Raw genomic sequence first — 115,343 nt, forward strand, 5'->3', positions numbered from 1 at the left:
GTTCAATAATTTCATCATTTTCAAGAATTTCAGGATTTAAACCAAGAGTTTGCGTTGTAAATAAAACTTTTCCTTGTTCATCTATTGCTATCCAATCTGCCTTAGTAGAACCACTATCGACTATTAATCTCATTATATTTTGTTTTTGGTTTTGGTTTGGCTTCGCTTGTACAATAAAGTACTTATGTATCTCTAAAAAATAAAAATCCCGTTACCTTTCAATAACGGGACAGATAAATATATAAAGATTATTTTAATCCTGCAATATAAACAGATAAATCAATTAGTTTGCTTGAATATCCGTATTCATTATCATACCATGAGATAATTTTAAAGAAAGTTGAATTTAATCCAATTCCTCCGTTAGCATCAATAATAGAAGTTCTAGAATCACCTACAAAATCTTGAGAAACAACTAAATCTTCTGTAAACCCTAAGATCCCTTTCATTGTAGTCTCTGAAGCATTTTTAAGTACTGCCATAATCTCTTCATATGAAGTTTCTTTGGCTACTTTCACTGTTAAATCAACTACAGACACATCAGTAGTTGGAACACGAAAAGCCATACCTGTAAGTTTTCCATTTAATTCTGGAATAACTTTTCCTACTGCCTTAGCAGCTCCTGTAGAAGAAGGTATAATGTTACATGATGCTGCACGACCACCTCTCCAGTCTTTCTTAGAAGGACCATCTGTTGTCATTTGCGTTGAAGTCGTAGCATGAACTGTAGTCATTAAAGCCTCAACAATTCCAAAATTATCATTGATTACTTTAGCTAAAGGTGCCAAACAGTTTGTAGTACAAGATGCGTTAGATACAATTAAATCTGAAGCTTTAGCTTCTGTATGATTCACTCCCATCACAAACATTGGAGCATCAGCTGACGGTGCAGAGATTATTACTTTCTTAGCACCACCTTTAATGTGCTCATTTGCAGTTTCAACAGTTGTAAAAAAACCAGTACACTCCGCAACTACGTCTACATCAACTTCATTCCATTTTAGGTCAGCAGGATTTCTTTCTGCTGTGATACGAATGTTTTTACCATTTACGAAAAGTTGTCCTTCTTTTACTTCAACAGTTCCGTTAAAACGACCATGAACTGAATCATATTTCAACAAGTAAGCTAAGTGATCTACATCCAATAAGTCATTAATTGCAACAACTTCTACATTATCTCTATTGAAAGATTCTCTAAAAACAATTCTTCCAATTCTTCCAAATCCGTTTATTCCTAATTTTACTTTTGACATTTCTTTTGTATTTACTATTTAATATTTTGTTTAATTGAAGTTAAATAACTTCAGTTTAATCTTTTATGTTGACATGATGTCAGAAACTCTTAATAACTCTCTATCAATCTCTGATTTACCTTTGATCGCTTGCTCTAATGGGGTTAGGTTTACTTTATCATTTTGCAAACCTACCATGAAATTAGATTTACCTTCTAGTAATGACTCTACCGCTTTAACACCTAAACGACTAGCTAGCACTCTATCAAAACAAGATGGCGAACCACCACGCTGCATATGACCTAAAACTGATACACGTACATCATACTCTGGCAAGTTTGCTTCTACGTAATCTTTTAATTCAAACACATTCTTACCTATCTTATCTCCTTCAGCAATAACTACTATACTGGATGATTTTCCGGATGCTTTACTTTTTTTCAAAGACTCTAGTAATCGATCTAAACCTAAATCTTCTTCAGGAATTAATATTTCCTCAGCACCAGCACCAATTCCAGCATTTAATGCAATATGTCCAGCATCACGCCCCATTACCTCAACAAAAAAGAGTCGGTTATGTGAACTAGCTGTATCTCTAATTTTATCTATAACTTCTACAACAGTATTTAAGGCTGTATCATAACCAAGTGTATGACTTGTTCCGTAAATATCATTATCGATGGTCCCAGGAATCCCCATTATAGGAAAACCGAACTCCGAGTTAAAAACTAATCCTCCTGTAAACGTACCATCTCCACCAATCACAACTAATGCATCTATACCTGCATCAACAAGATTTTTATGTGCTTTTTGTCTTCCTTCTGGTGTTCTAAACTCTAAGGAACGTGCTGACTTAAGTACTGTACCTCCTTTATTTACTATATTATTCACGCTACGAGGCCCCATTTCCTTGAAGTCTCCCTCAATCATACCTTCGTATCCTCTATATATTCCAATACATTCTATGTGATGGTAAGCGCATGTACGAACAACGGATCTAATAGCAGCATTCATACCTGGAGAATCGCCTCCAGAGGTAAGTACACCTATTTTTTTTATTGTTTTTTGCATTATTTAAGTATTAAAGTGTAAAATTAATAAACATAAAACAGATACAGCAACGACCATAAGTTTAAATTAGTTAACTATTTTAAATTCAAACGTTTTCGTTGATAAGTTTTCGATTAAATGAAAAAAATCAAGGTTTTTTCGTAAAAAGTTAATATTATTTGATAAAAATCAATAATTATCTAAATATACCCAAAACTGATAACATTGTGAATATCGACAAATGAGCAGATACTGTAAAGAATAAGAAAGGTTAAAAAATAGTAGTTCATGAATTAAAAGTATTAATTCTGCTTTACTATATATCTATTTTTAGATTAAAAGAAGATGTTTCCCATCCGTAGAAAAAATAGAAAAATTTTATATTTTAGAAAAATGGGAATATACTAATCTTCCTCAGGAATAAGAGCCTCCTTATTTTTTGTTGGTTGCTCTGTTTTAGGTTTTTTATTATTAGAAAAATTAATAAACTCAGGCGCTAAATTAGAATCTTGAAAAATATCACTGTTAGTATCCGCTTTACCTAATTTATATTTTTTAAAAATTCTATTTACTAATTCTGCAAATGTATCAAAGTCTACCTCATACGTCATCCCTACTCCTTGCGTGTAGCCAATTCCTTGACCGATATAGTTAATGTCATTTTCTCGATTAAATAACCTTAAATTAAGCGTTCCGTCTGTATTAACTCTATATTGAAACTCGACATCACCAACAATAGCAGATTCATTGATTCCTCCAAAAGGGACACCCACTTTACCATTAATTGTTATTCTCTCGTTTATTTGCGAGGATATAGTTGCTACTACCCTACCATCAGTCTCTTTACCAATCCTCCTATCGGCTGAAATATAGTTAAGTCCTACTTTGAATTTATCATTATCTGATTTAATAATCCCACCTAACAAACTAGATGCTGTTTCAAATAAACTTCCTGAAAAGTCCGACTGGTTTACTCCCTCTTGGCTTAAAAAACCTCCCGAAGATAGAAGATACAATGCTTGCGTTTGTCTAGCATCTCTATCATTTAATTTATACTGGATTTCAGATTTTAAAACGCTACTTACTGTGGGGAACTCAATATTAAAATCAGGTTCTGGACTAGCTAGATCTCCTTGAATACCGATAACTACTTCTACAGGTACTTTTCTATTAAAGGAAGAGTTATCCAATAAAACTGCAGGATTGGCAGTAGTTTTATAAACTGCTTGTAAATTTAATTGTGCTCGCATAGGATTTCCTTCCCATGAAATTTGCCCGCCTTTTTTTACATCAAATTTCTTATCAATTAAACCGCCATATTTAAAATTGTAGGTTCCTTCATAAGCTTGAAAATCGCCCCACATATTAAACTTCCCTAAAGTATTAATTTTGAATAACAACGAGCCATAACCTTTACCTTTCATTCCGTGACCTGAATTTCGATCTAAAATAACTTCTACCTCAGCATCTGGTGTGATGTCTAAATCAAATTCTAATTCCAGTCCTTTATATCTACGGGTATCCTCAACAATTCCCATTTTGATATTGTACTTTTCTTTCGGACTTAAAAAATGAATGAAAGAGTTTTCACTTACGCTCTCTGCATAATTAATTGGAATCTTAATCTCAGTCCCTTTTTCTGATTCAGCAGCAACTTTTATAAAAAGATTATTCGTAGGACCAACAATAGTTGCGCTCCCATTAATAAAGGCGGTACCATAATAAGCTGCATCTTCACTATCCTGAGTATCAAGAGCAACCAAGCGTTTAGAGGCAATTGATAAATCTAGTTTCCAATCGGCAAAATTATTGTGTTCAATTACGCCATTTAATAATCCTCGAGTTTTAAATTTAGAATCAGTAAGTGTATTATTTCTGAATAAAAATTTCTCATCTACTAAATCAATTACTGACCTATCACTTAACTCATAGTCAACATTCAAATAAGGAATTGTTAATCCCGCTTTGTCGGCAAATAAACGCCCATTAATAGTGGGCTTATTTACATTTCCTTTAACAATTGCATTTCCAGATATAAATCCGCGAATATTAGACAATACACCTGCACCCAAAGAGCTTAAAACACCTAAATCAAATTGACTAAGTTTTACTTTTAGATCTAGGATTGTTTGCTTATTAACGATATCAAAGTTTCCGTTCACATTAAAAGATTCCACATTTCCATTCTCTAAATATGAATTGATAGTGAACCTATCCAAACTTTGATTTCCCTCAATATCAAAATTAAGCAGTCCTAAATCTGTTTTATTAATATTTAACCCATCAATTTTTAGCGAGGCTGTCGGCTTATAAACGTTGTCATTTTGCTTAAAATTAATAGCTCCGTTTAGATTACCGCCAAAAACAAATTGATTATTTTCGGGGGTGATTTTAAACAAATCAACGTCTTTAAAGCTTAGTTGAAGATCTTTATTTATTCTATCTTTTATTTTTCCCTTGAGTGATATGGCTTGCCCTTCATGAGATAAAATTAAAGCGTCGAGATTAAAATTCTTAAATGATTTATCAAAAACTATTTTATTGTCTTGTGAATCTTCTTCATTTAAGTACCATAAATTGTCCTTAAATTTAAGATCGGATTTACTTATTCCTACAACGTTATTATTATCTTTATTAATAGTGTGATATAGGTTTAGATTAAAATAATCTTCCCCTTTTGGTCCGCCTTTAAATTCTGATCTAAAAAACAAGGTATCATTCATCGTGACGTTAATTAAGCTAAAATCACGTATTTTATAATATTTTGTTTTAATACTATCTAACTCAATGTAGGCGTTATATAAGGGATTAGTATTATCCACCGCAATCCTAATATTATCAAAAATATTATCTGCGGCACTAATTTTAGGGCTGTTAAAATTAAGTTTAAACTCCTTAATGTCTGAGTTAATATTTCCTTTAACTACCGTATTGGTACCAATAGCAATTTCAGGATAAAAGATTTCGATAATCTTGCTGTAAACAGTCAGATTAAATTTTAAAAATTGGCCTTTACTAACTGCGTCAGGCTTAAAATTAGTATAGAGACTTCCAAGTGAATTTCTAACGAGGTTACCCAACTGATTAAATTGATATTTACCTATAATTTGACCTTCTACAATATCAGGAGAGTTCACCGTAATGGTTCTAACACGATCTACATCGAAAGTAGAGTTGATATTAAAATCATCAAAGGAGTACGTGTCTTTAGTATTTTGATAAATAGTCTCTTTTATATAGACATTTCCTTGTAAATTGTCTATCGTATTTCCGGAAACCTGTACTATGACATCGCCTTTAAAGTTCGAAATAGAATCTTTAACAAATTTTAATTTACTCAAATTAGCATAGGCTACTTTGATGTGAAAATCATAACTATTTTCTTTTTTACTCAAATCAATCAAACCATCAAAGTCCATAATTAAGTTTGGATCATTGACGGATATTTTTCCGGTGTAATTTGGCACTTTAAAATACCCATCGACCACAACGTTATTGTAAGTATAATTACTGTACTCGATTTTAGTTACATCTCCTTTTATCCCCGTGTTTAGGTATTTTTCAGTAAATCCTTTTCCGTCGACATCTATATTCATTGAAATCTCTCCTAAATCTTTTCGATCTAAAAAAGTACCCAAATTAAATTTATCTAAAACTACATTTCCTGAATAAGATGCTTTATCAATAAAATCGATATTATCCATAGAAAATATAGATTCTAACTTTCCAATCTCAGACTTCATCACTATACCAGCTGCAAGAGATTTCGCAGTTAGTTTTGCCGTACCTATCACATCAATAACACCTAATCGTTTCACCTCTATAGGTAAGCGTTTGCCTAAAACATTGGGTAGCACGGATACTAAATTATCATAACTAGTATGAAGATTGGTTAAATCAGCATCCATAGAGAATTTTTGACTTGCGTTACCCAAAATATTTTTAAACCTAATATTTCCAATAATCTGGGTATTTTTTGAATCTTGAAAATTTAACTTTGAGAAATTTAAGTTGTTTAAAGGACCGTTAATTTCAGAATTAATAGTAAAGAAGATATTTTTCCCTAACTCATTATAAAAATATCTTATATCATTAGAAGCAATTAAAGAAGGATATAATTTAACATCAAACTGCACCTTATCTGTAAACTTAGCAAAATCTTCTATTTTATAATTTAGAGAAACATCTGCTTTAATTTTTGATTCCTTAGTCTCGATGAATAGTTCATCTAGCCTAATACTCTTTTTAGTATAACTGAACTTTGAGCTTAAATTTGCAACATACAAACCTCTTGAATCCAAAAAAGACATTTTATTAATAGAAGTACTTACATCGGGGCCATAAAGTAAGAAATCTGTAATTGACGCATTCAATCTCTTAAAATCTACTTGAACAGGATATTGTTTATTTTCATCGGTTAAGATAAAATGACCATCCTTAATGACAGCCTTATTCGCTTTCATTAGAAAATGTTTATTCGGATCAGTAGGCTTATCAGAATCAAAAGCCTTTATAAAAACATCTAAATTAGTCTTATCCTCATTTTTATAAGTTTTGAGATTAAAAAATAAACCCTCTAGTTTAATATCTTCAAAAATCAAATCACCATCTAATATTTTTTTCCCTTCGAGAATATTGGTGTTGACTATTTTTGAAAAAATAAGAGTGTCTTTGTGATGATCTAGTATTGCAACGTCTTTAAACTTTACTCCGCCAAAAACAGAAATACGGACGCCACCAATACTAATATTCGTTCCAAAATCTTTATTAATACTATTAGTAAAATAGCGCGCTACTTTAGTTTGTACATAAGGTAACGACAGCGCTATTGCTAACACTAACAAAAGTACTATTAGCCCAAGAAAAACCCTAAGGATTATGTTTGTGATTTTTTTGATACCTAAATTATATTATGATTTTCCTATAAATAATATTTTGCCCCAGGAAAGAGCAGCACCTTTGATAAAAATTCTTTAATTTTGGCTGCGCCGTAAAAGTAAAAAAAATAAAATCGGTCTGTAAATATAATTCAAAATTTGTGCCTTTTTATGCAAAATTCCGACGTTTTTATTCTTGCTATCGAAAGTTCCTGTGACGACACAGCTGCTGCCGTTTTACATAACGATAAAGTGCTATCAAATGTTGTGGCAAATCAACTCATACATACGCAGTATGGTGGCGTAGTTCCAGAATTAGCTTCTCGAGCGCATCAGTTAAATATTGTTCCGGTGATCGATGCCGCTTTACAAAAAGCAGGAATTAAAAAAGAGCAACTAAGTGCTATAGCCTTTACACAAGGCCCTGGGTTAATGGGTTCCTTGTTAGTAGGTAGTTCGTTTGCTAAGTCAATGGCGATAGCGCTGGGAATCCCCTTAATTGCTGTTAATCATATGCACGCGCATATTTTAGCTCATTTTATTGATGAGGAAGGGTTTGAAAAGCCGCAATTTCCTTTTTTAGCATTGACTATTAGCGGTGGACACACACAAATTGTAAAAGTCAATCACTTTTTTGACATGACCATTATTGGCGAAACAACTGATGATGCTGTAGGTGAAGCTTTTGACAAAAGTGCTAAAATCCTTGGACTGCCTTATCCTGGAGGACCGTTAGTAGACAAGCATGCTCAACTGGGTAATCCTAAAGCCTTCGCTTTTACCAAACCAAAAGTAGCAGGACTAGATTTTAGTTTTTCAGGATTAAAAACTGCGATCTTGTACTTTATTCAAAAAAAGAAGATAGAGAATCCAAATTTTATTGATGAAAATATTGATGATATTTGCGCATCAATACAGCATACAATAATTGAAATCTTGATGGATAAGTTAAAACTAGCCGTCAAAGAAACAGGCATAACTCAAATCGCAATTGGAGGTGGTGTTTCTGCCAACTCCGGAATTAGAAAAACATTAAAAGAAGCAGAACAAAAATACCAGTGGAAAACATTTGTTCCCAAATTTGAATATACCACAGATAATGCTGCAATGATTGGAATTGTAGGTTATCAAAAGTTTTTATCCCAAAATTTTGAAACAGCTGCGGTTGTTTCTAAAGCAAGAATACAATTTTAAATTATGCAACTATTTTACAATCCTAATATTACAGAACAAACAGAATCTTTCTTTTTCGATAAGGAAGAAAGTAAACATATCATAAAAGTACTGCGAAAAAAAGACAGTGACATTCTATTCGTTACGAACGGCGATGGTTTATTATTTGAAACTGAAATTACATTGGCGTCAGATAATAAATGTACGGTGAAAATAATTTCAGTAGAGAAAAAAGCACCATCAAAATACCGTTTACATCTTGCTGTTGCTCCTACTAAAATGAATGACCGATACGAATGGTTCCTTGAAAAAGCAACCGAGATTGGTATTCACGAAATCACACCTATTATTTGTGATAGATCAGAAAGGAAAGTAATCAACAAAGATCGTTTTGATAAAATTGTATTATCTGCAATGAAACAGTCTAACGAATGTTACTTGCCAAAATTAAATGAAGCTATTTCACTCAAAGAATTTCTTCAACAGAAAACTGAAGGCATACATTTGATTGCACATTGCGAAGAGACGGACAAAAAATCTTTAAAATCAGTTATACAAAAAAATCAAAATACCACAATATTGATTGGTCCTGAAGGTGATTTTTCTGAAAAAGAAATTAAGATAGCACTAGACCATAGTTATATCCCAGTTACTTTGGGTAACACAAGGTTACGAACAGAGACTGCAGCAATAGTAGCTAGTCACAGCGTTGCATTTGTTAACGAAGACTAAACCGGAAAGCATTACATTATGAAATTAAAATATATTTTACTCTCTTTTTTGATCAGCTTATCATCATTCGCACAAGAAATTGCTTTAGTAAAGTATGGCGGCGGTGGGGATTGGTATGCTAACCCCACAGCTTTACCCAATTTAATTCAATTTTGTAACACAAACATAAACACGAAATTAAACCCAAAACCAGCAACTGTTGAGCCAAGCAGCCCCTCTTTGCTGTCCTATCCATTCATCCATATGACGGGACATGGTAATGTTGTTTTTAACGAATCAGATGTTAGTAATTTAAAAAACTACTTACAATCAGGCGGTTTTTTGCATATTGACGACAATTATGGAATGGACCAATATATTCGAAAAGAAATTAAAAAATTATTTCCTAAAAACGATCTAGTAGAAATCCCATCAAGTCATCCCATTTTTCAAAAACCTTATTATTTCTCTTCAGGATTACCTAAAATTCATGAGCACGAAGGAAAACGCCCTCAAGCTTTAGGCATATTTGTTGCAAATAGATTAGTGTTACTTTATACCTTTGAATGTGACTTGGGCGATGGTTGGGAAAGTCCTGAAGTACATAATGATCCGACGATAGTGCGAGAAAAAGCATTAAAAATGGGCGCTAACATAATTTATTATATTTTTAATAATTAATCCTTACCCTTCCTAAGTATTTATTTGTAGAAACAGCTTCTACTTTACATTAGTATTTGGGAAATAATAGTGAGACTTTATTAATTTTAAACGACAACCAATACCCTCTAGTACTTTTACTCATTTACCTAATATAAAGCACACTTTACAGCTTTACTATTTTAGATTACACACTGAAAGAAATTTTAGGGATGTATGAATATTCTTTAAAGACCTAATCATCTATTTTTCGAATCCTTTCCAATAGCCCGCATCTACAGCCATCTTAAACTTTTGTTAAAAATAATTTCACTATTTTTTTTGATTTTCTTCTAATTGTTATATTATTACGAAACTATTAACCCAAATTGTATTTTTATAACTAACCCCAAAGAAATTATGAAAAAGATTATTTTATCCGCATTTGCGCTAATGCTATTTTATTCTTGTCAGAATGATAGTAGTGATGCTACTGAAATAGCAACAGCAAGTACAGCAAAAACAGTAGCTAAAAGAGCATGTGCTTCCGATGAGGTGCTAAAAACACAGCTTGCTGAAGACCCAACTTTAGCAACAAGAATGAACCAAATAGAGAACTTCACTAAAAACGCTATGTTAACAGGTCGTATCGTGAATGGTAAAATTCAGATTCCAGTAATAGTTAATGTACTATATAGAACGGCCGCTGAAAATATTTCTGATGCACAGATACAATCTCAAATTGATATTTTAAACGAAGATTTTAATGCTCAAAATGCAGATTTCGCAAGTGTTCCAGAATTGTTTTCAGGCATAAAAGCTAACGTGGGAATTTCATTTGTCTTAGAAGGCATCAATAGGAAAGCCACAAATAAAACATCATGGGGAACTAGAGACGTGATGAAAAACTCTAAAAGAGGTGGACTTGACCCTACTTCTCCAACTACAAAGCTAAATTTGTGGGCTTGTACCATTGGAGGTGGAATTCTTGGATACGCACAATTTCCTGGCGGAAGCTCGTCTACAGATGGAGTTGTAATCGACTCTCAGTATTTTGGAGCATCAGGAACTGCAAATTTTCCGTACAACCTTGGGAGAACAGGAACTCACGAAGTAGGTCACTGGATGAATCTACGTCACATTTGGGGCGATGCTAATTGCGGAAGCGATTTAGTTACTGACACGCCAAGTCATAATGGAGCTAATTATGGTGTACCAGCATATCCTCATTACAGTACATGTACAGGAAACCCCGTAGAGATGACAATGAACTATATGGATTACACAGACGACAGAGGAATGTACATGTTCTCAGAAGGGCAAAAAAGTAGAATGGCTGCTATTTTCCTATCAGGTGGATCTAGAGCTAGTTTCCGTTTATAAAACCTATCTTCATAAAGAATCAAAACTCGCTAATAATAGCGAGTTTTTTTATGGCATCTTATCACATTACATATTTTTTAGATGCACTACTATTATTAGAAGCTACAAATTCATATCTAAATCTATCATCGTATCGATATTAAAAAGGTAAAGAAAAAAAATCCTCAACGGTAGTATAACAAAAATTAAAACCGCAAAATGTAAACAATATAATAAATATTGAATTCTCTACCCTCAATAGATTAGTAGATATAAAGTGAGCAATAGTCATCATACCGCCCAATAGCACTCGTTATTTTATACTAACAAGCACACAGAAACAATGACATTCTTACATTACAACCTGTAAGAATTTATCTAAAAATAAAAATAAATTAAAGATATAATATCACGCAGAGCGCGCAATAACTCACGTCTTAAAAAACTGTTAAAAAAATTTAAAAAAAATTTCTTGATTTAAAACTATTGTTATATAATTGTGCTTTTATTACAAAAAATACCAATTTATTAACAAACCCCAAATTAATTATGAAAAAAATTCTTTTAACTGCAATTGTAGCAATGGCTATTTTCTCATGTCAGAGTGACAACAGTGAGACCGCAGATGTATCAGCGACATTGGTTGCAAAAAGAGCATGTGCATCAGACGATGTACTTAAATCAAAAATGGCAGCTGACCCTACTTTAGCTATCAGAATGAATCAAATCGAAGATTTTACTCAGCAAGCTCTCTTAAGTGGCAGAATTGTAAATGGTAAGATCCAGATTCCAGTAATCGTAAATGTGTTATACAGAACCACATCAGAAAATATTTCTACTGCGCAAATCCAATCTCAAATCGATATTTTGAATGAAGATTTTAATGCTCAAAATTCTGATTTTAATTCTGTACCAGCATTATTCTCAGGAGTAAAAGCAAACGTAGGCATCAGTTTTGTACTAGAGGCTATTTACAGAAAAGCAACTACAAAAACATCATGGGGAACATCCGATGCTATGAAGAGTACTGCCACTGGAGGAATAAATGCAACGTCACCAACATCTAAAATGAACTTATGGGTTTGTACAATTGGTGGTGGAATTTTAGGATATGCCCAATTTCCTGGAGGGGCATCATCAACTGATGGTGTGGCTATTGACTCAAAATACATTGGAGACACAGGAACTGCCGTTTATCCTTATAACTTAGGAAGAACAGCAACTCATGAAGTAGGTCACTGGATGAACCTACGTCACATTTGGGGAGATGCTAATTGCGGTAGTGATTTAGTAAGTGATACACCTACTCACAATACATCAAACTACGGCGTACCTGCATACCCGCATTACAGCACTTGCTCTGGTAATCAAGTAGAGATGACAATGAACTACATGGATTATACAGATGATAGAGGAATGTACATGTTTTCAAATGGACAAAAAAGCAGAATGGCAGCTATCTTCTTATCAGGTGGTTCAAGAGCTGGCTTCCGTTTATAAAAAAGAAACTCGTTTTATCAAATTAAAAACTCGCTAGTAAATAGCGAGTTTTTTTTATCTTTATCCTCTAAAAAATAATTAATGGTTACATCTAAGATTATATCAAACGGAATTTTACGAGCTTTACTTGTTATAACTTGTTGTGCATTAATACTATTATTTTTCTATAAAATTCAATCAGTATTAATTTACCTTGTAATTTCATTAATACTCACCCTTATAGGTAACCCTATTTTAGATTTTTTAAAAAAGCGCCTCAAATTCAACCATACAGCTGCAACGGTAACAACATTATTACTTTTTGTATTTATTATTTTTGGTTTCATTATGATGTTTGTACCGCTCATTCTTTCACAAGGTGAAAATTTATCACTATTGAATACCAAATCAATAGAAAAAGATATAACTCAATTAACTGATCAGATTACTCTATTTTTAGATGGACATCAGTTGGACTCAGCTCAAATTTTAAAGGAGGCAGATATTACGTCTAAAATAAATTTTAATTTCATCCCCAACTTTTTAAACACAATACTTAATACGGTTAGTATTTTAGGTGTGGCATTAGGATCCATTCTTTTTATCACTTTCTTTTTTTTGAAAGATAGATTAATGTTTGTCGTGGGTTTCAAAAAATTAATTCCTGACAGTCATGAAGACCAAATATTGAATTCATTAGATAAAATAAATCATTTATTGTCTCGTTATTTCATCGGCCTACTGCTGCAGTTATTCATCGTTTTTATATTATATCTAATTGTTTTACTGATTTTTGGCGTAGAGAATGCACTTGTTATTGGCTTTTTGTGCGCCGTGCTTAACATCATACCCTATATTGGCCCTTTGATTGCCTCAGTATTAGCAGCAGTATTAACAATGCTTAGCAATTTAGGTAGTGATTTTCAATCGGAGATTTTACCAACTACTATTTATGTTCTAATTGGCTTTTGGTTAGTTCAAATCATCGATAACAATTTTTCACAACCCATTATATTTTCAAAAAGTGTTAGCTCACATCCCTTAGAAATTTTCCTAATAATATTAATAGCAGGATTCCTTTTTGGAATACTTGGAATGGTTGTAGCAGTTCCACTTTATACCATTATAAAGGTGGTGGCAAAAGAATTTTTTCCAGAAAATCAGCTTATAAAACTACTTACTAAAGATATTTAATTTTGGATTTAAAACTTTTAAATGTCGCAGTACAGGACTACATAAATGCTAATATTGGTATTTCAATTTCAACTTTAGCACTCAAAAAAAATCCTTTTCCTGATGTAGAATGGGTCTCAGTCCTACAACAAGTAGAAGCGAAAACGAGGGCCAAAGAAAAGCTACCTACGTGGTTTAATACTAAAGACATTCTATATCCTTCAAAAATTTCAGTAGAACAAACCTCCTCAGAACGCACCGCTAACTACAAATCCACTTTAGTTTCTGGTAATTCTTTAATTGACTTAACGGGTGGTTTTGGAGTAGACGATTATTATTTTGCAAAAAAAGTAGAGCATGTTGCACACTGTGAAATTAATCAAGCATTGTCAGCTATTGTAAAACATAATTTTGATCAATTAAAAACTCAAAACATTAGTTGCTACCTTGGGGATAGCTCAGAGACTTTGGTGCGCTTACATCAAAAATGGGATTGGATTTACATCGATCCTTCTCGAAGAAGCGATGCTAAAGGAAAAGTTTTTTTGCTAAAGGATTGTTTACCCAATGTACCAGTAAATCTTGAAAATTACTTCAAGTATGCAAATTCCATTTTAATAAAAACAGCACCCTTATTAGACCTCAAAGCGGGCTTATCTGAACTTCAAAATGTACAAACCATACATGTTATAGCTTTAGAGAATGAAGTAAAGGAGCTACTATGGGAGTTGCACAAAGGATATATGGGAAATACAAACATTAAAACAGTTAATCTGGTAAAGGAGGAAACGGAAAAATTTGAATTTGTTTTAAATGAAAATAAAGAAGTAGCATCTTACAGTCTTCCGCAAAGTTATTTGTATGAACCCAATAGTGCGATTATGAAATCTGGAGGCTTTGACGAAGTTAGCACCGTTTATAAAATTAATAAACTTCACAAGCATTCTCATTTGTACACAACGGATGTACTGATTAATTTTCCTGGTCGAAAATTTAAAATTAATCAAGTTTTTAATTACAATAAAACGGAAATGAAAAGTTTTCTAAGCGGAAAACAAGCTAATATTACAACACGAAATTTTCCTGATACCGTAGAAAGTATTCGGAAAAAATGGAAAATAAAAGATGGAGGAAACTCGTATTGTTTTTTTACAACTGATGAAAACAACAATAAAATAGTTTTAATTTGCACCAAAATATAAGTATCATGAAACAACTAATTACGCTTACTTTTTTTTTACTATCGATAGTAATGAATGCTCAGGTACCATGTGACTACAGCACCAATGTAAAGGACTCTCTAGGCATCTACAAGGAAACGAAAGCATACCTCATGAGCGAAAAGAATTTTGGTGACAATTCGAGCTATATTTTTAACACTTTAACTTATGATGATGGTTTAATGATCCTGAATGTTCAACTAATCCAAAAAAGTAATGTTTTTATAAAGGCTAATTGTTTCGATAAAAACTCAAAGCTATATCTGCAATTAGACAATGGAAAAATAATTACCTTATTGCATACCGATCAAGAAAATTGCGGCACCTTACTTCGAGATAACAAAGACTTTGACAATAGGTTGACTGTTGGTACCTTTTTATTTTTAAAAGGAACTATCGAAGACTTAAAAAGTTCTCCTGTATCTCTTATGAGGATTAAGTTTGCAACAGGAATGGAAGATTTTGTAATAAAAAAAGAAATAAAATCAGAGATGGATGGCTCAATTTTTTATCCTGAAAAATATTTTATGAACTATTTAAAATGTGTTGAATAATTTATTAATTACAATCCCATTTTTTGTTAGAAACATTGTCTTTCAATCCAGCCTTCAAATTATAATGCCACCATTCTGAATCAAAAGAATTGAATTCATTTGCAATCATTATTTTTTTTAGTAATCGCCTATTGTCTTTTACTTTTTGAGGTGATTTTGAATAGGTGTGACTGGCTTCAATTCCGAAAAAATCAAAATCGGTTCCCATATCCAGCTCTTTACCGCTTTTATCCACCAATGTAATATCAACTGCTCCACCCCTATTATGTATGGATCCTTTTGATGGATCGGCTACGTACTTTGGATTTGAAACGATTGCCCACATTTTCTTTTGGATATCTAACGGACGGTAACAATCAAATAATTTGATGCGTAATCCCTGTTTCAGGAATTCTTTATTTGCTTTTACTAATGCCTCTACTGTTTTTAATCTTAAAAAGCACTCGGCACAGTCATACACTTGCGCTTTTAAAAAATTATCTGATGTTGCGTATTTCATATCATAAACAAAATCCGTACTATAATCCTTCAAATTGACAAAAGTAGAATCGACACTACTTCTTCTTGCTGATTCGATACTAACTTCTTGAGATTTACAAGAGAAACTAGCTAAACAAAGGACAATGAGACCTATAAATTTTAAAAGAGTTTGCATATCTTGATTTTTTATAAAAATAATTTAAAATAAAACACATTAGTAAAAACTGAGATTAATTTGTGTCCAAACAGTAAAGACCTTCATTATTTTGCAATGAAATGTCTATTTTCTACAAAAGATTACTATTTCATCAATAAACTCTATTTTACATATTTGTCAATCATATACTTTGTGATCGGTTTTAGCGGTTTATTATTTTCAGGATTAAATCCAGGACAGTTATAAAACTCTAATTGGTCACCATTTTTACAATACCACACAATCGCTTTTTTATCTTTAAAAAAAGTTGTGGTATCGCTAACTTGTATCTTTTTAAACTGAAGCATATTTTTATTGAGAGTCATTTTAGTACTCACACCTAAAACACCAAAAGATTCATTTTCTTCACAGTCAACTATTTCATAATGATTCCCCTGCCACTGCATACAACTTTCCTTAGACAATATATAATAACCAATCCCACTAAACATCAAAGTCATTAAAACAGCTATTACAATATATTTATAAGTAACATTTACTTGATAGCTATTCTTTCTACTACTAAGCTTTGGTGAACTAACAATGGAATTATGAGCAACATTTGATTGCTTTTTTACTTCATCAAAATGTTTATCACTTATACTAAAAACTTCCATATTCGGTGCTTTACAAAACTTCGTAAAAGGTCTTAAATCGAATCCTACTAAAATAGCAGCCATGTTTAATGCTTCAATATCCGTCAGGACAGTCTCTCCTTTAAAAAAAGTTTCAATCGGTCGGAATTTATCTGTCACTCCCTTTAATTTATTACCAACGCTGGGATTAAAATCAAAACCACAAAAAATCTCAAAACTTTTTAAATCATCTTGGTTTGAAATGTCTTTAAATAATTCGAAACATAAATTTCTAAGTTTTGCTCGCGACGTTAATAGTAAATAACTACTATTTGTTCCTTCTTTTTCTAAATCATATTTGCTTTTTATAGCTCTTCTGTACTCATCTAAATTATTACTTACCATATACCACTTGGAATTTTAAGGAAATCATAGGAATTAAAGGAATCATCGGAATTCCATATAAAATTAGCATTACAAGCACCCTTCCTTTGTAACAGAAATTGTTATTGCTCTATTTCGCGATAAGAACAAATGTACAAAACAACTTCTAAAAAAGTGCTATGCTGTAAGCCTGTAAGATTATTTAGGAAGTATAATCTGATTGCTTTTCAACACTTCACTTCACTTCCCAAAATTAGTAATTAACATAACGGTTTCCACTTAAAACTATTCGATCTAAACTCTCGAACGGCCAAACCTATGACCCATTTTTAAAAAGATAAATATGAAAAAAATATTTTTTATAGCTGTAACTGCTATTATTAGTAGCTTATTACTGTCCTGTGAAGCACCTGCAATTGAGGAGTTAAATTCGCAAGCAACTACTCAAGTAGTTAAGAGAGAATCCCTAAATGTTAATGGTACGGATCCAGTTGCCGATGATGGACCTGGAGATAATGTCATTGTCATTTTGCCTCCAAAAAAACCGTAATGAAAGGCAATATATTATATTAAAACAGTATTTTCGGGGAAAGAAACTTAAAATGTTACGATCCCCGATTTTTATTTTCCTAGTCTACCTTTGTCTTGCTTCTTGCAAGCAAAAAAGCTCTAATTCTTCAATACTAGAAAAGCAAGAAGAAACCCAAGAACAGCTAATAGCTACTAAATATTCTGAAAAAGCAGATACTTTTTATTACACTAAAAAATTTGATAGTGCCTTATTTTATTATTCAAAATCTAAAGAAATTTTTGAATCAGAAAAAGACTCCTTGTATAGCGCTTACAACTTGATTCAGATTGCAAGAATACAGCAAACTTTTGGAGATTACAACAGCAGTGAGGAGACTTTAACAGAAGCATTACCCTTCATACAAAAAGACCCTACATACCTTTTAGCTACTAATAACTTGTTAGGAATCGCAGCAAAAGAACTTAATAATTATACCGATGCCATCAACTATTATAAAGAGGTAGTTAAACAAACTTCTAATACAGTTTTAAAAACGGCCCCACTAAACAACATAGCTGCAGTTGCAATTGAACAAAAGCAATATGTAAAAGCTATAGAGCTTCTGGAACCTATCTATAAACTTAATATTCTAGATACCTTACCGACCCAGAGAGCAGGAATCATTGACAATCTAGGATTTGCTTATTTCAAGAACAACCAATCCAAAAAAGGACTGACTTACATGAATAATGCCTTATCCATAAGATTGAATAACGGCGATACTTATGGCAGCATAGAAAGTTACTTACACCTTGCCGACTTTTACAAAAACAAAAATAATACACAAGCCACCAAGTATGCTGAAGAAGCTTATGAAACAGCTACAATGCATCAAAGTGTGGATGATCGATTAGAAGCACTTCAGTACTTGATGTCTAATAATAGTGCATTAGGAACCAACTACTATGCCTCTGAATTTATCAGATTAAATGATAGTATCAAGAGAATAAGAAACAACGCTAAAAATCAATTTGCCAAAATTAAATATGATTCGAGAAAAGCCACTTTAGAAAATGTACAAATAAAGGCACAAAGAGCAGAAACGCTGCTATTATTAGAAACTGAAAAAATCCAGAAATACCTACTTTATTTTATATTATCTATTGTACTAGTATCAATAATCGCGCTTATTAACTACTTCAAAAACAAAAACATAAGGGAACGTATACAAGCAGCCTACAGCACAGAAACTAGAATTTCTAAAAAATTACATGACGAGTTAGCAAATGATGTGTTTTATACCATGACTTTTGCAGAAACACAAGATTTACAAAATCCAGAAAAAAAAGAAACATTACTAAATAACCTAGACCTAATTTATGCTAGAACCCGAAACCTATCTAAAGAAAATAGTCCGATTGAAGTAGGCGAAAATTACGAGTACCTATTAAAACAAATGCTTACAAATTATAAAAGTAAAAACACAGAAATTATTATCAAAAACGGGAAACCTATTAATTGGTCTGCCCTAACTTCCGAAAAAAAGATTGCTATCCAACGCGTTTTACAAGAATTTATGGTAAATATGAAAAAATATAGCCAAGCTAGCTTTGTTGTTATTGGTTTTGATTTAGTCCAAAATACCATAAAAATAAGCTACTCCGACAATGGAATTGGTTTTGCTGAAAAATTAATTTTAAAAAATGGACTACAAAATGTGGAAAACCGTATTCACGCCGTTAACGGAATAGTTACTTTTGAATCCGAACCTAATAAAGGTTTTCGAGCGACAATTTCATTACCAAAATAATAGAACATGTTTACAAAAGTCCTAATAGCTGATGACATCGATTTTAATGATTTAGGAGCAGCACAAATTCTTAATGAGTTAGATGTTGAGGAGGTACAATATGCAAAATATTGCGATGAAGCTTTACTAAAAATTAAAAAAGCTGCACTGGACAATCAACCTTATCAATTACTGATTTCAGACCTTTCCTTCAAAGCAGATCACAATAAAAACCAGCTCAACTCTGGAGAAGAATTAATACAAGCCGTTAGAGCAATCTATCCTGATATTAAAATTATCGTTTTTTCGATCGAAGATCGCTTCCATCGTATTAAACTCCTGTTTGAAGAATTACAAGTAAATGGCTATGTCTTAAAAGGCCGAAATACAATGTATGACTTAAAAATCGCGATTCAAAAAGCCTTTAATAACCAATCAGAAAATATTTCTGCTGAGTTGCAGCATCTATTTCAAGACAAAACAACGAGCGAAATCAATAACTATGATGTACTACTTATCAAGAATTTATCCATAGGGATCTCACAAGAAAGTATGGAAACCGTATTTAAAGAAGCTGGCATTACCCCTAATAGTAAAAGTTCCATCGAAAAACACATCAATAAACTCAAAATATACTTTAAAGCAAATAATACAGTCCATTTAGTGTCCATTGCAAAAGATCTTGGAATAATTTAAAACCAAACCTAAACTTCAAACCTAAAAAAGCTCCTAATTCAAGGAGCTTTTTTTATTATAATTTAATGAATTGGTAATCTACATTTTTTGGCGCATCCTTGTTGCACAGCGATACATTAAATTACGCTAATAGTACAAGCGACAATGTCGAGCTGTCCGCTATATCTTTTTATTTAGCTCTACTCCTACCGATATCTAGCTAAATAAAAAGGATGTCACTTCCATCTCTTGCGCAAATACATTACCCCTAAAACACGTACAATTGCATTAAAACAAAACTTAGATCATTATTATCTAATTATTTTTATCGATTATGGTTTCTCGTAAGGCAATCGTTTTTTATGGCAGTAAGTTTGAAAATAATTGAACACTAACAATATATAGGGCGAGTAACTAAAAATCCATAAGAGTAAGACAAAATTAATTTACAAACATAATAGCATGAAAAAAATTTTATTTTTCGTTTCACTTTCATTAGTGCTAACCTTGGGAAGTTGTGGCGGAAGAGCATCAGTAATGGGAAACTCTAACATGAGTCAAACTAATGTAGAGTTATCTAAAAAGAATTTTAATATACTTGGAAAGGTTTCAGGTGTATCATCAAATACTTATATTCTAGGTATAGGAGGTTCAGCTAACCGTGCGTTATTGGAAAAAGCCAAGAACGAAAGGATGAAAACTGCAAACTTAAGCGGTTCAAAAGCAATAGTTAATGTAACTTATGACAAGCATTTTAACGGCTTCTTCCCATTCTACTCTAAAGTTACAATTACGGCATCTGCCAACATTGCTGAATTTACAGAATAATCATATTGCTTCGTGTGGTCGTTAAAATCCACACGAAGTAACTTTAAAATTACTTATCATTTTAGATAATTTTTTGTTATAGCTGATACAAACAACTAACTTTGAAAACGCTGTAAATTAAAAACTATGATTGATACAATGAAAAAGCTACTTTTTCTTCTCTTTTTCACTATTTCATCCTTTGCCCAACCCAACCTACTATCCTGGAACATAGAAAACTTAGGAAAATCAAAGTCTAATAACGAAATCGCTTTTATGGCGAATACCATTAAAGAGTTTGACATAATTGCTATTCAAGAAGTAGTAGCTGGTTATGGCGGTGCACAAGCAGTAGCAAGACTTGCTGATGAGCTAAATAGAAAAGGTAGTAGTTGGGATTATGTGATCAGTGACCCTACTTCTAGTTCAGCTTACAAAACGGAACGTTATGCTTTTATTTGGAAAAAAAGCAAAATCAAGAAAATAGGTCGTGCTTGGCTTGAGAAGAAGTACAACTTAGAGATTGATCGAGAACCATACTATTGCACATTCGAATATAACAATAAGCAGTTTACGCTGGTTAACTATCATGCGATAACCAAAAATAGACAACCTGAAACGGAAATAAAGTACTTTAAGTTTTTGCCACTAGAATACCCCACACTGAATTTAATTTTCGTAGGTGATTTTAATTGCTCCCAATCCCATTCCGTATTCAATCCATTAAAAAAAATGCGCTTTCAACCTGTATTCATAAATCAAAAAACTTCCTTAAAGAAAGAATGCAATTTAGCTGATTGCTTGGCCTCTGAATTTGATAACATATATTATAATACTACAAAAATAACCGTTAAAAAATTTGGAGTACTTTCATTTTACAAAGAATTCAACTCCTTAAAACAGGCACGTACCATTTCTGATCACATTCCAATTTGGATTAGTTTCGATATAAAATAAAACATGGTAGAGTTTACTTTGATTGACACTATACGAGGATTTAATGCAACATAATTATAGATATTTATAAAAAGTCTTATGAAAAAAAACTCAAAAGACTAGTTTCTGTAAAGCCCAAAGGATTCGAATCTTCGACCGTCCCAATTAAAGATCGGGATGCACTATTCAATTATGATTATAAACAAAAAAACACTCAAATGAGTGGTTTTTGTGAAGGCAGAAGGATTCGAACCTTCGGCAGTCCCGATTAAAGATCGGGATGCACTATTCAATCATGATTATAAACAAAAAAACCACTCAAAAGAGTGGTTTTTGTGAAGGCAGAAGGATTCGAACCTTCGACCGCCTGCTTAGAAGGCAGGTGCTCTATCCAGCTGAGCTATGCCTCCATTTATCTTTTAAAACTTAAATGGCAAAAGTTTTATTGTCGGGGTGGCAGGATTCGAACCTGCGGCCTCCTGCTCCCAAAGCAGGCGCGATAACCGAGCTACGCTACACCCCGTAACAATTTTCAATATATAAATTTTAAAATGTAAAACTTTAAAATTATGCGGAGGGACAGGGACTCGAACCCTGGCACCGGTTACCCGATGACAGTTTAGCAAACTGCTCCATTACCACTCTGGCACCCCTCCAAGCTCAGAGAACGTGTCTCGTTTTGCGGTTGCAAATGTAGCACTTCATTGCCTTACTCACAACTATTTTACCTGTTTTTTTTACTAATTTTTCATATTAATTTAAAACAAGTTCACAATCAAACACATAGCAAGATGTAAAAATACACTTTTGTTACTAAAAAATATAAACCACGATTCAAAATCGAATTTTGTTTAAAAAAGATTAAATTTGCTTCACAAACTAACAATATAAAATCATGAACAAAAGAGTTGTCATCGTTTCTGCCGTTAGAACCCCCATTGGAAGTTTCATGGGAGGATTATCAACAATCACTGCACCTAGATTGGGCGCAATAGCGATTAAAGGGGCATTAGATAAAATTAATTTAGATCCAAATTTAGTAGACGAAGTCCTTATGGGTAACGTCGTTCAAGCAGGTACAGGACAAGCTCCTGCCAGACAAGCCGCTATATATGCTGGTTTACCAGACACAGTTGCTTGCACCACTATAAATAAAGTATGTGCTTCAGGAATGAAGGCTGTAATGATGGGAGCGCAATCAATTCAAGCGGGCGATGCTGAAATTGTAGTTGCTGGCGGAATGGAAAACATGAGTTTAATTCCACATTATGTGCACATGAGAAACGGAACCAAATTTGGCCCCACTACTATGGTAGACGGTTTACAAAAAGATGGTTTGGTCGACGCTTACGACAACAATGCAATGGGTGTTTGTGCTGACTTGTGCGCGACAGAATATGAATTCAGCAGAGAAGACCAAGATAACTATGCAATTCAGTCATACGAGCGATCAGCTAAAGCGTGGGAAGCTGGTAAATTTGATCAAGAAATTGTACCTGTTGCCGTACCCCAAAGAAAAGGAGATCCTATTATCATTTCTAAAGACGAGGAATTTACTAATGTAAAAATAGACCGTATCCCTACTTTGAATGCCGTTTTTTCTAAAGATGGGACCGTAACAGCTGCAAACGCTTCTACCATCAATGATGGTGCTGCTGCGCTAATATTGATGAGTGAGGAAAAAGCACAAGCATTAGGTTTAAAACCTTTAGCTTACATTAAAAGCTATGCTGATGCTGCGCAAGAACCTAAGTGGTTTACTACTAGCCCCTCAAAAGCGCTTCCTAAAGCATTAGACAAAGCGGGTATAACTTTGGCTGATGTTGATTTTTTCGAATTTAACGAAGCTTTTGCTGTAGTAGGTTTAGCAAACTCAAAAATTTTAGGACTTGATAATAACAAAGTTAATGTTAATGGAGGTGCAGTTTCATTAGGTCATCCACTTGGATGCTCTGGAGCTAGAATCATCGTAACATTGCTGAATGTATTAGAGCAAAACAATGCTAAAACAGGAGCTGCTGCAATTTGCAACGGTGGTGGTGGTGCATCGGCTATCGTTATTGAAAGAGTATAATAAAGTAAAATAATTATAGATGTTTGGAATTTGCAATCTGGCTATAATCCCACTTCGGTTTGAACCAAGTGATAAAAGCGAAATTGTTTCTCAAGTTTTATTTGGAGAGCATTTTGAAGTTTTAGAGCAAGCACAGCAATGGTCTCGTATTAAGTTACATTATGATTCCTATGAAGGTTGGGTTGACTCTAAACAATATCAAATACTCTCTGAAGCAAACTACAACCAATTATCTAGTGATGCTGTTATTTTAAGTGCAGATTTAATAGAATACATAACAGGAGATAACAATATGTTGCTCCCTATTCCATTAGGATCTTCCTTGTCATTTCTTAATCACAACGAAATCAATCGTTATAATTATGATTTTGAAGGAAACAAAACGAATGGAGTAAAAGATAAAAAACACATTATAAATACCGCTTATTTGTACTTGAACGCACCTTATTTATGGGGCGGGAAAACACCTTTTGGAATTGATTGTTCAGGCTTTACTCAAATGGTATACAAGTTGAATGGTTACAAACTGCTACGAGATGCTTCTCAGCAAGCAATGCAGGGGGAGCCATTAAGCTTTATCGAAGAAAGCGAGCCTGGTGATCTAGCGTTTTTTGACAACGAGGAAGGAAATATTATTCATGTAGGTATCATTATGGAAAACAATTACATTATTCACGCGAGTGGTAAAGTTAGAATCGACCGTCTCGACCACCTTGGAATCTATAATCCCGAAATTAACAAGCACACACATAAACTTCGAGTTATTAAAAAAATAATTTAAATACAAAACCTATCTAAATCAGATAGGTTTTTTTTTGTTATCGAAAGTTCCAAAACTCTTTCACAGCACAAGCAATGTTAGCAGGATAAAAATTAGTTATCACTACCTAAACATGGGTACTACTTCTGTGACCCTATTTAAGCATTAAAATCAAAATACTTACCAACACTACAATTTCCTTCAAGAAATAAAAGTCAGTATTAAAAATCAAGATCTACATTCAAGCCATTGTAAAGAGCAAATATGTTTTTTTTTAGAAAAACATACTAAAGGCACGATGTCCCTACTCCACTATAAAAACAATTATCCGCACCTACCCCGCATTATTTAGACCAAATTAGTCTATAAACGTTAAAAAAATAAAACACACCCCTTAAATAAAGGAGTGAAATAGAATTTATTTGCTTTTTTTAACCATAAGAACATTTTTTAGAGTTGAGAAAAATATAATTATTTAAAGAGATTTTATTAATTCTTTAGAATTAAGGATCGAAATTTTGTTATTAATAATTCTGCATCTAACTGACAAAAAAAAATCATTATCGTTCTAAATCTCAATTAAAAGTTGATAAATTCGCCTCACTGATTAATTAAATAATAATCACTATTTAACTAAAAACGCAAAATAATTATTACCAATTTATTGATTATTCAAACAATAATTAAATAAAATTATTCAAAATCGTATAATTATAAAATATTAAACATTAGTAATAATAAAAGATTCACACCCCTTAAAAAGAACAAGTAGCAACACGCTAAAACAATAACTAAAACTAAAACCATACAATCATGAAAAAAATCGAAGCTATCATTCGAAAATCAAAATTTGACGAAGTCAAAGAAGCTTTGCATAAGATCGAAGTTAATTTTTTCACCTACTGGGACGTTACTGGAGTAGGTAACGAAAAAGAAGGACATGTTTACAGAGGAATTACATACAGCACCTCTGATATCCAAAGAAGATATATCTCCATCGTAGTTTCGGATTCTTTTTTAGAAAAAACAGTAGATGCTATCATTGGTGCTGCAGCAACTGGTATGGTGGGAGATGGGAAAATTTTTGTTTCGGATATAATTGAAACGTACAGAATTAGAACGAAGGAAAAAGGTAATGACGCAGTAAACTAAACAAGAAAAACAAATTATAAAAAGATATATTATGGATACAAATGGAGTATTAGATTTAATGTGGGTATTAATCTGCGCTATATTAGTGTTTTTCATGCAAGCTGGTTTCACATTGGTAGAAACTGGATTTTCAAGATCAAAAAATGCTGGTAATATAATAATGAAAAATTTAATGGATTTTTGCATTGGTAGCATTGCCTTTTGGGCTCTCGGTTACTCTTTGATGTACGGAGATTCAATTAGTGGTTTTATCGGGACTCCAAGTTTGTTCTTTGACACTGCAGCCGATATGCACAGTTTATTTTTTCAAACTGTATTTGCTGCCACTGCAGCTACGATTGTTTCTGGGGCAATTGCCGAAAGAACTAAATTCACAACTTATTTATTTTTCTCTCTCTTAATGACTTTAGTTATCTACCCAATCTCTGGTAGTTGGGTATGGAATGCAGGTGGATGGTTAGCTCAATTAGGGTTTACTGATTTTGCTGGCTCTACAGTTGTACACTCTTTAGGAGGATGGGCCTCATTAGTGGCAGCAATAATGGTTGGACCACGAATTGGTAAATACAATCTTGATGGAACTACAAATGCAATTCAAGGTCACAGTTTGATGCTAGGAGCTTTAGGTGTATTCATTTTATGGATGGGATGGTTTGGGTTTAATCCAGGGTCACAATTAGCCATTTCAGGAGACAACGCACTAGCTGTGGCGAGCATCTTTATAACAACTAATTTAGCCGCAGCTTCTGGTGCTATAGCAGCTATGTTTTTAACATGGATGATATATAAAAAACCAGATATTTCAATGACTCTAAATGGAGTATTAGCAGGACTTGTTGGTGTAACTGCAGGTTGCGCTGCTGTAAGCCCAGCCGGTGCTTTTGCGATAGGAATCATCTGCGGTATTTCGGTTGTATTCTCGATAGAATTCATCGACAAAAAACTAAAAATTGACGATCCTGTCGGGGCGATATCAGTACACGGTGTGTGCGGTGCAATAGGAACATTGCTCGTTGGTGTTTTTGCAACTGATGGAGGATTGCTATATGGTGGAGGATTTGAAAAATTGGGCATTCAGGCTATTGGAGTTTTCTCAATTGCAGCATGGGCACTAGCTACATCATTTGCAGTACTGTTTATATTGAAAAAAACAATGGGACTAAGAGTAAGCAAGGAGGAGGAAATTGACGGACTTGATATTCACGAACATGGAACAAATTGTTACAATGACTAAGTATTATCTATGAAATTACACTTTTGCAGCCTCAAATCATTAAAATCAGTATCTAAACTAAACTGTTTTTAAGCAAAAAAGTAAATTGTTTAAGAAAATACTAATTAAATAGCCATGATAAAATTATTTTATCGTGGCTATTTTTTATTTTTTATCTGCTGCCCTACTTTTAAATCTGTCGAAAAAAAGGTAAGGAAATTTTCAATCTTTTTATACTGAAACTTCTTTAAGAGTAAACATAAATAGGATAAATAACCAACGTAACACAAATTATTTATTTTAGAACTTAGAACTCCTTACACAACTAAACTGTCTCTTCATTAAAAAAGACTAAAAAAAATTGAAATACATTCGCTTTTAGAATTTTGTATCGTAATATTGCAATATACTTATATATTATGGGAATTACTAAATCAGAAAATTTTACGCAGGAACAGAATGACTTGGCAACTTTGGCGAAAGCCATAGGACATCCAGCTAGAATTGCAATCATCCAATATCTAATCAAGGTAAATAGTTGCATCTGCGGCGACATAGTAAATGAACTACCACTTTCGCAACCTACTGTTTCACAACACCTCAAGGAATTAAAAAACGCAGGATTGATCAAAGGAAACATAGAAGGAAATGCAATCTGCTATTGCTTGAATGAGGAAGGATTTAAGAAAATTGAAAATTTCTTCCTTGCCATTAATACGTTTTTCAAACCCATAAAAAATAATTGTTGTTAACTATAAAAACATTAAATAAATGAAACTATCTGAAATCAAAAAAGTACTTGCTACTTTAGATAATGTAGCATTCCAATTACCAAACGGGACTTTTGTTCCAGAGCATTTTCACGTAACCGAAGTAGGATTAATTACAAGAAATTTTATCGATTGTGGTGGCAAAGTACGTAAAGAGTCCGTCGTTAACTTTCAATTATGGAATGCTAATGACTTAGATCACCGCCTAAAGCCAAAAAAACTAATGAATATCATATCCCTATCGGAACGAACTCTTGGTATTCTTGATAATCAGATAGAGGTCGAATACCAATCAGAGACAATTGGAAAGTATGATCTTGACTTTAACGGGAACAACTTTGTATTAGTCAATAAACAAACTGCTTGTTTAGCTGAAGATCAATGTGGTATTCCTCAGAAAGAAAGTAAAACAGAAGCAAATTCTAATCAACAAAATACGTGTACTCCTGGCGGAGGTTGTTGCTAACTAAATTTAAATTTTAATGAACAGTGCACCTACTCTATTTCATGCTTTAGAACAGCAAATAAAAAAGAATTCATTTGACACAATTTCGAGCGATAGAAAATTAGAGCTTGACTCTCTTATTAATTATATACAAGAGAAGACAAATGCTAAACAAAAAATTCGACTGAATTTTATTTGTACTCATAATTCACGCAGAAGTCATTTAGCGCAAATTTGGGCACAAACTGCTGCTGCTTATTACAATATTAGTAATGTGACATGCTATTCAGGAGGTACTGAAGCTACTGCTTTGTTCACAGCTGTTGCTACCACTTTACGTAACACTGGTTTTGAAGTTACCTCGTTATCCCAAGGAAATAATCCAGTTTATAGCATTAAATACAGCGAAAACGAGCATCCTGTTATCGGTTTTTCAAAAAAATACGATGATCGTTTTAATCCAAATACTGAATTTGCTGCAATATTAACATGCTCAAGCGCAGATCAAGGGTGTCCCTTTATTGCTGGTGCTGAAAAGCGCATACCACTCCCTTTTGAAGATCCTAAACAATACGACAATACGCCGTTACAAACGGAAAAATACATGGAAAAAAGTATTGAAATAGCTGCAACTCTACTGTATGTGTTTTCTCAAATAAAATAAAATAAAATAAATATATGTCAGCCAATAAATGTACTCCTGCAATCTCTAGAAAAAAGTTAAGTTTTTTAGACCGGTACCTAACCTTATGGATCTTCCTAGCTATGCTTCTAGGAGTAGCGATTGCTAACTTTATACCTTCAAGCGGAAACTTTATCAATTCGTTTTCTAACGGTACCACTAATATTCCACTCGCCATTGGATTAATTTTAATGATGTATCCACCCTTGGCGAAAGTAAAATATGAGAAAATGGGTCGAGTTTTTAAAGATATTAAAGTCTTATCTGCCTCCCTCCTACTAAATTGGATTATAGGACCTTTTGTAATGTTTTTTCTTGCCTTATATTTTTTAAATGATTACCCTGAGTATATGATTGGGGTTATTTTGATTGGTTTAGCACGTTGCATTGCTATGGTAGTAGTATGGAATGACCTTGCAGATGGAAATAGAGAATACGCGGCAGGTTTAATTGCCCTAAATAGTATTTTTCAAGTTTTGCTCTACAGTGTGTATGCCTATTTTTTTATTACTATTTTACCTCCTTACTTCGGCTTTACCGGTTTTGAAGTAAACATAAGTATAAGGGAAATCGCAGCAAGTGTAGGTATTTATCTAGGTATTCCGTTTGCTTTAGGGATTATTAGTCGCTACGCATTAATTTATTTTAAGGGAGAACCATGGTTCACGACTCAATTCATTCCAAAGGTTTCTCCAATTACATTAATGGCACTATTATTCACCATTATACTCATGTTTAGTCTTAAAGGCGAATTAATCGTTCAAATTCCTTTTGATGTGCTTCGTATAGCTGCACCTCTTGTCATATATTTTTTATTCATGTTTATATTAAGTTTTTTCGTTGGTAAATATTTTGGTGCCGATTATTCAAAGAGCACTGCAATTGCATTTACTGCAACAGGTAATAATTTCGAACTGGCGATCGCTGTAGCGATTGGTGTATTTGGTATCAATAGCGGTCAAGCTTTTGCTGGCGTTATAGGACCATTAGTAGAGGTTCCCGCTCTTATTGCACTTGTAAACGTTGCTTTTTGGTTTAGAAAAAAATATTTTTCACAAAACTATATTAGCAATTAGTGGATTTACGGTGAAAAATGAAATATTTTGTTTAATTAAATGTTAAAATACTTAAACAAGCAATAAATTTACATATCTTTGAATATCTTAATTTAATTAACCATAAAATATTGAACATGACAGTAGTAAAAACAATTAGTACCTTTTTGTTGTTAGGAGTAATCGCAACCTCTTGTGGAGACAAAAAGAAATCTGAGTCAACAGAAATGACAGACACAACAGCAGTAGCAATGGACACTACAGTTGTAGTTGAAACACCAAACATTGTAGGTGTTGCAGCTGGGAACGAAGACTTCTCTACACTTGTAACAGCTGTAAAAGCTGCAAATTTAGTAGAAACATTAAGCAGCGAAGGCCCATTTACAGTATTTGCTCCGAATAACGCGGCATTTGCAAAATTACCAGTTGGTACTGTAGACACACTACTAAAGCCAGAAAATATAGAAAAATTAAAATCAGTTCTTACGTACCACGTAGTAGCTGGTAAATTTGATGCAGCAACAGTAACTGATGCTATTACTAAAAACAATGGTAAATACACTGTAACTACGGTTCAAGGTGGTACAATCGTTTTAAGTATCAAAGATGGAAAAGTTATGCTGACTGATGCTAACGGTGGAACGGCGACTGTAATACTTGCTGACGTTGCAGCATCAAATGGTGTGATTCATGTTATTGATACAGTTGTAATGCCTAAATAATAAGATTGAAGGAAACAGCAAACGTTTCTTTAAAACCGTTACAGCAATGTAACGGTTTTTTTTGTCAACTATTTTCACGTGTAGACTAGCATTTGCTGTAATCACTGATCCATTGACTCAAAATTTTCATACTTAATTAGAATATAGTACTCTTGTACATAATTTTAACTCTTTTTAACCAACGATGAATATAAAAGACATTACAGGCCAATACACTATTTCAGGAAACAATCAGGATGGCGAGCAAAATAACTACAGTGGTTTACTTACTCTATCACTTGATAATAACAATAGAATTAAAGCGAGATGGGTTATCGGAAAAGATCAAATTCAAGAGGGTAACGGCTTTTTTAGAGACAACATTTTAGTTATAAATTTTAGATATGTAGGCGAAAACAATGCGGTTTTTAAAGGCGTAGCAATTTACCGTTGCATAACTGCTGATATTTTAGATGGTTTTTGGTCTGAAAAGCACGGAAACCCACTCTACCTCGGTACCGAAAGTTGCCTAAGAATTGCGACTCTCAACAACTAAGAAAGTTACTTTTTTTTTAGATTTTATGTTATAGCGCAAATATCTAAACACATTTTACACGTTAAATTATTCCATCACAAATCTCAATATTTTAGTAAGTTAAAAATCATTGACCTATTTCTACTACTAGGTTTTGTATTGCTATGCTATTTTTTAGGTTCATCCAAAATTGTTTTACTACTTTTACAGCTATAAAACCCACAATTATGTCAACCGCAAAAAAAGACTACAAGAGAATCACTACAAAGTCATTGATAGAGATGAAAGCTAACGGAGAGAAAATATCAATGTTAACTGCCTATGATTATACAATGGCTAAAATTGTTGACACGGCTGGTATTGACGTAATACTTGTGGGAGATTCAGCTAGTAATGTGATGGCTGGGCACGAGACAACTTTACCTATAACATTAGACCAAATGATATACCATGCTTCTTCCGTAGTGAGAGCTATAGAAAGAGCATTAGTAGTAGTCGATTTACCGTTTGGTAGTTACCAATCTGATCCTAAAGAGGCTTTACGTTCCTCTATTAGAATTATGAAAGAAAGTGGTGGCCATGCAGTTAAATTGGAAGGTGGAAAAGAAATAAAAGAATCGATTAAGAAAATTTTAAATGCAGGTATACCAGTAATGGGGCACTTAGGTTTAACACCGCAATCAATCTATAAATTTGGGACTTACACTGTACGTGCCAAAGAGGAAGAAGAGGCAGACAAACTAATCGAAGATGCAAAATTATTAGAAAGAATAGGTTGTTTTGCCCTAGTTCTAGAAAAAATACCAGCTCATTTAGCTGAGAAAGTTGCAAAAAGCATTTCTATTCCTGTAATTGGTATTGGTGCAGGTGGCGGTGTAGATGGTCAAGTACTTGTAATTCATGACATGCTAGGAATGAACAATGAATTTAGTCCTCGTTTTTTAAGAAGGTACATGAATTTATATGAAGGAATGACAACTGCAATAGGACAATATGTTGCTGACGTAAAATCAAGCGACTTCCCAAATGATAAAGAGCAATATTAAAAATGTATTTTTGAAAGAAGTGGTAGAATATCATTATCAAGACCTATTTTTCCTTAAAAAATTAGAAAAGCTAATAACTCATTCAACTATTTACATAGCGAGTACTATTTTTCACATTTAACATGTAGCAGGTCTTGAAAACGGATTAGCTAAATTTTTCAAAACTAGCAATACATCACTTTTAACAATAATAAGTGAATCTTTTTCGTCTCAAAAAAAAGGTTCAAAATACTTTATGAAAGAAATATCTAATAAATCAAACCTCCAAGTACTTCATGAAGATAACCACATAATCGTGGTTAATAAGCGTGTAGGGGATATTGTTCAAGGTGATAAAACGGGTGACAAACCACTTAGCGATATTGTAAAAGAATATATTAAAGAAAAATACAACAAGCCAGGAGAGGTTTATTTGGGTGTAGTACATCGATTAGATAGACCAACAACAGGAATTGTGGTATTTGCTAGAACAAGTAAAGCATTAACAAGGCTAAACGAGTTGTTTAAAAATAGAGAAACTCAAAAAACATATTGGGCAATAGTTAAAAATAAGCCCGAGCAAAGGCAAGCAAAGTTAATTCATTTCATTAAAAGAAATGAGAAAAACAATACTTCTAAAGCACATACTAAAGAAGTACCTGATAGCAAATTAGCAAGTTTAGATTACACAATCTTTAAAGAGTTAAATAATTATTATGCTCTAGAGATTAATTTACATACTGGTAGACATCATCAAATTAGGGCACAACTGGCTGCTATTAATTGCCCTATAAAAGGAGACCTAAAATACGGTTTCGATCGCTCTAACCCAGATGGAGGTATTCATTTACATGCTCGAAAATTAGTTTTTATACATCCAGTAACTAAAGAGGATCTTTTTGTAGTGGCGCCGGTTCCGGCTGAAGTGGTTTGGCAAGCGCTGTAATTTTACTAAATAAAAATAAATATTTAAAATTTTAAAATTAACTTGCATTGCAAATAAGCAAGCTACTTTAAAATGAATTATAAAGAAAATATAGAATATCGTAAAGATGTATTAAAAAAATTACTTAATAATCTAATCCTACATGAAGATGAAATTGTAGAAGCGTTATACAAAGATTTCAAAAAACCCGCTTTTGAATCAGTTATTACTGAAACAAATTATGTAATTACCGAATTAAAACACACCATAAAAAATATGAAGTCTTGGTCTAAACGATCAAGAGTTCTACCCTCACTAATAAATTTCCCTTCTCGCGATTACATTTACAAAGAACCGTACGGTAAAGTTTTGATAATTGCACCTTGGAACTATCCCTATCAATTGGCTTTATGCCCGCTTGTATCAGCAGTGGCAGCAGGAAATCAGGTGGTTGTTAAACCATCTGAATTAACACCTAATACCTCGGCCATCATCACTAAAATCATTCACAAAACGTTTGACATAAATCATGTAGATGTCAAAGAAGGTGGTGTTGAAGTATCTACACAATTACTAGCACAACGCTGGGATTACATCTTTTTTACTGGCAGTATTCCAGTTGGAAAAATTGTCGCAAAAGCCGCGGCAGAACATCTGACTCCAACTACTTTAGAACTAGGTGGTAAAAGCCCATGTATTATAGATGAAACTGCTAATTTAAAATTAGCAGCTAAAAGAATTGTGTGGGGTAAATTTTTGAATGCGGGACAAACCTGTGTTGCCCCAGATTATTTGTTAGTACATCAAGATGTAAAATCTAAATTTGTAGACTTTTTAAAAAGTGAAATCACATTAGCCTACAGCGAAAACCCTGAAACTTCAAAAGATTTTGCTCGCATTGTGAACAGTAAAAATTGGGAACGTGTAAAAGGATTAATAAATCCTGAAAAAGTTATTTTTGGCGGAAAGTCGTCAGCAAATTCTCTATACGTCGCTCCGACTTTGGTAGAGGAAACGGACTTAGAAAGCGCAATTATGCAGGAAGAAATTTTTGGACCAGTTTTGCCCATTTTGACTTATTCAAGTAAAGCCGATATTCAAATTATATTTTCGAAATACGAGAAACCATTGGCCTTATATGTATTTACAGAAAACAATAGCTTTGCAAATGAAATTATAAAAAAATATTCATTTGGCGGTGGTTGTGTCAATGATACGGTGATTCATCTTTCTAATAGTAGGTTACCATTTGGTGGTGTAGGCCATAGTGGCTCAGGTGCTTATCATGGAAAATTTAGTTTTGACACTTTTTCTCATAAAAAAAGTATGATAAAAAAAGCAACTTGGCTAGATTTGCCGTTACGATATGCCCCTTACAAAGACAAATTAGCATTAGTGAAGAAATTATTAAAATGGACATAACCAAAAATAGTAACCAAAATTAAAAACTAAATCATTACCTCTTTAAACATGAACGATAAGAAACTTAAAATTGAAGCTTTAAAAGAAAATGGATATCAATTAGAATTTGAAAACGTATTCAACCTCGCTTTCGATAACTATAAAAAAATTGCCTTATATGCTGGCTTGATGATTTTCGTTTTTTCAATACTAATGGGAATCCTATTTAGCGTAGGAATCATTTCTTATCTGGGCGTTGCACAATTTACTGAGATGATGAAACCCGAAAATTTACAAGCAGAAGTAATGTCAGAAAATATTAAAGCATTACTAATTGTTGCAACTGTGATTGGAGTTGCCCTATTAAGCCCATTTTATGCTGGATTAATAAAGATGGCACATTCTGCTCAAAAAGATGAAGAATTTCATGTGTCAACGGTTTTTTCTTATTACAAAGCACCTCACTTTAAGGAACTTGTTATTGCAGCTTCACTGATAGCATTATTCAGTTCAACTATTAATTCTGCAATTACTTATTTAGGAATACAATACTTAGAAATACTTGTTTCAACAATAATTAGTTTCATTACTATGTTAGTCATTCCATTGATTATCTTTAGTGATTTAAAAGCAACAGATGCTATAACATCGAGTATTGTTCTTGTATCTAAACAACCTTTACTTTTGATAGGTCTGTACATAATATCCTCCCTTGCTTCCTTAATTGGAATATTTGGATGTTGCATTGGAATATTTTTTACCATCCCATTCATGTATTCATTCTATTTTGCTACTTACAGCCAAATTGTAGGATTTGATCAAAATACAATTGAAGAACATTTTTAATTAGCCCGATAAACTTCAAATTAGCATCTTTACTGTGAGATTAATAATAGTATAATTTTTTTTTATGATTTTTTTCTTTACATTTAGCTAGGTTAGGAACGTATTAAAATCATACTTAATCAATAATCTATGGAACTATATTTCATTATTTTTCAAAATCATATAGCGACTAGCTTAGGTTTCGATAATGATTATATCCCTGCATTCATTAGTTCACAACAATTAGTGGACAGTCTAACCTTTAACAAAAATTTATTTAGAACTTTTTTACCAATTATTTACATCTTTATATTTTCATTGATCTTTAAATTTTTCAAAATTAATTACAATATAAAAAATAATTTAGTTTCAAATTTCACCAAAGAGAAATCGTCTTCGAAAGAATTTCAACTTTATTTTCTCTTCACTGGTCTGATTTTATTAACGCTAGAAATTACATTTGAAGCTTTTAAGTTAAGACCTAAGAGTCTTTTTATTCCAAATACTGTCATAGCGGTACTTTTAATTACAATTTACTTTATAAGCTTAAAATCAAAATTAGTATTCGAGAATATTCAAAAAATTTTCAAAATATTTTTTGTTACCGCTTTTCTATATGTTTGCCGGAATTTAATTGCTTCCGAGAAAGACGGGATACCTGTTATTGCTTTTTTATTATTTATATTTTTTTCCTTTAATGTACTAAAACCTAGAAAATTTTATAACTTTTACATCGCTTTTATAGCCGTGTTTTTGCTGGTTGTACATACACTGCGACTTATTCCTATAGACACCATAGCGATATTAATCAATTATAGTCTAATTGTTATTTGTATTAATTATATCAGACACTTGACTGTGGTGGCTACAAATGATAAATTTCTTTTTAATAATCAAATTATTAATAAAGGAAACTCTTTGATTATAGCTATTAATAAAAAAAATGAAATTGTTTTTTGTAGTGAAACGATTAAATCACTTCTAGGCTACACCGTAGAGGAAGCTCTTTGTGATGGATATTGGACATTAACCGAAACCTCGGCTAACAACACTATTGATGACATTGACAACGCTAATAGTGCTGCGATACAAATTACAAAAGTAAAATGTAAAAATGGAGACTATAAGTTTATCCAATGGAATGACAAAAAATTCTCTGAAGATTTGCTAATCGGAATTGGCCAAGATGTTACGGAGCATGTTAAGACACAAAAAAGGTATGAAAACCTGGTTGAAAGCGCATATGATTTGATTTATGAGTTAAATCATGACGGAAACTTTACTTTCATTAACAAAAATTCTGAAATTATTACCGGATATAGTCTCGAGGAACTGTATCAAATCAAATTTGTGCAATTAATCCAAAGTCCATATAAAGCAACAGTATTTGAATTTTATTTTAGGCCATCAAAGGAATTCGAAAATTTTCCCATTCTTGAGTTTCCAATTCTAACAAAACAAGGAGAAGAAGTTTGGCTTTCGCAAAAAGTAACGATCCTCAGAGATGAAAAACAGGAAATTACCGGATATTCTATAATAGCAAGAGACATAACGATTTTAAAAAAAATTGAAAAAGAAAAAGCAGATAGACAACTTAAAAATTTAAATTTCAGTGAGGTTCTAAAAAGTTTTACCGAAAAAAGTTATTCCAACTCTGAAAGTATCGAAGATAAATTAAAAATCATTTTACAACTCACAAGTAAAACTATAGGTGTTTGTAGGGCAAGTTATTGGGAATATGATCCAGAAAAAATAACATGTGTTTATTTATATGAATTTTCAAATGAAAAATTTAGTTTCTCTACCGGAATTCAGTTGAGTCGAAAATCATATCCTATCTATTTTTCAACAATAGAGAATAAGACGCAAGTAGTTGCCTCTAATGTATACACGAATAACATTTGCGTTGAGTTGTGTAAAGATTACATTGCCGATAATAACATTAAATCTTTATTAGATACACCCGTTTTTTTAAATGGAGTTTTAAAAGGAATCATCTGCTTTGAAACTACTCAGATTGTAAAGCATTGGGACAACGAAGATATTAATTTTGCACGTTCTGTTTCTGATATTATTGCTATTGGATTCGAATCTAAAATGAGACTTGATATTCAAGAAAAACTTACTTATAAAAGTGAGCTACTTGCTGCTATGACGCTGTGTACTGAGAAATTTTTGAATAATAAAGACATTGGTAATATGTTTAGTGACGTTCTTATTATTATGGGAAATGCAACAAAGTCACATCGCGCATACTACTACGAAAACAATCCAAAAGAAAAAACAATTAGTCAAAAATACAGATGGATTAAGGATGAATTAACTCTTGCTAAAAACAATCCTCTCCTACAGCATCTACCTTATCCTTTTTTCGAGGAATTACTACACCCCTTATTAGATAATAAAATCTATAGTGCCTGCGTATCTAGAATAGTTAATAAATCACTCCGAGATAAACTTATTAATGTCGAGGTAAAATCATTAATCTTGTTTCCCATTTTTGTAAAGGACAGATTTCATGGGTTTTTAGGTTTCGATGATACTAATGAAGAACGAGTTTGGAATGAAGATGAAGTAAATATTTTGCAAACCTTAGCACGAAACATTTCAGCATCAATTGAACAAATCGACTCTGAGACCATTATATATGAAAGTGAAGAGAAATTCAGACTACTAGCAAGTAATATACCTGGTACAGTTTATCTAGCAGAAAATGATCAGACTTATACAAAAATATACCTCAACGATGAAATTGAAAAATTAACAGGTTATGATAAAAATTTATTTTTATCAAATAAACTACTTTTTACTGATCTAATTCATCCCGATGATGCAGCGCAAACTATGTCAGAGATCAAAGCAAATTTATTACTTAATCAAGGTTTTCATCTGACTTTTAGAATAATCCGAAAAGACCAAAAAATTGTTTGGGTCGAAGAATTTGCTGATGTTATTATTAAAAATAAAAAAATAGCTTATATCGAAGGTATTATGTTTGATATTACACAACGTAAGGAAGCAGATGAAGCTATTAAAGGACGTGACTATGCAGAAGCAGCGAACAGAGCGAAATCAGAGTTCTTAGCAAATATGAGCCACGAAATCAGGACGCCTCTTAACGGGATAATCGGTTTTACGGATCTCTTGATGAAAACTAAGCTTGAGGCAATACAACAAAAGCATATGAATACAGTTAATCAATCTGCTCATACATTGCTAGAAATTATAAATGACATCTTAGATTTTTCTAAAATTGAAGCCGGTAAATTAGATCTTTTTATAGAAAAACATCATGTTCGCGAATTATTAAAAGAAATAACAGATCTTATCCTATATGAAGCAAATCAAAAAAATCTTAAGTTAGAACTCAATATACAACAAAATATTCCTTTCTATTTTTGGACTGATACAGTTAGGTTAAAGCAAATATTAATTAATTTACTGGCAAATGCAGTGAAATTTACTGAGAAAGGCTCTATACAATTAAACGTAACGCTCGTCAAACAAATTAGTCTAAACAAGACAAGAATTCGTTTCTCAGTAATTGATTCTGGAATTGGAATACAAGAGAAAAATAAAACCAAAATTTTCAAGGCTTTCTCTCAGGAAGACAGTTCAACAACAAAGAAATTTGGAGGGACAGGATTAGGACTAACCATTTCAAATAAGTTACTAGGACTTATGAAAAGCCGTTTACAGTTAGAAAGTCAAGTTGGTATAGGAAGTGAATTTTATTTTGACCTTGATTTAAAAACAACTAACGAAATGGACTTTAATCTTAGTCTTTTTGAAAAAAACAATACTTCAGATAATCTGCTTCTTTTCCAAACTAACGAACAGTTGCATAACTTAAAAGTGATGCTTGTTGAAGATAATAAAATCAATATGTTATTGCTCAAAACAATAATTAATAATCTGCTAGTAAACCCTACTATTTATGAAATACCAGATGGCTTAGCAGCAGTGAACGAATTTGAAACAATCAATCCAGATATTATTTTTATGGATATTCAAATGCCTAAAATGAATGGATATCAAGCTACTGCTGAAATTCGAAAAACGATACTTGGTAAAATGACACCAATTATTGCCATTACTGCTGGGACTGAAAAAGAAGAAAAAAACAAATGCCTGGAAATAGGAATGAACGACTACATTTCAAAGCCTATAATAAAAGGAGCAATTGAAGAAACATTTTTAAAATGGATGCTTTAATTTCAAAGCATCTAATAACTATAAAAACTACACACTATGAAATGGAAAGGTAGAAGACAAAGCGATAATGTTGAAGACAGACGAGGGATGTCATCAGGTGGTAAAACTATCGTGGGTGGTGGACTTATTGGAATCGTAATTTTACTTCTAAATGTTTTTGGTGGCGAAAACGGACAAATGGTAGGTAATATCCTAGAACAAACACAGGGGAAGCAAAGCGCTCCAACAGAACAGCGAGATTTAACTGCTAAAGAACTTGAGGAACAAGCTTTTGTCAAAACATTAATAGCAGATAATGAAGATGTTTGGATCAAAATTTTTCAAGAAAACAGTATGACTTATAAAGAACCTAATATGGTCCTTTTCAGTGGTGCAGTTAGCACTGAGTGTGGTAATGCAACCTCTGATTCTGGACCTTTTTACTGTCCTGCAGATCAAAAAGTATATATGGATTACACCTTTTTTGAAGAGCTAAAAACTCGTTTTGGTGCCCAAGGTGGTGAATTTGCTACCGCTTACGTAATTGCACACGAGATTGGACATCACGTTCAAACCTTGTTGGGTACCTCATCAAAAATGCGCCAAATGCAACAAGGAAAATCAAAAGCCGAAGCCAATAAGTTATCAGTAGCATTAGAACTACAAGCCGATTTTTATGCTGGAGTTTGGACACATTACAACCAAAATATGAAAAATTTTCTTGAAGATGGTGATATTGAAGAAGCACTAAGTGCGGCTCATGCTGTAGGTGACGACGCTATTCAATCTAAAATGCAAGGACATATTGTTCCGGAATCATTTACGCATGGCACATCAGAACAACGTAAATATTGGTTTATGAAAGGATATAAAACGGGAGATATAAATCAAGGAAATACTTTTGCCGAAATAAAATAAAAAATAAAAGAATTTAAAAATGGGACAGTGTCCCATTTTTTTTTGATCTAAGCAAATCATATCTGTACGATAAATTACCTCCTAGTTTTAATGAATAGTTAGTTAATCATTCTTCATTCAGAAAGTTAAACCAACTTAATTCACTCTTAGATAACATTTTAAAAAACAAAGGAATAATCAAAACAACATCAAAAAAATTAGCAGTACCTTTGCAGCTACTTAAAGAAGCATATTAAAAAATACTAGTTGCTTCATAAACACCATTTATGTCATTCAATTCATTAGGTTTATCTGATGCGCTACTAAAAGCCATCAGCAAAAAAGGATACACGAATCCTTCTCCAATACAACAAAAAGCAATACCACCCATTTTAGAAGGTAAAGATGTATTAGCATCAGCACAAACAGGAACAGGAAAAACAGCTGGTTTTACACTACCTATTTTGCAAATATTATCGCAAGGAAAGCACTTAAGCAATAGACCGGTTCGTGCTTTAATTTTGACTCCCACAAGAGAGTTAGCAGCACAAATTCTTGCAAATATTAAAGAGTACAGCGAATTCTTGGATTTACGAACCACTGTATTGTTTGGTGGTGTAAACCAGAAACCCCAAGTAGCACAATTGCGTCAAGGAATTGATATACTAGTAGCGACTCCTGGTCGTTTGCTGGATCTGCACAATCAAGGATTATTATCTCTTGCAAAAGTAGAAATATTAGTCCTAGATGAAGCCGATCGTATGTTAGACATGGGATTTGTTAGAGATATCGAGAAAATAATAAAATTAGTTCCTGCAAAAAGACAGAACTTAATGTTCTCGGCTACCTTTTCCAAAGACATCAAAAAACTGGCTACGGGAATTTTAAACAACCCAGTACATGTAGAGGCTACTCCTGAGAACACGACCGTAGACGCCATTACTCAAAAAGTATATCCAACAGCCAAAGAGAAAAAAACAGAATTAATCATAAAATTAATTACCGACGGAAACTGGAAACAAATTTTGGTATTTACGCGCACCAAGCAAGGCGCAAATAAATTGACCGAGGCCATGATAAGTGCCGGAATCAAAGCCGCAGCCATTCACGGTAACAAAGGACAAGGAGCACGAACGAAAGCTTTAGCTGGTTTTAAAGACGGTTCGCTCACAGCACTTGTTGCTACTGATATTGCTGCACGTGGCTTGGATATTCCCTTATTGCCGCACGTTATAAATTTTGAATTACCAAATATTCCTGAGGATTACGTACACCGCATTGGTCGTACAGGTAGAGCGGGTGCAAATGGTGAGGCTATTTCATTATTCAGCCCTGACGAAACTGTGTTTTTACGTGATATCGAAAAGTTGATTGGTATGAAGCTACCTACTGAAAATATCGCTGGTTTCGAGCCTGACCCTAACGCATCCACGGCGCCTATCAAGCAAGGACAAGGTAGACAACAGCGCAATTCAGCTCCAAGGAAGCCAAAAGCAGAAACTTCATCTAGAAGTTCTAATAATAGTTTTGGCCCAAGACGCCCAAGTGCTAACAACGACAGAAGATCAAAATAATTTTTTTCAAGGAGCAGAAAGATCACTTTTCAGTAGTAATTCTCTCCTGCTATACATTACAATCCTCGTACGGGCTAAACACTAGCCCATACGAGGATTTTCATTGCTATCGGGGCTATAAGTCACGATCGAAGTTCCATACAGGAATAAGGTAAATAGAATTAAGCTCATGTTTATTAAATGATCAAGATTCAAATTAAAGATTTAAAAAATACTTTTGCATTCATTAAAATCGGTGCTAATCTGTTAAATCCGTCGCAATCCGTGGGCCAAAACTAAAGTTAATTCTAACCACTTTTTCATAGTAGTAAAGTCACCGCAAAAAAGAAATTCCTCATTCTTCGGAATGACAAAATAGTACGTATTTGTATTTGACTTATATCTACACCAAATATGACTATTGAATTCATCACAATCAGTGATAATATGTTTAATCCGTCACTATCCGCAGGTCAAAACTAAAATTTATCCGTACCACTTTTATAAACAATTCAAATGGTTGTATTGGAAATAAAACCTGATTAATAGCCCCGATTGCAGTGGTATCCTCTTGTATGGCGACAGCAAATACAAGAGATATAACGAAAAGCGGGAAGTTAAGTTCTTATAGCAACCAATTTTGGTGCTCCTAGAAACAAAAAATTACTAAAGCAAAATATTTACCTCGAGGAAATAAAGAGATTCCTCATTCTTCGGAATGACAAAATAGTACGTTTTTGTAGTTCACTTAAACGTAATAAGACTATCCATTATAACCCTAAAAAACACAAATGCATTCATCACAATAAGTGATAATCTGTTTAATCCGACACTATCCGTGGGCCAAAACTAAAATTTAGCCAAACAAATTTTATATACTAGTGAAGTCAACGTAAAAAAAAGATTCCTCATTCTTCGGAATGACAAAATAGTACGTATTTGTAGTTGACTATTACCTACACCAAATATGACTTTTAAATTCATCACAATCAGTGATAATCTGTTTAATCCGTCACTATCCGAGGGCCAAAACTAAAGTTTATACTTACTACTTTTTCATACTAGTTAAGTCAACGTAATAATCATCATTCTTAGCAATGACAAAATAGTTTGCGTTTGTATTTAAATCAAGCTTAACCCAACCAGCCGTCACGATCTAAGCTTCGGTATTGGATAGCCTCGGCGATATGCGATGAAACCACTATAGGTGCTGCATCAAGGTCGGCAATCGTTCTGGCTACTTTTAAAATACGATCGTAAGCACGGGCTGATAAATTAAGTCGTTCCATAGCTGTTTTTAGTAATTGTTTAGACGTATCATCAAGAGCGCAGTATTCCCTAATTTGTTTCGTATTCATTTGCGCATTGTAATGAATATTGTTCATCTCCTCGAAACGTGCCGACTGAATTTCACGAGCCGCAGTAACTCTTTTTCGAATATCGACGCTACTTTCGGCTTTTCGGTCATCAGATAACTTCTCGAAAGGTACTGGCGTCACTTCAATGTGAATATCAATTCGATCTAATAATGGGCCTGAAATCTTACTTAAATAACGCTGCATTTCATGTGGTGAGGATGTTTGTGGTGCGTCAGGATCATTAAAAAAACCACTTGGACTAGGGTTCATACTTGCCACCAGCATAAATGATGATGGATAGGTTACAGTGAACTTAGCTCTTGAAATTGTTACTTCACGATCCTCTAGCGGTTGACGCATTACTTCCAAGACGTCCCGCTTAAATTCAGGCAATTCATCCAAAAACAAAACACCATTGTGCGCCATCGAAATTTCGCCAGGCTGCGGGTAACTACCTCCTCCCACTAATGCCACATTCGATATCGTATGATGCGGACTCCTAAACGGTCTTTGATTCATCAAACCTACTTCTTTTAACTTACCCGCCACACTATGGATTTTTGTCGTTTCTAATGCTTCGCGCAAAGTCATTGGTGGCAAAATACTTGGTAATCGCTTGGCTAACATTGTTTTTCCAGCTCCAGGAGGACCAATTAAAATAATATTGTGACCTCCGGCAGCCGCTATTTCCATGCATCGCTTAATAGACTCCTGCCCTTTTACATCGCTAAAATCAAATTCTGGAAAGTCTAAATCTTTATAAAACTCAGCTCTCGTATCGATAGTTGTTGGTTCCAGATTTCCTTTTCCTTCTAAAAAATCAATGACTTCTTGAACATTTTCAACGCCATACACATCAAGTCCAGCAACAATTGCTGCTTCTTTTACATTTTGCTTTGGCAGAAAAAACCCTTTAAAACCCTCTTCCTTAGCTTTTATGGCAATAGGCAAAGCACCACGAATGGGCTGTAAGCTTCCGTCAAGAGAAAGCTCTCCCATTATCACGTACTTTTCTAGGTCTACTGCAGTGATTTGCTGTGAAGCAACTAAAATACCAATTGTTAAAGTAAGATCATAAGCTGATCCTTCCTTTCGCAAATCAGCTGGAGCCATGTTAATCGTGATCTTTTTACCTGGCATACCGTAGCCATTGTTTTTTAGTGCAGCAGCGATGCGATAACTACTTTCTTTAATGGCATTATCAGGCAATCCAACTAAATGGTAACCAATACCTTTATCAATATTTACTTCTACGGTAATCGTTGTAGCTTCTACTCCAAAAACGGCACTTCCAAAAACTTTAACAAGCATGTGAGATAATTTTTATTAAAAATAAGGAAATTTAATACACCAAAACACAACAGATAAAAAATATTTCAAAAAATGATAAATAGGGAATCCAAAACCGTTAAATAGTGTTTTTTCAGTTTAAATAGTATGTAGCTCCAAGTGAAGTAAAACCAGCTTAATGGTCTTTTTACTACTTTTTCGATAATTTATACCTATATTTGCACTCAATTATAGGTTTTTTAATTGGAAAACGATTTTTTTTTAATCATTCCAAATTTGCCTATCAGTGATTTCAAATTCTTGAAATCCTACTAAAAAAATATCGTATTTGTAGTTCGCTGCATCTTTGCCTTTTGGAAAAATTCCACTTACAGGCTACTATTAACCAATACTAAAATAAAATGCACTGGATAGATTATCTAATCTTTGTTGTTTATATGTTTGCTATGCTTGGTGTAGGAATCTACTTTTTTAATAAAAATAAAACGGCTGAGGACTTTTATGTAAGCGGACGCAATATGAGCAGTTGGCACATCGGCCTATCAGTAGTCGCTACTGATGTTGGTGGTGGTTTTTCTATTGGTCTTGGAGGCCTTGGCTTTACCATGGGATTATCAGGCTCTTGGATGCTATTCACCGGACTTTTAGGAGCTTGGTTGAGTGCTGTTTTTCTTATTCCAAAAGTGAGTCATCTGGGACACAAGTATAAATTTTTTACTTTTCCGCAAATTTTTGGGCACTTTTACAATTCCCGTGTGGCTTTATTGGCCGGAATTATTTCTGCCATTGGATATGTAGGCTTTACAAGCTCGCAAGTTTTGGCTGGAGCCAAATTAGCGTCAGCTACAATCGAAGGTTTAAATTTACAGACGGCTTTGATTGTAATGGGAATTATCGCTGTGGTCTATACCGCAATAGGTGGCCTTAAAGCCGTTATTTACACAGACACAATTCAATGGTTGATATTAATTAGCGGCCTTGTATTTATTGGAATACCAATTGCCTATCATGCTGTAGGGGGTTATGACGCTATTAAAGCAACATTAGACCCAAAATATCTATCGTTAACTAATGTACATTGGTATCAAATACTAAATTGGTCTGTAACGATCATTCCTATTTGGTTTGTGGGAATGACATTGTACCAACGAATTTATGCTAGTAAAGGAGAAAAAGAGGCGAAGAAAGCTTGGCTCATTGCGGGTGCATTTGAGTGGCCGATCATGGCATTTATGGGAGTAATTCTAGGAATGCTTGCTAAAGTTGCTGCTAGCCAAGGAATGTTTGCCGGTATTACTGATGCGAGTACAATGGACAGTGAAATGGGCTTACCGGTCCTACTTGCAACTATACTACCTGTTGGGCTTTTGGGATTAATGCTATCCTCTTATTTTTCGGCTATCCTCTCAACGGCAGACAGCTGCTTGATGGCTGCATCTGGTAATATTGTGACGGATATTATAGCTAAATTTTCTAAAAAAGAACTAACGCATAAGAAAGAGTTACGGTTGTCGCAAATTGTAACGCTAGCAGTTGGTTTGTTTGCGATTTTACTAGCTTCTCAAATGCAAAATGTTTTAGAATTGATGCTGTACTCCTACGCCTTTATGGTATCGGGTTTATTTGTTCCGGTGATTGGTGCTCTTTTCTGGAAAAAAAGTCATCCCATCGCTGCTTTCTGGAGTATGCTCTTGGGCGGAAGTACCACAATTATTTTAATTCTTACTAAAAATAAATTACCTTTAGGAATAAAATTACCCGAGCACATAGATGCTAACATTTATGGTTTGACGGTCTCTTTAATTTTATTTCTAACACTATCATATTATCATTTTAACAAAAACGAAAAACAAAATGGAATTCAGAATAATTAATCAAACAACAGGTGCAAATCCTATATATACAAGTGGAGTTATTGCACAATTTTTATTTACTCATCTCGAAGAATATGGAGATAAAATAGCTGATATCTTAAAATGTATCGATTATGTGATGCACCCGGACAAAGGTGGAAATATAGTTATAGGATTAGATGAAAATGAAATCGTTGGGATAGTAATCTTAAACAATACAGGGATGAAAGATTTTATTCCCGAGAACATTTTAGTGTACATCGCAGTAGATAACAGCCATCGTGGTAAAGGGTATGGCAAGCAATTAATGCAAAAAGCCATTTCGATTGCCGAAGGAAATATAGCCTTGCATGTAGAACCAGATAATCCTGCCAAAAAGCTATACGAAAAACTAGGGTTTACTAACAAATACCTAGAGATGCGTCTTATCAAATAATCCAAAATGGAAAATTTAAACCAAAGCTTAGCCTCACTCACGCTATTGCGAAAGGAATTACATAAATATCCAGAAGTTTCAGGAAAAGAAATCAATACAGCCAAAAGGATTATTTCATTTCTTGAAAATTATTCTCCTGATGAACTGATCACGAACATCGGGACAACAGGAGTTTTAGCTATTTACCATGGGAAAGAAGCAGGTAAGACCATTTTATTTCGAGCAGAGCTTGATGCTTTGCCGATAGATGAAATAAACACATTTGACCATCGTTCTGTCAATAAAGGAGTCTCTCACAAGTGCGGACACGACGGACATATGGCTATTTTATGCGGTTTGGCTATGGAACTGCACACCAACAGACCCGAAACAGGAGTCGTAATCTTACTTTTTCAACCTGCGGAGGAAGACGGAACTGGTGCTGAAAAAATATTGAATGATCCTAAATTTATGTATCGACCAGACTTCGCCTTTGCACTGCACAATATTCCTGGTCACCAGCAAAATCAAATTGTGAGCAAAGTAAACACTTTTAGTTGTGCTGTAAATAGCTTAATTATAAAGCTTAACGGCCATACGTCGCATGCTGCAGAGCCGCATATGGGAATCAATCCCGCATTGGCTTTAGCTAAAATTACGACAAGATTTAACGAATTAATTCAACCTGATCTTGGCAAAGAAAAGTACTGCTTGATTACCCCAATTTATTCGAAGATGGGTAAAAAAGCCTACGGAGTATCTGCTGGTGCTGCGCAAATTCATTTTACGGTTCGAAGCGACAGCAATATGCAAATGAAGGTTATCGAAGAAAAATTAGAAAAAGAAGTTAAAATAATAGCGGAGGAATTCCATTTAAAACATGAAACATCATGGACTCAAAAATTTTACGCAAACGAAAATAATACTGGGGCCGTCGATTATATCAAAAAAGCATCTAAAATTAATAATTTTAACTTTTTAGAAAAACAAACTCCATTTACTTGGGGAGAAGATTTCGGCCTTTTTACACATCAATTCTTAGGTGCTATGTTTGGCGTAGGCTCAGGAACAGACTCCCCTGCCTTACACAATCCAGATTATGATTTTCCTGACGAAATTATTCCTACTGGTATAGCCATGTTTCATCAAATTAGTAAACAAATACTAAATGCACACTAACTCAATAATAGAACTAAATAAAAACGCATACCTTAACAATATCCAATTTTTAAGAAAGATTTTTGGTAAAAAAGTCATTCTATCCTCCGTGGTCAAAGGAAATGCTTATGGACATGGACTGCACGAATTTGCCACTATGGCAAATGATTGTGGGGTGAATCATTTTTCTGTTTTTGACGTCGAAGAAGCCAAATTAATTAGAGCAGCATTATCATCTAAAGTCACTATTATGATCATGGGTTTCGTACCTGACCAAGATATGGAATGGGTAATTGCTAACGTTGTAGAATTTTATGTTTTTGACAAAAGTAGGCTTTCCACAGCTGTAAAAGTAGCAAAGAAACTCAAGACTAGAGCTATAGTCCATATCGAAATAGAAACTGGAATGAACCGCACTGGATTTAATAAACAAGAACTATCCTATGTTATTACTACTTTAAAAAAAGAAAATCAGCATTTAATTTTTAAAGGACTTTGTACGCACTATGCAGGTGCCGAAAGTATTACTAATTATTACCGAGTTGAAAAGCAAATAAAAAAATTTAAGGAAATAGATGACTATATTTGTAACAATGGTATCCAACCTGAAATTAAACATACCGCTTGTTCTGCAGCATCAATGATGTACCCAGAAACGAGAATGGATTTAGTTCGCATCGGAATAATGCAGTATGGTCTATGGTCAAGTCCCGAGATTTTTGTCAATTTTTTAAATTCGACCAAAAGTAAAATTGATCCTTTGCAGCGCATCATTGCTTGGAAAAGTACAATCATGTCGACTAAAAAAGTAAATAGCGGCGAATTCATTGGTTACGGAACAAGCTTTCTAGCAGAGAGGAAAATGAAAATTGCAGTAGTTCCTATCGGATATGCTCATGGCTATAGCCGTTCGTTGAGCAATCAAGGACGTGTATTAATTCAAGGACACAGATGTACCGTAATTGGATCTGTAAATATGAACATGATGACTATTGATGTTACAGATATCGATACCGTAAAAAAAGAAGATGAAGTGGTATTAATTGGATCTCAAAATGAAATGACTGTTTCAGTGGCTTCTTTCAGCGATTTAAGCAATCAACTTAATTATGAATTACTAACTAGAATAGCAAAAACGATTCCACGCAAAATCATTCAATAATGGCTTTTATAAAATTATATAGAAAAAAGTTAGAGGAAAACTATCTGTTCCTAAACGAAATTTTTAAATCTCGAAATATAGAATGGGGTGTTGTTACTAAGCTTTTGTGCGGTAACGAACTCTACCTAAAAGAGATAATGGCGTTAGGGGTTCATGAAATGCATGATTCCCGAATTAGCAATTTAAAAAAAATTAAAAAATTAAACCCCGATATACAAACGGTGTATATCAAACCCCCTGCAAAACGAAGTATCGAAAGTATTGTACGTTATGCCGACGTCAGTTTTAATACTGAAATTTATACAATCCAGGAACTCTCTAAAGAAGCGTTGAAGCAAAACAAAATTCATAAAATCATTATTATGATTGAAATGGGTGATTTACGTGAAGGCGTCATGGGCGAAGAATTGATTGAGTTTTATGGAAAAATTTTGAGCTTACCTAATATCGAAATCAGAGGTATAGGAACCAACCTTAATTGCCTGAGCGGTATTATGCCTACACAAGATAAACTCATTCAATTGAGTCTGTATAAACAATTAATTGAAGCCAAGTTTAATATCGAAATTCCATGGGTTTCTGGTGGGACTTCCGTTGCAATTCCGCTAATTTTAAAAAATGCACGCCCTATGGCCGTTAATCATTTTAGAATCGGTGAAGCTTTATTTTTTGGTAAAGATCTTTTTACAGGCGAGACCATCAAAGGAATGCACAATGACGTTTTTAAGCTCTTTACAGAGATTATTGAAATTACAGAGAAACCAGATACACCAATAGGGGAATTAGGTGAAAGCGGCGTTGGAAACACATTCGTTATAGACGAAGAAGCTGATTTAAGCACGACCTCATTGCGGGCTATTTTAGATATTGGTCTTTTAGATATGCAACCTCAGTATTTAGAACCCGAGGATAGCGGAATAACAATCGTTGATGCAAGTTCCGATATGTTGGTAATTGATATCTCTAACGCAGAGAAAAAATACAAAATAGGCGATTTAGTCTCCTTCAAAATCAGGTATATGGGAGCCCTTTACCTCTTAAATTCAGATTATATCGAAAAAACGATAGGATAACCCATGATTATCAACAAATAGATATCTTAAAGGAAAAAACCACAAAGGTATTTTCCTTTTTTTAAAGATAATGCAATTTATAATATTAATATTTAAATTAATATTGCATAAAATTTTAAATAATTAAATTAACTACCATGTAAGTGTTAATTTGTATTCTTTATCATATATAAATAAAGAGTTTTAGTATTTTTATAAAAAATTAACTAAAACCATATGAAAAAAACTATTTACCTCCTCTTTTTATTAGTTTTTATACCAAAAATTAATGCGCAGGAATACTTTCCAAATAATGAAAGTATACAAAACAAAAACAACAATTATACTGCCTTTACGAATGCGAAAATATTTGTTACTCCAACACAAATAATCGAAAAAGGAACTTTACTAATCCAGAATGGAAAAGTAATTAGCGCAGGAAAAGCAGTAACACTTCCAAAAAACACAATTGTAGTAAATCTAGAAGGAAAATCAATCTATCCTTCCTTTATAGATATGTATACTACTTTTGGAATCGAAAAAACCAAAAGAGCCGAAGGTGGTGGCCGCCAAAATCCTTTGTATGATACTAAAAAAGAAGGGTACTATTGGAACGAGCACATCAAACCTGAAACAGAAGCATTCGCTAATTTCAAATACGATAATGCTAAAGCTGAAGAGCTATTAAAAGCAGGTTTTGGTGTTGTAGGTACGCACGTTGCTGATGGTATTGCACAAGGGACAGGATCTTTGATTGCTTTAAATAATGACGATAATAGCAAGCGTCTATTATCTAACAAAATCACGAATCACTTTAGTTTTTCTAAAAGTGTTGGTTCTATCCAATCGTATCCTAGTTCACTAATGGGAATGATGGCATTATTACGTCAAATGTATTTGGATCTGGACTGGTACAAAAATGGAAATTCTAAAACAACTGATTTGTCGTTAGAAGCGATGAAGGACAACCAAAAATTAGTTCAAATTTTTGCTTCAGAGGATAAATTAAATAGTCTAAGAGCGGCAAAAATCGCTAAGGAATTTGGATTAAACTACATCCTTAAAGGTGGAGGTAATGAATTTGAGAGAATAGATGAAATTAAGAAAACTAATGCTTCATTTATCATCCCTATTAACTTTCCAGAAGCTTTTGATGTAACAAATCCTTACTTAGCAAGTCAATTAGACTTTAGCGATTTAAGATTATGGAATCAAGCGCCAACTAACCTTAAAGTATTGTCTGACAATGGAGTTGTTTTTGCACTAACAACTGACAAACTTAAAAAAATCGATGATTTTAGAACTAACTTATTAAAAGCGATTCAATACGGTTTTGACAAAACTAAAGCATTAGAAGCATTAACCACTGTACCAGCTTCTTTACTTGGAAAAAGTAATGAGATTGGAACTTTAAAAGATGGTAGCCTTGCCAACTTCTTGATTACCTCTGGTGAAGTATTTGACAAGAAAACAACAATCTATGAAAACTGGGTTGAAGGAAACAAATATGTTATCAAAGACATGACTGCTAAAGATATTCGTGGTAGTTATGACCTAACAGTGGATAACACAACCTACAAATTACTTATCAAAGGAGAAATTGCTTCTCCTGAAGCGGAAATAAAGAATATTGACTCTACTAAAGTAAATTCAAAACTTACCATCGCTAATAATTGGATTTCATTAATCATGAAAACCAAAGACTCAGTTAAAACTAATTTTAATAGACTAACAGGTTATATTGAAAACACACCTAATCTGAGTGGAAAAGTAATTGCTTTTGATGGAAGAGAATTAACTTGGTCTGCGTTAAAAACTGCTCCTTTCGAAAAAGAAAAGGACAAGAAAAACGAAACTAAATTAAATACAGTTGTTCCCGTTAGTTTCCCAAATATTGCTTTTGGAAACACTGCCAAATTAAATCAAGAAACCTTGCTTTTTAAAAACGCAACGGTTTGGACAAATGAAAAAGAAGGAATTCTTACTGAAACAGATGTATTGGTTAAGAATGGTAAAATTGCCGCAATTGGAAACAATTTAAGCGATGCTTCAGCAACTGTAATTGATGCGAAAGGAAAACACCTTACTAGTGGAATTATAGACGAACATTCACACATCGCAATCTCTAGTGGAGTTAATGAAGGTGGACACAACTCGAGTGCAGAGGTAACAATACAAGATGTTGTAAATTCTGACGACGTAAATATTTACAGAGAGCTAGCTGGTGGTGTAACAACATCCCAATTGCTTCATGGATCTGCAAACCCAATTGGCGGTAGATCAGCAATTGTAAAATGGAAATGGGGAGCGGCTCCTGACGAAATGTTGTACAAGAATCAGCCAGGCTTTATAAAATTTGCTTTGGGAGAAAACGTAAAGCAATCGAATTGGGGAACTAATAACCCTACACGTTTTCCTCAAACTAGAATGGGAGTTGAACAAGTTTTCACTGATTACTTTCAACGCGCTAGAGAATATGAAGCGACTTGGAAATTATACAACGCTTCATCTAAGAAAAATAAAGGAAAAGCTCCGAGAGTAGATGTGGAAATGCAAACTTTAGTAGAGATTTTAAATAAAGAACGTTTTATTTCTTGTCACTCTTATGTGGCATCAGAGATCTTAATGTTAATGAATGTTGCTGATAAATTTAATTTTAAAGTAAATACATTTACCCACATCTTAGAAGGTTACAAAGTAGCTGATAAAATGAAAGAGCATGGCGTTGGAGCATCTACATTTGCTGACTGGTGGGCTTATAAATTTGAAGTAAACGACGCTATTCCTTACAATGGTCCAATCATGCACAATGCAGGCTTATTAGTAGCTTACAACTCTGATGATGCTGAAATGTCAAGAAGATTAAACCAAGAAGCAGCAAAAGCAGTGAAATATGGTGATGTTTCGGAAGAGGATGCATGGAAATTCGTCACTCTAAATCCAGCAAAATTATTACATATCGATGATAAAGTGGGTAGTATAAAAGTTGGAAAAGATGCTGACATCGTTTTATGGAGTGCAAACCCACTATCGATCTACGCTCAAGCAGAGAAAACAATTATTGAAGGTACCGTTTACTATGACGCTAAAAAAGACGAGGCTAAAAGAGTAGCCGTAAATCAAGAGAGAAATCTAATTATAGGTCAAATGCTTGAAGAAAAAAACAAAGGTATGAACACACAGGAACCTAAGAAAAAAACTAAGGTTGAATACCACTGTGATACAATGGAACAATAAAAAGCGGACTCAATAATTGAAAAAACATATAAAATGATACTTAAAAAAAGATATTTACTTCTGCTATCACTGAGTTTGTCCTTAGCAGCACAACACGCACCAGCAGATAAGCAAACAAAATCAGTTTTGATAATGAATGCTACTGCTCACCTAGGAAACGGTCAAGTAATTCAAAATAGTGCAATTGGATTTAAAGACGGAAAACTTACCCTAGTAGCAGATGCTACAAAGATCAGATTAGCACAAGGAACGTACGACACAACTATTGACGCAACTGGGAAACACGTGTACCCTGGCTTCATTGCTCCTAATTCAACATTGGGATTGGTAGAAATTGATGCTATAAAATCATCAGATGACGAAAGCGAAATAGGAGATTTTAATCCAAATGTTAGAGGTATTGTTGCTTACAATGCCGAGTCGAAAGTTATAGAAACGGTACGCCCTAACGGGATTCTAATAGCTCAAATTACACCGAGAGGTGGAATAATCTCAGGTGCCTCATCGGTTGTTCATTTAGACTCTTGGAACTGGCAAGACGCTATCATGAAAGAGAATGATGGTATTCATATGAACTTCCCTTCTTCTTTTAATAGAGGAGGACGTTGGGCAGAGCCAGGAGCTTCTAATTTGAATAAAAATTATGCAAAGCAAATTGATGAAACTAGAGCTTTCCTAACAAATGCAAAGTCATATATCGCCGATCCAGGTAAAGACCGAAATCTTATATTTGAATCTACTAAGAGTTTATTTGACGGAACTCAAACACTTTTTATACATGCTACTGCAGAATTACAGATAGTAGATGCTATAAACTTAGCTGTAGAAAGCGGAATCAAAAAAACAGTAATTGTTGGTGGATTTGAAGCGTATAAAGTAGCTGATATGTTAAAAAAACACAATGTCGGAGTTTTGCTACAGCGCGTCCATGAAATGCCTGAAAACGATGATGACGATGTTAATTTACCATATAAAATGGCTAAAATGTTAGTCGACAAAGGAATACTTGTAGGTCTTGAAAACAGTGGTTCGATGGAAAGAATGAATACTAGAAATCTTCCTTTCCTTGCAGGTACTTGTGCAGCTTACGGACTTGACAGAGAGCAAGCATTACAATTAATCACATCAAATACAGCAAAATTATTGAATATCGATGCCATGTGCGGAACACTGGAAGAAGGGAAAGATGCTACTTTATTTGTTTCTGAAGGAGATGCTCTCGACATGAGAACGAATAAGTTAACACAAGCTTTTATTCAAGGTAAACTGCTCAACCTAGATAACCATCAATCAAAGTTGAATACAATCTATAAAAAGAAATACAATCAATAAACATGGGAATATTTAATGCTATTTTAGGGAATGCTTCAGAGGTAACTATTGAAAAAGTATCCAAAGAATTTGAACCGATCTTAATCGATGGTGAACAAATCGAGAAGGCTTACAAGGTCATTCGAGACATGTTTATTTTTACAAACAAAAGGTTAATACTAGTTGAAAAACAAGGTGTAACTGGATCAAAAGTAGACTACCAATCGATACCCTACTCTAGTATAAAGAAATTCTCAAAGGAAAGCGGTGGTATTTTAGACCTAGATGCCGAATTAAAAATTTGGATTACTGGAGAAACAACCCCTATCAAGAAACAATTCGGTAAGGATAATAACATTAATGAAGTTTATAAAATTTTAAGCACCCATATTTTACAATAGTCTTGGGTTAAAACTAGTATACTTCTAATTCTACAATCAGATCTATAACAAACTTGTTATAGATCTGATTTTTTTTTAGGCCTACAACCATGATAGCTAAATTACAACAATACAAAAAGAAACATACTACCAAAATAGCAGTTAGAAATACGTTCTCAAATACAAACCCCGTAAAATATAAGGGTTTAATTTATTAAATTAGTAAAAATATCCAACTTACCCTGCATTTTACAACAGGTATAGAATGATTTTATAAATTTGCTTGAAATTAAAACCAAAACAAATGAGAAAAATTATTTTAAGTGTAATACTGCTCACACTATTAATACTAACGTTATTTTCTAGCTTTATTTTAAATACTAATCCTGCTCCTACTCAAGAAGTAAAATTTGATTCGGGAGATACTGCATGGATGATTGTAGCAACCGCTTTAGTACTAATAATGACTCCTGGATTGGGATTCTTTTATGGTGGTATGGTAGGTAAAAAAAACGTAATTAGTACAATGCTTCAAAGCTTTATGGCCATGATTATCGTGACACTATTATGGGTATTTGTTGGTTTTAGTTTATCATTTGGTTCTTCTATAGGAGGTTTTATTGGAGACCCAACAGAGTATTTCATGTTTCAAAATGTTAATATTAACACTGCCTACGGCACTATTCCTTTCATGTTGTTTGCTTTATTTCAAGCAAAGTTTGCCATTATAACTCCTGCCTTAATAACAGGTGCATTTGCTGAAAGAATTCGTTTCTGGGCCTATATGTTATTTATGCTTTTATTCATTTTATTTGTATACACCCCTTTGTGTCATATGACTTGGCATGCAGATGGATTCTTCTTTAAAATGGGAGTTCTAGATTTTGCAGGAGGAACTGTAGTTCACATGAGCGCAGGTTGGGCTGCACTTGCAGGCGCTATGTTTTTAGGAAAAAGAAAAACACAAAAATCTAATCCAGCACGTATCACTTATGTTTTGTTAGGAACTGGATTGTTATGGTTTGGTTGGTTTGGCTTTAATGCTGGATCTGCATTAGCCGCAAACGGACTAGCCGCACAAGCACTCGGTACTACAACCGTAGGAGCAGCAGCGGCGGGAATGGCTTGGATTTTTTACGATAAAATACTCGGACACAAAGTATCGGCCATGGGTGCTTGTATAGGAACTGTGGTCGGACTAGTAGCTATCACGCCTGCTGCTGGATTTGTAACGATTCCGCATGCGATTTTTATAGGTGCTTTCTCTGCCATTGTCAGCAATTTTGCTGTTAGTAGATTTCCAAAAGGAAAAATCGATGATGCTTTAGATGTATTTGCTTGTCACGGAGTTGGGGGAATGGTAGGGATGCTATTAACTGGTGTTTTTGCTTCAAAAGCTGTAAATCCTGCTGTAACGGACCAAGGACTGATATTTGGAGAAACAACTTTGTTTATCAACCAATTTGTCGCTTTAATAATAGTATCTCTATTTGCATTTACAGTCTCTTACTTTTTGTTTTTCATAGTGAACAAAATTACTCCTTTACGTGTAACTGAGGATAAAGAGGAACTTGGATTAGATATCTCGCAACATGGAGAGTTTCTTTAAAAACAAAATACATCCATAAAAAAAGTCCTTGAAGTAAACCTCAAGGACTTTTCTATTATAGGATAGATGTTACTTTTTTTTTAAAGAAAAATTAAAATATGCTGTCACTCAAAAAATAGTTGTAAAAATAACGATTTCTTGTATTTAAACAGCGTTATTTAAAACCATGTGGCAGTCCATAAAAGAGTGGAATTATTCTATTTTTTATAATTAGAAATACCTGTTTTTAACCAATTTTCATATTCAGCAACACCAACATAGCTTATTGTAGGCTTAGCTGAATTTAAGCTATTTCCCTCTGAATCTGTTAATACATATAGAGGTTGTGTATTTGTTTTATAAGTCGAAATCATAAAATCAGTCCACTTATCCCCTACCGTTGCTATTTCTGATCCTGTTGTTTTTGATACAAACTGCTCTTCTTTTGGAAGCGCACGCTTATCATCAACATACAAAGAAATCAAAACAATTTCCTTTGACAGAATTGGTAAAATTTTATCGTCAGACCATACATTATTTTCCATTTTTCGACAATTAACACAAGCGTAACCTGTAAAATCAATCATAATGGGTTTGTTTACTGTTTTGGCGTAAGCCAATCCTTTTTCATAATCTTCAAAAACCATAATACCGTGAGGTCCTAACTTAGCTCCTTCAGGTAATACTTCAGTTGAGGCAATTGTTGAGCCACCCAATCCTTTTGGACTTTCACTATACTCTAAAGTTGGCGGAAAAGCACTTATTAATTTTAAAGGCGCGCCCCAAAGTCCTGGGATCATATAAACAGTAAAAGTTAATACTACTAACCCCATCATCAATCGACCCACTGAAATATGCGTCAAAGGACTATCATGAGGCAAAGTAATTTTTCCGAATAAATAAAAGGCTAAAGTCCCGAAAATGGCAATCCAAATCGCTAGAAATACTTCTCTTTCTAATAGGTGTAATTGTAGTACCAAATCGGCATTGGACAAGAATTTGAAAGCCAAAGCCAATTCTAAAAATCCTAAAACAACTTTCACGGTATTTAACCAACCACCCGATTTAGGCAACGAGTTCAACCAACCTGGAAACATGGCAAAAAGCATAAATGGCAAAGCCAAAGCTAATGAAAAGCCTAACATCCCAATTACAGGTGCAATTCCGCCCTTTGAAGCAGCTTCTACCAATAAAGTACCTACAATAGGACCCGTGCACGAAAAAGAAACAATTGCCAAGGCTAGCGCCATAAATAAAATACCTAAAATACCACCTCTATCTGCTTGGCTATCGACTTTATTTGCCCAAGAATTAGGCAGCATAATCTCGAATGCTCCTAAAAAAGAAGAAGCAAAAACGACCAATAGCACAAAGAAAAGAATGTTAAACCAGACATTTGTAGACAAAGCATTCAGAGCTCCTGCTCCAAAAATCCAAGTAACTAAGAAGCCTAATATGACATAAATAACAATTATAGCAATACCGTAAATAATAGCATTCCTAATTCCGGCTGCTCTAGTTTTGCTTTGTTTCGTAAAAAAACTAACTGTCATGGGTATCATAGGAAAAACACAGGGCGTTAGTAAAGCTGCAAAACCAGAAAGAAAGGCAATGAAAAATATCGACCATAATCCGCGAGCCGTTGTTGTATCCTCTGTTGGAATAGCAACTACCTCCTTAGTACGATCATTAGCATCATACACATTACTTTCCCCTAAGCTTGGCGCTAATGAATCGACGGTAGTAGTATCTGTGGCAACTGTTGTACCTACTGTTTCAGGATTTGATTCTACTGTTGGAGCAGCAACCACCGTAATAGCAGGAATCGTAAATGTGAACTTTTTTTCTTGATTGATACAAACTTCCTTACAGACCTGATAATTTAATACCGCGTCTATTGTACCAAGTTTAGGATTAGTTACCGTTACCTCCTGTCTAATTTGAGCTTTTCCCTCAAAAAAAGTCTCATTAACCTCAAATATATCGTTGTAGGCTGTTTTAGTCTTACTTTCTTTAGCCTTACCAACCAAATTAAAATTTCCTTTTTGGTTCTTGAACGATACCTCTAACTGTAGTGGTCCTCCATCAGGCGTAAATTGCGAATACATATGCCAATCCTTTTCTAGAACTGCATCAAAAACAAGAACAAAGGTGTTCTCTGATTTTTTCTCTATTTTGGTTGACCATTTCACAGGATCTAGCATTTGCGAATTGGCATTGGCAAAAGCCAAGAAAGAGATAAATATAAATAGTATTTTCTTCATTATTGTATTTCTAGTTTCAGGATATGTTCTGTATTATTTTCTATTTTAAATCGTTCGTCTTGGCGTAATCCTACGACCCACACAATGGTATCTGCGGACCATAATATCCAAATATTTTCTTTATCAACGACTGACAATTTCTCATCTTTGAAAAGTTTACTTAGTTTTTTAGTTTTTCCTTTCATCCCAAAAGGCTGAAAAACATCACCCTCTTGCCATTTTTTTAAAACCAACGGATAAACTAATTTATTTTCGTCGACAAAGATAGTTGTATTTGATGAAGTCGTTCGATCAGTCACTTTAGAAATAGATAATTTTAAGGGAATCTTAACTTCTTGAACTTCTTTCTCGATGAAAAACTCCTCATGCGAACTACTTTCTAACATTGGAACAAGTAATAAGGTATCGCGATCTTTTATCAATCGATAATCAGTGCTCAAAACTTGCTTACCAGATTGGCTTTCGACTAGATCATAGATATCATTCCAAGCTGTAAAACCAAATTCTTTAAGCCAATGATACAAGTATGATTTATAATTAGGCAACCTTTTAAGTTGTAAAAGATCAAAATGAATTGTTTCTCCATTTTGCTCTGCAACTTGCTGATACACCATAATAGCCGCATCCTCAACCATTGCTTGTGCTTCTTGCAAGTACTTTTGTGTGTTTTGAAAAGTTGATACAAAATTTGAATTGAGTTCTTTCAATAAAGGGACTACATCATGTCTAATTTTGTTTCTCAAGTACTTGTTAGATGCATTACTGCTGTCCTCTCGCCATTTTAGTTTTGTTTCGGCTGCGTAATCTGCAATTTCAATTCTAGAAAAAAGCAATAGCGGTCTAATAATTTTATCATTCTGGGACGGAATACCCACTAAACCATCCAAGCCTGTTCCTCTACCTAAATTGATTAAGAATGTTTCGATGTTGTCATCTGCATGATGCGCTGTCAAGACATAATCAAACTGCTCTTCCTCGATCAACTCATAAAACCAATTGTATCGCAGGTCTCGTGCAGCTACTTGTGTAGAAAGTTTGTAATCTTTGGCGAAAGCCGTAGTATCGAACTGAGTTGCAAAAAGCGAAATCGCATATTGCTCAGCATAGTTTTCTACAAATTTCTGATCTTCAAAGCTCTCGACTCCTCTCAATTGAAAGTTACAATGTGCTAGCGCGATTTCGTAAGGTAATTGTCTAAATAATTCAACCATGACCATACTATCTAAACCACCACTTGTGGCCAAAAGTAATTTCTTGTTTTCTAGGAAAGGAAAGTTTTCTCTAATATGAGCTTGTAGTTTTTCTAGCATCCTTCAAAAATAAAGATTAATAATTTATCTACAAATTATACGCTACTTATTCTAATACTTCGCGCATCGCTTTCGCTTTTAATAAGCATTCCTCGTACTCTTTTTCAGGTACTGACAAAGAGGTGATTGCACTACCAACAGAAAAGGAGATGTATTTATTTTCTTGATTGTAAAGTATACTTCGAATGACAACATTAAAGTCGAAATCGCCATCGGGAGTAAAATATCCCACTGCTCCACTGTACAAACCTCTTTTTGTCTCTTCTAATTCCTCTATTATTTTCATAGCCGAAATTTTGGGAGCACCCGTCATGCTTCCCATTGGAAATGATTTTTTAATCGCTTCAATGGCTGAATATTGGGGATCGAGTTTAGAAGTCACCGTCGAAATCATTTGATGCACTTGCAGAAACGAATATACGGCACATAATTCAGGTACCTGAACTGATCCCCTTTGCGCTGTATGAGATAAATCATTACGCACTAAATCTGTGATCATAATGTTTTCTGATCGTTCTTTTGGGTCTTCTGCTAATAATTTTTTAGCCAATTCATCCTCACTACTAATTGCGTAGCGCTTTGCCGTTCCTTTTATTGGTTGCGAAATTAACTCTTGTCCCTGCTTTTTCAAATAACGTTCCGGTGAAGATGAAAGCAAAAAATGCTTGTTATTTTTGAAAAAAACAGCAAATGGAGATTGTGATATTTCGTTGAGCTTAAAAAATTTATCTAATGGATCGATAATAGCATTTTCGGCAAAAAACTCCATACAAAAATTTGCTTCATAAATATCCCCGCGTTGCACATGCTCCAGCATACTAGAAACCTTAGATATATATTTGTTAAAATCGATGCGCTGCTTTATTTCAAGAGATTGCTCCTGAACATCGTGATGTAAAACTTGCGATAAAATCTCCTCAAAATCATCTTCTAGTTCATCATCACACAGCCCTAGATATTGCATCTCTACCTCGCTATCATGTAGGAGAAAAAGTTTTTTGGGCTGAAAAAAGAATAAATCGGGAAAAGAAAGTCCGTCAAAATTTTTGGACTGTAATGGCTCCAAATCATTTTTGAGATCATAGGACAAATAACCAAACAGCCAGTCCTTGGTTGTTTGCTGATATTGCGCTAAATCTTCAAAAGCGTTATAAAAATCGGTTTTTAAAGATGTAAAAGCATCTACTGCTACTAAACCATTATAACTAGAGTACGTATGATCATAGTCGTTACTGTCTAAATAGACGACTTCACGAAATTGTTGCGCCCATGTTAAAAGTTGTTTTTTGAACAATTTTGGGTCTGAAATAGGTTTGCGAACAGTTACTCTCAAAGTGATTTTTTGCTTTTAAATTCAAAATTACGACAAAAAAAAACCTTTGATCTATGATATTATGAAAAATCAGCGAAAATATTTCGTAAATTTACATTAATACACTGATTAGATACTAATTGTATTTATAATAGTGTCTAATTTTTTCTGATTTATACGGTAACCAACGGGAGAGAACTTAAAGAATATAAATGTGCCTTACCGCAATCAGTTAGTTAAAACCTGTAACCCATAAAACCTATATATCATGAAAATTGCAGCGATTATTATTCGGACAATGTTAGGTCTTTTGTTTTTGTACACTTCTATTAGTTACTTCTTTCATTTAACACCGGAACCGGTATCAACAGGAGAATTCAAGGCTTTTCAATTAGGATTGGTAGCATCTATGTACTTATTTCCTTTAGCAAAAGCAGTAGAGTTACTATGCGGTTTATCATTTATAACTGGGAAGTATATGACTCTGGCTAATATTATTATATTTCCTGTTACTTTAAACATCTTATTGATTAATTACTTTTTAACTCCTGAGAATTTACCCATCGCCATTTTTGTATTTGTGGGGAATATCTTTTTGATTTTTACCCATTGGGAAAATTACAAAGGATTATTTAAAGCAGATTAAATAGTAACTATTTTTTAATAAAAAACCCGCCTTATAAAAAATAAGACGGGTCAATGTATAAGGGTATGCTTATTTTAAACGTGTAATGCTCTGTTGTCAGTAGCTGCTAATGCTGCCTCTTTGATTGCTTCCGCGAAAGTAGGGTGTGCATGAGACATTCTTGAAATATCTTCAGCAGATGCTTTGAACTCCATTGCTACAACTGCTTCAGCAATTAAATCAGCTGTTCTCGCACCAATCATGTGTACACCAAGAACCTCATCTGTTTTTGCATCAGCAAGTATTTTTACAAATCCGTCTAAGTCAGCACTTGCACGTGCGCGACCTAATGCTTTGAAAGGAAAGCTTCCAGATTTGTACGCAATTCCAGCTTCTTTCAGCTGCTCTTCTGTTTGTCCTACAGCAGCTACTTCTGGCCAAGTGTAAACAACACCAGGAATTAAGTTGTAATCGATATGTGGTTTTTGACCTGCGATTAATTCTGCAACCATTGTTCCTTCTTCTTCGGCTTTATGAGCTAACATTGCTCCACGTACTACATCACCAATAGCGTAGATATTTGGAACATTTGTTTGTAAATGATCGTTTACCTCAACTTGTCCTCTATCTGAAATTTTTACTCCCGCTTTATCAGCATTCAAACCATCAGTATAAGGACGACGTCCAACAGAAACTAAGGCGTAATCACCTTCAAGAGTGATTGTTTCTCCTTTTGCGTTTTCAGCTTGAACAGTTACGGCATCGCCAGCTCTTTCTACCGATTTTACTTTATGAGAAACGTAGAATTTCATTCCTTGTTTCTTTAATACTTTTGTCAATTCTTTAGACAATGAACTGTCCATTCCAGGAATGATACGATCCATGTACTCTACTACCGAAACTTGCGCTCCAAGACGTAAATAAACTTGACCTAGCTCGATACCAATAACTCCGCCACCAATAATTACTAGATGTTTAGGAACCTCAGGCAATTTTAAAGCTTCAGTCGATGTAATAATTCTTTCTTTATCGATTGTAATAAAAGGTAAATTAGAAGGTTTAGAACCTGTAGCAATGATGATATTTTTTGCTTCAACAGTTTCTGATGTCCCATCCGCTTTTGCAACCGCAACATGCGTTGCATCTACAAAAGAACCTAGTCCTTCAAGTACCGTAATATTATTTTTGTCCATCAAATATTTTACTCCACCTGATGTTTGATCAACGACTGCTTGCTTGCGAGCAACCATTTTTGCTAAGTTTACTTTTACTTCACCAGTAAGTTCGATTCCGTGGTCTTCAAAATGCTTTATTTCAGCATAATGATGAGAAGAAGCTAACATTGCTTTTGAAGGAATACAACCTACGTTTAAGCAAGTACCCCCAAGAGTTGAATATTTTTCGATAATGGCTGTTTTGAAACCTAGTTGTGCACAACGAATCGCTGATACATATCCTCCAGGTCCAGAACCTATAATGACTACGTCAAATGAATTCATAGTATATTGTTTTATATATTATTTTTATAAAAAGTGCTACAAAATTAAGGAATTAAGTTTTGTTAAAAGTTCTAAAAACAAGATTTTTTGTGAAGTATTTGGATTCTAATCGTGCTAAAAACTATTTAGCCTCTCAAAATTACTACAACGCTATAGTTGTAGTGTTTTTTACTTCGCTAATCATAAATGTACTTTGTGTACTACCAATATGTTTAAGTGTAGTTAATTTAGTGACCAAAAACTCTCGGTAGGCTTCCATATCCTTTACAACGATTTTTAAAATGTAGTCGTAGTCACCACTCACGTGATGGCACTCGAGCACTTCGTTAAGTTTGACAACTTCGCTCTCAAAATGGGTTAAGAATTCGTGCGAATGTTGAATTAATTTTAAATGGCAAAAAACAACAAATCCTTTTTCGACTTTGGATTTATTAAGGACTACGACATACTTATCAATAATTCCTTCACGCTCTAATTTTTTGATTCTTTCATAGACAGCGGTAACTGACAGGTTGAGTTTTAAGGAGAGCTCTTTATTTGTTCTTTTACTATCGCTTTGTAATAGCAACAATAGTTTTTTGTCAATCACATCTAGATTCATGGTAAGCCGTTTTTATAGTTTTGAAATAAAATCTAATAATTTTCAATTTTTGATAGAAAAAAAGAAAACAACACTACAAAAATACAATTTTGCAGTTAAAAAATCTATATTTATGATAGTTGGTTGATTAATAAACTGAAATTGACTTAATTTGAATTGGGTTTGGATTACGCCACGCCTATAGCCCAGATAGCAGCGGCATCTCCCGATTTAGAAAAACAAAGCTTTTTTCAAGCTGTAGTTTTTATTTATCGGGAATATAGCGGATAGCTGGATTAAGCTCCTAAAAAAAAACTAAAAAATTATAACATATGAAAGATTTTAACCCTGCAGACAATATTCAAGACTTACAGTACTTTGGTGAGTTTGGTGGTGTAAACCCATCGATCTCTGATTCATCTACCTATACGTTTTTATCAGCAAAAACCATGTTTGATACTTTTGAAGGTAACATGGAAGGCTGTTATTTGTATTCGCGTCACTCCTCGCCTAGTAATTTATATCTTGACCAAGCACTAGCAGCTATGGAAGGGACAGAAACAGCCAACGTTGCAGCATCAGGAATGGGTGCTATAACACCTACTTTATTGCAACTTTGTGGTACTGGCGATCATATTGTTTCGAGCCGTACGATATACGGTGGAACTTATGCGTTCTTGAAAAATTTTACTCCGCGTTTAGGCATCAAAACTACTTTTGTAGACATCACAAAACTAGACATTGTCGAAGCAGCGATTACTGCAAATACAAAAGTTTTGTATTGTGAGACAGTGAGTAATCCTTTACTCGAGGTAGCGGATATTGCTAGTTTATCTAAAATTGCAAAGAAACATAATTTGACATTAGTGGTTGATAATACGTTTTCTCCATTATCTGTTTCTCCTGCTAAATTAGGCGCTGATATTGTTATTCATAGTTTAACCAAATACATCAACGGTAGTAGTGATACTGTGGGAGGTGTAACCTGTGCATCGCAAGAGTTTATAAACAAACTCAAAGATGTAAATAGCGGAGCAAGCATGCTTTTGGGACCAACAATGGACAGTTTACGATCAGCTAGTGTGATGAAAAATTTACGCACGCTACATATACGTATGAAGCAGCACAGCCATAATGCAGCTTACCTAGCGGAACGTTTTGAGAAAGACGGCTTAAAAACAGTCTATCCTGGACTAGCAAGTCATCCAAGTCATACTATTTATTCGGGTATGATTAATCCTGAGTACGGTTTTGGTGGAATGATGACTATTGACGTAGGTTCTTTGGAGAAAGCTAATGCTTTGATGGAATTGATGCAATCACGCAACTTAGGCTATCTTGCAGTTAGTTTAGGATTCTACAAAACGTTGTTTAGCGCACCAGGAACCTCAACATCGAGCGAAATACCGATGGAAGAACAAGCCGAAATGGGCTTAACTGACGGATTAATTCGATTCTCGATAGGTCTTGACAATGACATTGAGCGTACATACCAAATGATGAAAGCGTGTATGAAAGAGCTTTCTATTTTGTAAAAATAGGATCTAGTTAATTTAAAATCCGTTGTAAAATGATTTACAACGGATTTTCTTTTTTACATCTATCTACAGGAATTTCTTTATTTGTTCTATTTGCGTTCATTTGGTTCTGGAACATCATCGCTGCTACCACCATTTTCAACAAGTGTATCTTCTGCCCTTTGGTGATCTTCACGATCGGCTTCAAGACCTTCTTGATTCGGTTCTTGTGCGGGGGTAAAAGCTAATGAGGTATACAACGGAAAGTGATCTGAACTAATCGATGGTAACCTTTGAATAGAACATAGTGTAAAATGACTACTGTGAAATAAATGATCCATGGGCCATCGCGCAATGGGTACTTGAACATGAAACGTATTTAACATGCCGCGTCCTATCCTAGGATCTAGCAAGCCACTTATTTTACGAAAAAGGCGCGTTGTCGATGACCAAGCTACATCATTAAGATCACCAGCTACAATAATAGGCTGATCACTATCGGCAATACTTTTAGCTACAGCAATTAGCTCTGCATCACGTTCAGACGACTCTGTATTTTCAGTAGGGCTTGGTGGAGCCGGATGCAAGAAATGTGCTCTAACTCTATCTCCTGAGCGAAGTTCTATTGCTAGATGTATTGAGGGAACATCATCTTCTATCAAAAAGGAAATCTCTTGGTCATGCAAAGGCAACTTTGAATACACATGCATCCCGTACAGGTTATCCAATGGACATTTGACTGTATACGGCATCATTACTTCTAAAACTGCAAGCTGCTCTTCCCACCATAAATCAGACTCTAAAGTGACTAAAATATCAGGTTGGTATTTGTTGACTAAATCCAATAATGAACCAACATTCCTATTGGGCGTAAGGACGTTCGAAGTTATAATACTAAGTCTTCTATCAGGATCTACCTCCTTGCATGATTTAACCTCTCTTGACCAAAATGGAGTATACGGCAACACCCACCATAACTGATAAAGCAAGCAAACTGAAACCGCGATTACTAAAACTATTGAAAACCAATTTTGAAAATCCAAATAGAAAAAACTAGCCACTAAAATAGCCATACAAAAAACAGTGATTTGAAGGCGAGGAAAATCCATGCTTCTAACAATCCAATGTTTATTACGTGACAATGGTATAAGCGTAAATAAAACCGTTAAAACGGCACAAATTGTAATTATAGTAATCATAGCAGTGGTGATTTCATATCGATTTATTTTTGTTTCAATTTATGCTAAAAAAAATAAGTACAGCTTCTACTATTTATCGTTTATTTTATAATATTCCAGCCAATTTTTTATTCTAGAACTGTACATTTTGAGATAATTTTCAGTGAAGAAGATATTAGACCAATCGAAACGCTGCGCTTGTACACCGAGATAAAAAATAAAAACAGCAGCTCCAGCTTCGGGAATTATTTTTATTTCAGTTTCTGATAATTCTCTTTTGGTTCTGTACCCTGCAATAAAGCTTTTCACTTTTTCCTCGTACACTTTCTTATCTTGTTCAATAAAAAATAACTGCTTACAAAAATAGCCTACATCCAATACAAATAGACCTTGACCACAATTATCAAAATCAAATATAGTTATTTCATTTTCGTTGTTAATACTCAAATTATCATACCAAATATCAAGGTGCACCATTCCGCTAAGACCGCTCTGAGTTCTATTGAATTCTAATTTTTTTTCTATTTGCGAAGCGGTACTTTTTATAAAAATCATTTCATCTAAATCTTCCGAAAAAAACGACCTAAAATTCATGTACGCATCCTGCAGCAATAACTTTGGTGTATACTGTACTCTACTAGTAAAATAAAACTCAGTGATATTGTGAATACGCGCCATAATTGCACCAATAGCAGCACAATTTTCATTACTGATAAAACGGACTTTATCACCCTTTGCAAACGAAAACAGTACAATGTAACGCTTTCCCTCTGCTGCCATAACCTCCTGAATAAAATTGTTATTTCTATCTTTTATAGGATGCGAAACAGAAACATTATTGTCGTTTAAGATCGTAAGTAGCTCGAGCTCTTCTATAATCTGCGCTTTGCTTCTCCAATTATGGCAATATACCCTAATGACGTATTTATTTATTCCATTTGAAATAAAGTAAGTATGATTTAGTCCCGTTCGATATAATTTGCAAGTAAAACTATTATCTAAATTGTACCTATCTCGAACGAAAAGACCTAATTCATTTTCCGATAAAGTGGAAGCGCTAGCGGGGAATGTTGACATCTATTTTCGCTTTTATTAATTGGATATTGCTTTTAGAACTTTTGCAAATAAATCGAGTATGTTTCATTCACTTTTAAATCCGTAACATACGAAACAGCAACTTAAAATGACTTAGGAACTTTGCGGAAAATATTTTTAGCTACGAAATACAATCCTACAATTAAGAAAGGGATACTTAATAGCTGTCCCATATTTAAAAGCATACCGTTTTCAAATTCGACTTGATTAATTTTTACAAATTCGATTACTATTCTCATTATAAATATTAAAGTGATTGCGTATCCAAAATAAAAACCATTACCAATTTTAATCGAATTCATTTTGTAAATAATAAAAATTGATGCAAATATTAGTAGGTATGAGAGCGCTTCATAAAGCTGTGCAGGATGTCGAGGTACATTATCAATCCTTTTAAAGATAAAAGCCCACGGCATGGTGGTTGGATTACCAATCATTTCAGAATTCATCAAATTAGCAAACCTAATAAAAGCAGCACCTAATGGAGCGACAACTGCAATGAGATCAAGTAACATCAAATATTTTATTTGATACTTTTTAGAATAGAAGTACAAGGCCAACAGCAAACCTAATGTTCCGCCGTGGCTTGCTAGTCCAGCATAACCAATGAATTGGTATACTCCATTCGCATTTTTTTGAATAGGTAAAACGATCTCTAATAGGTGTTGCGAATAGTAATCAAAATCATAAAAAAAACAATGCCCTAACCTGGCTCCTACAAATATCCCGATAATACCATACATAAATAAAGCCTCATGTGCCTCGTTACTAAGTTTTTCAGCTTTAAAAATTCCTTTTAGAATGTACATACATAAAAGCAATCCAGAGGCAAACAAAAGCCCATAATATTTGAGGGGGAAACCAAAAATAGAAATAATTTGATCGTTAAAATCCCAATTTACATATAATGCAGTCATACAATTTATTTATTTTTAAAGTTCAGAATCAAATACAATCATGCATAAAATTCAATGCTGTTTCTCTCAATTTAACGGTAAGCAAAACGCTATTGCATAGATTATGACACATACAAATACGTACGTGATACTCGTTATCATTAAAATTTATAGCTATATCCTATTCGAACTACCTGAGTTTCGTAATAATCATTACTGGTATAATCAAAACCTTGACCTGTAATTTCTTTTCTAGTGATCATCGTATTTAATACATCTGTGGCATTAATGAATAATTCACCTTTCCCTTTTTGAAGTAGTTTTTTGATTCCAAGATCTACTGAAAATCGTGATTTAATTTTTCCTTGAGGAATTATATCTGGAGCTAAATAAATAGCGGTTAATTGTGCGCTAAACTCTTTGCGAAAATTAAACGTATTATTTATTTTAAAGTTTCCTGATACAAGTTCTTGTTTTTCAGCCGAAAACGTATTTAAAACTGGATATTTATTTTCTACAGTAAAGGCCTCTATAACATTACGATACGCATTTAGATTAACATTAAAAGAATATAACTTTGATACTTCTTGACTTAAAACCAGTTCCAGACCCGTATTAAAACTTTTGTTTACGTTTTGGAATATAGCATAAATGATAGGACTTCCCGCCACGGTGCTAGAAATTCGTGTAATCGTTCCGTCAGCAAAACGATGGTAAGCGGCACTGTACAAACTTCCTTTTTCCCAATTATTTTTATAACCAAGTTCTACTGAATTTGTAAATTGTGGTCGCAATGCTGGGTTTCCTACTTTAATAATTTCGGCATCGTCATACTTTGGAAAAATACGAATATCTACCTCATTAGGTCGGTCTACCCTACGGTTGTAAAAAGCCGAAAGTTTATTGTTGTCATTAATTTTGTACGCCAAACGAAAGTTAGGAAAGGGTTGCATATAATTATAACTATCACTTGTATAAACAGGATGGTCCTCATTTACATTATACTGTATTTTTACATACTCTACCCTCAACCCTAGTTCAGCCTCCCAAGATTTATTTTCAAAAATATAATTTCCGTAAACAGCAGGAATTAACTCTTTGTAAGTGGCTGCTCCACCTGCGCTTGCATCTAAAACCGAATTTGCTCCCGGGATAAATTGCATGTTCGTCGGGATATTGCGATTGCGTAGTTTTAAACCCGTTTCTATTCGACCATATTTAAGTGGCTTAATGTAATCTACATTAAAATCATACACTTGTTCATCTGACAAAAGCTTAAATGCATCTGTACCTGTAGATGATGGTAAAAAATTATCATAGAAATATTTTTCATCCTCACGATGAAAGGTGTAATTGAAACCCATATTCAATAACCTACCAGCCTCTTTAAATTTATGTTGGTAATTAGCGGTAGCCATCCATGTAGTCTTCAATTCATCTTCTAGAAACTGCCATAAGCGTCGGCGTTGTGAAAAATCTGCATTAAAAAAAGGTTGATCACCGCGATCAATAATTTTTTCACTTCCAAAAAGTCCCGAAATAGTTACCGAATTTTGATCATCTATAGCATAGTCAACTCCTGATTTTAAAGTAGTAAAATGCGTGTTTCTATTTCTTTTTAGTTGTGAATTAATAATATCACCATCATCATACGTCCTGCTTACAAATTCGTTTTTATTTAAAGTTTCAGTATATAAATAATCACCTTGAAAAAACACGTTAACTTTGTTTTTCCTATAATTTAAGGAAACATTAGGGTTGATTTTAGGTGTAAATGTGTATTGAGGTCTGATGGTTGGAAGGTTTTCCTTACGAACCCACAAGGATCCTGCACCAGTAGTAAAACCTAGTTTTCCATTGAAACCGTTTTTTCTGTTTTTCTTATAAATGATGTTGATAATACCCGCATTACCATTTGCATCATACTTTGAGGAGGGATTATTAATTATTTCTATCTTTTCAATTGCCGATGCCGGAATATTATCTAATCCTGTTTGGCCTCCAAAACCAGTTATGGCTGTTTGCTTACCATCAATTAAAACTGTGACTTTATCGTTACCTCTTAATTGCACTTTACCATCTTGAACGGTGACACTTGGTAAATTTTGCATGGCTTGAAGTACAGATCCTCCGGTTTGACTAATATTGTCTTGCAGGGAAAATGTTTTCTTATCCATTTTCTCGCTAATTTCATCTGCTTTAGAGATTATAACGACCTCGTTTAGTTGATTTAAATTTTCCTCTAATTCTATTGTGTTCAAATCTAAGTAATCAGATAACGAACCTACAAACAAGTTCTGTTTTTTGGTGATGTATCCTATATAAGAGAATTCTAAATAGTAATTTCCAGATTGCACCTTAGCCAGCGAAAACCGACCTGCTTCATTACTAATCACTCCACTGATAAAAGCAGCATCTTTTTCAGTTTTTAAAACCACGTTAACATATGGTAAAACGATTTGGGTCTTTCTATCCTTAATAACTCCAGATATTGTTACACTCTTTTGAGCATGTATAGCCGAAACCAAAACTAATTGAAGTAGTAAAGTCAGTACTATTTTTATTCGCATGTTAAAATTGTCCTTTAGTATTGAAATGTAAAAGTAAGTAATAAATATATGGATTACTTACAGCGAATGTTAACTGTAAAAATAATTTTAGTTTTCGAAACTAGTATATGGTATTCTTAAAAAGTAGATTCTGCGTTTTACTTCAATCCTTGCTAATAACAACTTAAAATAAAAAACCGCCTTAATGTATTCAAGACGGCTTTGTAACTATTCGATAGTAATTAAACTTCTCTAAGGTTTAATTTACTGTTTTTTCGGCTAAAGCCAAAGTAAATCGTAAGTCCGATAAGTAACCAAATCGTAAAATAAATCCAGTTCCAAACGCTAAGTTCAGCCATCATATACAAACAACTAACCAATCCTAATAAAGGTATTAGAGAAAGGTTTTGACGGAACGACCAAATTGTCAATCCCACTAAAACAACCAGGAAAATCCACATAGGGATTTTATGCTTGAACAAAGTAAAACCTGTTTCATATTTTAATTCATTATCAATAGGCAAGTTAGCAACTACGGCAGCATACTTTGCCTCGTCTTTTTGATATTGACTTAGTAAGTTTTCTAAGTCTAAGTTTTCCGTAATTGTTTTCGACTCAAGACCTACAAGGTAATCGTAGACTTTTTTAGAATCGTCTTGATTCAAAGATGTTATAATATCAGTCGCACTAATAATTTTGGCTTCATTGGTAATAAAACCCATTGTCGCTTTATTGTTGTAATTAAAAGCATAAAACAAACCTGCGGCTAACATAAAAGGAACCACGTATTTTGAATTCACATAAGGGGTTTTGAATTTCCCTCTTGGAATATCTTTTTTATTTTGTAGCACCAGAACTCCTGCACACACCAAAACAAAAGCAAATAAAGTACCTATACTACATAGATCAGTAACCATAGTTAAATTTAAAAACAAGGCAGGAATAGCTACGACAAAACCAGTCACCACAGTTGCGTACGATGGCGTTTTGTATTTTGGGTGCACTCTAGAGAATTTCTTTGGTAATAAACCGTCACGACTCATACTCATCCAAATACGAGGTTGCCCCATTTGAAATACCAACAATACGCTTGCCATTGCAATTACAGCACTTACGGCAATGATACCTGACATCCATTTTAAATCTAATTTAGCAAATACAAAAGCTAAAGGATCACCTACGTCAAGTAAGCTATAATTTACCATTCCGGTTAATACTAAGGCGATAATAACATATAATATGGTGCAAATAATGATAGCCCACATCATACCTCGTGGTAAATCGCGCTGGGGATCCTTACACTCTTCGGCTGTTGTAGAGATCGCATCAAAACCAATGTAGGCAAAAAACACTGCCGACACACCTTTTAGAACACCACTCACTCCATTAGGCGCAAACGGAGTCCAATTGTCTGTATCAACATAAAATACACCCACCGCAATCACTAATAAAATGATACATAATTTTACAACTACCATCAGGTTACTCGCATTACGCGACTCTTTCATTCCGCGATAAACAAGAGCAGTGATTAAGACAATAATAAATAGAGCTGGTAAATCAGCTACAAAATGAAAGGAACCAATAGTTGGCGAAGTAGTCCAAGCCATGTAAGAAGCTTTTAAACCATCACTTAAATTTTCATATGCCTTACCACTTTGCATCAATGCAGTAGCATCAGTGAAGCCGTTTGAAGCCGTTAAGTAATCCATTTGCACCCATTGCGGTAAATGAATTCCACCACTCTCCAGTAAACCTGTAAAGTAATCACTCCAGGATATGGCCACGGTAATATTTCCAATGGCGTACTCCATAATGAGCGCCCATCCAATAATCCAGGCTATTAACTCTCCAAAAGCTACATAGGAATAAGTATACGCGCTACCAGAGACTGGTACCATCGATGCAAATTCAGCATAAGCAAAAGCAGCAAAACTACAGGCAAGTGCGGTAAAGAGGAATAAAAATATAACGGCAGGACCACCATCAGCACTCGCTTTACCAATAGTACTAAAAATACCAGCACCGACTATCGCTGCGATTCCGAAAGCGGTTAAATCTCTAGCTGTAAGGTGTCTTCCTAACGCATTGTGTCCGTCAGCTTCATTTCTTTCGACTTGTTTAAGTATATCTTGCACTGTCTTTTTTCTGAACAAACTCGAACCCTTCATATAATTATTTTTCTCATTACAACTTAGTATAAACCTCCCAAAATTCAATTATTATTAAAATAATTGTCCTTGAATTTAAAAACCAAATGTATAAAACTAATTCAATATTTGAACACCTTATTTTTTGATATTCCTAAATAAAAAAACGCTTTATTTTTACTGAAATTTTACAAGTACTTTGATAATTAAATGACTGCTTTAAATGAAAAACAAAAAAGAAAAATAATTGTCTGAATTTTCAAAATTATTTCAGATAACTTCTCAAAATAGATACCGGATGTTGAGCTTCTCGGCTAGTTCCATCAAAAATTTGATGACGGCAACTTGTACCAGCCGATGCAATAAGTGTGGTGGCAGCTGTAGATCTGACTTTTGGGAACAAAGTATCTTCTCCCATTTGCATACTAATCTGGTAATGTTCTTTTTCATAACCAAAAGAGCCTGCCATACCGCAGCAACCTGAGTTATAAATGGTAACCCTTGTATTCTTCGGAATATTTAACATAGCAAAAGTGGCCTCAATAGAACTCAACGCCTTTTGATGGCAATGCCCATGAATTTTAATTTCCTTTTCTTCATCAGTGAATTGATGCTCTTGAATGTTACCAACTCCTATTTCTCGCTTAAAAAACTCCTCAATCGTTAGGACATTTTTAGCCAGTTGCTTTGCAGCAGCTTTATCTTCGGCTAGACGCAAATATTCGTCTCTGAAGGTTAATATCGCCGATGGCTCTAAACCTACTAAGGGACAATTATCATTTATAAGAGGTGCAAAAGTAGAAACATTTTTAATCGCAATCAGCTTGGCTTCCTCAAGGAATCCTTTTGATATAAAAGCTCTTCCGCTCTCCTCATGGTTCACTATTAAAACTTGATATCCTACTTTTGTTAGCAGCTCGTAAGCATCAATACCTACTTGAACATCATAATAGTTAGTAAACTCATCGATAAACAAATATAATTTCCCTTTATCGAAGGTTCCCGGTGTTGCTAGGTGATCCGTTAACCACTTTCTTAAAGTGTGTGGCGCTAGAAAAGGTACTTCACGCTCAGGAGCGATTCCCATTGCTTTTTTCACAAATGACAAATTAGCCACAAAATTAGTTAAGGATGGAAACAAACTTCCCATCGCATTCATTTTTGCATTGTTCGCAAAAATCTTATTTCGAAAACTATAACCATTTGCTTTTTGGTATTGGTACAAAAATTCGGCTTTCAAGGAAGCTACGTCAACATTAGAAGGACATTCGCTTGCGCAAGCTTTACAATTCACACAAAGATCAAATACTTCGTATAATTCTTTATGATTGAATTTATTTTCTTTTTCAGAATGAGTCAGATATTCTCGTAACGCGTTCGCACGTGCCCTAGTGGTATCTTTCTCATTACGGGTAGCACGGTAACTTGGACACATAGCCCCTCCTGCCGATGGTAATTTGCGACAGTCGCCAGATCCATTGCATTTCTCGGCTGCTCTTAAAATACCCATACTATCAGAGAAATCTTGAAGCGTTTGAATCTCTGGTTCTTCCCTATCGGTTTCAAAACGAAAATTCTCATCCATTTTTAAGGCATTTACGATTTTACCCATATTCAAAACCGAATTTGGGTCGAAAGCCAGCTTTACTCGCTTAAGCAATTCGTAGTTTTTCTCGCCAATCATAAACGGCAAAAATTCACCACGTACAATTCCGTCACCATGTTCTCCACTTAAAGAGCCTCGATACTTTTTTACCAAAATAGCAACTTCAGTAGCAATATTTCTAAACTGATGAACGCCTTCTGAAGTTTTTAGATTCAAAACAGGACGCAAGTGTAATTCACCCGCTCCAGCATGTGCATAATAAATCGCGCTTTGTCCATGTCGCTCCATCATCGCTGAAAAGTCAGCAATATAAGCTGGTAAATCGCTTAGCTCAACTGCAGTATCTTCTATAGAATCTGCCGCTTTATCATCACCAACGATACTTCCTAACAAACCTAATCCCGCTTTTCTAAGTTCATTTACCTTTTCAATATCTACTCCATATAACTTTGGAGAAGCATAACCAAATTGATGCTCTTCCAAATCTTTAATCAACGCATTAGCTTGGTTTTCGGCATCTTCCATGCTTTCATGTGAGGCAACCTCAAATAACATCATTGCTTTGGGTTCTCCTTTAATAAAAAACCTGTTTTTACTTTGTTCTTTATTTGTTTTGGTACAATCTAAAATGGTATCATCTATCATTTCGCAAGTGTACAAATGGTGTTTCATGGCAACCAAAACCGCTTCTAAACTTTCTTGAATACTTGTAAAATGTGTCACAACCATTACATTATTGGTCGGTGGCAAATCATCTAATTGCAAGGTTACTTCGGTTGTGAAGGCCAGAGTTCCCTCGCTTCCGCATAGTAGTTTTCCAACATTTATCGTTGGTTGGCTTCCGCCAAAGAGGTCTGACTGCAATAACACATCAACGGCATAACCCGTATTTCGTCTGTGAATTTCTGGCTTTGGAAATTCTTTTTTTATTTCGTTTTGGGTTTTACAATCAGAAAGTTCAACGTGCAGCGATCTATAAATCGAATTCTCTAAAGAAGTTCCATTGGTCTTCGCTAAAAACTCAGCTGATGTCAAATCCTTAAATACAGCTGTAGATCCATCACTCAAAATAGTTCTGATCTCAATGATTTTATCACGAGTTACACCGTATCGAATGGATGTTGTTCCCGAAGAATTATTCCCGACCATACCGCCTACCATACATCGATTTGAGGTCGAAGTATTAGGACCAAAAAATAATCCGAACGGTTTTAAATATAAATTAAGCTCATCCCGGATTACCCCTGGCTGAACAGTTACTGTTTTTTTAATAGGATCGAAAGAAAGAATCTTAGTGAAATACTTGGACACATCCACCACAATACCCTCCCCTACAGTTTGCCCTGCAAGCGATGTTCCTGCAGTTCTTGGAATCAAAGAAATCGAATGTTCATTTGCAAAATGAACTAAATTTACAATATCAGCATCTGTTTTAGGCAAAGCCACAGCCAAAGGAATAATACGGTAAGCCGAAGCATCTGTAGCATACAATGTTTTATGAAGGTCGTCGAATAAAAGCGTGCCATCTAATGATACTGCTAATTTTTGGAACTGATGTTTAGTAAGCATTTTGAATTGGGTATTGCTTTTGTTTTTACAAATATAATTTATAGTTTGATGATTATAATAGCAGCAAACTAGTAAAATATCATTAAAAAATAGCAATCAAGTTTTTAGAACATTTATATTAATTAACTTTATATTTAATAATCAAAGCGTTTAAAGGCTTCGATTGCCTCATACTCAGCAAGCCCTAAATCATCATATATTTTAGCCGTATTTTTGTTTCTATCCTCAGCTCTTACCCAGAATTCTCTTGAATCAGAACCTTGAAACATAACCCTGTCCTTTTGAGATTGATGATATAAAATAGCGTGCCTTTTCAATAAAACCTCATCTGGACTTAAAGGCACCGCCATATCTATTTCATCGATATCCCATTCATGCCACGCACCACGATACAACCACAACCAACAATTACTCATATCAATTTTAGTCTTGAGTTTCCCCATTGCTTCAAAAATAGCGTTCAAACAAACTTCATGAGTTCCATGCGGATCAGCTAAATCACCCGCTGCAAAAACTTGATGCGGTTTGATTTTTTCTATAATCTCCATCACTATAGCTACATCTTGTAATTCTAAAGGATTTTTTTTTATTTGTCCTGTCTCATAGAAAGGCAGATCTAGAAAATGAATGTTATCATCTTTCAGACCAATATAGCGAGTTGCTGCATAAGATTCTCGACGACGAATAAGCCCTTTTAATTTGCGTACTTCAATTGTATCAATTTGGTTTTCTTTTTTATTTTTTAAAAAATCAATCACTGAATTAAAATTAATATCTATACCATTATTGCCAATAAAATCATTACTAACCTCAGCAAATTTCAAAGCTTCATCATCAGTTACTGCAATATTTCCCGAAGTTTGATAAACAACGTGAACGTTATGACCTTGCCTAATTAGTTTAGAAAAAGTTCCTCCCATCGAAATAACATCGTCATCAGGATGTGGGCTAAATAGGATAATATTTTTTATCGAAGGATTTGCTCTTTCAGGTCGATTAGTATCGCTAGTATTTGGTTTTCCTCCCGGCCAACCTGTTATCGTATGCTGCAATTTATTAAACATATTGATATTCAGATCGTAAGCAGAACCTTCTTGCGCTAATAAATCGGACATACCATTATTATTATAATCCCTATCAGTAAGTTTGAGAATAGATTGCTTCGTTTTCAGACAAAGCCAAATTATTGCTTTACTTTTCATTTCCTGAGTCCAAACACATTCGTCAACAAGCCAAGGAGTATCAAGTCGTGTTAAGTGGGATGCTGCTGATTGATCTAAAACAAAGGTAGTATTAGAATGATTTTGCAAGAATGTAGCAGGAATTTCAGAACTAATATCACCTTGTATTGTTCGCTTTACAACTGCTGCTTTATTTTGTCCCCACGCAAGTAGAACAATTCTTTTAGATCTTAAAATAGTAGAGACTCCCATCGTGATAGCTCTTTTGGGAACATTACTTATTCCATTAAAGTCTGAGGAAGCGTCGACCTTAGTAATATGATCAAGCGTGATCAAACGTGTTGCAGAATTTGTATGGGATCCAGGCTCATTAAAACCAACATGACCTGTACGACCAATTCCTAACAATTGAAAATCGAGACCGCCAACATTCTTTATCTTTGCTTCATAATTTGCACAATATTGATTTAAGTCTTCAATTACCACTGTACCATCGGGTATGTGTACATTCTCAGCTTTAATGTCAATATGATTGAATAGATGTTCATGCATGAAGTAATGGTAACTTTGATTATTTTCCTTCTTCATTGGGTAATATTCATCCAAATTAAAAGTAATAACACTATCAAAACTCAATCCTTCTTCACGATGCATTCGAACCAATTCTGCATACACAAGTATTGGTGAAGATCCAGTTGCAAGCCCCAAAACACAATTTTGGCCCTCCGCTTGTTTTGACCGAATCAAATCTGCTATTTCCAAAGCGACAATTTTGGATGCTTCTTGAGAGTTTTTAAAAATCTCACTATGAATTTTCTCAAAACGAGTGGTTTCGTATTTACCAGGTGCTACATAATTTAGATTGCGAATGGCTGTCATATTTGATATTTTAGAGTAGATAATTCAACAAATATAAAAAATTAAAGCATTCAAAATGCAATAAAACGCATTATCTACTTAAATTTAATTAAAATACCGCAAAATACTGCAAATTAAATAATAGCTACACCCGCATCTTTATAACTTTGTAAAAGAGTATCATTTGGATTTAAGTCAGTTACAATGGTATTTAAGAGATTAATTCCGCATACTGCATGTGGTGATTTACTATTAAGTTTGTCAGCAGTAAACATGGAAACAACTTTATCTGATGCTTCTAGCATCGCTTTTTTTACAATAGAAACCTCATACCCTACTTCAGTTAATCCCTGCTCTACGTTAATACTACTAGCACCCATAAAACAAATATCAGCTTTAATCTTTGACAAAACTTGCAGCACATCTATACCTATAGTAACCATTGCATTTTTTTGCATTTTACCTCCAATAAATATCAAATCAATATTTTGATATTGTGACAATTGCATCGCTATTGGTAAGCTATACGTGTACACCGTGGCGCTTAATAGAGGAGGAATTAACTTTGAAAAAACTAAATTCGTAGTACCTCCACTCATAATGATTACTTGTCCATCATGTAGTAAGGAAAGTGCTTTAAGTCCAATTGCTGTTTTCTTTTTTTCATTCGAAATAACAATATCAAATACGCTTTTCTCCTTATGTAAGATAGGAATCGCCCCACCATATACTTTCTCAAGTAAGCCTTTTTCGTGCAGTTTCAGCAAATCTCTTCTTATCGTATCTTCTGACAAACCTAAAACCTCCGCTAGTTCAATAGTATTAACACGTTGTTCTTCAGTTAACTTAGCCATTATAAAGTTACGCCTTTCTACTTTTAACATATGTATTAAATAAATTTATGATATACAAATGTATTAAAATAAATGGTTCCAAATTACGCTATCAGTAACGAAACTAGATTAAAAAAGAACGATTTGAATATGTATATTGCGTTTTGTTGCGTTTTTATACTTAAAAATAAAAATAATTCGAAAAATATTGCAATTGTTTAAAGTAAATAGATACATTTGTTTACTAACCATTAACACAAACCAAATAATTATGAAAAAATTATTCCTGATTTCATTGTTGTTTTTTTTAGTTCAATCCTCTTTTGCACAAACAAAAACAATTTCTGGAACTGTAAAAAACAAAGCCGATGGAATACCAATTCCGGGCGTTACAGTCCTAATTAAGGGCTCCACTAAGAGTTCGATAACTGATTTAGATGGTAATTATACCATTAGCGGTACAACTGGAGATATACTAATCTTTAGTTACATTGGATTTGAAACTAAGCAATTAAAACTAACTGATAAAAACAACAATTATAATGTTCTTTTATCTGAAGAACTAAATACTTTAAATGAAGTAGTTGTTCTTGGTTCGACTGTCAGAGTGACTAGGAAAGAGCTTGGAAATGCAGTTACAAGCTTAAAAGCAGAGGGCCTTAATAAAGCCAAACCAGTAGACATATCATCCGCTTTGCAAGGTAAAATAGCAGGAGCCCAAGTCTCTCAAAATTCAGGAGATCCGGCTGGTGGTTTTTCTATTAAACTTAGAGGTACCTCTTCAATCTTAGGGTCATCGGATCCGTTATATGTTATAGACGGAGTTGTTTTGAATAATGCAACAACCAACTTAACAAACCTAAATGTAAGTAAAGGAAATTCAAACCTTCAAATAGGTCAAAATAGATCTTCAGACATCAACCCTAATGATATTGAAAGTATCGAAATATTGAATGGTGGTGCAGCGGCTGCAATTTACGGTTCCCGCGCTGCAAATGGTGTAATTTTAATATCTACTAAGAAAGGTAAAATTGGAGACACCAAATACACTTTTTCTACAAGTCTTACGTCTAATAGTCTACGAAAAAAAGTAGATGTAAATATGTCTGACAAACAATTCGTAAACTCCTCTACGGCATTATTTCCTATCCAAGGTCAAGCAGCTAGTCCAACAACCGTTTTAGTCGCAGGAAGAAACCTTGAAACTCAAACTATTTCAGGAATTAAAAGGTACGATTACCAAGATGATATTTTTACTACTGGAATCGGGACTGACACTTATTTCTCTTTACGAGGAGGAGATGAAAAAACAAAGTACTTTTCATCTATAGGATATTTAAAAAACGAAGGTATTGTAAAAAACACTGATTTTTCACGTTTAGGAGCAAAAATAAGATTACAACACGAGTTTAGTGATAAATTATCTGCATCTATTGGCTTAAATTATATTACATCCAATTCAAATGAAAAGCCTGATGGAAATGTTTTTTGGAGCCCTATTAACTCGATAACGATAACTAACAACATATATGATATCAATCAGCGTAATTCAAATGGTGATTTATTAGCAGTTGATCCAAATAGAGTTAATCCATTGTCAGTAATTGAAACTTTTAAGATTACGCAAAAAACAGACCGCATGGTTTCTGACGTTCAACTGAACTTTAAACCATTTGAGAATTTTAATGCTGATTTCATCTTTGGTTTAGACAATTACAATCAAAAAGGAAAAGTGTTTATTCCAAGATATCCTTACTCGCCTGTTAACGGAACTTATTTTAATGATGGATACGTTTCTGAGGCAACAAATAGAGTGGTGCAATTTAATAATGATCTTAACCTGAGATATTTATGGAATATCAACAAAGATTTAAAACTAACCTCATTCGCAGGATACAACGTCCAAACGTACAGAGATCAGCTTTTTGCTATTGAAGGACGAGATTTAAAGCCATTTGTTGAAACCATTAATGCATTTAACACTTTATTACCTGGATCTCCTAATGCTGGAGAGTCAAAATATAACTTATGGGGGTACTACATTCAAGAAACTATTGGTTTTAAAGATAAACTTTTCTTAACTGTCGCTGGTAGACAAGACGCTTCGACGGTTTTTTCTAAAGAAAATCGCTCTCAGTTCTACCCTAAAGTGAGTGTTAGTTACGTATTATCTGATGAGAAATTCATGCAAGATTCACCAGTAAGCTCTGCTCGCTTACGTGCATCATGGGGAGAATCTGGAAGTTTAACTGCGATTACTCCTTATGCTAGATTTACTAATTATGCCACGGGCAATCTAATTGGAAATACCTCATTTACTCTTGAAGGCTTTAAAAAGGGTAACCTAGATTTGCGTCCCGAAAAAAGTTCTACCTATGAAATAGGTGCAGACTTAGGATTTTTAAATGATCGCGTTAATCTATCTTTTAGTTACTACAATGCTGACATTAAGGACTTATTATTACCTGTACAGCTAGCGAGTTCAACAGGCTCGACTAATACTATCCAAAATATTGGAGAAATGAACAATAAAGGTTTGGAAATTGGTTTGCGTTATGATGTTATTAAAAAACAAGATTTGAATCTTGATGTCTATGTGAACTATAGCCAAAACAGAAATAAAGTTACTGGCCTGCCACAGCAAAGATTTAAATTAGATAGCAATCCATCTGGAGCGCCTGTTTTTGTTGAAAGAGGGCAACCAATTGGAATTTATTATGGAACATACTATGCTCGTAATAGCGATGGTAGTTTTTTACTAACACCTCAAGGCTATCCTCAAGTAGAAAAAGGTGATGCAACAACTGGAGTTGCAACGAGAGATGCATCAGGTCAACCAACTGGTACGATTTTAAATAAACAAATAGGAAACCCTAATCCAGATTACATTATCTCTTTTGGTTTAAACTTAAATTACAAAAAATTCGGAATGTCTGTATTATTTGATGGTGTTCAAGGTGTAGATGTATTTGATGCAGATTACAGAACTCGTCAAGGAGTAGGTAGTGGAAAATTAGTTGAACAAGAACTTAATGGAGAATTACCTAGAGGCTATATTTGGTCAATTTACGGAATCGAAGAATTTAGAGTAGTTGACGGAAGTTATATTAAGTTGAGAGAAGTTTCGTTTAATTATTCTTTTGGAAAATTAAATTCCTTTTTTGATGACTTAACGATTAGTGCAAGTGGACGAAACTTGTATTCATGGGATAAATTCACAAGTTTTGATCCAGAAACCAATTCAGGAGGTCAGTCTTCAGTAGCCAAATATAATTTTGGAACTGTCCCAATTCCAAGATCATTCTCTCTTGCATTAAAATTTCAATTCTAATTTTAAAACAAACAAAATGAAAAAAATATTTATATCAATGTTAACGATGAGTCTATTTTTCACGTCGTGTAATGATGAATTTCTAGACCCTACTCTACCCTCTCAAGAAGCAGTTTTAAGTACTAGAGGAGGACTGATAGGCGCAGCAAATGGTTTACAACAATTGTGGTCGACTACAAGGCTAAGTCCTGTATACACGATAATCACCGCAAATGGGTTTACCACAAATGAATTAAGACTAATTAACGCCGGTAATGCAGATGAAGGTGAACTATCTATTGGTGGTGTGTCCTTAACATCAAAGAATGCACTTACAAACAATCTTTGGTCTCAATGTTTAGTAATAAACTCTGAATCACAAAAAATAATAGATAATGTTAATGTGTTGACTGTTGAAAGTGAAAAAGCAAGTATTTTCGTTCATGCATCAATTTTTAAAGCCATGGCGCTCGGTACATTGATTCAGTTTTATGAAAGTGTGCCAATAAAAACAATGTCGAACTCACCTTTTAATTCTAGAGCCCAAGTATTAGCAGAAACAATTGCAACACTAAAAGCAACAGAATCTTATCTTTCAAATGCCAATGGTTTTACAGGATTAATTTCGAGTATAAAGTATAAGAATACAGTAAACGCCCTTTTAGCTCGCTATTACATGATGGCAGGTGAACTAGATAATGCTCTTACACACGCCAATGTAGTCGACTTGACATCAAAATCAACCTTTACTTATGATGCCGTAAGCAATAACCCAATTGCTTTTAATTCGATATTAACGAACAACGTATACCAACCCTTAGACCGCACTTTTGGTTTGCCAAGTAGTTTAGCTCCGGTCAGTAATGATGGACGTGTTAACTTTTACATAACTACAGGTTCAAATCCTGCAACAGCTGCTGGATTTTTTAATTCAAATACTACTGCAATTCCAGTATATCTGCCAGGTGAGATTACTTTGATCAAAGCCGAAGTTTATGCCCGAAAAATACCAAATATGTTAAATGATTCTAAAATGGAATTAGATAAAGTTTTGACAAAAACAGCATCAAATGATGCTTTTGGAATTGGAGCGAACCTGCCCGCATATACAGGCACAATGAGTCAAGCTAGCTTATTGACCGAAATATATAGAAATAGATGCATTGAGTTATTTATGTCAGGTTTAAAACTAGAAGACAGCAGACGCTTTAGTCGTCCAGCAAATGAAAGAAACAGAACGTATTATCCATACCCTGATTCTGAAAGGTTTAATAATACAAATACACCTGCAGACCCTGCTAATTAAAAAAAAACAAACGAGGTATCTATCGCAATTATTTACCTCGTTTTTATTAAAATCAAATATGGAAGAAAAAAGACCTGATACTGAACAAAACTCTCATTACTCTAATTTAGAAAAAATGAGCGTTAAAGAAATTTTAAATGGTATAAATGCAGAAGATAAAAAAGTTGCCGAAATAATTGCTAAGCAAATTCCTCATATTGAAAAAATAACTAAGGCTATTGTTTCAAAAATGAAATTAGGTGGTCGATTATTTTACATTGGTGCAGGAACTTCAGGAAGAATAGGTGTTTTAGATGCTTCTGAATGTCCTCCAACTTTTGGTGTCTCTCATGAATTAGTAATCGGAATTATCGCTGGTGGAGACTCAGCTATTCGTAAAGCAGTAGAAAATGCTGAAGACGATTATAATCAGGCATGGATAGATTTACAAAAACATACCATTACTAGTGCTGATTTTGTCATTGGAATTGCAGCATCTGGAAACACTCCATATGTAATTGGTGGCTTAAAAAAAGCAAGAGAAAATAATATTGCAACAGGAAGCATATCATGTAACAACGACAGTTTGATATCAAAAGAAGCTGATTTTCCTCTTGAAATTGTTGTAGGCCCCGAGTTTTTGACTGGTAGCACAAGAATGAAAGCAGGAACCTCACAAAAATTAGTACTAAATATGATCTCTACAGCCGTAATGATTCAGCTAGGAAAAGTACACGGAAATAAAATGGTAGACATGCAATTGTCTAATAAAAAACTTGTAGAAAGAGGAATTAAAATGGTGATGGACGAATTAAATATTGACAAACCTACTGCCAAAAAATTATTAGTAGAACACAAAAGTGTAAGAGCAGCAATAATTGCATTTAAGTAATTTCCAAAATTGTAAAAAAAACATAAATGACTCCATCGATAATTCTAATTCTTTTCATTTCCTATTTCGCAATTTTATTCTTTATTTCTCATGCCGTCAGTAAAAATGACGGAGGAAATGACGCTTTTTTCAAAGCAAATAAAGATTCTAAATGGTACTTGGTAGCTTTTGGAATGATCGGTACGGCGCTTTCGGGCGTTACCTTCATATCCGTTCCGGGAGAAGTTGGTTCACCAAATGGAGAACAATTTAAGTATTTTCAATTTATAATAGGTAATGCAATTGGTTTTATAATTGTTGCAAAACTTCTCCTTCCGCTGTATTATCGAATGAATTTGACTTCCATATATGGGTACATTGAAAAACGAATGGGAGTATACAGCTATAAAACAGCTACTTCAATTTTTTTGGTAAGTCGAACTATTTCCTCTGCTTTTAGATTATATCTAGTAGTAATTGTGCTGCAACGTTACGTTTTTGATTATTATAATATCCCTTTTGCGATTACAGTACTCATATCTTTACTCTTGATTTTTTCCTACACTTACAGAGGCGGATTGAAAACAATAATAATTACAGATACATTACAAACATTTTTTCTAGTGACATCCGTTTTCCTAACTATTTATTTCATTTGTGATAGCCTTGATCTGAATGGAATTCAAGCTTTTAACGAAATAAAAGAAAGCAATTATTCGAAAGTATTCTTCTTTGAGGACTTTCTTACCAGTAAATACCACTTTGCTAAGCAAGTCCTTGGAGGAATATTTGTAACTTTAGCTATGGTTGGCCTTGATCAAGACTTAATGCAAAAAAACCTTAGCTGCAAAAATATTGGTGAGGCACAAAAAAACATGTTTACATTTACAGGTATCTTTGTCATTATCAACATATTTTTTCTAAGCGTAGGTGCATTACTTTACATCTATGCATCTAAAAACAATATTGCGATTCCTCTTGATTTTGTAACAAATAAAGCAAGAACTGATTTGCTTTTCCCTGAAATAGCTTTAAATAATCTTACGATACTACCTGCCGTCATTTTTTTACTAGGATTGATTGCAGCAACTTTTGCTACAACTGATTCTGCATTAACGGCATTAACAACTTCGTTTTGCGTTGATTTTCTTGGAATGGATAAAATAGAAAATAGCCATAAAAAGAACATGGTGAGAACAAGGCATTTCATACACTTGGCTTTTTCAGCTATTATATTTTTAGTCATTATTGTCTTTAACTCTTTAAATGATAGTTCCGTTGTAGGTATGATTTTTAAAGTAGCTTCCTATACTTATGGTCCTTTATTAGGATTGTATACTTTTGGTCTATTTTTAAAATCGAAAAAAGTAAATGATAAATTAGTCCCATTCATTTGTTTATTAGCACCATTATTAACTTACATCATCAATGAAAACTCACAAACATTATTGTTTGGATATGTATTTGATAATGAATTAATAATTCTAAACACCTTAATCACCTTTCTTGGCCTTTATGCCATAAGTAGAAGCACAACTGAAAATTACCAGTTTTAGTTTATCAAAAATTACCACTACACTACGCGCAACGTTTAAAATAAACTCATGAATACAAACATAGAATCCCTATACTCTATTGCCAGTAAACCTATTCGTAAAATTATAGGTTTAATGTCTGGAACCTCGTTAGATGGTTTAGATATTGCCTTATGTCAAATTTCAGGCTCGGGAATTAAGACTCAGGTTGTAGTGACTCATTTTGAAACAATTAATTACTCCGAAGATGTTAAGCTTGAAATACGTGCTGTTTTTGCAAAAAAAACCATCGACTTACAACATTTGACATTGCTGAATGAGTGGATTGGTTTGTTACATGCCGAACAAATCAATTATGCCCTTCAAAAATGGAAAATAAATTTTGAAGAAGTAGATATCATAGCATCTCATGGTCAAACCGTTATGCATATACCACAAACACTTCATGGACTCAATAAATTCCCAAATGCTACTTTACAGATTGGAGATGGAGATCATATTGCCGTAAAAACAGGAATCATAACAATATCCGACTTTAGACAAAAACATTTGGCTGCAGGAGGAGAGGGCGCTCCGTTAGCTGTTTATGGTGATTATTTTCTTTTTGGAAAAAAAGGAGAGGATAGAATAATGTTAAATTTAGGAGGTATTGCAAACTTTACATATTTAGCCGCAACCATGAATGAGACAGAAGTCTTTGTAACAGATACCGGGACAGGAAATACTCTTATAGATGCGTATGTAAGACTTTATTTTCCTGATCTAGCCTACGATAAAGATGCACAAATTGCAAAAAAAGGGACTATCAACCAACAGCTTTTAACTCAATTAAAATCAGATCCTTTTTTTACAATTTCATTGCCAAAAACAACAGGTCCTGAATTATTCAATGTAGAGTATGTCAAAAGGGCAATATTGAAGAGTAAAACTCAAAAAATATCTATCGAAGATCTATTAGCTACTCTGACACGTTTTAGTGCTGAAACCATTGCAGAAGCTATTCAATTTAGAGTAAAAAAATCCAATTTAGAACTATCACAGTTCACTATCTATGTTTCAGGTGGAGGAATGCATAATCCTCTACTTATAAAATACTTAAAAGCTTTACTCCCGTGCCTATTTAAAACAACAGATGAAATAGGAATTGCAGGAGATGCAAAAGAAGCAGTGTTGTTTGCAATATTAGCGAATGAAACTTTGTGTGGAGGAGCAGAAGAGTTTAAGGGTATAAATGGAATACCGTCTGTGTCAATGGGTAAAATATCATTTCCACGATAATTTTTGCAAATATAAAAAACACTATCAATGAAAAATGAAAGAGTAATTGCAGTTGATGTTTTAAGAGGAATGACGGTGCTCTTGATGATTGTTGTTAACAATCCCGGAAACTGGAATACGGTTTACGATCCCTTACTACATGCGAAGTGGCATGGGTGTACTCCTACTGATTTAGTTTTTCCTACCTTTATATTTGTTTTAGGAATTGCTATTCCGTTAGCCTTACCTGATAAAAAATGGGATACCGATACTTTCATAAAAATATTGACACGTTCGATACGAATTATTTGTCTAGGATTATTTTTAAATTTTTTCAATAAAATTTCAATTTTATCAGATAATGAAATATTCTTGTTATTCATTCGACTACTAATTACAATAATAGTTGGCTATGTATTATTAGGCAACTTCAAACCACAACTCAAGTTAGCATTAGCGATGATTCTACTCGCTATATTTTTATTTTTAGCTTATAGCAATATATTGTCCTTTAATGATGTACGATTACCCGGAGTACTGCAGCGTATAGGAGTTGTTTACTTTTTCGCTTCCATAATCTACTTAACAACATCTATTAAACAGCAAATTACGATCTCCATCTGTATATTGATAGGTTATTGGGCACTAATGACTTTTATACCTGTTCCTTTACTTGGTGCTGCTAATTACAATGAGGGAACAAATTTATCTTCGTGGCTTGATAATATGATTCTACAAGGTCACATGTATACCGCAACCAAAACTTGGGACCCTGAGGGCATTTTAACTACTTTACCTGCATTAGCAACTGCATTAATTGGAATAATTACAAGTGCGCTCTTTTTAGCTAAAGAAAAAAAATACAATATGCTAATTTGGGCAGGACTGCTAATTGGTACTGGATTATTATGGTCAATTTATTTCCCACTAAACAAAGCGCTTTGGACTAGTTCTTACGTTTTATATACTAGTGGAATAGCTTTGCTTTTTTTAACTATTATTCATTATTTAATTGAGGTAAAATCTTTAAAAAAATCATTTTACTTTTTCTTAATTTGGGGGTGTAATCCAATGATTGTTTTCTTTCTCTCAGGTATTATTCCGCGGGCACTTGGTATGATCACAGTAGTTAATCCTAACAAAAAGAGCCAAAATATAAGTGTTTTACAATACTGCTATCAGCAGGGGCTAGTCCCTTATTTTACTAATGAAAAAAATGCGTCCTTAATGTACGCTGCTATTTTTGTTGTCTTTTGGTCAACACTACTATGGTTTTTTGCTGTGAAAAAAATATTTATAAAAGTATAATGCTGAGCGGTTAATAAATACATTTGAGATTAATACATTTGAGATTAACACATATTATATTTAAAATATTTGTGGCAATAAATTTGCAATGCTAATATCATAAAAACATTATTTTAGTTATAACCGATAAACTTGGTCAAAAAAACTATTTTTGATACCTATAAAATTCCAAAAGATGAATCGAACAAAATCTCTGCTCTTAGTTCTTTCTAGCCTGCTTTTACTTTTTACAAATGGTAATGCGCAAGAACAATTTAGTGCGAACCCAAAAAATGAATTTAGAGCCGTATGGATAGCTACTGTCGCTAATATAGATTGGCCAACAACCAACACCGATTCTGTTGAAAAGCAACAAAAAGATTTCATTGCAATACTTGAAACGTATAAAAAATTAAATTACAATGTGGTCATCGTGCAAATACGAAGTGCTGGTGACGCAATGTACCCTACAAATTTGGCTCCATGGTCTAAATATTTAACTGGTAAACAAGGACTAGCTCCGTTCCCTTTTTATGACCCTTTAGACTGGATGATAACTGAAGCTCACGACCGTGGCTTTGAATTCCATGCTTGGTTAAACCCCTATAGAGCAACAATGGACATGAATACAGCCGCATTAAGTCCCAGCCATGATGTGAATTTACACCCAGATTGGATGATTAAATACGGTGGTAAATACTACTACAATCCAGCACTTCCTGAAGTACAAACACATCTAATGAATATTGTTGATGAGGTCGTGACAAAATACGACATAGATGCCATTCACTTTGATGATTATTTCTATCCTTATCGCATTACCGGTGAAAACTTTAACGATACTACTTCTTTTAAAAAATACGGAAAAGACTTAAAATTAGATGATTGGCGCAGAGACAATGTTAATACTTATGTGAAAAATACTTTTGATGCAATCAAAAAAATAAAACCATGGGTGCAATTTGGTATCAGCCCATTTGGCGTTTGGAGAAACAAATCTGTGGATCCAAAAGGATCTGATACGCAAGCAGGGCAAACCAATTACGATGACCTTTTTGCCGATCCTATGGCTTGGATGGAAGACAATTATATAGATTATATCTTACCGCAATTGTACTGGAGTATTGATCATCGCACCGCCTCCTATGCAAAATTGATTAAATGGTGGTCTGAAAACTCTAAAAATACGGCAGTGTATATTGGAAACGGAACCTACAAAATCAATAATGATTCTGATAAAAAATGGCTTAATCCTAAAGAAATACCTAATCAAATTGACTTGACTAGAAGCTACCCAAATATTAGTGGTAATGCTTTTTTTAGCGCAAAATGGTTTGTTAATAAAAACAAAGCAGTGACCGATTTACTTTCTCAAAACCAATATAAATATCCTGCTTTACCCTATGTAGTTCCTAATTCTAGAAAACTAGGAACAGAAACACCAATCGTTTGCGATATCAAAACAAAAGATGATGCGACTATGGTTACCTTAGATTATCCGGCCGTAGACAAGGTGCGATATGTCATGCTTTATGGTGCAAAAAACAACACTAAACTTGACGTTAGTAATCCCCGTTTTATTGTAGATAAAATCGCTTTTAAAGAAAAAAGAGATAGCATAAGCCTTTCTATCCCAAAAATTTATTTAGAGAAAAATAGTAGTTGTGCCATTACATTTATCGACTATTTCGGGAATGAAAGTACACCCACTTTTATAACTAAAGCCACAGAAATCAAAACCTACCAAAGTGCAAACAAAAATGAAAACAGACAATAGACCTTGGTACTGGATACCGATTTTAAGCTTCGCATCTGGGCTACCTTATGCTATTATTATTTCAGTTTCGGTAATCATGTATAAAAACCTGGGTATCAATAATGAAGATATTGGTATATACACAAGTTTACTTTATCTTCCTTGGGTGATAAAACCCTTATGGAGCCCCTTTATTGATTTGTATTCTACTAAAAGAAAATGGTTTTTAGCGATGCAATTACTTATTGCAATTGCTTTTTTAATTGTTGGATTAACCATCCCATTAAATCATTTTTTCGTTATTAGTTTAGCCATTTTTTGGGTTGCTGCATTTGCCTCAGCTTCAAACGATGTTGCCAGTGACGGATTTTATTTAATAGCATTAGAAAAAGAACAACAATCTTTTTTTTTAGGGATTCGAAGTACGTTTTACCGACTTTCAATGTTAACCGGAAATGGCTTAATCGTAATTATAGGAGGTTATCTTGAACAACAATATGGTGACAAGCAAAAAGCATGGTCGTACACCATGATTACCGTAGGTTTATTAATGGCTTTAATTACACTTTATAATTATTTTACAGCTCCTAAAACTGAAGTTAGCCAGAAAACAGCTTCTACAGAAGAATCAAAAAAGAATTTTTCAGTTGTTTTTATTAGCTTTTTTAAAAAGAAACAAATAGGGTTAGCATTAGCTTTCATTCTTCTATTTAGACTGGGAGAGTCACAATTATTAAAAATGCTTACCCCTTTTTTAATTGATGATATAAAGGTGGGCGGAATGGGACTTACTACTCAAGATGTAGGTGTTATTTATGGTACTTTTGGAGTGATTGCTTTGACTGTCGGCGGTATTTTTGGCGGAATTGCCATTTCTCGTGATGGATTGGGCAAATGGATGTTGCCTATGTTTTTAGCCATGCATTTACCTATTATAGGTTTTGTATTATTATCTCACTTTCATCCGACCTCTGTATATTACATTTATGCAACTGTAATTGCGGAGCAGTTTGGTTATGGTTTTGGTTTTGCCGCATTTATGATGTATTTGATTTATATTGCCGAAGGAGAATCTAAAACATCTCATTATGCATTAGCGACAGGTTTCATGGCGTTAGGAATGATGCTTCCCGGTATGATTAGCGGATTTATTCAAGAATATCTAGGGTATGGCAACTTTTTTATATGGGTTTTTATCGCTACAATACCTGGTTTAATTTTGTCTCGATTTCTAATTTTTCCAAAAGATTTTGGTAAAAAATCAGTTAAAGAAATATCCTAAACTTACCGCTTTTTCCGAAGAAGCAAATAGTGAAAAATAAGCATTACTAAGTACTTAACTTAGTTGCAGTTTTTTATTCGTGATACTAAACAAACGAACATGACATTAGAACAAAAAATAGGGCAATTCTTTTTTCCAGCAGTCTTCATTAATGATACTGAAGAAAATATTAAGGATATGGAATTGCTTATCGAGAAATATAATATTGGAGGCCTAACTTTTTTTCATAGTCGTGCAAGTGCAGCTACCAATTACGAAACAAACAAAAAAATTGAATTTAATGATGATAGCTATATCCGTTTAAAACAATTAATTGTCCGTTACCAAAAGTGCGCTCCTACTCCACTGCTAATTAGTATTGATGCCGAATGGGGTTTAGCCATGCGTGTCGAAAAAACACCCCAATATCCTTATGCTATCACACTTGGGGCTTTACCTGAAAGCGAATCAAATTTAGTTTATGAAGTAGGAAAACAAATAGGTTTAGACTTAAAATCAGCTGGTATTAATTACAACTTAGCACCGCTAGCAGATATCAACAATAATCCTAATAATCCAGTAATTGGATACCGTTCTTTTGGCGAGAACAAGGATAAAGTAAGCAAGTTTGCATTAGAATACCTCCGCGGAATGAACGATGTAGGCGTTTTAGGATGCTTAAAACATTTTCCAGGACATGGTAACACAAATGTTGACTCACATTTAGGGCTACCTATTTTAGAAGAAACGCTAAACGAATTATTAGCGAATGAGCTGTATCCCTTTATTCAAGGAATCGCAAATGATGTCGATTCAATTATGATAGGACATTTGGCTGTTCCAGCATTAAATAACGGTCAAAACACCTCGGCTACGTTATCAAAAGCAGTGATCGAAGATCTTTTGCGAAAGCAATTAAAATACGATGGATTAGTGATTTCTGATGCTTTGAATATGCATAGTGTTTCTAATTTATATCCACAAAAAGGACAATTAGAATGGGAAGCTTTTAATGCTGGAAACGATGTATTGTGTTTCGCAGAAAATGTAGCCGAAGGCATTCATGAAATTCTAATCAACGCAACTCCTGAACGTATTGAAGCTAGCTATAATCGTTTGATGAAATGCAAGGAAAAAGTAGGTATTCTTAAAACACCTAAAGTATCAGAGTCTAATTTAGATTTTGAAACTGCCGCATTGCTAAACCGCCGCATTGCTAAGAAGAGTTTAACAAAAATCAAAGATACAAACAGTAGCGAATTAGTTTTAGAAGCATCAAAGAGAGGAACTCTAGCGCAATTAGCTATTTATAAAAACAGTACAAATCCATTTTTTAAAAGTTTGGAACCAGAATTAAACGGAAAAATTATCGCTATCGAAAACGAAGAGACTATTTACCTTACCTATATTGAACAAGAACTTGAGAATTTTGATACTCTAATCATTGCTTTATTTGTTCCAAAAGCAAAACCCATGAATAATTTTGATATTTCGCCAGTAATTTTAGAATTATTGAGCAGTTTACTAGAATCAAAAAAATGCATACTTTACGTCTTTGGAAATCCATACGCTCTGCAAGTGATACCAAATTTCAATCTCGCGACGGGCATTGTACAAGCTTACCAAGATTTTCCTGAATTTCAAGAAAATGCGGCTGAACAATTATTGAATGATTATTTGTGTAGTGGTGTCTTACCGGTACATCTTAATGGAATTTAGCCACACTTTAAAAAAAATAAAAGTGTAAAATTTACAGCCACGATACCTTTTTTTGGCAACAAAAAATAAAAAATAAATTCAAAACAGGCTTAAAATCAAAGTATAAACAAAAACTAATTAACGATGCATCTGCTATAGAACAATATGTGAACAAACACTGTGTAGTTCGTTTCCTAGCATTCAGGTTAGGGTTATAGCTACTTTTTTATCTATATTGCAATCTCAAACACGATAGAATGGATACTAAGATTAATAAAAACAAAGATTTATCAATTACCGAGGCCTTAATTCCAGTAATAGCATTAATCCTTATGTTGGGTTACAACGTGTCTGTTTACGGAGACGAAGCATTGAGTGGTAGTAATCAATTTGTTCTAATTTTAGGTGCCGCAGTAGCTGCAATTGTAGGTTTCCTTAATAAAGTCACGTATTCAAAAATGATTGAAGAAGTAGCTGAAAATATTAAATCTACAGCTGGTGCCATTTTGATTCTTCTAATGGTAGGAGCTCTAGCAGGAACTTGGCTTGTAAGCGGAATCATTCCATCCATGATTTATTACGGATTACAAATACTAAGCCCAGCTATTTTTTTACCTGCAACATTGATTATATGTTCAATTATTTCGATAGCAACAGGAAGTTCTTGGACAACAAGTGCAACAGTTGGTATCGCTTTAATAGGTGTTGGTGGTGCGTTAGGTTTTGATTTAGGAATGGTGGCGGGAGCCGTAATTTCTGGAGCTTATTTTGGAGACAAGCTTTCTCCAATGTCAGATACCACAAACCTTGCTCCTGCCATGGCGGGAACTGATTTGTTCACACATATTAGATACATGACTTTAACTACCATTCCAACCTATATTATAACACTTCTGTTGTTTATTTTTTTAGGATTATCAGTAGATATAAAGGGAGATGTTAACATAGCTGATTTACTCAGAGACATTGAAGCATCATTTACGGTTTCAGGTTGGCTATTTTTAGTTCCTGCAATTGTAATTGGACTTATTGTCAAAAAAACAGAACCCTTAATTGCATTATTAGCAGGTACATTATTAGCGGCTGTTTTTGCGATTATATTTCAGCCTCAAGTACTAAATCATATTTCAGGTGTAGATAGCATGACTTTCAAATCAGGTTATAAAGCCATAATGGACGCTATAACGGGAGATATTGTGGTTCCAACAGACAATAAAACGCTTACTGACTTATTTACTTCAGGCGGAATGCAAAAAATGCTAGGGACAATCTGGTTGATTCTCTGTGCGATGGTTTTTGGTGGAATCATGGATGCTATTGGTGCATTGGCAAGAATTAGCCAAACCTTATTGAAATTAGCGCATACTACTTTTGGGTTATTTGCTTCAACAGTAGGAAGCTGTTTGGCTTTAAACATTACGGCCTCTGACCAATACTTAGCCATCGTAGTACCAGGAAAAATGTTTGCGAAAGCGTATAAAGAAAAAGGACTGGCTCCTGAGAATTTAAGTAGAACACTGGAAGATTCCGGAACGGTGACCTCAGTATTGATCCCTTGGAACACCTGTGGAGCATACCAATCAGGAACTTTAGGAGTATCAACATTTGATTATCTACCCTATGCGTTCTTTAATATTTTAAGTCCTTTCATGACGTTAATATTTGCTGCTTTCAACATTAAAATAAGACAACTTGTAAACGATAAATAGTAAGTTTCTACCTAAATACAAACCGAGTAAAAAACCTTAAATCCATAGCTATCAAATAGCTATGGATTTACTTTTTAAAGACATAGCCAAAACCTATTTCATGATAAGTATAACTAATTGAATAACCTTCTTTTTTGGTTTTGTTTTGAACTACTTTTGCACAAAATTTAATATTAAAAATTATTACAATTATGTCATTAGTAGGAAAAAAATTCCCAAGTATTGCAGTTGACGCCATTTCTGAAATGGGAGATAACATGAAAATCAACATTTTTGATGAAGCAGTAAATAATAACAAAAAAGTACTTTTATTTTGGTACCCGAAAGATTTTACTTTCGTTTGCCCAACTGAATTACACGCTTTTCAAGCTGCTTTGCCTGAATTTGAAAAAAGAAATACTATCGTAATTGGAGCATCATGTGACACAAACGAGGTTCATTTTGCTTGGTTAAATACACCTAAAAACAATGGCGGAATCGAAGGAGTAACTTACCCTATTCTTGCTGACACAAACAGAAACTTATCTAACATTTTAGGTATATTAGACATTGATTCTACAGAGTACAGTGAAGAAACAGACTCAGTAATTGTTGAAGGTTCAAATGTAACCTTTAGAGCAACTTACTTAATCGATGAAACTGGAAAAATTTTCCACGAAAGTGTAAACGATATGCCATTAGGTCGTAACGTAAACGAGTACATTCGTATGGTAGATGCTTACACACACATTCAAGAAAAAGGAGAAGTTTGTCCTGCAAACTGGGAAGCTGGAAAAGAGGCAATGAGCGCTGATAGAAAAAGTACTGCTGAATACTTAAGCTTAAACTAATTATTTTAGAGTTACAAGGTTGCAAAGAAATCTAGTCACAAGATTACTTTTGAGTTAAGACTCGTATTCACTTAAAGCCTTGTAACTTTATCTTTTTAGAACTTTTTTAAAAATTTTTGCAACTTTACTACTCTGTAACTTTATTACAAAATAAATACATATGTTAATCGATTTAACCGAAGATACGCTGGCAGACTTGATCAATGAAAACAACAAAGTTGTTGTTCAATATTCTGCTTCATGGTGTGGTAATTGCCGCATTATGAAACCAAAATTTAAAAAATTAGCAGCTGAAAATGAGGCTATCACTTTTGTACTTGTAGATGCTGAGAATTCACCAGAATCTAGAAAACTAGCAAATGTGAGTAACTTACCAACTTTTGCCACTTTTGTAGGTGGAAAATTGGTGAATGAGACTCAGACAAACAAGCAAGAAATATTGATAGAACTAGTTAACGAAATTATCTAATAATTTTGTAGAGAGTTCACTATTATCCATTGTTGTAAATAAGTTTGATATTATTTAACTAAACATAATTCCAACGGTGATTAGCTTTTCAACTTTTACAACTGCACACCTTAAAATACAAGAAAATGAAATTACCAGTTATAAAGCACTTAACGCAATTCATTGAGGAGAATGATCAAGACTATATCATTGAAACCATTGATGTTTTAGAATCCATGACTGAAATAGCTTCTTTAAAGGACGAAGAGCTAGACGTTATAGGAGAATTGATATCTAATATGTATGGTGCTTTAGAGGTGCACAAATTAGTTAAAAACGGTACGGATAAAAAAGAAGCTCTAAATACTTTTATGAAAAGAGTTTTGGGGTCAATCGACCAATAAAATATTTAATTCCACAGATTTTTGAAAAAACGTTCTTAGTAATAAGAGCGTTTTTTTACTTAATTTCTTTAATAATTGTGCTGAGAGAAGTCCGTTGTAAGCAACTGTCTAAAAAACTCTCTAACAAAAACACAAAACTTTATCACACGTGCATTCTTTTAAATTTAATTCCTACATTAACTTACCTTTTTATAGCTCCAAACGGCTAGTCCATTAATTAAGAAAGCATAAAAAGTGATAACTATTAAATGCAAGCGTACATCTGCAAATGCTGCTCCTTTCAGCATAATCATTCGAATAACTTCTACGAAGTATCGAATAGGATTTAGGAGTGTCAGCTTTTGAGCCCAATAAGGCATACTTTCAATCGGAGTAAACAAACCACTCATTAATATAAATACTACCATAAAAAACCAGGCTATAAACATGGCTTGCTGCTGAGTATCAGTGAAATTAGAAATAAACAGCCCTATACCCAAAACCACAAGCAAATAAATACCTGCAAACAAATACAACAGGGCCATACTTCCCAACATTGGTACATTAAATATGACTTTAGATATAAGTAAGCCAACACTTAAAACAACTAACCCTATAATCCAAAATGGAAAAAGCTTTCCAATAATAAATTGATATTTTCTTATCGGTGTTACATTAATTTGTTCTAATGTTCCTATTTCCTTTTCACGTACTATATTCATTGCTGATAAAAATAGGGTAAGCATGGTCACCAATAAAACTAATATCCCTGGCACCATAAAAGTTTTATAGTTGAGAGTATTATTATACCAAAAGGAAGGTATCGTCATCACATTTATTGGATGTTTGATTTGTTGCTCTTGCTGATACAATTTCAATTGAATTGATTGATTGTAATCCTTAATAATTTGACTGATGTAAACATTTTCTATTCCGGCAGCTGCTCCGTCAATAGCATTGATACTTACGGATAGTGAATTTGTTTTTGATTTCAATAAATTACGCTCGAACTGATTTGGAATTTCTAAAACAGCATCAACAGTACCTAATTCCATTTGTTTAATAGCGCTTTTTTTATCCGTATATTGATCGATAATGTTAAAATAGCTCGACGCGCTAAACTTGCTTAACAATTCTCTCGAACTAGAAGAGTGATCGTTATCTATATATCCCAATTTTATATTTTTAATTTCAAAAGTAGCGGCATTGGATAGAATTAGTAATTGTAATAAGGGTAAACCAAACAACAAGGGAAGCATTCCTTTGTTTCTAAAGATTTGCTTAAACTCTTTTTGTATGATAAAAATAATTGTTTTCAATTGTCTTGTTTTAATTGATACTGTTAAGGAGTAGTATTCCTAAATGTTTTTTGATTGTAGTAGGACTGACAAGTATTTGCTTCACTTTATAAGCATCCTTTATTTATTCTAATCGTATTTTATATTTCTTGATACTAACCGCAATGAAAAGGAACGACATACCTATCAAAATCAAGGTTTCTTTCCAAATATATTCAATACCCACGCCTTTAAGTAAAATGGCTTTAAGAATAATTATAAACCACTTCGCAGGTATGATATTACTGATCACTTGCATAGGCAAAGGCATACTATTTATTGGAAAGATGAAACCAGATAATATGATTACCGGAAGCATTAATCCCATAAGTGAGATCATCATAGCTGTTTGCTGCGATTGTGCCAAGGTAGAAATTAATATACCTAAAGATAAGGCAGTTACAATAAATAAAATAGTTTCTACTGCTAATAAAAACAAACTCCCGTTGATAGGCATTTTAAAAATGAAATATCCTAATGTTAAAATTACAATTGCATTAATAACAGAGAGGAATATATACGGAAAAACTTTTCCTAAAATCACCTGAAATGGTTTAATAGGAGATACTAATAATACCTCCATCGTTCCTAATTCTTTCTCTCTTGTGATCGAAATAGAGGTCATCATAGCAGATACGAGCATTAAAATTACTGTCATTACACCTGGGACAAAGGTAAAAACACTTTTTAGCTCAGGATTGTAGTACAGGCGAGTTTGTGTTTGTATTTGATAATTATCACCCTGTATTTTGTTGTAATCCTGCTGATAATTTTGAAGAATAGCGTTAATATATGTTGTAATTGTACTTGCGGTATTGGGCTCTGTAGCGTCAGTTAAAACCTGTACTTTAGCATTACTACTAATTTGTAGATTTTTAATAAAATCCTTCTCAAAGACTAGAATGGCTTTAACTTTCCCTTGCTTAAAAATAGACTCGATTTCCTTTTCATTACTAATTTTGTTTTCAATATTAAAATAGTTAGAAGCACTAATTTTAGCAATTATTTTTTGTGTTTCGCTGTCTTTAGACTTATCGAGAATTGCAATATCAACGTTATTGATTTCATTTGTGATAGCAAAACCAAAAAGCATAATTTGAACAATTGGCATTCCGAAAAGAATTACCATAGACCTCTTATCACGAAAAATGTGGTAGAATTCTTTTTTTATAAAACCTATAAATCTTTTCATGCGATTTTATCATTTAAGATTATAAAACCCTTTTATCTTTTCTTTTTTGAATTTTTTAATGCAATTACTCAATATTGCGAGCTAGTTTTAAAAAGACGTCATTCATAGAGTCTACTTGGTAGTACTCTTTAAGTTTTTTGGGTGAATCGAGAGCTTCAATTTTCCCTTCAACCATTATAGAAACTCTGTCACAATATTCAGCTTCATCCATGTAATGAGTGGTTACAAAGATAGTAGTCCCTTTATGTGACTCAGCGTATATTAGCTCCCAAAACTGTCTCCTAGTAATTGGGTCTACCCCACCCGTAGGTTCATCCAGAAATATAATTTTAGGTTCATGGAGCAAGGCTACTGAAAAAGATAATTTCTGTTTCCAACCTAAAGGCAAGGACCCTACTAGGTGGTTCGAGACTTCTTCCAATACTAACTCTTCCAGTAAAATAGTTGTTTTCCTTTTTATTTCATCTCTAGATAGGCCATAAATTCCCCCAAAAAAAGTAATATTTTCTTTGACTGTTAAATCATCGTAAAGCGAAAATTTTTGGCTCATATACCCAATATTTTTCTTAACTTGTTCTGCCTGTGTGTTCACGTTAAAACCAGCGACAATTGCCTCTCCTATTGAAGGTTTAGAGATACCTATCAGCATTTTCATAGCCGTTGTTTTCCCCGCGCCATTAGCACCAAGAAAACCAAATATTTCACCTTTTTTCACTTCAAAAGAAATATCGTTCACCGCTATAAAATTGCCAAATTGCTTGGTTAGATTTCGTACTTGTATGATTTTTTCTTGATTCATAATTTCTTTGGTAACATATTAAGCAACATAAAAAAAGCTCATTTACAAATCCATGAAAACATCTTCGATAGTTGTTCTAGCAACTTCAATTAAAATTTCTGAATGCCTTTTATGCTTCAAATAAAGTCTTAAATCCTCTGGATTAAAATTTGGATTTTGGTCGATGTAATGAATATATTGCCCAAAAGCAAACACGCTATATTGAGAAGGATACTTTTTTAGGTCCAAAATTAATTCATGAGTTTTATTTGATGTAACGTCATAAATTATTTTATCATAGTCTGAAATTATAGCTTTAGGAGAATCAATTTTTAAGATTCTTCCTTTTTGAATTAAAGCGATACGATCACACAAAGCAGCTTCATCCATGTAGGGTGTCGATACTAAAATGGTAATCCCTTTTTCCTTTAAACGTCGCAACATCTGCCAAAATTCTTTTCGAGAAACTGGATCTACACCAGTAGTAGGCTCGTCTAGAAACAATACTTTGGGCGCATGAATAAGCGCACAGCATAAGGCTAATTTCTGTTTCATTCCGCCGGATAGGGCGCCAGCTCTACGATTTTTAAACGGTTCAATCTGAATATAGATATCTTTAATCAGATCATAGTTTTCTGTTAAAGTAGTACCAAATATTGTTGCAAAAAAATTCAAATTTTCTTCGACAGTTAAGTCTTGGTACAAAGAAAACTTTCCAGGCATGTACCCAACTGAACTCCTAATGCCTTTATACTCCTTTACCACATCTAAATTCAGAACTGATGCTACACCTTGATCCGGTAACAACAATGTAGTTAAAATACGAAAAAGCGTTGTCTTACCTGCTCCGTCCGGGCCAATTAAGCCAAAAAGTTCTCCTTGATCTATATCAAATGAAACGTTATCAACTGCTACTAGCTGCTGATACGATTTAGAGATATTTTTGACTTTTATGCTCATTATTTAATTAGCAACAAATTCGTTTCTAAAATAGCATCTACCCAATGTTTCACATTAGGCTCGATCAATACATAATCACCTTGCTCTAAATTCACGGTAAACTTATTTTCATTAGTAAAAATAGCGTTTCCAGTTACACAAATAAGAAAAGCCGGCACCTTCGTGATATGTTCCTTTAGTTGCTCGCCCTTTTTTATATGCAACGAAATAACGCTCTCTTTTGGTTCAAAAACCTTGTTGGTATGAACAGCTTTGTTTTCAGTATGTAAATCTTTTAGGTTCATAATTTTTATTTGTATTTAGTGTTATTTTGTTTTTATAATTCTACCTGAGTCGTAAATAGAATTCACTTACAACCACAATAAATAGTAACAAACGGTAATAGTATGCTTATTTTAGTACTACAATTTCTTCGATAAACTAGTCGTATTACTAACTATGATACCCCAGCGATTATTTTTATAAATTATAGTTATTTGCACTTTAACTACTTACTAATAGCAGAGCACTTTTTTAAAATCGCTGATTATTTAATTAGGACCAGAATTAATCCACATTTCAGCAGGCATACCTATTTTTAGACCACCATCATTTTGAACCTTAATTTTTACGGCATATACTAAATTGACTCTTTCTTCTTTCGTTTGAATTACTTTTGGAGTAAATTCAGCAGACGATGCAATCCAAGAAACGATTCCTTTATAAGATTTCATTTCATTTACACCATCAATTTTTATCATTACGTCTTGACCTACTTTAATTGAAGACAATTGCATTTCACTGATATAAATCCGTAAGGTCATCTGTGACAAGTCCGCAATTTTATAGAGTGGTTTGCCGAAAGCTGTAATTTCATTGGGTTCAGCATATTTGCCAAGAACAGTTCCTTTGATCGGATTGGTAATTTTACTTTTAAGAATCTGGTCATTAATTTTCTCAATTTGAACATCGATTGCTTTGGCATCATTAACTATTGGAGTATTTTGAGTGCCAATACTTTTTATTTGTTCTACAATCACATTTACTTTACCGTCAATTTCATCTACTTGTCTCTTCGTAGCAGCATTTTCATTATACATACTATGAATACGGTTTTTTTCTATTTGAGCAGATTTAAGTTGCTCTGATAAAATGCCTTTTTGAGATAATATGGCACCAGACTTTGAAAAAATTGTTTGTCTAGAAGCAATTAATTGTTGTTTTGTATAATACAATTGAATCGTATCTACTAATCCAACTTGAGTCTGAGCTTGTAAAACATCTCCCTCCTCTAGATTTAAATATTCGATTTTACCATTAGATTCTGAGGAGACCGTTACTTCAGTAGCCTCAAAATTCCCATATCCATTTGCTTTATCATTATTTTCACCGCAAGAAAATAAACTGGACAGAACTAGGATAGAAAGTGCTTTTTTCATTGTTCATTTTTTTTATTTTAAAGACCTTTAACGACTTGATAATTTGCCTGAGCGAGATCTAATTGTAGTTCATGTACTTTTTGATTAATTTTAGCTTCGTACAAATTAGTAAGCTCAATTAAGTACTCTGCCGAGGTAATCACCCCATTTTTAAATTGTGCATCAATTGACTTGATTATCTTTTCTCTCAGCTGAATAATTTGGTAATCAGTGGCAATTAATCCTTGTGTTTTACGAATTTCCATTTCTAGCTCTTGCAATTGCATTTTAGTAGTCAGTTTAAACGACTCTTTTTCAGTACCTACAATTTGCTTAGCTACCTCAATCGCTTCCTTTTCCGATTTTGATTTGTTCCAATCAAACACATTCCAATTCAATTTTAAACCTGCTAAATAAAAGGCTTCAAAAGAATTATTTAGCATGTTCAATCCAGGGTTTCCATAACCAGCTTGCGCAAATGCATTTAATTTAGGACTTGTAGATTTAGAAATTACTTCTTTTGAAATATCTAATTGCTCCTTTTGATAGTCGAAAAAATCTAATTCGGGTCTTAGTCCTTTTTTATATTCAGTAAAAATGGGTTTCACTAGTATACTATTTTCGTCAAACACAGTTTCTGTTATTAGTGCTAAATTACCAATCATTTTAATTTTGTCAGATCTTAGTTCATCAATTTGCTGCTGTATCTTAAGTACTTCTGCATCTAAAATTTGCTCTGATGACTGAAGAACAGCGCCATTTTTGACAGCTGACCTCACCTCTTTTAATTTAGAAAGCAGTAAATCTTGCTTTGCAATTAGTAAACCTATTCGTTCTTGAAGCAGTAAAGTGGATATATAGAAAAAATTTATTTTAGATTTTAATTGATAAAGGTTAATCACTACTTGCTGTTGTTGCAGTTTTGCTTCCACTTCCTTTAACCTCATATTAGAATCGATTAGTCCTCCATTATAAATCAATTGATTTACATCTACAGTAGCACGATATTGATCTTTATTTAATGCATTTATTGTTAAGTTAGGTAATTGTACAGGTAACTGTGTCACCGCAGATTGATAAGTTGCTTGAGCATTCAAATCAATTTTTGGCAATTTAGCTTTACTTACAACATCTCTTTCAAAAAGCAGTTTTTGTTGCAATAGTGTTGTTTGCTTAGCAATTGGATAATTCTTATTTGCCAATTCATAACATTCAGATAAGGTGATTTTTTGCTGTGCATTTGCAAAAGTCAATAGAAACAAAAAACTTATTATAATTACATTTTTCATGTTTTTATGGCGTTTATAATTTGTTCAGCGACATATGTCTTTCTCTCTTGTACTAACTCATTAAACTCATCGTCTGAAAGCTGAACAATACTTTTCATTAGCATGTGAGCAGCAAAAGGAAAAACCGTCATCGAAAAGATGTCAAGTAAAATTTGTTTAGGTGCGATAGGTTTAATAATTCCATTCTCAATTTCTTTCTCGATTTGCAAAATTAAAAAAGCTGGATTAGGTCTATTCTCGTGTTTAATTATTGAAGTTACAAAATCAGGATTACTATTCATCTCTTGCACTATAAATTGTGGCAAAATAGGATTCTTAATTACAAATGAAATATAACTTTCTGTAAATTTTCTAATTTTATCAAATACAGAATTATGTGAATTAAAAATTTCATTAATCTGAGGTGCTATTTGACTAAAGGCATTCATAAAAACAGCCTCAAAAAGCAATTGTTTACTTTTAAAACAATAATGCAACATTGCTTTATTAATTCCTGCTTTATCCGCTATTTCTTGCATTCGAGCTCCAGCTAATCCTTTTTTATGAAAAATTGATCGGGCAGCCTCAAATATTTTTTCTTCTGTTGTCATTGCTTTAACTAAATGGTTTAACTAAATGGTTAACAAATATACATAAAATAACAATAGAACTTTCTGTAGGACAACTAAATTCAACAATTATCTTAAAAACAACTACTTATAACAGTAGGTATATCCTGTTTTCCTACCTATTATTTCTAAAAAAATAGCAGCTAATTTATAATTTGCGATAATATGGATTTCATTATTACAAATAATCATGTCCTTTGCGCACAAAAAAAGGCAAAACATTAACTATTTTACCTTTTTTTGAACCCCTCAATATGCAATTTTTAAACCTCTTCGCCTTTCATCATTTTATTCCAATACAAATAAGGAAGCATATATTTCTTTAAAAACCAAAGCCTCCAATGAGGCTTGTCACTATTAAAAACAAGCATTTGCTTTAGCTTAGGATCAGGTACAAATTCATTTTTATAATTAAATTCAGCAAGAACCATTTCGCCATAGCCGGTAACTAATGGACACGATGAATATCCCATATATGTTTTATTGTCTGCTGCCTTATTGCTAATCAATTTTAATAAATTATCAACAACAACAGGCGCTTGTTTTCTAATTGCTGCTCCCGTTTTAGCAGTAGGTAAACCTGCAACATCGCCTAGACCAAATACATTCTCGAATTTATTACTCTGCAAACTATTGTGGTCCACATCAAGCCATCCTGCCTCGTTTACAAGCTTAGATTCCCTTATAAAATCAGGAGCTTGTTGTGGTGGCGCCAAGTGTAAGAAGTCAAAAGGAATCTCTATTACTTCATTACCCACATGTTTTTCTCCCAGCACATTATTTTCATTAATGACACAACTATTTTCACCTGCGTTAACTTCTTTGAAATAGATAATTTTGTTAGCACTATCAATACTTATGGGAGCATAGAACGTTTTTAAATGAATATTATATCTACCTATAACTTTCATTAAAGTATCGGCAATAACTTTTACACCAAATATTACAGAACCAGGAGTAGCAAAAACAACATTTGTTTTATTCGCAATTCCTCTTTTCTTAAAATAGTGAGCAGACAAATAAGCTGTTTTTTGAGGTGCTCCGCCGCATTTTATAGGAGTTGTAGGTTGGGTAAAAATAGCGTTCCCTCCATTGAATTTCTGAAGGAGCTCCCATGTTTTATTGGGATCAACATAATTACTACAAACTACCCCACTCTCTAATCCTTCTCTAAGCCCTTCGATTCCGTCTAAATTATTAACTAAACCAGGTGCTACGACCAAATAATCATAGCTTATATCACCTGATTTTCTAGTTGAAACCGTATTAATGTTTGGATTTAATGCTGTGGCAAAATCTTGAATCCAAGTTACATTCTTTGGAATATACTTAACCGTAGGACGGATACTTTTTTTGTAATCAAAAGCACCAGCACCAACTAGCGTAAAAGCAGGTTGATAATAATGTTTATCCGAAGGTTCAATAATTGCTATACTAATATTTTTATTTTTCTTCTTCAATTGTGCAGCAACCATAACTCCTGCAGTTCCACCACCTATAATTAATACTTGATATTTTGTCATAACTTTAAATTTTACTTTCGTAAAACTAAAGAACATAAAAGCATTAAATTGTAACAAATGTCACACAACTATTAATTACTTTATTAAATGCAAAAAAAATAATCAATAAATCATTTAAACATACATTAAAAAATGAATAATTAAATTATTTTACTAAATACGGTGTACAACAAACCATCTTAATTAACTTCTCGTTCCTCCATGTCCGCTTGCGACTATACTCAATATTCTTATGTTTAAATAAATAAACTTAAAAAATTGTAGGAACGGATTTTGCATTTTAGCATGCTGCGATTTTGATATTCTCTCTGTCATTGTTACTATTATTAATGTTAAAATATTTAAGTTTCAGTTTAATTATTTTATTCTGGTATTAACCACCAAAACGGACGCATTTTAGCTTTCCAAATAAAAGCATAATGCAAAGATAATTTCACCCAATGTCCTGCTAGCCCGATATCTCCAAATGTTTTTTTAAGATCCCTTCCACCTGTGTTAGGATATTTTACATAATCTGGAACAATTGGATAAGTTGTAATACTAACACCGCTCCCCTGTGTCATTCCAAATCCTGCAGAAGCAATACAGGCAGCCCCCATATTCCCCATACTACCTTTGTGATGTAATGATTCCGTACCTGATTGAATACTATCAATTATATTATCTGCAACGAGTTTAGCAGTTATTCCTGAAGGCATTCCAGTTCGTGGAGGTGCTGGAAAAATAGCTGTTCCATTCTTACTTTTTCTAGGTTTAGAAATAGAATGAGGAGGAGCAAATGCAATTCCGGGAGCAAAAATATTTTTATAAGATGGGTTTTGATAGGTTTCAGGCCAATCTTGGACTGTCCATTCTTCATAAGGTCTTGGCGTATAATCTGCATCTACAATCATAAAACCTTTAAACAATTTATCTGTAATGTCTTCATCTTTTTTATCAAAAGCATTAAATCCATGGCCAGAAAAAGCTGGAATTAGCATTCCAAAATCAAAAGTTTCCGTTTTAAACTCACCATCTAAATTTTCATAGTAAACAATTCCATCCTCAACTTTAGTAACAGCCGCACCTAAGATCCATTTGATGCCACGATCTTCAAAAACCATTTCGACCAAATCTTTAGAGCGCATATTTATTCCTCCATAATCTAGCAACATGCCATCCATACCGAAATCACCTAGTTCATATTCATTTGAAATCCAGATAACTTCTGCTTTATCACGTACTTTATGTTTTTGCAATTCTTTTTCTACATTCAAAATATATTCAAAAGCAGCTCCTTGACAAGTTGCTTTAGCATGTCCTGTCCCGATAAGAATTTTTACCTTCTTATTTGATTTTTTTATTTGGGAAATTAATTCATGAAGCGCATCTGAGGCATGTGTAGCATGATCATAAGTACACACTGAATATAGTTTATTGGTACCAGGTAACAAGCCTTCGGTTAAATCGAATGCGAGTTTAGGACCAGTTGCATTTATTAAATAATCATAGTCGACTATTTCTTGAGTTCCCTTTTTTTCTCCAAAAACATATTCAACCTTAACAAATGGCTTAGACTTCGATGCGTTACCTTCAGGATGAAAAGAAAGTACTTTGGCTTGTTTATATCCAATTCCTTTTCTTTTATATAAAGGTTCTAATGGAAAAATAACGTCCTCTGCCTTCATTTTACCAATACCGACCCAGATATTTGATGGGACCCACTGATAGTTTCTGTTCGGCGAAACCACTAGTACTTCATGTTCTTTTCCTAACTTTCTTCTTAAATGTCCAGCTGCTGTGTGCCCAGCAATTCCTGCACCTAATATGACTATTTTTGACATGTTCATTTATTTTATGACATCAAATTTAGATCTATAGCTACATTTATAAAGCAACAATTGTTACAAAAGTGTTAATTATTAAAATTAAAGCAAAAATAACTATTCGAACAGAATTAGTTTTTATCAATAAATAGAGTGTTAACAATACAGCACTCATATAAATAGCTAGCTAATTAATTCGATAGATGCTCTGTGTAGTTTTATTTTTCCCTGGTTTTCTAGGGCTTTTAATAACCTCGAAATAACGACTCTTGAAGTATGAAGATCATACGCTATCTCTTGATGCGTATTGAGCACTTCTTTAGTATGATTAATTTTAGCCTTCTCAAATAAATATTTCAATAAGCGGTCATTCATATTCATAAAGGCAAGATTATCAATAGAGGTGAGCATTTCCTTTAATCTATTGTTATAGCTACTGAATACGAAGTTACGCCACGTTTTATATTTACCTAGCCATTCTTCCATTTTTTCAATCGGAATCATAACAACTTGACCATTGGTTTCAGCAATTGCTTTTATTTCACTTTTTGTTTCTCCAATACAACAGGACATAGTCATGGCACAGGTATCTCCTTTTTCAATGAAATATAGAAGTAATTCACCTTCATCAAAATCTTCTCTTAATATTTTAATCGCTCCTGAAATTAATAACGGCATTTTTTTGATGTAATCTCCAAAATCAATTAAAACGTCCCCTTCTTTAAAATCTCTAATACTCGCAACTTGAGCAATTTCGTCAATTAAGTTATCTTCAAAAACATAACCATAGTTCTGTTTTAATATGTTTTTCATAGGTGATTCTCCTTTTAACCGATGGTAAATTTAGTGTTTATTTTTGTAAAGAAAACTACTTTTTTCTTTAATCAATTTCTATTTTAAAGTGTTTAACATAAAGCAAAGTTCTACTTTAAAAAGTAAAACAATAACACTTTATTATCTTGCTACTAATGCAGTAGACTTATAAATACTACCAAAATTACATCTCTTATTTACAATAAATCACTATTTACCAATAGCGTCAACTCCAACAGATCTAATCTTACAATTGTTCTTATTTACTGCACTATGTAACGAAAATCATTTAATAAAAAAAGTAGATTCTTGTAAGTTTAAATCCATCCTAATTACTTCTCTATTTATTGTCAAACTCATACTCTGCTGAAAATACTTAGTACTTCCTTAAGAGAAAATGGGTTCAAATTAGACTAGCAAGTGCTACTCAAGAATGGACACTGTATTCCTACATCCAAGCTATAATAAAATATAGCCATCCGTTGACCATAGCCGTTTTATACGTAAAAAAAAACCTTGACGAACTAAACCCTATTTTCCAACGTATAAAAGTTTGATACGTAATTATAGTTAATCTCCTACTTCCCTTTTTATAGCATAGCTATTGATTAAAAAGGCTTTGAAAATAGATGAACTTTTAATTGCTGCAGTGCGTTATCAACTCGTTCGTTTTATAAGTAACGAGCACGGACTTTAATTTTGAATTGCTCCGCAGTAACAGAATTGTGTTTTCTTGTTTTGAGCAGAGGTCAATAATTGATTAATGTTGTAAACTGATTATAAAATAAAAAAACCCGAAACTTTCGTTTCGGTTTTTTTTTGCGGAGAAAGAGGAACTAGCGCCTACCTTTTCTATACATATCAAATCATATCAAAACACCTGTAATACTAGGTATAGTATAGGTTTTGGTGTTTTTTGTAATAAAGTAAAAACAAGCCAATTATATATAAATATAGTCAATGTGGGGATTATGTGGGGATAGTTTTATACCTTTAAACTCCAGTAAAAACAATTACTTACGTATATATGGCAACAATAAATTATCTGATTAAGGGCGAAAAAAAAGCAACAAACATACTTTTGCGATTTAAAAACGGAAGGAAGTTTGACCTAACAGCAACCACAGATTTAAAGGTGGAGCCTAAAAAATGGAGTGCAGCTAAACAAAAAGTAAAGCTTACTGCTGATGATTCTACAAAGGATGAAGTTAATAATAAATTGATCGAATTAGAAAAATTTATATTTGATGAATTCAATTCTGATAATAGTAAAGGGGACTTAATAGACAAGCACTGGTTAAAGAAGAAAATTGCTAACTTTTTTAATAGACCTATTGACGAAACTGCAGTAGACCAAGTGTTCTTCATTCCATTCATTGAAACCTTTATCAAAAATGCTCCAACAAGGATAATTAAAGGTAAAAACAAGGTCATAGCAAAAGGAACTATTACAAAATACACAACAACGCAACACAAGCTAGAAGAGTACGAAAAACGCTTTAAAATAAAGCTAAAATTTACAGATTTGGATTTAACTTTCTATGATAGATTTGTAAATTTCTTATCACAAGAACAAAGTATAAATTTAGGAACAATAGGAAACTATATAGGAACTTTAAAAACTATTGCAAGAGATGCAAAATTAAAAGGGTTGCCGGTTCATGCACATATTGAGCACCCAAACTTTTTTGTGCCTAAAGTTACGGCCGACAGCATCTACTTTAATGATGAAGAAATCAATAAAATTTTTAAGCATGATTTTAAAGGAGTCGAACGTTTAGAAAACACTAGAGATTTATTTATTATCGGATTGAGAACAGGATTAAGAATATCCGATTTTTTAAGACTGAAAGACGCTAACATCAAAAATGGTTATATCGAAATTGAAACGCAAAAAACTGGGCATACAGTTACTATTCCACTTCACAAGCAAGTCAAAGCAATTTTGGAAAAAAGGAATGGATTTCCTAGAACTATTTCTGACCAAAAATTCAATGAGCATGTTAAAGATGTATGCGAAGTTGCGGGATTTAAAGAAAAAGTTCACGGTTCTAAAATGAGTAAGAAAACCAAGCGAAAAGAAGAAGGAGTTTTTCATAAGTGGGAGTTGGTTACCTCTCATATTTGCCGCCGTTCATTTGCCACTAACCTATATGGTAAATTAGATAATTTGACTATTATGGCTATAACTGGACATCAAACTGAAACCCAGTTCTTGAAATACATCAAAATCACCAATACAGAGAAAGCGGATAAACTAAAACAATACTGGAACAAACAAAATGAAGAACAACAAATTCAGGAAAATAGTATGACTGTGGTTAAGTAAGATAAAGTTTGATATATTTAGACTTTATTTTAAAAAGTATGGAAACTAAAATTTTAAACATAATCTTGGACTATTTTAGTCGCGCAGAAGATGAGAATGCTCTTTTTAAGTTTACAGCTTATGAATTATCGTTTAAATATAGAGTGCTTTTTAAGGAATTAGAAAAAGAAATCAAATTCAATCTGGAATCTGTTAATATTGAGAATTACATCTATTTAAATTATTTAAAAGAAAAATTATATAAAACTTATTCAGAAGAAAAATTTAGAAATTACAAATACTTTACTAATAATTCTATTGTTATTCATCAAATTTATGCTGATTCTGATTTGTTGAAAGCTCTTAAATATCCATTAACAAATAAATGTCAATTAACTCCTGAAGAAGATTATTATTGCGAAAAACAATCTGAATTTTTAGATGCTTTAAAAAACAATTTTCTATATGAATTGTTAATTTACATTAATAGTATTGACCTCAATAACGATTCAATTTATAACAATCTAAAGCGAAAAAAAAGCTCAAAGAATTATTCGCTAGATTATTTAGATTCATATTGTGAATTACTAAACTCAGGAACTCCATTCCAAGCTTATACATATAATTATTATTCTAAAAATATTTTTGAACATTTTTCAGATATGTTTAAAAAGGAATTTGAGGGAAACAATAAAAATTTTAGAAACAATAATGATTTTAATTTTGACGAATATATTGGAACTTGCCTAAATAAGATTAAGAGTTCTAAAAGTTTCGAACCAGAGAATAAATCTATTTACAACTTTATAGATGAACGTTATTTCGATCGAGATTTATATTTAAATAATGATCACTTAGATGAAATTTTATCCACTCATAAATATGTTTATGATGATGACCCGGATAATTACAATAATGAATTTATATCAGGTTATAATGACTATTATTTAATGCTGGAGGCAGATAAGATGATTGAATTTATTACAAAACAATCTTCGGAATTGGTTAGATGTGTTGCTCAAGATATTCCCCCCATTTTTAACTCGAAAAAAGGTTTTGCAATATTTAATTATGTACTAAATGAATTAGATATAAATGTTTTAACGATAGATAAAAGACCAAATCAAACTTTATTAAATGCTTTTTGGCACTCTTCTAAAGCTAAAGAAGAAATATTCAAAATTCAAATGTCAATGAATGATTATCTTGAATATCTTAATCAGATTTTTAATAAAAGATACAAAAGTAGAACAATGTCAAATGGTATTAAAAAAGTAGATATTATAGAAGATTATATAGGTAAGTACAAAATAAATTAAGTGACATATAACTGCATACAAATGCATATTTTGAGCATATAAAGTCCAACATACATTTGCCCCATCAATAACCCTAAAACAGTTAAAATGGAGCAAGGTAAAATCACCCAAGTATTCGGAATCACTCCCGAAGAATTAAAAGAAAGCATCTTAATAGATGTTAGAGCAGAATTTAAATCACTGGCTCTAAATTTCCAACCAATCATTCCAGAGGAATACATTACTCGCCAAGAGGTTTCAAAAATACTTCAGGTATCTCTGGTGACTCTTTCCGATTGGAATAAAAAGAAAATCCTTAATCCATATCGTTTAGGGAATCTTATCAGATACAAACGTTCTGAAATTGACCAGGCCCTTATTCGTATTAACCCTAAAAAAGGTTAATTATGGTCCATTCAAGATTGGAGAGACTCCATAACATCGAAAAACGACTAGAAGTTTTAACAAAATCAGCACTTCAAAGTCAAAACCAAAATACAAAGGATTTGATAATTGATGACGAAGAATTTCAATACATAATGTCATTATGTCCAGGAGGCACAAGGTACTGGAGAGATTTAAATTTAATTCAATACACTCAAAAGGATGGTAAATTTTTCTATACAATTGAAGCAGTAAATAAAATGCTAGTAGAAGAATTTGGAACATTAAAAAAAAAAGTAGAAGACAACAATCATATTTCGGTACCTATTGAAATGTTCATCGATGCTCAGAAATTTGGTTATCAAAAAGACTTATGTTTCTTTCTTTTTTTAAAACTTACTTTCACCGCAGGAAAGGTAAAATTAGATCAAAAAGGGTTATTGATTATTGAATTTCTGCTACAAATAAAATGCAGAAAAACATCACTTAAGTATATCCAACTACTGCTGGAGTTAAAATTCCTCACTTACAATGAGAGAACGGGATACTATACGATTAATTCATTTGACAAAATAAGACAATTTCACGACTGGAAAGTTCGATTGGCATTTCCAATAGACTACAATAGTTATTGTAAAATAAAAGCAGTTACAGGGGCGGTTATTTATGGTTATCTCCATAAGTATTTTTGGAGAAAAGTGAAGAGAGAGAAAAGCGTAACAGTAAAGGGGATTACCTATCATTTTCCTTCTCCAACTTTCAACTATAAAAAACAATTAGCCCCTGTTTCTGTTATTTATGTCAGCAAGTTTTTTAAAATGTCTAATGCAACAGCTTCAAGATTAAAGTCAGCAGCTTACAAAGAAGGATTTATCAAACTCAAAAAGAACTTTGATGATATTAATATGGATGTTTCTTTATTGGTGCAAATCCATAAATATGCTGGATTGAATAATAATATTGTTTATCATAAAGACGATTATAGATTACAGTTAGTTGATACTGTCTATCCTGTTTTTTATTTTATCAAAAGAACTAACCTGAAAACATAAAGAAAGGGGATTTAAAGGGGAAGTGAAATGAGGCGTTTTTAATTGCCTCATTTGCTTGCTCACATAGCACAACTAGGGGTACGATTATATTGATTCTAATATAGGTCCCATAATTACATAGTATTTCATTTATGGATAATGTTCTATAGTTACCACTTTTGATTAGACAACGGTCATTAAGATTTAAAATAATTCACTGCTTTACGGAAAACCTCAATCATCATAGGTTTTAATAGTTTAGATTTGATTTTTAACGATTAATTCTCAAACTATTTTTAGGTTTTATTATTCAAAACTAAAAAGATCATAGAAATGTAAAAATTTAATTTTAACAACGCATCAGACTAATAAGGTCCGTCTTTGTTAAATACAATCAAACTAACACAAACAGACGAAATGAAAAAATTTGAATTATTGGGCTTAGGATTATTGTTGTCAATCATATTAATTTCATGTTCTAAAGATGGTGATCCTAACCAAGTAGCTACCCAAGAAACTCTTTCAACGATATTGCCTAAAAAAGTAAATTACATTGAGAACATAGATTATGACAAAATAGGAAGAGATACGTATCTAACATATAATGGCAATAAACTGGTCAGTTCTATTTTGCATAATCGTTGGAAAAGCGTTTTTACTTATACGGGTGATTTAATAACGAAAATTGAAAATTTTGATTATGGTGTCCTTTTTAGCACAACAGATTATACCTACACTAATGGAAAGTTGGATTCAAGATTTATAAAAAATACTGAAGTCCAAAACCCATACTCTTATATGACTTATTATGTGCATAATACAGACGGCACAATATCTTATTCTTCAAGTAGTCGTAACGGAAAACTAACTTTCAAAGACGGCAATCTTATAAATGATGGCTATAGATCTTTTGAGTACGATACCAAAAACAATCCTTTTATAAATATTGTTGGTATTGGTGTTTTATCTATTGATGACGACAGTGAAGTAGACTTGAATGTTTCTAAAAATAATAGGATTAAAAGTAGTGAAAATGGCTATTCATCAACAAATTCTATAACTTTTAATTCAAATGGATACCCAACGGTAGATAACGGATTTTACAATGGTAGTACAACTGGGAATTCTTCTTAT

General features: G+C 33.5%; 90 protein-coding genes and 3 tRNA genes (2 of these 93 only partly in view). 59 read left to right on the plus strand and 34 right to left on the minus strand.

What is annotated here, in order from left to right; translation table 11 throughout:
* The 4 genes from H8R22_RS14030 to H8R22_RS14045 form a co-directional block, all read right to left on the minus strand.
* A protein-coding gene (locus H8R22_RS14030) for an N-acetylglucosamine kinase (protein ID WP_187011023.1) crosses the window boundary here: on the minus strand, positions 1-133 show its 5' end (the start). 719 nt of this gene lie to the left of the window's left edge; the window shows 133 of its 852 coding nt (coding positions 1-133); it begins with the start codon at positions 131-133; its stop codon lies beyond the left edge, outside the window.
* Between the two features lie 115 nt (positions 134-248).
* Positions 249-1,253, minus strand: coding sequence for a type I glyceraldehyde-3-phosphate dehydrogenase (gene gap, locus H8R22_RS14035; RefSeq protein ID WP_187011024.1), 1,005 nt, complete (start codon positions 1,251-1,253; stop codon positions 249-251).
* Between the two features lie 63 nt (positions 1,254-1,316).
* Positions 1,317-2,303, minus strand: coding sequence for a 6-phosphofructokinase (pfkA, locus tag H8R22_RS14040; RefSeq protein ID WP_187011025.1), 987 nt, complete (start codon positions 2,301-2,303; stop codon positions 1,317-1,319).
* 383 nt (positions 2,304-2,686) lie between these two features.
* Positions 2,687-7,126, minus strand: a complete 4,440-nt coding sequence (locus H8R22_RS14045; RefSeq protein ID WP_187011026.1) for a translocation/assembly module TamB domain-containing protein — start codon at positions 7,124-7,126, stop codon at positions 2,687-2,689.
* A 204-nt stretch (positions 7,127-7,330) separates the two neighbouring features.
* Here H8R22_RS14045 and tsaD point away from each other — a divergent pair, with 204 nt between their 5' ends.
* The 8 genes from tsaD to H8R22_RS14085 all read left to right on the plus strand — a co-directional run bounded on the left by tsaD (position 7,331) and on the right by H8R22_RS14085 (position 15,470).
* Positions 7,331-8,353 carry a tRNA (adenosine(37)-N6)-threonylcarbamoyltransferase complex transferase subunit TsaD gene (tsaD, locus tag H8R22_RS14050; RefSeq protein WP_187011027.1) on the plus strand — a complete coding sequence of 341 codons (1,023 nt, stop codon included), beginning with the start codon at positions 7,331-7,333 and terminating at the stop codon, positions 8,351-8,353.
* A gap of 3 nt (positions 8,354-8,356) precedes the next feature.
* Entirely contained in the window at positions 8,357-9,064 is a 708-nt protein-coding gene (locus H8R22_RS14055) for a 16S rRNA (uracil(1498)-N(3))-methyltransferase (protein WP_187011028.1), read from the plus strand.
* 18 nt (positions 9,065-9,082) lie between these two features.
* Positions 9,083-9,724, plus strand: coding sequence for a DUF4159 domain-containing protein (locus H8R22_RS14060; RefSeq protein WP_187011029.1), 642 nt, complete (start codon positions 9,083-9,085; stop codon positions 9,722-9,724).
* A 378-nt stretch (positions 9,725-10,102) separates the two neighbouring features.
* A complete protein-coding gene (locus H8R22_RS14065; RefSeq protein ID WP_187011030.1) occupies positions 10,103-11,065 on the plus strand; it encodes a zinc metalloprotease in 963 nt (320 codons plus the stop codon).
* 528 nt (positions 11,066-11,593) lie between these two features.
* Complete coding sequence (locus H8R22_RS14070; protein ID WP_187011031.1) at positions 11,594-12,544, plus strand: zinc metalloprotease; 951 nt, start codon at positions 11,594-11,596, stop codon at positions 12,542-12,544.
* 81 nt (positions 12,545-12,625) lie between these two features.
* Complete coding sequence (locus H8R22_RS14075; protein ID WP_187011032.1) at positions 12,626-13,717, plus strand: AI-2E family transporter; 1,092 nt, start codon at positions 12,626-12,628, stop codon at positions 13,715-13,717.
* Positions 13,718-13,719: 2 nt separating this feature from the next.
* Entirely contained in the window at positions 13,720-14,898 is a 1,179-nt protein-coding gene (locus H8R22_RS14080) for a THUMP-like domain-containing protein (protein ID WP_187011033.1), read from the plus strand.
* 5 nt (positions 14,899-14,903) lie between these two features.
* Positions 14,904-15,470 (plus strand): hypothetical protein, encoded by a 567-nt coding sequence (locus H8R22_RS14085; RefSeq protein WP_187011034.1) that lies wholly within the window; start codon positions 14,904-14,906, stop codon positions 15,468-15,470.
* Between the two features lie 4 nt (positions 15,471-15,474).
* Here H8R22_RS14085 and H8R22_RS14090 read toward each other — a convergent pair whose 3' ends face one another.
* Together H8R22_RS14090 and H8R22_RS14095 are read right to left on the minus strand one after the other, a co-directional pair.
* The gene (locus H8R22_RS14090; protein ID WP_187011035.1) at positions 15,475-16,125 is read right to left on the minus strand and encodes a M15 family metallopeptidase; all 651 of its coding nucleotides are present in this window, start codon (positions 16,123-16,125) and stop codon (positions 15,475-15,477) included.
* Positions 16,126-16,268: 143 nt separating this feature from the next.
* Complete coding sequence (locus H8R22_RS14095; RefSeq protein WP_187011036.1) at positions 16,269-17,126, minus strand: hypothetical protein; 858 nt, start codon at positions 17,124-17,126, stop codon at positions 16,269-16,271.
* A gap of 322 nt (positions 17,127-17,448) precedes the next feature.
* Between H8R22_RS14095 and H8R22_RS14100 the strand changes: the two genes are divergently transcribed.
* The 5 genes from H8R22_RS14100 (at position 17,449) to H8R22_RS14120 (ending at position 21,844) form a co-directional block, all read left to right on the plus strand.
* Positions 17,449-17,655, plus strand: a complete 207-nt coding sequence (locus H8R22_RS14100; protein WP_187011037.1) for a hypothetical protein — start codon at positions 17,449-17,451, stop codon at positions 17,653-17,655.
* Between the two features lie 52 nt (positions 17,656-17,707).
* On the plus strand, positions 17,708-19,426 hold the full coding sequence (locus tag H8R22_RS14105; protein WP_187011038.1) for a tetratricopeptide repeat-containing sensor histidine kinase: 1,719 nt from the start codon (positions 17,708-17,710) through the stop codon (positions 19,424-19,426).
* A 6-nt stretch (positions 19,427-19,432) separates the two neighbouring features.
* Positions 19,433-20,101, plus strand: a complete 669-nt coding sequence (locus H8R22_RS14110) for a response regulator transcription factor (protein WP_187011039.1) — start codon at positions 19,433-19,435, stop codon at positions 20,099-20,101.
* Positions 20,102-20,542: 441 nt separating this feature from the next.
* The gene (locus H8R22_RS14115; RefSeq protein ID WP_187011040.1) at positions 20,543-20,908 is read left to right on the plus strand and encodes a DUF6567 family protein; all 366 of its coding nucleotides are present in this window, start codon (positions 20,543-20,545) and stop codon (positions 20,906-20,908) included.
* A gap of 138 nt (positions 20,909-21,046) precedes the next feature.
* Complete coding sequence (locus tag H8R22_RS14120; RefSeq protein ID WP_187011041.1) at positions 21,047-21,844, plus strand: endonuclease/exonuclease/phosphatase family protein; 798 nt, start codon at positions 21,047-21,049, stop codon at positions 21,842-21,844.
* Between the two features lie 315 nt (positions 21,845-22,159).
* Here H8R22_RS14120 and H8R22_RS14125 read toward each other — a convergent pair.
* The 3 genes from H8R22_RS14125 to H8R22_RS14135 form a co-directional block, all read right to left on the minus strand.
* Positions 22,160-22,233 (minus strand) — tRNA-Arg (locus tag H8R22_RS14125).
* A gap of 38 nt (positions 22,234-22,271) precedes the next feature.
* A tRNA-Pro gene (locus H8R22_RS14130) sits at positions 22,272-22,346 on the minus strand.
* Between the two features lie 49 nt (positions 22,347-22,395).
* A tRNA-Ser gene (locus tag H8R22_RS14135) sits at positions 22,396-22,479 on the minus strand.
* A gap of 239 nt (positions 22,480-22,718) precedes the next feature.
* On the opposite strand from H8R22_RS14135, the gene H8R22_RS14140 reads away from it, so the two are divergent.
* The 17 genes from H8R22_RS14140 (at position 22,719) to H8R22_RS14220 (ending at position 42,051) form a co-directional block, all read left to right on the plus strand.
* Complete coding sequence (locus tag H8R22_RS14140; RefSeq protein WP_187011042.1) at positions 22,719-23,897, plus strand: acetyl-CoA C-acyltransferase; 1,179 nt, start codon at positions 22,719-22,721, stop codon at positions 23,895-23,897.
* A 19-nt stretch (positions 23,898-23,916) separates the two neighbouring features.
* Positions 23,917-24,678: a C40 family peptidase gene (locus H8R22_RS14145; RefSeq protein ID WP_187011043.1), complete on the plus strand. Its 762-nt coding sequence runs from the start codon at positions 23,917-23,919 to the stop codon at positions 24,676-24,678.
* A 792-nt stretch (positions 24,679-25,470) separates the two neighbouring features.
* On the plus strand, positions 25,471-25,809 hold the full coding sequence (locus tag H8R22_RS14150) for a P-II family nitrogen regulator (RefSeq protein WP_187011044.1): 339 nt from the start codon (positions 25,471-25,473) through the stop codon (positions 25,807-25,809).
* 31 nt (positions 25,810-25,840) lie between these two features.
* Complete coding sequence (locus H8R22_RS14155) at positions 25,841-27,043, plus strand: ammonium transporter (protein ID WP_187011045.1); 1,203 nt, start codon at positions 25,841-25,843, stop codon at positions 27,041-27,043.
* 398 nt (positions 27,044-27,441) lie between these two features.
* Positions 27,442-27,774, plus strand: coding sequence for an ArsR/SmtB family transcription factor (locus H8R22_RS14160; RefSeq protein ID WP_187011046.1), 333 nt, complete (start codon positions 27,442-27,444; stop codon positions 27,772-27,774).
* 19 nt (positions 27,775-27,793) lie between these two features.
* Positions 27,794-28,258 (plus strand): DUF6428 family protein, encoded by a 465-nt coding sequence (locus H8R22_RS14165; RefSeq protein WP_187011047.1) that lies wholly within the window; start codon positions 27,794-27,796, stop codon positions 28,256-28,258.
* A gap of 16 nt (positions 28,259-28,274) precedes the next feature.
* Positions 28,275-28,901 (plus strand): arsenate-mycothiol transferase ArsC, encoded by a 627-nt coding sequence (locus H8R22_RS14170; RefSeq protein ID WP_187011048.1) that lies wholly within the window; start codon positions 28,275-28,277, stop codon positions 28,899-28,901.
* A 14-nt stretch (positions 28,902-28,915) separates the two neighbouring features.
* Positions 28,916-29,995, plus strand: coding sequence for an ACR3 family arsenite efflux transporter (arsB, locus tag H8R22_RS14175; protein WP_187011049.1), 1,080 nt, complete (start codon positions 28,916-28,918; stop codon positions 29,993-29,995).
* 116 nt (positions 29,996-30,111) lie between these two features.
* Positions 30,112-30,696 carry a fasciclin domain-containing protein gene (locus H8R22_RS14180; protein WP_187011050.1) on the plus strand — a complete coding sequence of 195 codons (585 nt, stop codon included), beginning with the start codon at positions 30,112-30,114 and terminating at the stop codon, positions 30,694-30,696.
* 184 nt (positions 30,697-30,880) lie between these two features.
* A complete protein-coding gene (locus H8R22_RS14185; protein WP_187011051.1) occupies positions 30,881-31,231 on the plus strand; it encodes a hypothetical protein in 351 nt (116 codons plus the stop codon).
* A 206-nt stretch (positions 31,232-31,437) separates the two neighbouring features.
* Entirely contained in the window at positions 31,438-32,256 is an 819-nt protein-coding gene (panB, locus tag H8R22_RS14190) for a 3-methyl-2-oxobutanoate hydroxymethyltransferase (RefSeq protein ID WP_187011052.1), read from the plus strand.
* Between the two features lie 235 nt (positions 32,257-32,491).
* Entirely contained in the window at positions 32,492-33,181 is a 690-nt protein-coding gene (locus H8R22_RS14195; protein WP_187011053.1) for an RluA family pseudouridine synthase, read from the plus strand.
* 72 nt (positions 33,182-33,253) lie between these two features.
* Positions 33,254-34,582: an aldehyde dehydrogenase gene (locus H8R22_RS14200; protein WP_187011054.1), complete on the plus strand. Its 1,329-nt coding sequence runs from the start codon at positions 33,254-33,256 to the stop codon at positions 34,580-34,582.
* 48 nt (positions 34,583-34,630) lie between these two features.
* Complete coding sequence (locus H8R22_RS14205; RefSeq protein ID WP_187011055.1) at positions 34,631-35,407, plus strand: hypothetical protein; 777 nt, start codon at positions 34,631-34,633, stop codon at positions 35,405-35,407.
* 129 nt (positions 35,408-35,536) lie between these two features.
* Complete coding sequence (locus tag H8R22_RS14210) at positions 35,537-39,601, plus strand: PAS domain S-box protein (protein WP_187011056.1); 4,065 nt, start codon at positions 35,537-35,539, stop codon at positions 39,599-39,601.
* A gap of 36 nt (positions 39,602-39,637) precedes the next feature.
* Complete coding sequence (gene ypfJ / locus H8R22_RS14215) at positions 39,638-40,498, plus strand: KPN_02809 family neutral zinc metallopeptidase (RefSeq protein WP_187011057.1); 861 nt, start codon at positions 39,638-39,640, stop codon at positions 40,496-40,498.
* 266 nt (positions 40,499-40,764) lie between these two features.
* Positions 40,765-42,051 (plus strand): DEAD/DEAH box helicase, encoded by a 1,287-nt coding sequence (locus H8R22_RS14220; protein ID WP_187011058.1) that lies wholly within the window; start codon positions 40,765-40,767, stop codon positions 42,049-42,051.
* A gap of 1,112 nt (positions 42,052-43,163) precedes the next feature.
* Here H8R22_RS14220 and H8R22_RS14225 read toward each other — a convergent pair.
* Positions 43,164-44,699 (minus strand): YifB family Mg chelatase-like AAA ATPase, encoded by a 1,536-nt coding sequence (locus H8R22_RS14225; protein ID WP_187011059.1) that lies wholly within the window; start codon positions 44,697-44,699, stop codon positions 43,164-43,166.
* Positions 44,700-45,079: 380 nt separating this feature from the next.
* On the opposite strand from H8R22_RS14225, the gene H8R22_RS14230 reads away from it, so the two are divergent.
* From H8R22_RS14230 to H8R22_RS14270, 9 genes are all read left to right on the plus strand, one after another.
* On the plus strand, positions 45,080-46,552 hold the full coding sequence (locus H8R22_RS14230) for a sodium:solute symporter family protein (protein WP_187011060.1): 1,473 nt from the start codon (positions 45,080-45,082) through the stop codon (positions 46,550-46,552).
* Positions 46,533-46,967 carry a GNAT family N-acetyltransferase gene (locus H8R22_RS14235; protein ID WP_187011061.1) on the plus strand — a complete coding sequence of 145 codons (435 nt, stop codon included), beginning with the start codon at positions 46,533-46,535 and terminating at the stop codon, positions 46,965-46,967. Before H8R22_RS14230 ends, H8R22_RS14235 begins: the two co-directional genes overlap by 20 nt.
* 6 nt (positions 46,968-46,973) lie before the next feature.
* Entirely contained in the window at positions 46,974-48,125 is a 1,152-nt protein-coding gene (locus tag H8R22_RS14240; RefSeq protein ID WP_187011062.1) for an amidohydrolase, read from the plus strand.
* A complete protein-coding gene (gene alr / locus H8R22_RS14245; RefSeq protein WP_187011063.1) occupies positions 48,115-49,266 on the plus strand; it encodes an alanine racemase in 1,152 nt (383 codons plus the stop codon). The genes H8R22_RS14240 and alr overlap by 11 nt, the downstream gene beginning before the upstream one ends.
* Entirely contained in the window at positions 49,266-50,339 is a 1,074-nt protein-coding gene (locus H8R22_RS14250) for an alanine racemase (RefSeq protein ID WP_187011064.1), read from the plus strand. Before alr ends, H8R22_RS14250 begins: the two co-directional genes overlap by 1 nt.
* 216 nt (positions 50,340-50,555) lie before the next feature.
* Positions 50,556-53,555, plus strand: coding sequence for an amidohydrolase family protein (locus tag H8R22_RS14255; protein WP_187011065.1), 3,000 nt, complete (start codon positions 50,556-50,558; stop codon positions 53,553-53,555).
* 33 nt (positions 53,556-53,588) lie between these two features.
* Positions 53,589-54,887, plus strand: a complete 1,299-nt coding sequence (locus tag H8R22_RS14260; protein WP_187011066.1) for an amidohydrolase family protein — start codon at positions 53,589-53,591, stop codon at positions 54,885-54,887.
* 2 nt (positions 54,888-54,889) lie between these two features.
* Positions 54,890-55,267 (plus strand): PH domain-containing protein, encoded by a 378-nt coding sequence (locus H8R22_RS14265; protein ID WP_187011067.1) that lies wholly within the window; start codon positions 54,890-54,892, stop codon positions 55,265-55,267.
* Positions 55,268-55,550: 283 nt separating this feature from the next.
* On the plus strand, positions 55,551-56,855 hold the full coding sequence (locus H8R22_RS14270) for an ammonium transporter (protein ID WP_187011068.1): 1,305 nt from the start codon (positions 55,551-55,553) through the stop codon (positions 56,853-56,855).
* A 197-nt stretch (positions 56,856-57,052) separates the two neighbouring features.
* On the opposite strand, the gene H8R22_RS14275 is transcribed toward H8R22_RS14270, so the two are convergent.
* The 3 genes from H8R22_RS14275 to H8R22_RS14285 are packed head-to-tail and all read right to left on the minus strand — an operon-like array spanning position 57,053 to position 61,741.
* Positions 57,053-59,098: a protein-disulfide reductase DsbD family protein gene (locus tag H8R22_RS14275; RefSeq protein ID WP_187011069.1), complete on the minus strand. Its 2,046-nt coding sequence runs from the start codon at positions 59,096-59,098 to the stop codon at positions 57,053-57,055.
* Complete coding sequence (tilS, locus tag H8R22_RS14280) at positions 59,098-60,408, minus strand: tRNA lysidine(34) synthetase TilS (RefSeq protein WP_187011070.1); 1,311 nt, start codon at positions 60,406-60,408, stop codon at positions 59,098-59,100. Before tilS ends, H8R22_RS14275 begins: the two co-directional genes overlap by 1 nt.
* Before the next feature lie 46 nt (positions 60,409-60,454).
* Positions 60,455-61,741 (minus strand): anthranilate synthase component I family protein, encoded by a 1,287-nt coding sequence (locus H8R22_RS14285; protein ID WP_187011071.1) that lies wholly within the window; start codon positions 61,739-61,741, stop codon positions 60,455-60,457.
* Positions 61,742-61,988: 247 nt separating this feature from the next.
* Here H8R22_RS14285 and H8R22_RS14290 point away from each other — a divergent pair, with 247 nt between their 5' ends.
* A complete protein-coding gene (locus tag H8R22_RS14290; RefSeq protein ID WP_187011072.1) occupies positions 61,989-62,366 on the plus strand; it encodes a DoxX family membrane protein in 378 nt (125 codons plus the stop codon).
* Between the two features lie 74 nt (positions 62,367-62,440).
* Here H8R22_RS14290 and lpdA read toward each other — a convergent pair whose 3' ends face one another.
* Both lpdA and H8R22_RS14300 read right to left on the minus strand, forming a co-directional pair.
* Positions 62,441-63,844 carry a dihydrolipoyl dehydrogenase gene (lpdA, locus tag H8R22_RS14295; protein WP_187011073.1) on the minus strand — a complete coding sequence of 468 codons (1,404 nt, stop codon included), beginning with the start codon at positions 63,842-63,844 and terminating at the stop codon, positions 62,441-62,443.
* A 142-nt stretch (positions 63,845-63,986) separates the two neighbouring features.
* Positions 63,987-64,445 (minus strand): Lrp/AsnC family transcriptional regulator, encoded by a 459-nt coding sequence (locus tag H8R22_RS14300; RefSeq protein ID WP_187011074.1) that lies wholly within the window; start codon positions 64,443-64,445, stop codon positions 63,987-63,989.
* 311 nt (positions 64,446-64,756) lie between these two features.
* Between H8R22_RS14300 and H8R22_RS14305 the strand changes: the two genes are divergently transcribed.
* The gene (locus H8R22_RS14305) at positions 64,757-65,959 is read left to right on the plus strand and encodes an aminotransferase class I/II-fold pyridoxal phosphate-dependent enzyme (protein WP_187011075.1); all 1,203 of its coding nucleotides are present in this window, start codon (positions 64,757-64,759) and stop codon (positions 65,957-65,959) included.
* Between the two features lie 92 nt (positions 65,960-66,051).
* On the opposite strand, the gene H8R22_RS14310 is transcribed toward H8R22_RS14305, so the two are convergent.
* The 8 genes from H8R22_RS14310 to H8R22_RS14345 form a co-directional block, all read right to left on the minus strand.
* A complete protein-coding gene (locus tag H8R22_RS14310) occupies positions 66,052-67,140 on the minus strand; it encodes an endonuclease/exonuclease/phosphatase family protein (RefSeq protein WP_187011076.1) in 1,089 nt (362 codons plus the stop codon).
* A 69-nt stretch (positions 67,141-67,209) separates the two neighbouring features.
* On the minus strand, positions 67,210-68,196 hold the full coding sequence (locus H8R22_RS14315; RefSeq protein WP_187011077.1) for a phosphotransferase: 987 nt from the start codon (positions 68,194-68,196) through the stop codon (positions 67,210-67,212).
* A 101-nt stretch (positions 68,197-68,297) separates the two neighbouring features.
* Entirely contained in the window at positions 68,298-69,131 is an 834-nt protein-coding gene (lgt, locus tag H8R22_RS14320; protein WP_187011078.1) for a prolipoprotein diacylglyceryl transferase, read from the minus strand.
* A gap of 140 nt (positions 69,132-69,271) precedes the next feature.
* A complete protein-coding gene (locus H8R22_RS14325; protein ID WP_187011079.1) occupies positions 69,272-71,680 on the minus strand; it encodes a TonB-dependent receptor domain-containing protein in 2,409 nt (802 codons plus the stop codon).
* A gap of 221 nt (positions 71,681-71,901) precedes the next feature.
* Positions 71,902-73,830, minus strand: coding sequence for an amino acid permease (locus H8R22_RS14330; protein WP_187011080.1), 1,929 nt, complete (start codon positions 73,828-73,830; stop codon positions 71,902-71,904).
* A 244-nt stretch (positions 73,831-74,074) separates the two neighbouring features.
* The gene (locus H8R22_RS14335) at positions 74,075-76,984 is read right to left on the minus strand and encodes an FAD-binding and (Fe-S)-binding domain-containing protein (protein ID WP_187011081.1); all 2,910 of its coding nucleotides are present in this window, start codon (positions 76,982-76,984) and stop codon (positions 74,075-74,077) included.
* 134 nt (positions 76,985-77,118) lie between these two features.
* Complete coding sequence (gene nagB, locus H8R22_RS14340) at positions 77,119-79,044, minus strand: glucosamine-6-phosphate deaminase (RefSeq protein WP_187011082.1); 1,926 nt, start codon at positions 79,042-79,044, stop codon at positions 77,119-77,121.
* Positions 79,045-79,157: 113 nt separating this feature from the next.
* Positions 79,158-79,907: a DeoR/GlpR family DNA-binding transcription regulator gene (locus H8R22_RS14345; protein ID WP_187011083.1), complete on the minus strand. Its 750-nt coding sequence runs from the start codon at positions 79,905-79,907 to the stop codon at positions 79,158-79,160.
* A gap of 220 nt (positions 79,908-80,127) precedes the next feature.
* On the opposite strand from H8R22_RS14345, the gene H8R22_RS14350 reads away from it, so the two are divergent.
* The 13 genes from H8R22_RS14350 (at position 80,128) to H8R22_RS14410 (ending at position 97,507) form a co-directional block, all read left to right on the plus strand.
* The gene (locus tag H8R22_RS14350) at positions 80,128-83,187 is read left to right on the plus strand and encodes a SusC/RagA family TonB-linked outer membrane protein (protein ID WP_187011084.1); all 3,060 of its coding nucleotides are present in this window, start codon (positions 80,128-80,130) and stop codon (positions 83,185-83,187) included.
* A gap of 16 nt (positions 83,188-83,203) precedes the next feature.
* On the plus strand, positions 83,204-84,472 hold the full coding sequence (locus H8R22_RS14355) for a RagB/SusD family nutrient uptake outer membrane protein (RefSeq protein ID WP_187011085.1): 1,269 nt from the start codon (positions 83,204-83,206) through the stop codon (positions 84,470-84,472).
* 58 nt (positions 84,473-84,530) lie between these two features.
* On the plus strand, positions 84,531-85,343 hold the full coding sequence (murQ, locus tag H8R22_RS14360) for an N-acetylmuramic acid 6-phosphate etherase (RefSeq protein WP_187011086.1): 813 nt from the start codon (positions 84,531-84,533) through the stop codon (positions 85,341-85,343).
* A gap of 26 nt (positions 85,344-85,369) precedes the next feature.
* The gene (locus H8R22_RS14365; RefSeq protein ID WP_187011087.1) at positions 85,370-86,878 is read left to right on the plus strand and encodes a sodium:solute symporter; all 1,509 of its coding nucleotides are present in this window, start codon (positions 85,370-85,372) and stop codon (positions 86,876-86,878) included.
* Between the two features lie 48 nt (positions 86,879-86,926).
* Positions 86,927-88,135: an anhydro-N-acetylmuramic acid kinase gene (locus H8R22_RS14370; RefSeq protein WP_187011088.1), complete on the plus strand. Its 1,209-nt coding sequence runs from the start codon at positions 86,927-86,929 to the stop codon at positions 88,133-88,135.
* A 27-nt stretch (positions 88,136-88,162) separates the two neighbouring features.
* Entirely contained in the window at positions 88,163-89,422 is a 1,260-nt protein-coding gene (locus H8R22_RS14375) for an acyltransferase family protein (RefSeq protein ID WP_187011089.1), read from the plus strand.
* Between the two features lie 175 nt (positions 89,423-89,597).
* Positions 89,598-91,178 (plus strand): glycoside hydrolase family 10 protein, encoded by a 1,581-nt coding sequence (locus H8R22_RS14380; protein ID WP_187011090.1) that lies wholly within the window; start codon positions 89,598-89,600, stop codon positions 91,176-91,178.
* Entirely contained in the window at positions 91,162-92,439 is a 1,278-nt protein-coding gene (locus H8R22_RS14385; protein WP_187011091.1) for an MFS transporter, read from the plus strand. The genes H8R22_RS14380 and H8R22_RS14385 overlap by 17 nt, the downstream gene beginning before the upstream one ends.
* 99 nt (positions 92,440-92,538) lie before the next feature.
* On the plus strand, positions 92,539-94,137 hold the full coding sequence (locus H8R22_RS14390) for a glycoside hydrolase family 3 protein (RefSeq protein ID WP_187011092.1): 1,599 nt from the start codon (positions 92,539-92,541) through the stop codon (positions 94,135-94,137).
* Between the two features lie 236 nt (positions 94,138-94,373).
* Entirely contained in the window at positions 94,374-95,825 is a 1,452-nt protein-coding gene (gene nhaC / locus H8R22_RS14395; protein ID WP_187011093.1) for a Na+/H+ antiporter NhaC, read from the plus strand.
* Between the two features lie 191 nt (positions 95,826-96,016).
* Positions 96,017-96,655 (plus strand): peroxiredoxin, encoded by a 639-nt coding sequence (locus H8R22_RS14400; RefSeq protein WP_187011094.1) that lies wholly within the window; start codon positions 96,017-96,019, stop codon positions 96,653-96,655.
* A 160-nt stretch (positions 96,656-96,815) separates the two neighbouring features.
* Positions 96,816-97,124 carry a thioredoxin family protein gene (locus tag H8R22_RS14405; protein WP_187011095.1) on the plus strand — a complete coding sequence of 103 codons (309 nt, stop codon included), beginning with the start codon at positions 96,816-96,818 and terminating at the stop codon, positions 97,122-97,124.
* Between the two features lie 125 nt (positions 97,125-97,249).
* Positions 97,250-97,507, plus strand: coding sequence for a DUF6952 family protein (locus H8R22_RS14410; RefSeq protein WP_187011096.1), 258 nt, complete (start codon positions 97,250-97,252; stop codon positions 97,505-97,507).
* A 176-nt stretch (positions 97,508-97,683) separates the two neighbouring features.
* On the opposite strand, the gene H8R22_RS14415 is transcribed toward H8R22_RS14410, so the two are convergent.
* From H8R22_RS14415 to H8R22_RS14465, 11 genes are all read right to left on the minus strand, one after another.
* Entirely contained in the window at positions 97,684-98,805 is a 1,122-nt protein-coding gene (locus H8R22_RS14415; RefSeq protein WP_187011097.1) for an ABC transporter permease, read from the minus strand.
* 103 nt (positions 98,806-98,908) lie between these two features.
* Entirely contained in the window at positions 98,909-100,015 is a 1,107-nt protein-coding gene (locus H8R22_RS14420) for an ABC transporter permease (protein ID WP_187011098.1), read from the minus strand.
* 64 nt (positions 100,016-100,079) lie between these two features.
* Complete coding sequence (locus H8R22_RS14425; protein WP_187011099.1) at positions 100,080-100,814, minus strand: ABC transporter ATP-binding protein; 735 nt, start codon at positions 100,812-100,814, stop codon at positions 100,080-100,082.
* Positions 100,815-100,856: 42 nt separating this feature from the next.
* Positions 100,857-101,753, minus strand: coding sequence for an ABC transporter ATP-binding protein (locus tag H8R22_RS14430; RefSeq protein ID WP_187011100.1), 897 nt, complete (start codon positions 101,751-101,753; stop codon positions 100,857-100,859).
* Positions 101,753-102,037, minus strand: a complete 285-nt coding sequence (locus H8R22_RS14435; protein ID WP_187011101.1) for a cupin domain-containing protein — start codon at positions 102,035-102,037, stop codon at positions 101,753-101,755. Before H8R22_RS14435 ends, H8R22_RS14430 begins: the two co-directional genes overlap by 1 nt.
* Positions 102,038-102,283: 246 nt before the next feature.
* Positions 102,284-103,171 (minus strand): HlyD family secretion protein, encoded by an 888-nt coding sequence (locus tag H8R22_RS14440; protein WP_187011102.1) that lies wholly within the window; start codon positions 103,169-103,171, stop codon positions 102,284-102,286.
* A gap of 17 nt (positions 103,172-103,188) precedes the next feature.
* Positions 103,189-104,439, minus strand: coding sequence for a TolC family protein (locus tag H8R22_RS14445; RefSeq protein WP_187011103.1), 1,251 nt, complete (start codon positions 104,437-104,439; stop codon positions 103,189-103,191).
* Complete coding sequence (locus H8R22_RS14450; protein ID WP_187011104.1) at positions 104,436-105,029, minus strand: TetR/AcrR family transcriptional regulator; 594 nt, start codon at positions 105,027-105,029, stop codon at positions 104,436-104,438. Before H8R22_RS14450 ends, H8R22_RS14445 begins: the two co-directional genes overlap by 4 nt.
* A 281-nt stretch (positions 105,030-105,310) precedes the next feature.
* The gene (locus H8R22_RS14455) at positions 105,311-106,570 is read right to left on the minus strand and encodes an NAD(P)/FAD-dependent oxidoreductase (protein WP_187011105.1); all 1,260 of its coding nucleotides are present in this window, start codon (positions 106,568-106,570) and stop codon (positions 105,311-105,313) included.
* 362 nt (positions 106,571-106,932) lie between these two features.
* Positions 106,933-108,393 carry an NAD(P)/FAD-dependent oxidoreductase gene (locus tag H8R22_RS14460; protein WP_187011106.1) on the minus strand — a complete coding sequence of 487 codons (1,461 nt, stop codon included), beginning with the start codon at positions 108,391-108,393 and terminating at the stop codon, positions 106,933-106,935.
* 165 nt (positions 108,394-108,558) lie between these two features.
* Positions 108,559-109,188 (minus strand): Crp/Fnr family transcriptional regulator, encoded by a 630-nt coding sequence (locus H8R22_RS14465; RefSeq protein ID WP_187011107.1) that lies wholly within the window; start codon positions 109,186-109,188, stop codon positions 108,559-108,561.
* A 1,027-nt stretch (positions 109,189-110,215) separates the two neighbouring features.
* Between H8R22_RS14465 and H8R22_RS14470 the strand changes: the two genes are divergently transcribed.
* The 5 genes from H8R22_RS14470 to H8R22_RS14490 form a co-directional block, all read left to right on the plus strand.
* Complete coding sequence (locus tag H8R22_RS14470) at positions 110,216-111,517, plus strand: site-specific integrase (RefSeq protein ID WP_187011108.1); 1,302 nt, start codon at positions 110,216-110,218, stop codon at positions 111,515-111,517.
* A 38-nt stretch (positions 111,518-111,555) separates the two neighbouring features.
* A complete protein-coding gene (locus tag H8R22_RS14475; RefSeq protein WP_187011109.1) occupies positions 111,556-112,815 on the plus strand; it encodes a hypothetical protein in 1,260 nt (419 codons plus the stop codon).
* Positions 112,816-112,902: 87 nt separating this feature from the next.
* On the plus strand, positions 112,903-113,199 hold the full coding sequence (locus tag H8R22_RS14480) for a helix-turn-helix domain-containing protein (RefSeq protein WP_187011110.1): 297 nt from the start codon (positions 112,903-112,905) through the stop codon (positions 113,197-113,199).
* A gap of 2 nt (positions 113,200-113,201) precedes the next feature.
* Positions 113,202-114,230: a hypothetical protein gene (locus H8R22_RS14485; protein WP_187011111.1), complete on the plus strand. Its 1,029-nt coding sequence runs from the start codon at positions 113,202-113,204 to the stop codon at positions 114,228-114,230.
* Between the two features lie 360 nt (positions 114,231-114,590).
* Positions 114,591-115,343, plus strand: partial view of a hypothetical protein gene (locus tag H8R22_RS14490; RefSeq protein ID WP_187011112.1) — the 5' portion only. 18 nt of this gene lie beyond the right edge of the window; 753 of the gene's 771 nt are visible here — the first part of the coding sequence; the start codon lies at positions 114,591-114,593; the stop codon falls past the right edge of the window.

This window comes from Flavobacterium kayseriense, assembly GCF_014305095.1.
Taxonomy (GTDB): domain Bacteria; phylum Bacteroidota; class Bacteroidia; order Flavobacteriales; family Flavobacteriaceae; genus Flavobacterium; species Flavobacterium kayseriense.

Bases quoted from the DNA above. Each gene is read 5' to 3' on its own strand.
- H8R22_RS14145 (WP_187011043.1), top strand. From the start codon at position 23,917: ATGTTTGGAATTTGCAATCTGGCTATAATCCCACTTCGGTTTGAACCA.
- H8R22_RS14165 (WP_187011047.1), top strand. From the start codon at position 27,794: ATGAAACTATCTGAAATCAAAAAAGTACTTGCTACTTTAGATAATGTA.
- lgt (WP_187011078.1), bottom strand. From the start codon at position 69,131: ATGACTGCATTATATGTAAATTGGGATTTTAACGATCAAATTATTTCT.
- H8R22_RS14250 (WP_187011064.1), top strand. From the start codon at position 49,266: ATGGCTTTTATAAAATTATATAGAAAAAAGTTAGAGGAAAACTATCTG.
- H8R22_RS14195 (WP_187011053.1), top strand. From the start codon at position 32,492: ATGAAAGAAATATCTAATAAATCAAACCTCCAAGTACTTCATGAAGAT.
- H8R22_RS14095 (WP_187011036.1), bottom strand. From the start codon at position 17,126: ATGGTAAGTAATAATTTAGATGAGTACAGAAGAGCTATAAAAAGCAAA.
- H8R22_RS14270 (WP_187011068.1), top strand. From the start codon at position 55,551: ATGAGAAAAATTATTTTAAGTGTAATACTGCTCACACTATTAATACTA.
- H8R22_RS14485 (WP_187011111.1), top strand. From the start codon at position 113,202: ATGGTCCATTCAAGATTGGAGAGACTCCATAACATCGAAAAACGACTA.
- H8R22_RS14410 (WP_187011096.1), top strand. From the start codon at position 97,250: ATGAAATTACCAGTTATAAAGCACTTAACGCAATTCATTGAGGAGAAT.
- H8R22_RS14075 (WP_187011032.1), top strand. From the start codon at position 12,626: ATGGTTACATCTAAGATTATATCAAACGGAATTTTACGAGCTTTACTT.
- H8R22_RS14100 (WP_187011037.1), top strand. From the start codon at position 17,449: ATGAAAAAAATATTTTTTATAGCTGTAACTGCTATTATTAGTAGCTTA.
- H8R22_RS14475 (WP_187011109.1), top strand. From the start codon at position 111,556: ATGGAAACTAAAATTTTAAACATAATCTTGGACTATTTTAGTCGCGCA.
- H8R22_RS14185 (WP_187011051.1), top strand. From the start codon at position 30,881: ATGAATATAAAAGACATTACAGGCCAATACACTATTTCAGGAAACAAT.
- H8R22_RS14060 (WP_187011029.1), top strand. From the start codon at position 9,083: ATGAAATTAAAATATATTTTACTCTCTTTTTTGATCAGCTTATCATCA.
- gap (WP_187011024.1), bottom strand. From the start codon at position 1,253: ATGTCAAAAGTAAAATTAGGAATAAACGGATTTGGAAGAATTGGAAGA.
- murQ (WP_187011086.1), top strand. From the start codon at position 84,531: ATGGAAGAAAAAAGACCTGATACTGAACAAAACTCTCATTACTCTAAT.
- H8R22_RS14465 (WP_187011107.1), bottom strand. From the start codon at position 109,188: ATGAAAAACATATTAAAACAGAACTATGGTTATGTTTTTGAAGATAAC.
- lpdA (WP_187011073.1), bottom strand. From the start codon at position 63,844: ATGAATTCATTTGACGTAGTCATTATAGGTTCTGGACCTGGAGGATAT.
- alr (WP_187011063.1), top strand. From the start codon at position 48,115: ATGCACACTAACTCAATAATAGAACTAAATAAAAACGCATACCTTAAC.
- H8R22_RS14090 (WP_187011035.1), bottom strand. From the start codon at position 16,125: ATGCAAACTCTTTTAAAATTTATAGGTCTCATTGTCCTTTGTTTAGCT.
- H8R22_RS14110 (WP_187011039.1), top strand. From the start codon at position 19,433: ATGTTTACAAAAGTCCTAATAGCTGATGACATCGATTTTAATGATTTA.
- H8R22_RS14055 (WP_187011028.1), top strand. From the start codon at position 8,357: ATGCAACTATTTTACAATCCTAATATTACAGAACAAACAGAATCTTTC.
- H8R22_RS14255 (WP_187011065.1), top strand. From the start codon at position 50,556: ATGAAAAAAACTATTTACCTCCTCTTTTTATTAGTTTTTATACCAAAA.
- H8R22_RS14105 (WP_187011038.1), top strand. From the start codon at position 17,708: ATGTTACGATCCCCGATTTTTATTTTCCTAGTCTACCTTTGTCTTGCT.
- H8R22_RS14455 (WP_187011105.1), bottom strand. From the start codon at position 106,570: ATGACAAAATATCAAGTATTAATTATAGGTGGTGGAACTGCAGGAGTT.
- H8R22_RS14210 (WP_187011056.1), top strand. From the start codon at position 35,537: ATGGAACTATATTTCATTATTTTTCAAAATCATATAGCGACTAGCTTA.
- H8R22_RS14230 (WP_187011060.1), top strand. From the start codon at position 45,080: ATGCACTGGATAGATTATCTAATCTTTGTTGTTTATATGTTTGCTATG.
- H8R22_RS14335 (WP_187011081.1), bottom strand. From the start codon at position 76,984: ATGCTTACTAAACATCAGTTCCAAAAATTAGCAGTATCATTAGATGGC.
- H8R22_RS14160 (WP_187011046.1), top strand. From the start codon at position 27,442: ATGGGAATTACTAAATCAGAAAATTTTACGCAGGAACAGAATGACTTG.
- H8R22_RS14260 (WP_187011066.1), top strand. From the start codon at position 53,589: ATGATACTTAAAAAAAGATATTTACTTCTGCTATCACTGAGTTTGTCC.
- H8R22_RS14065 (WP_187011030.1), top strand. From the start codon at position 10,103: ATGAAAAAGATTATTTTATCCGCATTTGCGCTAATGCTATTTTATTCT.
- H8R22_RS14310 (WP_187011076.1), bottom strand. From the start codon at position 67,140: ATGATTACTATAATTACAATTTGTGCCGTTTTAACGGTTTTATTTACG.
- H8R22_RS14155 (WP_187011045.1), top strand. From the start codon at position 25,841: ATGGATACAAATGGAGTATTAGATTTAATGTGGGTATTAATCTGCGCT.
- ypfJ (WP_187011057.1), top strand. From the start codon at position 39,638: ATGAAATGGAAAGGTAGAAGACAAAGCGATAATGTTGAAGACAGACGA.
- H8R22_RS14435 (WP_187011101.1), bottom strand. From the start codon at position 102,037: ATGAACCTAAAAGATTTACATACTGAAAACAAAGCTGTTCATACCAAC.
- H8R22_RS14290 (WP_187011072.1), top strand. From the start codon at position 61,989: ATGAAAATTGCAGCGATTATTATTCGGACAATGTTAGGTCTTTTGTTT.
- H8R22_RS14400 (WP_187011094.1), top strand. From the start codon at position 96,017: ATGTCATTAGTAGGAAAAAAATTCCCAAGTATTGCAGTTGACGCCATT.
- nagB (WP_187011082.1), bottom strand. From the start codon at position 79,044: ATGACAGCCATTCGCAATCTAAATTATGTAGCACCTGGTAAATACGAA.
- H8R22_RS14440 (WP_187011102.1), bottom strand. From the start codon at position 103,171: ATGAAAAAAGCACTTTCTATCCTAGTTCTGTCCAGTTTATTTTCTTGC.
- H8R22_RS14330 (WP_187011080.1), bottom strand. From the start codon at position 73,830: ATGAAGGGTTCGAGTTTGTTCAGAAAAAAGACAGTGCAAGATATACTT.
- H8R22_RS14380 (WP_187011090.1), top strand. From the start codon at position 89,598: ATGAATCGAACAAAATCTCTGCTCTTAGTTCTTTCTAGCCTGCTTTTA.
- H8R22_RS14385 (WP_187011091.1), top strand. From the start codon at position 91,162: ATGAAAACAGACAATAGACCTTGGTACTGGATACCGATTTTAAGCTTC.
- H8R22_RS14070 (WP_187011031.1), top strand. From the start codon at position 11,594: ATGAAAAAAATTCTTTTAACTGCAATTGTAGCAATGGCTATTTTCTCA.
- H8R22_RS14180 (WP_187011050.1), top strand. From the start codon at position 30,112: ATGACAGTAGTAAAAACAATTAGTACCTTTTTGTTGTTAGGAGTAATC.
- H8R22_RS14305 (WP_187011075.1), top strand. From the start codon at position 64,757: ATGAAAGATTTTAACCCTGCAGACAATATTCAAGACTTACAGTACTTT.
- H8R22_RS14120 (WP_187011041.1), top strand. From the start codon at position 21,047: ATGAAAAAGCTACTTTTTCTTCTCTTTTTCACTATTTCATCCTTTGCC.
- H8R22_RS14205 (WP_187011055.1), top strand. From the start codon at position 34,631: ATGAACGATAAGAAACTTAAAATTGAAGCTTTAAAAGAAAATGGATAT.
- tsaD (WP_187011027.1), top strand. From the start codon at position 7,331: ATGCAAAATTCCGACGTTTTTATTCTTGCTATCGAAAGTTCCTGTGAC.
- H8R22_RS14085 (WP_187011034.1), top strand. From the start codon at position 14,904: ATGAAACAACTAATTACGCTTACTTTTTTTTTACTATCGATAGTAATG.
- H8R22_RS14115 (WP_187011040.1), top strand. From the start codon at position 20,543: ATGAAAAAAATTTTATTTTTCGTTTCACTTTCATTAGTGCTAACCTTG.
- H8R22_RS14460 (WP_187011106.1), bottom strand. From the start codon at position 108,393: ATGTCAAAAATAGTCATATTAGGTGCAGGAATTGCTGGGCACACAGCA.
- H8R22_RS14390 (WP_187011092.1), top strand. From the start codon at position 92,539: ATGACATTAGAACAAAAAATAGGGCAATTCTTTTTTCCAGCAGTCTTC.
- H8R22_RS14170 (WP_187011048.1), top strand. From the start codon at position 28,275: ATGAACAGTGCACCTACTCTATTTCATGCTTTAGAACAGCAAATAAAA.
- H8R22_RS14300 (WP_187011074.1), bottom strand. From the start codon at position 64,445: ATGAATCTAGATGTGATTGACAAAAAACTATTGTTGCTATTACAAAGC.
- H8R22_RS14265 (WP_187011067.1), top strand. From the start codon at position 54,890: ATGGGAATATTTAATGCTATTTTAGGGAATGCTTCAGAGGTAACTATT.
- H8R22_RS14220 (WP_187011058.1), top strand. From the start codon at position 40,765: ATGTCATTCAATTCATTAGGTTTATCTGATGCGCTACTAAAAGCCATC.
- H8R22_RS14430 (WP_187011100.1), bottom strand. From the start codon at position 101,753: ATGAGCATAAAAGTCAAAAATATCTCTAAATCGTATCAGCAGCTAGTA.
- panB (WP_187011052.1), top strand. From the start codon at position 31,438: ATGTCAACCGCAAAAAAAGACTACAAGAGAATCACTACAAAGTCATTG.
- H8R22_RS14470 (WP_187011108.1), top strand. From the start codon at position 110,216: ATGGCAACAATAAATTATCTGATTAAGGGCGAAAAAAAAGCAACAAAC.
- arsB (WP_187011049.1), top strand. From the start codon at position 28,916: ATGTCAGCCAATAAATGTACTCCTGCAATCTCTAGAAAAAAGTTAAGT.
- H8R22_RS14405 (WP_187011095.1), top strand. From the start codon at position 96,816: ATGTTAATCGATTTAACCGAAGATACGCTGGCAGACTTGATCAATGAA.
- H8R22_RS14480 (WP_187011110.1), top strand. From the start codon at position 112,903: ATGGAGCAAGGTAAAATCACCCAAGTATTCGGAATCACTCCCGAAGAA.
- pfkA (WP_187011025.1), bottom strand. From the start codon at position 2,303: ATGCAAAAAACAATAAAAAAAATAGGTGTACTTACCTCTGGAGGCGAT.
- H8R22_RS14315 (WP_187011077.1), bottom strand. From the start codon at position 68,196: ATGTCAACATTCCCCGCTAGCGCTTCCACTTTATCGGAAAATGAATTA.
- H8R22_RS14355 (WP_187011085.1), top strand. From the start codon at position 83,204: ATGAAAAAAATATTTATATCAATGTTAACGATGAGTCTATTTTTCACG.
- tilS (WP_187011070.1), bottom strand. From the start codon at position 60,408: ATGCTAGAAAAACTACAAGCTCATATTAGAGAAAACTTTCCTTTCCTA.
- H8R22_RS14370 (WP_187011088.1), top strand. From the start codon at position 86,927: ATGAATACAAACATAGAATCCCTATACTCTATTGCCAGTAAACCTATT.
- nhaC (WP_187011093.1), top strand. From the start codon at position 94,374: ATGGATACTAAGATTAATAAAAACAAAGATTTATCAATTACCGAGGCC.
- H8R22_RS14235 (WP_187011061.1), top strand. From the start codon at position 46,533: ATGGAATTCAGAATAATTAATCAAACAACAGGTGCAAATCCTATATAT.
- H8R22_RS14150 (WP_187011044.1), top strand. From the start codon at position 25,471: ATGAAAAAAATCGAAGCTATCATTCGAAAATCAAAATTTGACGAAGTC.
- H8R22_RS14325 (WP_187011079.1), bottom strand. From the start codon at position 71,680: ATGCGAATAAAAATAGTACTGACTTTACTACTTCAATTAGTTTTGGTT.
- H8R22_RS14240 (WP_187011062.1), top strand. From the start codon at position 46,974: ATGGAAAATTTAAACCAAAGCTTAGCCTCACTCACGCTATTGCGAAAG.
- H8R22_RS14200 (WP_187011054.1), top strand. From the start codon at position 33,254: ATGAATTATAAAGAAAATATAGAATATCGTAAAGATGTATTAAAAAAA.
- H8R22_RS14450 (WP_187011104.1), bottom strand. From the start codon at position 105,029: ATGACAACAGAAGAAAAAATATTTGAGGCTGCCCGATCAATTTTTCAT.
- H8R22_RS14365 (WP_187011087.1), top strand. From the start codon at position 85,370: ATGACTCCATCGATAATTCTAATTCTTTTCATTTCCTATTTCGCAATT.
- H8R22_RS14225 (WP_187011059.1), bottom strand. From the start codon at position 44,699: ATGCTTGTTAAAGTTTTTGGAAGTGCCGTTTTTGGAGTAGAAGCTACA.
- H8R22_RS14425 (WP_187011099.1), bottom strand. From the start codon at position 100,814: ATGAATCAAGAAAAAATCATACAAGTACGAAATCTAACCAAGCAATTT.
- H8R22_RS14375 (WP_187011089.1), top strand. From the start codon at position 88,163: ATGAAAAATGAAAGAGTAATTGCAGTTGATGTTTTAAGAGGAATGACG.
- H8R22_RS14445 (WP_187011103.1), bottom strand. From the start codon at position 104,439: ATGAAAAATGTAATTATAATAAGTTTTTTGTTTCTATTGACTTTTGCA.
- H8R22_RS14275 (WP_187011069.1), bottom strand. From the start codon at position 59,098: ATGAAGAAAATACTATTTATATTTATCTCTTTCTTGGCTTTTGCCAAT.
- H8R22_RS14345 (WP_187011083.1), bottom strand. From the start codon at position 79,907: ATGTTAAAAGTAGAAAGGCGTAACTTTATAATGGCTAAGTTAACTGAA.
- H8R22_RS14420 (WP_187011098.1), bottom strand. From the start codon at position 100,015: ATGAAAAGATTTATAGGTTTTATAAAAAAAGAATTCTACCACATTTTT.
- H8R22_RS14350 (WP_187011084.1), top strand. From the start codon at position 80,128: ATGAAAAAATTATTCCTGATTTCATTGTTGTTTTTTTTAGTTCAATCC.
- H8R22_RS14140 (WP_187011042.1), top strand. From the start codon at position 22,719: ATGAACAAAAGAGTTGTCATCGTTTCTGCCGTTAGAACCCCCATTGGA.